Genomic DNA, 115343 nt, shown 5'->3' with positions numbered 1-115343 from the left:
TGATCATAAACAGCGAAGCGGGCAGTTGGTTTTTCCTCGGCGAGATTTTTACCTTCGTCCCGTTACCGGTTGATCAACCCGAGCAACCCAATCAATGCGGCGAATGCACCGCCTGCTTAAAAGTCTGTCCCACCGATGCCTTCCCCCGTCCTTATGAACTGGACGCGCGCCGCTGCATCTCTTACCTGACCATCGAAAATAAAGGCAGCATCCCTGAAGAATTCCGCGAACCCATGGGCAATCGCGTGTTTGGCTGCGATGACTGCCAAGCCATTTGCCCTTGGAATAAATACGCCCGATTCACCAACGAGAGCGATTTTTTACCACGCCACGGTTTGGCCGACAGCGACTTGATATCGCTCTTTAACTGGACCGAAGAAGAGTTCTTAACCCGTACCGAGGGCTCGGCAATCCGCCGGATCGGCTATGAAGGATGGCTGAGGAATTTGGCGGTGGGCTTGGGCAATGCACCTAATGATGAGCAAATCATTGCATCACTAACCGCAAAAAAGGCAACAAGCTCGACGCTGGTAAATGAACATATCGACTGGGCGCTAGCCCAACAAGCCCAGCCCAATCGCCGCCGCAAGCGCAAGATCCAACAAGTGCGCATCTCACATTGAGTAAAACAATCATTAAAATAGCGAGAAGTTTTCTCGTCTCGTCTGTTTTTTTGCGCCACAAACAGGAATAATACGCACCCCTTCAAGAGCGCAGCCAATAGAGCAGCGCCGTTACATAGAATCGGTCAATCACTGCTCCCTGGAGTTTTCAGGCCAGCATTCGGGTGACATTAGCGACCGGAACTGTCCTGTTGAATTGTTCCTGCGAATCAGGACATCAACCACAACGATAGGCTATTACTACTATGAAACCACTTTCCGATATAGGCTTGGTTGGCTTGGCCGTGATGGGCGAAAACCTCATCCTGAACATGGCCAGCAAAGGCTATACAGTTACCGCTTACAACCGCTCCGTAGAAAAAGTAGACAGCTTTATCGCGGGCCGCGCCCAAGGTAAAACTATTCGCGGCGCTCGCTCAATTGAAGAACTGGTGCAGTCACTCGCCAAACCACGCAAAATTATGCTGATGGTAAAAGCCGGTAAACCGGTAGACGATTTCATCGAACAGCTTATACCGCACCTGGAAGCTGGCGATATCATTATCGACGGCGGCAACACCCACTTCCCCGATACCGATCGTCGCACCGCTTATTTAGCGAGCAAAGGTCTGCATTTCATCGGCACCGGCGTTTCCGGTGGTGAAGAAGGTGCATTGACTGGCCCATCCATCATGCCCGGCGGTTCCCCGGAAGCCTGGCCATTTGTGAAAGATATTTTCCAGGACATCTCTGCCAAAGTAGATGACGGCAGCCCATGCTGTGATTGGGTTGGCGAGAACGGCGCGGGTCACTTTGTGAAGATGGTTCACAACGGTATCGAATACGGCGATATGCAATTAATTTGCGAAGCTTACCAACTGCTGAAAGAAGTGATCGGCCTGACTGCTGACGAAATGCACGCCGTATTTGCCGATTGGAACAAGGGCGAACTCGATTCTTACCTGATCGAAATCACCCGCGATATCCTCGCCTACAAAGATACCGATGGCGAACCACTGGTTGAAAAAATCCTCGACACCGCCGGCCAAAAAGGTACCGGCAAATGGACTGGTGTAATCGCACTGGATCTGGGCGTACCTCTCACCCTGATTTCTGAAGCGGTATTCGCACGCTGCTTGTCATCACAAAAAGCGGAGCGTGTTGAAGCAGCAAAAGTCATCAAAGGTCCAGCAGTGAATTTCACTGGCGACAAAAAAGCCTTTATCGATGACCTGCGCAACGCGGTATTCGCTTCAAAAATTATTTCTTACGCACAAGGTTATTTGTTGATGCGAGAAGCGGCGAAAGAATACGGCTGGCACTTGAACTACGGCGGCATCGCATTGATGTGGCGCGGCGGCTGTATCATTCGCTCATCATTCCTCGGCAACATCAAAGAAGCATTCGACAAGAATCCTGAATTGAAAAACTTGTTGCTGGATGATTACTTCGCTAAAACCGTTGATGCAGCGCAAGCTGGCTGGCGTCGTGTTGCCGCTGCGGCGATTGTGAACGGCATTCCCGCTCCAACCATCACCTCAGCACTGACTTATTTTGACGGCTATCGCACTGCCCGCTTGCCAGCAAACCTGCTGCAAGCACAGCGCGATTATTTCGGCGCGCACACCTACGAGCGTATCGACAAACCACGCGGTGAATTCTTCCACACCAACTGGACCGGTCGCGGCGGGAATACAGCATCAAGTACTTACAACGTTTAAGTTTTTAAACGGAAGGTGAGAAATAAAAAAGCCGAATCACAAATGATTCGGCTTTTTTGTTGCATAGAAAATTAACAGCGCACGCCTCTTGGTATTGAAGGTTGCGGACATGGTCATGTTGGGGTTCGTTCCTCACCGCCAACCTACGCTTGCTGAAAAAATGGCTTTGACCATTTGTTGGGCATGGCTGCCCAACCTACTTCCATATGATCGCCGCACGGTTGCGCTCTGCAAAGGTAAAAGAGTGGAAGCAAAATACCAGCGAAGGTGAGTCATTATATTTTCTCGATCCTGATGGGCACAAATTGGAGCTTCATTGCGGAAATTTACAAAGCCGCTTGGCGTCATTAAAGGAAAATCCTTACAAAGGATTAGTGTGGTTTTGATCAAAAAATTTAACCTGGCTGTCGAATTATCTTTGGCTCAACCGACTAATAACGAAACCTGCAATTCGGCAGCTTAATAAATATCGTCACATTTAAGGAGACTCCAATGCCCAGCACTGAAAAAGCAAAAGGTCCTGCGTCCTACTTCCCGTCCATCGAAACTAAATATGGTCACCCAATCGAACACTGGTTCAAATTGCTTTCCGCGCAAAAACAATTGAAACACATGGAGATGGTTAATTGGCTGAAGCAGGAACATGAACTTGGGCATGGACATGCCAGTGCGCTGGTTGCTTATTTTCGGGATCAGGAAAAACTGTAGCCAGACAGCAAATAGGGTAAGGGATATTTCGCTTTCCCATGCGAATCGGTTTATTAGTGCTATACATAATAAGTTTTACTAAACCAATAATTATCCATTACCCACTACTACTGTCACCGTAATAATGAAGCTATGCTTGGCAAAGCCTATAGTCAATTTCGTCTGCGAAATACAGGCACTACCGATAAAAAAGCGGCGGCGTATCTGCGCGCTAATCCTGTTTTTGTCAGTTTGCATAGTCAGTTCAGTTGTCGCTGCGGACACACTTTCCACTAACGAAAACGCAATCACACAAGAAATCTATCCGAAAAAAATCCACTTCCGTAACATCATGCAGAATCAGGATATTGCCCTCGGTGAAGTCGAAGCGATTTTGCAGGACTACCAGGGTTTTATGTGGTTGGGTGGACGCAATGCGCTGCTGCGTTACGATGGTTATGAGTTTCTGCCGATTCCTGCCGCCAAAGACCCGAAGGATCTGAGCCAGACCGAAGCAGTTAATCAGGTATTGGAATTATTGGAAGATAAACAACAAAACCTGTGGGCAGCGACACGCTCGGGTTTGTATCGCTATGATCGCGACCACGAGATCCTCGTGCCGGTAAAATTATTGGATGACATAACTCCGACCGGCGGGGCAATCAATGCACTGGCCGAAAGTCCTGCGGGTGACATCTTAATAGGCTCGGCGAATGGTTTCGGCATATTGAATCCAACTACAGGCAAGCTGAAGTTACTGAACCAGCAAAACAGATCCCTGCCCAGCAATCTGATCAGCGACATAGTGGTCGATAAGGACAGCAGTATTTGGCTCGGTCTGGAAACCGGTTTAGCGCAATTGGATCTGGTCACACACAATATCGCTCTCCATATTCCCAATCCTGCCAATCCAAAATCTACGTTTGAGAACAGTATCCGAACGATTGCGGTAGATCACAACGGCAGGGTGTGGGCAGGCAGTGATAATGGTATTTATCGGTTCGACCGCCATACCAACCGTTTTACCCATTATCAATACGATCCCAAAGCCACTGATAGCCTGGGCAATAATTTCTCCCGCCAGATTTATGTCGACCGCAACGGCTGGGTATGGACGGGCAGCGATGGCGGTGGTGTGAGCCTGTACAACGAGGGTAGTGACCGCTGGATTCGCTTCGATCGCGGCGATGCCGGCGCAGGCCGCTTGGCCAGCAATACCATTCGCCGTATTTATGAAGATCGAATAGGTGACTTGTGGGTCGGCACCTATCCTTCAGGTGTTCATATCTATGACCGCTCAAGTACTGCAATCAAGGTTTACCAAAAATCTGCTGAGACCGACAACGGGCCGATGGATAATAACGTTGAAGCCATTGTGGAAGATAGGAACGGCAATTTCTGGATTGGCGCGGGCGGTATTTCCCGCTTCGATATCAACACTAACGCCTTTACCCACTACCGCCCCACCACCGGGGACGACTCCCGCGTCGCTACTACCGCCATCATCAATGGCATGATTGATTCAGAAGGTAGCTTGTTATTCGGCACATGGGGTGCAGCGATCCAGAAATACAACCCGGCCACCGACCGTTTCGACACCATTCCCATCGATCCGGACCAAAGCAAGCGCGGTGAACAAACGGGTGATAAATTTAATGATTTAATGGTGTGGAATATCGCTGAAGACCGCGCTAAAAACCTGTGGATCAGCACCCATTTTAATGGCCTGACCAAATACGACCGGAAAACCGGCCTTTATCACTTTTATCCTCACGATGAAAATAATCCCGCAAGTCTTTCCAGTGCCGTAGCCTGGGTGTCTTACGAGGATTCCAAAGGGCGTTTCTGGGTTGGCACAGCCTATGGGCTCAACTTGATGGACCGCGAAAAAGAAACATTCAAGCACTATCTCCCCGACAGCAAAAATCCACGCAGCCTCGCCAACGGTTCAGTCCTGTCGATCCGCGAAGATAGCAAAGGCCGCGTGTGGTTCGGCACCGATATGGGTTTGCATTTGTATCACCCCGAAACTGATGACTTTACCCTTTACGATGCGCGCCATGGTTTTGCCGATCAGGGAATTCGCGCGATTATCGAAGATCGCTACGGCAATTTATGGCTGGGCACCAATAACGGTATTGTGCGCTTTAATCCCGCTACACTCGCGGTAAAAAATTACACACGTTTTAACGGCGAATTGATCGGCGGTATTGCAACCGGCGCAGCGCTGGCAACGCGCTCGGGCGCGGTGGCATTTGGCACGCGCAACGGACTTTACTTTTTTGATGTGGACCGACTCGAAAGTCATCGCAACGATACCGCTCCCACCATCGCACTTACCGACTTCCGCCTCTTTACCCGGAAAGTCGCCGTGAACGGGCAAGACAAAATTTTATCGCGCGCGATAAACCAGACCCAAGCCATCACTCTGGATTACACCCAATCGATGATCTCGTTCAGTTTTGCAGCACTGAATTATCGCGACCCGGAAAAAAATTCTTATGCCTATAAGCTCGATGGATTTGATGACCAGTGGCGCGAAGTGGGCAATCAACGCACTGCTCTCTACACCAACTTGCCCGCCGGGAAATACCAATTCCGCGTAAAGGCCAGCAACAACGACGGCATTTGGAACGAGCAAGGTCACAGCATCCAACTGGTGGTATTGCCACCGCCGTGGAAAACCTGGTGGGCTTATACAATTTACGCGGCTACCTTTATCGGCTTGTTGTTATTATTTATGCGCAACCAACATCAAAAAGTGGTTGCTGCACGCAACATCAGCCGCGAGCTTGAACATAAGGTCACCGAGCGCACTGCCGAATTGCAAAATAAAAATGTGGAGCTGGAAAGTGCCTATGCGCAGTTGGAAGCGATCAGTTTGTCCGATCCGCTGACCGGCTTAAATAATCGCCGTTACTTACAAAAATTAATTCCTATGGATATTGCTAAAGTCCAGCGCGAATATATTCCCCCCACACCCAATCGACCCCAGAGAAAAACCGCGTGTGACCTCACCTTTTTTATCCTGGATGTGGATTTTTTCAAATCAGTCAATGATCTTTATGGCCACACTGCCGGTGATCAATTGCTTATACAATTGTCGGAGTTATTGACCAAAATCTGCCGTGAATCGGATTGCGTCGTGCGCTGGGGCGGCGAAGAATTTTTAATTGTCAGCCGCTTTGCCGACCGCGATGAAGCACCACTGATGGCAGAGCGAATTCGCAACAGTATAGCGCAGCATAATTTTGCCCTACCGGATGGCAGCGTCCTGAAAAAAACCTGCTCCATGGGTTTTGCCAGCTTCCCTTTCCTGCGCGAACAGCCCATGGCGTTGTCCTGGGAACACGTAATCGATATTGCTGACCGCGCACTTTACGCCGCCAAAAAATCCGGTCGCAACCGCTGTGTGGGTTTGGTCGCAAATGCCAATACCAGCGTCGATCTGCTCCATCAGCGGATCGGTAGCAACCTTATCGCGATGATTGAAAATCATGAACTCGGTGTTATTGCCGCTGCAAATGATCAACTGGTGTGGGATTAGGGTGCTAATACCTGTCACAAAACTGTCAAAATTTTTGTAACAAAAAGCCGCTATGCTGGGTGATCCCGGCATTACTGCGGCATCGTTATGACCCATCATGAAGTTGTTACTCCACCGGATCTGTCCAGTCTACGCCCGACAGAATTGCACCGCGACCTCAAACAAAAAATTCCCGAACTGCTGGAACTTGAACGGTTGATTCGCCAATACCCGCAACACCTTCATGCGCGCACCGAAATCACCCTGAACCATGAGGCGCATGAATTCCCGCTTTATTCACTGACGCTTGGCAACAGCAAAGCAAATTCTCCCACCCTCCTGCTTACCGGCGGCATGCACGGGATTGAACGCATTGGCAGCCAAGTGCTGATTGCCTGGTTGCAGACGTTATTGGAGCGATTAAATTGGGATGCACATTTGCAGCAACTGTTTTCCCATATCCAAATCGTGTTGATGCCGATTTTGAATCCGGTTGGCATGTATCTAAATCAGCGCGCCAATGGCAACGGCGTGGATTTAAATCGCAATGCACCGATTGATGCCGAAGGACCGGTACCACTGCTCGGCGGCGGTCATCGTTTGGGACCATTTTTACCTTGGTATCGCGGGCGCAAACGCGGGCAGATGGAGGCGGAAAATATTGCACTGGAGCAGGTGCTGCGGCGACAAATCTTTAATCGACCTTTTGCCGCCGTGCTCGATTTGCATTCGGGACTGGGTTTACAGGATCGCCTTTGGTTTCCCCACGCCTACCGTAAAAAAGCGATTGGCAATATTGCACAATATGTTGCATTGAAAATGCTGTGGGAACGCACTTATCCCAATCACACTTATTTATTTGAACCGCAATCGATCCATTATTTATCGCACGGCGACTTATGGGATTATTTTTACTACCAATCGCGCGCGCAAAACCAATTGCATTTTTTGCCGCTGACATTGGAAATGGGTTCATGGTTGTGGGTGAAAAAAAGCCCGCGGCAATTATTTAATATGGCCGGATTATTTAATCCACAGATCCAGCACCGCCACACCCGGGTGCTGCGTCGCCATATTTTGCTGCTGGATTTTATTGTGGCTGCAACACTCAATCACCAAAATTGGTTGCCAGATGAAAAGCAAACAGCGATATTCAACCAAACCGCAAAGAGCCTATGGTTTTAAGACATATGGGGTTCTCATGAAGCATTTTATTTTATTGCGCGGCTTGGCCCGCGAAGCGGCACACTGGCTGGCCTTTCCCGCGATATTGCAACAAGCATTGGGCGATGATTGCCAATTGCATCTGGTGGATTTTCCCGGCTGCGGAAAATACGTCAATCAGGAAGCACTCTCCACAGTCGCCGCCATGACTGACCATGCGCGTAGCGAAATCGATGCAACAAAAATCACCGAGCCTGGCGAAGCAATGTATGTTCTGGGAATTTCAATGGGCGGCATGGTCGCACTGGATTGGGCGCAACGCTTTCCGCACGAATTGCGCGGGCTGGTGTTGGTAAATTCCAGTGCCGGCAACCAACCCTTTTGGTGGCGTTTGCGCCCCGCCGCATGGCCGCGCATGATCCATGCGTTATTAGCCAGCAGCCGCGAACGCGAAGCCGCCGTCCTCACCCTCGTCAGCAACAATCGCGATGATTATGAACACCATATCAACCAGTGGTTGAACATCCAGCAACAGCGCCCTGTTACCCGCAAAACGATCTTGGCTATGCTGCGTGCGGCAGCGAGTTTCCACCCGCAGCCACTATGCAAGGTGGCGGGATTGATAATCGCCAGCGAGCACGACCGTATGGTTTCTGTGCGCGCAAGCAATGCTATCGCCCAACAATTTAATTGGTCGATAATCCATCACCCCAGCGCCGGCCACGACCTGCCGATGGATGATCCCCAATGGCTGGCAGATATCATATCCCGTTGGTGTCGTCCTTAAATCCAGGCAACATACATCACAACTGCTCTCACGCATTATGCCCTTTACCAGTGGTTGATCAGCCCGCCAACTTACCATCCTGTCTAACACCGTCAAGCCTTCGTATAAGGCCCGTAAAAACACCGAGAAACCGGTTACATATTTACAAATATTGACCCCTCTTAACGGGATCAAGAACTAGACTTCAATGCAATTTCCCGTCAGGGAGAGGTATGCACCCGCTCAGGAGAGAACGGGTGAACAACCGTCAAGGCCGCTCTGAATACCAAAACACGAGAATAAGCACGAGGCTTACATGACCCTTCCCGCTCTACCGGATGGTGCTGCTGGCATTTCTCGCCGCGATGCCATTAAACAACTTGCTATTGCCTGTGGACTTGTACTTTCCGCCAATTCACTTTCGGCACTGGCGGCTACGTTTAGTCAACCAACTGATTTAGCCCGCAGCAAAAAAACGCTGCTGAACACCGATCAATTAGCACTGTTACGCGAATTGGGCGACATTATTATCCCGACAACTGACACACCTGGCGCAATCGCTGCTGGCGTGCACGACTTTATCAATCACTACCTCATCTATTGCGCGAGCGCTGCGGAACAACAAGGGTTGATTGCAGGCTTGAAACGTATTGATGACTCCGCCAAAACCCGCTTTAGCAAACCTTTTTTAAGCACAAGCAAACAGCAACAGATTGCACTGTTGACCAACATGGAAAAAGCCACCGACGGCTTTACTGCAGACGACCGCACATTCTTTAAACAATTGAAAGCCCTGGTCACTTTTGGCTACTACACGTCGGAAATCGGCGCGACCCAAGAGCTGGCCTATCTCGCCATTCCGGGCGGATACAAAGGCAATTTCAAATTCAAACAAGTTGGCAAAGCCTGGGCACTGCCTTATTAAAAGCTGATCGCGTTTTTGCGCTCCGGTTTTATTCACTTGTTTTGATCCTTAATTTTTTTGCGAAGTCATCTCCATGGATAAAAATATTTACATCGTCAAAAGTACTGAAATTTTTGATGCAATCGTCGTAGGCTCTGGTATTTCGGGTGGTTGGGCTGCCAAAGAACTTACTGAAAAAGGTTTAAAAACATTGATGGTCGAGCGCGGTCGCCCTGTAGAGCACCGCAAAGATTATATCGGCGAAGGTGTAAAAGCCTGGCAGATGCCGTTCCGCGGCCAGATTGAAAAATCGGTAGTCGAAGAACAACATTACGTACAGAAAAAATGCTATGCATTTAACGATGCAACCAAACATTTTTTCGGTAACGACAAAGACTATCCCTACAGCACCCCTAAAGATAAACCCTTCGATTGGATTCGCGGCAATCAACTCGGTGGCAAATCCCTGCTCTGGCATCGCCAATCTTATCGCTGGAGTGAACACGACTTTAATGCAAACGCATTGGATGGCCAGGGTGTCGATTGGCCGATCCGCACCAAAGATATTGAAAAGTGGTACGACCACGTAGAAGTTCACGCGGGTATTAGCGGCTCAACCGAAAACCTGGAAATTTTGCCGGACAGCAAATTTTTGCCGGCCTTTGAAATGAATCCGGTTGAGAAAGAAATGAAAGCGCGCATTGAAAAGAAATGGCAAACGCGCAAATTAATTATCGGCCGCACCGCACATTTATCAGTTCCTGCACCGCACCATTTGGCACAGGGGCGTGTGCAATGCCAGGCGCGCAATGAATGCCAGAAAGGTTGTTCATTCGGTGCTTATTTTTCTACCCAGAGCTCAACCCTGCCTGCGGCACTGGCGACTAACAATTTGACAATTGCGACCAACAGTATCGTGCACAGCGTGATTTACGATCCCAAAACCAATCGCGCCACCGGCGTGCGGGTGATCGATGCAGAAACCATGGAAACGCGCGAATATTTCGCCAAAGTTATTTTCCTGTGCGCATCCACCATCGGCACCACGCAGATTATGCTCAACTCGAAAAGCGAAAGCTTTCCAAACGGTATCGCCAACTCATCAGGTGTGCTAGGCCATTATTTAATGGATCACTTATACGGCGCCGGTGCGACTGGCCGTGTAGAAGGTTTTGAAGAAGATTATTACTCCGGCCGTCGCCCGATTGGTTTGGTAATGCCACGCTTCCGCAATTATTCAGAAAAGAATCCGAACTTCCTGCGCGGTTACTTTTTTATGGGTGGGGCATCACGTCAAGGCTGGGATTCGTTCAGCGAAGACGACGGTTTCGGTGCCGATTACAAAGCTGCCATTCGCAGTGCAGGCAGCTGGAATTTTAATTTGAGCGGTTCAGGTGAAATGTTGCCGCGCTACGAAAACCAGATTTCATTGCACCCTACCCTGAAAGACAAATGGGGCATACCGCAATTACACATCGAATGCAGCTTTGGCGACAACGATTGGAAAATGATGGAAGATATCGCCGATACCGCAGCAGAAATGCTGGAAGGTATTGGCCTTAAAGATGTCAAAAAAGATATTCGCGCAAAACGCGATTGGTTCCCCGGCTTATCGATTCATGAAATGGGTACAGCACGTATGGGTAACGATCCAAAAACCTCAGTCCTCAACGGCTGGAACCAAGCACACGATGTGCCAAACCTGTTTGTCACCGACGGCTCCTGCATGGCCTCCAGTGCATCGCAAAACCCATCGCTGACTTACATGGCGCTCACTGCGCGCGCCGCTGATTATGCAGTACAGCAATTAAAGCTCGGTAAAATATAAAAAAACCACAAGACGCAATTACTACTATGCACTATTACAAACAACTAACACGAACAATTAACAAAAGGATCACACTATGACTCTGTCAAAAACAATAAAGGCGTTGACCATGGCAGCGATTACCAGCGCCAGCCTATCGGCATTTGCAGCAGACGTAACACCAACCTCACCGCAATTGAGCGTGCAACTTTGGTCAATCAAGGATGACGTTGCCAAAGATTTTGAAGGCACTTTGAAAAAGCTGAAAGCCATGGGTTTCCAGGGCGTTGAGTTCGCCGGTAACTTCGGTGCTTATGCTAATGACCCAAAAGGCCTGAAAGCATTTTTAGACAAGACCGGTTTGAAAGCATCAGGTGCACATGTTCACTTCGATAAATTATCACCGGAAAATTTTGATGCAACCGTTGCATTCTACAAAGCTATCGATTGCAAATATTTAATTATCCCCATGGATGAGCGCGCATTTACGCCTGAAGGCGCCAAAGCAGTTGCCGCTGATCTTGAAGCAATACAGAAAAAATTAGCACCGCATGGTATGCACACCGGTTATCACAACCACAAGCCGGAGATGCTCGGCGACAAAGGTAAGACGCCTTGGGATGTTATCGGTACCGGCACATCGCATGGTGTAATTTTGCAGCAAGATGTGGGCTGGACTGAAGTTGCCGGTAAAGACCCGATTGATTTCATCAAAGCCTATCCGGGCCGCACTATTACCACCCATTACAAAGCAGCCGCTCCGGAACCGGGCAATAAAGAAAACGCTATTCTTGGCCAAGACACCACTGACTGGACAGCACTGATCACCGCAAATAAAACTGTCGGTGGCACACTCTGGTTTGTAGTTGAGCAAGAAGTTTATCCGGAAGGTTTGACGCCGATGCAAAGTGTTGAAGCATCACTGAAAGGCCTGCAAAAAGTTATTGCCGATATGAAATAATTTTTTGCAGCTGTGAAAACGCCGCACCTGCGGCGTTTTTCATGTCGGGCAGACGATATTCATGGATTGGATTACACCGCGCAATTATTTCAACGATCTATAACTACAATCGTAACTACATTCAAGGGTGATTCCCTTATGCTGAAGTTTGACGATAGCCAAAATATTTTCCAATTAATTGTCGATGGCAATGCACCCATTCTTATGGCATCAGACCGAATGGAAGGTGAAATTGCCAATCAGATAGCCAAGGTAATGGAACAATTAAAAGTATATGGCCTGAAAAAAGTGGATTCTATTATTTTCAGCGGATTGGATTATCAGGGCTGCCATTGGCATCCATCCGTAAAAGATGACAAACTTATCGCAGAGTTGCTCACCCGGCACTTAAAAACCAAAAGAATCTGGTAGTGTTATAATTATGCCAATGCCCCGCACGTGTTAATCCTTTGTGGAAATTTTGTCGACTGACAAATAGTTAAATAATTTTTTTTAGATAGGTAGAAAGATCAGCTGGAGTATCAACATCAAATTCCGCCGATGGCATCGCAACTGGAACAACTTGATCTTTGTAACGCTGCAATAAATTTTTTGCACCGATATCGCCGCGGCACTCGTACAAGCGCGCTTTAAACTGCGCAGGAAAAATCGCGGGCACACCTAACGTATTCGCAAAGCTGGCGCAGGCAATTTTTTCCGGGTTTTTACACCAGGCGCGATAGAGGTTACGCAAATCCTGCGCACTGATCAGCGGTTGATCACCCAACAATACCAATACCGGATTCCCGTTCTGCAAATGCTTCACGCCAAAGGCAAGGGAATTCCCTACGCCTAAATTCCATGCGGGAAATTCCAGCAATTCAACTGATCGCTCAGTGCGTTTTTGGGGTTTGGCATCCAGCGTCGGCAGCGCCTGTAATAGCTGGGAATAAAATGCCCCGCCAATAACAAAAATGCGCGCCGGGTCGAGTGCACGCGCACTGGCAATACTGTTAGCGAGCAGCGGTTGTCCCTGCCAATCCGCCAATTGTTTACAGCCGCCAAAACGGCTCGCACTACCCGCCGCCAATACCAGGCAATCAATTATTATTTTGTCAGCCATTATTATTCAGCCTCATGTTCATAGAAAAATTCACCGTGTCGGCTCCGGTTGACACGAATGATTGCATCATCATTTCACTTAGGGGTACCGCACTTTGGCACGCTTGCCTGCATTCAACCACTGATCAGCCGGTGTCAATCGCCAGCCAGGTACTAGTGCCAGATGGCAGAGTGGAATTACATCGACACCACTGCCGAAAATTAATATTTGCGATAAATCCAATCGCGTGTGTTGATCACCATCCCCAATACTCATTCAACCAACTGGCGAGCAAATGATGGGAATGATTGGCTATGGAGCATGCATCCTTATCATTGGTGTTATCGCTATGTAAATAAGGACAAAGCCGAGTAGTCCGATAATCCCATTCATCTTCTGTTAAGGAAAGTGTATTTAACAAAACTAAACAGCTAGATGACAAATAACCTAAATTTCTACAGTTTTTATGGAAAAGTGTTTCCAATCTTTACATATAAAATCTTATAAAAATTTTAGTTTTTAGTACTGAAGGCAACTTGAGGCGCCAGATCCACGATAATTAGATGGAAAATGCTCCCTGGATATCACCCGGTTATAATTTCAGCCTAACAATACGTTTCATATTGAGTTGAGCAGATATTGCAGTTATAACTTCAACTTATCTTCACACCATCCCGATCACAACTTGTGTCTCGCTGATATAACAATTGAGCGGGTATCATCAATAGCCATCCTATTCTTTGCAATAGCGAAAAGAAAAGATTAACGCTTAGTCAATAAGCGATTAGACGATCATTCTCGCAACTCCTTTTTACACACGGTTTAAACGCAGGGTCTACTTCCTTTATATAAATTCATTTAGTGAATCATCGCAGATTAATTTGCCTTTGTAATAAACAAAAGCTGTGGTTTTCTGCTTTCTGATTGCTACAGAATGTAAGTTACGGGAGGTTTATATGAAGGAATGTGAGGTTTTAAGTGGACAGGTGTGAATATTCATATACAAAAGAACCGAAGTATAACGTGTAAGTATAAATAAATAAAAAAGACCAGCAATTGTGCTGGCCTTAAATAACTATATTATCAATTGTCTCGCTTAATAATCATTGGAGGATCAAGCTCGCGACCGTTAACAATGATTGCATAGTTAAATTTCACAAATTTATTTTTACGGAACTCTTCAACAAATTCAGGATTTTCAAGAATTCCTTTTGGAATTACCACTGTCACGACACCCTTTTCAGATTGATAAGTTATCTTCCTATTAGGAGCCTTTTTATCTTTAAAAGTAATAGTAAATGTGTCAGGACCGGCGAAAATTACTTTCTGTCCAGGAAGCAAAACAATTTCCTTAACAGTTTCCAAAGGGATACCTTCTTTATCCACAGCAATACCGACAACAGCAGTGTTAGTGCCTTTTAGGGCATAGCTAGTGGGAAGTTGTTCTGTCTTGCTTCCTGCAGAGCATCCACTCATCACCCCAAATAAAGCAATAGCGAAAACCAATTTTAAATACTTCATTTCACACTCCCAGTTAAATGTTAAACACAAAGTTAATCAACAAACAAGTCTTTAAATCTATCTTCCTTTAAGACATAAAAATCAGGATCTGCGAGCAACAATTTAATAGAATACTCCGTTTTAAGCAAACTCTTCGCATAATACTTTATCTTATCTTGATCATTACTTAGAACAGCAATTCTCAAGTGAGAATAAAAAGATTCTGCGCTTGCAGCATCCAATTTATCAGCTTCAACCATCATATCGCCAGCCAATTTGAGATCACCAAAATAAGCGTATCCCCTTGCAAGACACTGATATGCTTTCGCTATATTTTTATTTATTTTAAGTTCCTGCTTAGCCGTAGCTATGGCGTTTTTAATATATTCCTCCGCTCTATTTTTCTTACTCGGAATAAACTTATACGCATCTGCAAGATATAGCATGAATTGATAATTCGAAGGTTGTAACATCAATGCCTTTTCGTAGAACTCTGCCGCCAGCTCAATTCCACCGGATGAATAATACATATTACCAGCGTTAATATATACATAACTATTTGGCTCTATGGTTGCAGCCAGTTCAAACATTTTTGCAGCTTTACTAAACTCATTTTTATAAGAATAATTTATAGCCATATTATTCAATGCGTGAATATTCTCAGGTGTTATATTGATTACCCTTTCATAATTTTCAATTGCTTCATCATGCCGACCATTGCGAGTCAAAAAATAACCATAGCCACTGTAAACCTTCCAATTTTTAGGCTCCATCGAAATTGCTTCTAAATATATTTTTTCAGCATATTGTTGATTGCCCATCAAATCGTAGACCGCAGCCAAAGTCACAGCTATGGAAGCATCATACCTATCAATTGCTTGGCCTTTTTCTAAATATTCAATTGCCTTCAAATACCGACCTGAATCTCTATAAATGGCACCAATTGCCATATAAGTTCTCGATATTTTTTTGTCTTGCAAAAGAGAAGAAAGGCAAAATTTTTCAGCCTCATTTAGTAATGCTCCAGAATTTACTATCTCATACTTTTTCCAATACGATTCACATAACCCTGTATTTGCTAACGCAAAATTTGGATCATGAACTAAAGCTGTATGAAAGTATTTAATAGCCTCATCTACATTCTCGTGAGAAGATTGTTCATCAAGAAATGCCAATCCTTTTAAGTAGTAATCATAAGCCGTAATATCGTTAGTCAGCCTTAACGGCGCCGGCCTGAAGTTCTGCAAATCAAATTCATCGGAAAGATAACGCGCAATCTCCCCCACCAACCGATCCTGCAAAATAAAAATATCCTGATAGGTTCCATCCAGTTTTCCACCGGCGATTTGCACGTTATCTTTACGGCGGAATAATCGGTAGGCGATACGTAGGTTATCACCGAGTTTTTGGACGCTACCTTCCAGCCTTATCGGGGCGTGGATACCTTCTTTGGCATCGACGATATAGACGTCGCGCATATCTGCCAACTGTGAGCGAACCGCTTCGGTGATACCGGCAGAGAAATAATCGGCATCACCTTTTTCATTCATTAGATTTTTAAAATCGGCGATTTCTACATAATTAGCGGCATAGCCTGGAACCAGCCAGCGCGGGATAAAATAAATGCCTGCGGCAATTAAAGCGAACAAACAAGCCGTTAATGGGTAGCGATAAGCGATTATATTTTTATTGAGGCCGCGTAAAAAATAATGCAGGTGATCGCGCCAGCCGATACCGATCGGTTTGATTAAATAAACACGAATTTTCTGCTGGATATTTTTAAGTGACTGCAACCCCAAACGTTTTGCCGGCGATGAAAGTGTGAGGCGGATTTCATCGTATACGGTTTGCGAAATACAAATCCCATCGGCAACGGCGAGCGGTTCAAGGCGCGCGGCGATATTAACACTATCGCCAAATACTGCACCATCGCGGAGCATAACTTCGCCTTTATGCAAGCCGATGCGAGTTTGTAACCGCGGAAGTTTTTTATCGCGCGCTTCGTTAAAGGCGAGCAAATGTTGCTGGATTGCGATTGCTGCAGCTACTGCCGAAGGCGCTGTATTGAAGCGCGCGAAAATAGCATCGCCCACAAATTCGACTAATTGGCCGCCCTGCTGCTCGATGTGGGACAAAAGAATTCGCCGATAATCGCCCAGCATTTCCACTGCCAGCGACTCATTGCGCCCCATCAGGCGCGAGTAGCCAACAATGTCCGTGAACATCAATGTCTGTTCACAATGCTCAATAGAATCGGCGACCATGTTGCAGTCAGCTCTCCGTGCGATAGCGCTTGATGGTAAAGGGATTGGACAGGAAAATTATGATCCTTGCCACGAGAGTTCGGGCGGAATAAGGCGGGATTATTGTGCGTTTCGGTGACAATAACAACTACTCGCCCGGAGAGATTTATTAACGTGAGCCAATTCGCAAGTTTTTGAAGATTACGACGCCAAAATTGGCATGGCATAAACCCAAGGCGTTATGATTGCCCCAGCCCATCCACTTTCCCAAGAAGCTAATACCATGCTTAGTAACGTCAGCTTGTTTGCCGATGTACCGCCTCATTTTCTTGCAGAATTGGAAAAACTCAGCGTTGTACGCAAATATCCCAAGAATACCGTGCTGGTGACCGAGGGTGACGAGTCCACCTACATGTACATTATTCGCAAAGGTACGGTGAGTGCGTTTTTGAACAATGAGGATGGCCGCCAGGTAAATCTGAATTACATGCATGAAGGGGAATATTTTGGCGAGCTGTCACTGATTGATGGCAAACCGCGCTCCGCTTCAGTGATGACCATAACCGAGTGCGACATTATTTTAGTCTCACGCGCCAGCGTGCAGGATTTAATTCAAAAGCATCCGGAATTTGCGATGCTATTGCTAACGGAAGTTACCCGCCGCGTACGCGATCTTACCGAGAGCGTAAAAGATATGGCGCTGCTGGATGTATACGGTCGCGTTAGCGCAGCATTGGAAAAATTGAGCGACGAAAACAAGCGTATCCACAACCCAAAAGTAACACATCAGGACATTGCCAATATGGTGGGATCATCGCGCGAGATGGTAAGCCGGATCATGAAGCAACTACTGATTGGCGAATATATCGAACAGTGCCCGGGTTACATCGAAATTAAAAAGCCGCTGCCGCGCTATTGGTAAATCCCGCTAAAAAGACAGATATACATCTGTCTTTTTCAGCCTACCGATTTAATAAAAACTTCAGTAACAAATCACAGTTCTTAATCAAACACTTTGGATTGCACCAACCACTGTTTCAATTGCTGGATTGACATGGCACCTGATTCCCGCCGCACTTCTTTTCCACCCTTAAACAAAATCAAGGTAGGAATACTGCGAATTCCCCAGCTTTGGGCAACAGACTGTTCATTTTCCGTATTGAGTTTGGCGAAGCGGATGTAAGGTTCAGATTCCACAGTAAGCTGTTCAAATACCGGCGCAAAACTTTGGCATGGCCCACACCAGGACGCCCAGCAGTCCACCAATACCGGAATATCATTTTTCTCCAGCGTGCCCGCGACATTGGCTGCCGTTAACTCCAATGGTATGCCGGTAAAAAGTGGTTGCTTGCATTTGCCACAATTGGGCTTATCCGTTAATCGTTCACTGGGTAAGCGATTGGTGGCAAAACAATGGGGGCAGTTGATTTGGGTGGCACTCATAGTAATTTCCGTTTATTGATCAATAGATGAATTTTAATCTTGGTGCACACTTAACAATTTCAAGCGGCAAAAGTCCAGATACAAGGTAATAAAAAAGCCCGCGTTTGCAAAGGGGAGCAGCCGCGGGCAAAAGTGCAACTATGATTTCACAATAGGGCTTTCGATAAACTACCGATTAGATGCTATCGCTGATTGATTAGCCAGCTCCCAACCACCACCAAGGGATTTATACACTGCAATCAAATTGAGCAGCACCTGCATATCGCTTTGTGCCAACTGCGCGCTGACGGTTAATTGCGAACGCTGTGCATCCAGCACGGTTAAAAAATCACTGCTGCCCACTTCAAATTTTTTACGTGCGATATCGGCGGCCTGATTGCTGGCGTGCAATGCACGTTGCAGATCGGTACGACGCTCTTCCTCGCGCGCGAAATTTTGCAGCGCGTTATCAGTTTCCTCTAACGCTACCAATACTTGTTGTTCAAACTCGGCAACTCTTGCCTTGGTACGCGCATCGGCAGCGTCGATTTGTGCATCGACTCGACCGAGGTTAAATGCAGCCCATTGAATGCGTGGTGAGAACGAAAAGGTATCGGTATCGCTATTGCCGAGACGGGTCCAATCCGTTGATAAATATCCCAAGCCACCCATAAAAGTGACACTGGGGTATAAATCTGCAACACGGATATTGTATTCCGCAACCGCACCGGCAAGCGCTTGCTCAGCGCGGCGAACATCCGGGCGACGCTTTAATAAATCGGCAGGATTACCCACCGCAAATGAAGCGGGAATTTCCGGTAGTGATTTTATTTGGGTCAGCGCCGTTTTTAATTCGTCAGTTGGTTTACCGGTCAACACACCGATTCTATTCAGCGCGATATTCACTTGTGCATGCAAAGCGGGAATGGTTGAGCGGGTTAATTCAAGTTGCGACTCCGCGCGCGCTACATCCAATTGATCACCGCGCCCTACCTCTTCAAAACGCTGGGTGAGCTGCAATGTCTCCTGCTGGTTAAGCACATTGCGCAACGCTACATCCAACAGATACTGGTTGCCGCGTAAACCTATATAGGCACTCGCCACTTCGGCGGAGATACTCACTTGTACAGCTTGCAAATCTGCTTCACGTGCAGCGAGCTGCGCCTTGGATAATTTGACACCGTTACGCACGCGCCCGAAAATATCCAATTCCCAACTCGCATCAAAACCGGCTTGATAGGTTTCGCTAATGCGCGATTCAACCGGGCCTGCAGTAGCGATGCTTTGTTTTTGCCGTATGCCACTTACCCCCGCCTCAACAGTGGGATAACGATCCAGCTTGCTGTTGCGCAACAGTGCGCGCGATTCGGCAAGCGAGGCCTGTGCAATCAGGATTGAGTGGTTTTGCTGCAATGAATCCGCAATTAATTGGTTCAACTGTTCATCATTTAATTGCGACCACCAAGCCGCCACCGGTTGTTCCGCATTCGCCCCCTGCGGCAATTGGAATGCCACAGGGGCAGTTGGCACATTCACAAGTGCACGCGAATGTTCAACCGATTTAAAACCGCTACAGGCACTGATTACTAGCGGCAATAACGCCAGTGCAAAACCTTTCACTAAGATCGATGAAGTTTTCATACTGATAACCCCCTGGTATCTGCCGCTGAACCATGAGTTTTTACAGAACCATGATCCGCCACAGAGGAATTAGTTGATGATTCGTAAGATTCTTTACCCTCTACTTTATAGCTGCGCTTGCCTTCCAGTTTGCGCAACAAAACATAGAACATAGGTGTGAAGAACAAGCCAAAGAAAGTTACGCCCAACATCCCTGCAAATACCGCAATACCCATTACGCTGCGCATTTCCGCACCGGCACCGGTTGAGAACACCATTGGCACTACACCCATGATGAATGCAAAAGATGTCATCAAGATCGGACGCAAACGCATACGGCTCGCAGTAATCGCCGCTTCATACGTTGCCATGCCGCGCTGCTCCAATTCCCGCGCAAACTCCACAATCAAAATCGCGTTTTTACTGGCGAGGCCGGCGAGCACAAATAAACTGATCTGCGTAAAAATATTGTTGTCGCCGTTGGTAATCCATACACCAAAGAGAGCAGACAAAATCGACAGCGGAACTATAGACACCACCACCAAGGGTAAAGCCAAACTTTCGTATTGCGCTGCGAGCACTAAAAACACCAGCAATAAACACAGCGGCAAAATATACACAGCAGTATTACCGGCAAGCACTTCCTGATAAGTCAAATCGGTCCACTCGTACACAATGCCAGCGGGCAATACTTCGTTCAGGATTTCATCAATTGCATCCTGCGCTTGGCCACTTGAATATCCGGGTGCAGCATTACCATTGATATCCGCCGCCAAATAACCGTTGTAGTGCGCTGCGCTTTCCGGGCCGTAACTTTCCTTCATGGTCAATACCGAACCCAAGGGCACCATATCGCCTTGCAAGTTACGCACTTTTAAATTCAGCGCATCTGCTGGCGTGTTGCGGTATTCCGCATCAGCCTGCGCAATAACTTGATAAGTACGGCCAAACTGATTGAAATCATTGACGTAGAGCGAGCCTAAATAGATTTGCATAGTGTCAAAAATTTCTTTCACATTCAGGCCAAGTTGTTTGGCTTTAGTGCGATCCACATCGGCATACAATTGCGGCACATTGATTTTGTAGTTGGAAAATACACTGGCCAATTCAGTGCGCTGCATGGCTTTCTGTTGTACTTGTGCAACGACTTCAGCCAATTTCTCGTAACCCAAACCAGCGCGATCTTCGATCTGCAATTTAAATCCACCGGTGGTTCCCAAGCCGCGCACAGGCGGTGGTGGGAATACTGCAATAAACGCTTCTTCAACGCCGGCAAATTTCATTTGCAACTTTTGTGAAATCGCCGCAGCAGAAAGCGCTTTACCTTTGCGCTCATCGAATGGTTTCAAAGTTAAAAAAACTATACCTGCGCTGGAACTGTTGGTGAAACCGTTAATACTCAAACCAGGAAATTGCACAGCATTTTCTACACCGGCTTCTGCCAAACCAATTTCACCCATTTCACGGATCACTTGTTCGGTGCGCGACAATGTTGCACCATCGGGCAATTGTGCAAACGCAATCAAGTACTGCTTATCCTGCGCGGGTACAAAACCTTTTGGAATGATATTGAAACCCACTGCGGTGATACCAAGCAGCAAAGCATACACGCCAATTGCCAGCGTTTTACGACCGAGCAATTTACCCACCCTGGTAGAATAGTTACCGGAGGCACGATTAAAACTGCGGTTAAACCAGCCGAAAAAGCGACCGAACACTTTATCCATAATGCGCGTTAAACGGTCTTTCGGGGCATCGTGGCTTTTCAATAACAGTGCTGCCAATGCCGGACTTAATGTCAGCGAGTTGATTGCAGAAATCACTGTGGAAATCGCAATGGTCAATGCAAACTGTTGATAGAACTGGCCGGTCAAGCCACTCACAAATGCGATAGGCACAAACACGGCAATCAGGGTTAATGAAATTGCAATAATCGGCCCGCTGACTTCTTGCATCGCTTTGTAAGTTGCTGCTAGCGGCGTCAGGCCTTCTTCAATATTCCGTTCAACGTTTTCCACTACCACGATGGCATCGTCCACTACGATGCCGATTGCCAATACCAAACCAAATAATGACAAGGTATTAATCGAGAAACCGAATACCCACATTAATGAGAAGGTACCAACAATTGATACAGGTACTGCGAGCAACGGGATAATCGATGCACGCCAGGTTTGTAAAAACAGGATCACCACAACCACAACCAATGCCAGCGCTTCCAGCAGGGTTTTGATTACCGCTTTAATCGAACTTTTTACAAAAATAGTCGGGTCGTAAACCACTTCATATCCAACGCCTTGGGGGAAACGTTTTTCCAATTCCGCCATAGTGGAGCGCACTGCATCGGAAATCTGGATTGCGTTAGCACCGGGTGATTGGAAAATTGGAATAGCTACTGCCGGACGGCTATCCAGCATTGCATTCAAACTGAATTCCGATGGTCCCATCTCCACGCGCGCAACATCTTTTAAACGGGTAATTTCACCGGCGCTGCCGGCGCGAATAATAATTTCACCAAACTCTTCCGGATTGTCCAAACGGCCTTTGGCATTAATGGGTAATTGCACATCAACCAAATCGGTTACTGGCGCACCGCCGATCATGCCGGCAGCAACCTGCACGTTTTGTTCGCGGATTGCATTGGCGACATCATTAGCGGTGAGGTTTTTCTCGGCAATTTTTTCCGGATTTAACCAGATACGCATGGCGTAATCGCCTGAACCAAACAAACGCACCTGGCCTACACCGGCAACTTTGGCGAGCTCGTCTTTAATATTCATCAAGGCATAGTTACGCAGATAAAGTTCGTCGTAACTTTTATCCGGCGAAATTAAATGCACCACCATGGTTAAGTCGGGCGAGCTTTTTACTACGGTAACACCGCGCTGACGGGTTACATCAGGCAAGCGTGGCAACGCTTGCGATACACGGTTTTGTACCATCTGCTGTGCGAGGTCAACATCGGTACCGATTTTAAAAGTGACGGTTAATGTCAAACGACCATCCGTGGTCGCTTGTGAAAACATGTACAACATATTTTCGGTGCCCGCCAATTGCTCCTCCAACGGAGTAGCAACAGTTTCTGCAATCACTTTCGGGTTAGCACCGGGATAGGATGCATTAACAACCACCGAGGGTGGCGACACATCCGGGTATTCCGAGATGGGCAATTGAAACATAGCGAGCAAACCGGCGATAAAAATCAGCAGCGAAATTACGCCGGCAAAAATGGGACGATCCACAAAAAATTTGGATATGTTCATGATGAACCTGCCTGCAAATGGGCCTTGTTAAAGGCGTGTTTGGAGAGCGCTGGCGCCTGGCACCAGTGCAGCTCGTCACACAAAAACTATGGGATTAAACGGTGATGCGATTAAGGATTGGAAGCAACAGTTGCTGCGGCGTCTACCTGAGTCACACTGGGATTAACGACGCTGTTCGGTCGCACATGAGACAAACCATTGACGATAACTTTATCGCCGGCATTGACACCCGCTACTATCACCCGCTGCCCCTGGTAATGATCACCCAGAGTAATTTCGTGATAGGTCGCAGTATTTTTTTCATCAACTATTAACACAAACTTTTTGCTTTGGTTGGTACCGATTGCACGCTCGGGAACTAACAGCGCCTGAATTTTTTCCGCCGAACCCAAACGCACATTGGCAAACATTCCCGCCGTGAGCGCACCGTCTTTGTTATCAAAAATGGCGCGGGCACGGATAGTGCCGCTGTTGGTGTCCAAGCGGTTATCAAATGCTGAAATGTGGCCACTGTAAGTGACGCTGCTATCGCTGGCGAGCGCTAATTCAACCGGCATCTCCTGAGTGTTTTTGGTGTTGCGCACAAATTCGATGTAAGTGGCTTCATCTACATTAAATTCAGCGTAGAGTTTGTCGTTAGCGAGGATTTGGGTAAGCAGCGGTGCATTCGCGCCCGCTTCCACCACGTTGCCAGTGGTCAGCTCTGCACGGCCAACACGACCACTAATCGGCGCACTGATGTGTGCATACTCAAGATCAAGCTTTGCCTGGCTCAATGCTGCTTCCGCTTGTTTTACATCCGCTTGTGCTACCTGATGAGCGCTCAGGGCAGAGTCATAAATACTTTGCGAAACCAGCTTTGCTTCGATCAGTTGTTGCGCGCGGGTCCATTCATCCTGCGCGAGCTTGGCGCGGGACTGTGCCGTTGCCAACTGCGCTTGGGCACGCTGCACCGATGCCTGGTGTGGGCGAGGATCAATTACGAACAGTGGCTGGCCTTTTTTCACTTGCTGGCCTTCAGTAAACAACACTTGCTGGATGGTGCCGCTCACCAGCGGCCTGATTGCGGCGCTTTCAACCGGCGCCAAACGGCCGGAAAAACTGGCCCAGGTACGTATCGCCTGAGGCTCCAATACCACCACATCTACCGCCGGGGCAGGCGGTACGGCAGTTGGCGTTGCGGCATCAACACTGGTTACGTAATAAAAACCTACTATACCTGCAAGTATGGCGACGGCAGTGTAGTGGTAAGCACGGCGGGAAAAAGCTGGAGTATTCACGCTATTCATGGGAGGTCTCCTGAAATTCGTTAGCAAATAAATGACTATTTGAAACTCCTTGGAGGGGTCTAAATCGGCATTTGCAGAAATCATACATACCGGTCGGTATGTAGGTCAACAACATTTTCTCTACCGCTTTCACAAGCGTAAAGCCAAGTGCGTAATGCGCTCTATAAATATCAATAAAATCAACGGGTTTGGTATCAGGGATTTTTTTGTAACGAGAGGAGTCTTATGCCTATACCCGGTACAGGTCGGCAAATGGCAGATTGAAAAACATACCGGCCGGTATCATAATAACCCCAACCTTTGTACGAGAACCCGAGTAATGAACGCCACCGACACCCGCACAGTACTATTGGAAACCGCGCTGAACCTGATCTGGAACAGCAATTACAATTCCGTGGGTGTTAATGAAATCTGCAAACAAGCGGGCGTCACTAAAGGGAGCTTCTATCACCACTTCGAATCAAAGGCGCAACTGTTCTGCGAAGCCACCAGCCATTACTGGGAAGAGATTCGCCAGGAACTGGATTGTATTTTTTCACCGATTAATAGTCCGCTCGAACAATTGGAAAATTGGCTGCAATTTATTTACATCAACAAAGTGGGCGAGGACAAAGACAACGTACCCGGCTGCGCATTTTTTACCGCCGGGATGCAATCCGGCTGTGGCGAAAATCGCATTACCGACACCTTGCAGCTGATGACTGAACGCGGCGCAAAATACAATCAGGCGCTGGTGCGCAGCCTGCTCAATGATAATTATCTATTCGAAGCAAAAGATCCGGAGCAACTTGCGCGTTTAATGCAACAATATGTTCAGGGTGCGATCATCCATGCGCGCGTGACACGCAATATCAGCAACATTAAACAAGATTTACCGGAAGGGATTTATCGCATTCTCGGTTTGAAACCGGAATTTTGGTATACCGCAAAACCAACCTGGCCGTGCAACGAAAACGCATAGTTGTTTAGTATTTAGTTAACCGCGTTTTTATTTATCTTTGCTGTATTTTTATTTATTCACAATTGCCGATGTGCGCACTGACGTAATCAAGAAAACAGGAAATCCGCGATGAAAGTGCAGTATTGCGGTAATAAACAGCGTTCACCGGCTGTAATACTTCGACCGTATCCTGCACCAAAATCTGCACCAGTTTTCCATTCTGCCGATCCGCTTGCGTCATAAAATCGGCAAGGCAAACAATCCCCTCACCTGCCAGCGCCAACTGTCGTAACGTTTCACCGCTCGATGCGCGCACGCAGGGTGCGATAGTCAATCTATCGCCCTGCACATTGCGCAGCGGCCAGGCATTAAGTGACTCCGGACGAGTGAAACCCAACAGGCGATGCGCCGATAATTCTGCAACCGATTGCGGCTCGTCGCACTCGCGCAAATAATCCGGGCTGGCGAGAACGCGCAGGCGATTGGTCATCAGCGGGCGCGCATGCAAACTCGAATCGCCCAGGGCGCCGATGCGGATTGCAATGTCGGTGCGATGCTCCAGCAAATCGATAATCTGGTCGTTGGTATTTAATTCCAATTCGATGTCGGGATACTGCGCGCGAAAGCCGCGCACCATCGGCACCAACACATGCAGCATAAACGGTGATGCGGCATTGACGCGCAACAGACCCGCCGGTTGGTTGCGACGTACCTGCATCTGCTCTTCGGCATCTTCTACCGCGTTGATGATTTTGCAGGCTTGCGTCAGGAACACTTGTCCCTCTTCGGTTAACTCCAGACGCCGCGTAGTACGCCGCAGCAAGGTCACTCCCAACTTTTCTTCGAGGCGCGCCAGTGCGCGGCTGATTGCCGATACGGTCTGCCCCAAACTATCGGCAGCAGCGGTGATAGAACTGCTATCAACCACCGCCACAAAAACCTGCATTTCATCGAGCGTTGTTTTCATTGTTGAATTTTATTCAATAATATTATGCAAATACACCTGTTTTTCTGCAAAGGTAAGCTTGGGACAATGGCCTAATCACCATTGAGAGGATTACGCCATGCGATTACCCATTGCCCTGCTGGCACTGACGGTCAGCGCTTTTGCCATAGGCACCACCGAGTTTGTGATAGTCGGGCTGATTCCCACTATTGCCAATGATTTAAAGGTAAGCCTGCCATCCGCCGGTTTGCTCGTCAGCCTTTACGCTGTGGGTGTTGCGGTCGGCGCACCACTGCTAACTGCCCTCACCGGTAAGTTGCCGCGCAAATTATTACTGCTTGGCTTGATGCTGTTGTTCACTGTTGGAAACCTTGTCGCCTGGCAGGCACCGGGTTATGAATCGCTGGTAATGGCACGTATCCTGACCGGACTTGCACACGGCGTTTTCTTTTCTATTGGTGCAACGATTGCGACCAGCCTGGTTGCAAAAGATAACGCCGCGAGCGCAATTGCGATTATGTTTTCCGGCCTCACGGTTGCGTTAGTTACCGGCGTACCTTTGGGCACATTTATCGGCCAGCATTTTGGTTGGCGTGCGACATTTTTAGCGGTCTCTGCGCTAGGTGTGATCGCATTTCTCGCCAGCTTGTTTTTTATTCCTGGAAATTTACCACACAACAAACCCGCGTCGGTTTTGCAACAGTTGCAGGTGTTAAAACAACCGCGCTTGTTATTGGTGTATGCGATGACAGCAGTAGGATACGGCGGCACATTTGTTACGTTTACTTTTCTCGCGCCGATTCTGGAACAGATCACCGATTTAAGTTCCGGCAGCGTCGCGCTGGTATTACTGGTGTATGGTGTTTCGGTTGCGGTAGGCAATATTTGGGGTGGAAAACTCGCCGATAAAAAAGGCCCGATTGCTGCATTGCAAATTATTTTTGGCGGCCTTGCGTTGGTACTGTTGGTATTTACCTTTACCGCATCCACCCCCTGGCTGGCGATTGCAACTGTATTGGTGTGGGGCGCATTTGCATTCGGCAATGTTCCCGGCCTGCAGGTTTACGTGGTGCAACAGGCAGCACACCACACACCACATGCGATCGATGTGGCATCGGGTTTGAATATCGCGGCGTTTAATGTAGGGATTGCCCTTGGCGCCTGGGGCGGAGGCTTGATTGTCAATCAATGGGGATTGGAGCATACACCCTGGATCGGAGCCTTAATTGTTGCAGGTGCGATTTTTCTGACTCACTGGAGCGGCCGACTTGATCGCGCCAATCCCAGTTCAACCAACTTTCCAAACGATGCGATTATCAGCACACGTTAATTTGAATTAATTTTTTACCGGAGATTATTTATGAGCACTTCAACTGCAAAAATTCCCGCACTGGGTTTAGGTACGTTTCGCTTGCAAGACCAGCAAGCATTCGATGCCGTAAGCAATGGTATAGAGCTGGGCTATCGTCATATCGATACCGCACAGATTTACAAAAACGAAGCCGATGTTGGCCGCGCAATTGCGGCAAGCAAGGCTTCACCGAGCGAATTATTTGTCACCACCAAAATCTGGATCGATAGTTTTGCGCAAGGAAAATTAATTCCCAGCCTGAAAGAAAGCCTGCATAAATTGCAGTTGGAGCGCGTAAATCTCACCCTGATTCACTGGCCATCACCCAACGATGAAATTCCGGTTGCGGTTTATCTGGAGCAATTACTGGAAGCCAAAAAGCAGGGGCTGACTGAGTTAATCGGTGTATCCAACTTCACTATCAACCATTTACAACAAGCAATCGTAAGTGTAGGCGCAGACCAAATCGCCACCAACCAAGTGGAAGTACATCCGTTTTTACAAAACCGAAAATTGGTGGATTTTGCGCAGCAACAGGGAATCCACATCACCGCTTACATGCCACTCGCTTATGGCAAAGTAATTCAGGAACCGGTGATCCAGAAAATTGCCGCAGCCCATAATGCAACAGCCGCACAAATTGCGCTGGCGTGGTCATTACAGCAAGGTTTTGCGGTGATTCCGTCATCCACCAAACGCGAAAATTTGCAGAGCAATTTAGCGGCGGGAAAAATTACATTGAGTCATGCAGAGATGAGCGCAATTGCAGGACTTGATAGCCGAGAGAGAATTGCAAATCCGGGATTTGCACCTAAGTGGGATTAATTTAAAACCGAACCAGCAGTCTACTGCAGCACGAGTTTGCTGTTAGCGTATTTTTTCGAAACACGTGAGCCATGGATGGCGAATGTGAGCTCCATGGACGGATTTATGCGTTTTCGAAAAAATACGCTAACAGCAAACGTACTACGAAGCACCAAATTCTTCGTAGCACCTAGCCAAATTACAACTTAACGCGCAAACCGACACGAGTCAGTAAAGCACCAATACCCATAATCACGCAGGCAAAAAACAAACTCCACATAATGCCCGGCAAACCCGCATTAAACATTTCCGGACGCAGATAGAAACCGAAAATTCCACACAGTGACAACACTATGTACGGCAGGATATAAACCAGCAGCGGATTAGTCGCCGAAGGTTCAAAAAATGCCGTCCAGGCACGCTGCTGTTTTACATCCACCAACCAATACACCGCGCCAAAAATCAAACAACAAAAGAACACACTGAACAATGCCCAGCTCGGCGTTCCCCAAATTTTGGAAATCGGCGAAACCTGCCAGCTGACAAATGCGAGTAATGCGATCACGCCAGTAAATACCAGATAATTTTTGAATTTACTCGCTGCAAAATCAGGCAGATAAAATAATTGCGAAAGAATCACACCCGACAACACAATCGCAGCGTGGGTATGGTTGCCATTGAACTCAACAATTGCCCCCAACACCGGCACATTAGCCAAATCTGCCTTAACAGTATCCAACGCAAAAAATATGGCAATCAACAATAGCGATGCAAATGCCAGAGTGAAAAATTGTGTAGCAGGTGCAGCAAATTGACGAGTGATTAAAAACAAAGTACCCGCAATTAAATACGCCCAACCGATCAACCCGAGAATGCCCCACCACTGGGTAGTCATACCGGTATTGTCCGGGCCTTTATACATCCACCAGAGCATCACCAAACCGGCAACGCCCATCAGTTTTGCGCCCAGCGAAATCGCCGGTGAAAGTGTTTTGGGATAATTCGACCAGATCAACAATACATAGATAAACATCAGCAGTGTCCATAACGGCATAGAGATACTCATCGCCGCGGCGTCATAACCCGAATCGGCGTTTACCATAAATACGCCGATCACCATCAAACCAAAACTGCGCAGTGCGATGTGCCTGAAAATCTCCAGCGCTGAATCGCCTTTGTTGGCGCGCGCCTGGATCGCAAACGGAATCGACATACCGACGATAAATAAAAATGCAGGGAAGACCAGATCGACAAACGTCATGCCATCGACATTGGCCGGCAAGTGCTTCATCCACTGCGGCACATCGGCGACACCGGCGAGTTCGTTAACAAAAACCATGGTGAAAATAATGATGCCGCGGAAGACATCAATCGATAAAACGCGATTAGCGTTGACTGCTGGATTGATAGCAGGATTGGTTGCTGGATTGCTCATTGTATTTGCCCGTGTGGATATTGTTATGCTGTAGTTTTTGCTCTTATCAAGGCCAGTTATTGTGGTTGGATTCTGTCCGAAAACCACAATAACCGAGCGACGCCTAAAGCCGCAATCGAAAAATGACAACGTTGACTGACGATTTACAATTCCCTACACGCCCCGCCCGGTGGTTGGCGAGCGCCCAATAAAAAGCCCGCAACCAGTGCGGGCTTTACGGGGCAAAACAACCTGAGGCTTAGTCGTGGTGATGGCCACCAACACCGTGGGCATGGCCGTGCGCCAGCTCTTCGTCGGTCGCATCGCGGACGTCAACTACTTCCAATTCGAAGTCCAGGTTTTTACCGGCCAATGGATGGTTGCTGTCGATATCCACGTTAAATTTACCGACTTTCAATACCAATGCATCCCATGGGCCGTGCTGGGTATTTACCGCGACTTTCATACCGGGCTTAAGTTTGCCTTTCAGCTTCTCATGACCGTGTAAATGCTTGATCGGGATACGCTGGGTAGCACCTTCCTGACGCGGGCCGTAACCTTGCTCGGGAGTAACATTCACGGTGACCTTATCGCCCACTTGTTTGCCTTCCAGCGCCTCTTCCAGCGCAGCGAGCAAACCTTTGTGACCATGCAGATAAAGGGTGGGTTCTGAATCGTAGGATGACTCCAGCAACTCACCGCCGGTTTCGCTCAGGCGGTAGTTGAAGCTGACAACTTTGTCGGCAGTGATGTGCATAGCAACTCCAAAATGGCGTTTGTTTTAGTAGAAATAGTTTTTTTGAGGGCGCGGATTGTCGCTGATTTAGGGAAAGCACGCAAAATAAAAACGCCCGGCCGGATTTCCCAACCGCCGGCTGCACGCAGATAAAGACAACCAGCGTATGATGCGCACACCTTCATAGACGTAATATATATGCCGACACTCACACCCCCACTGCCAGCACCGTTTTTTTCCTCCGCCGCATCCTTCAGCGAAGACGGCGTGCCGGGGAAACATGATGTGCATTTGTGGTTGCTGGACATCCGCCAATTCACCGCCGACCATATCACCGCCGCAGGGCAGATGATGAACAGCGATGAGCACGACCGCGCGCAGAAATTTATCCGCGGTAAGGACGAATACGTCGCCAGCCGTTGGTTGCTGCGCGCAGTGCTGGCGCGCTACACAGGTTTGCCGCCTGCCGCGGTGAGTTTTTTGCGCACTGATAAAGGCAAACCCTATTTGCCGGAGAGCGATATCCAATTCAGCCTCAGCCACAGTGGCCATTGGGCACTGTTGGCGGTGGGCCGTATCGAGCTGGTGGGAGTTGATGTGGAGGCGATACGCGCAACACGGGATTTACCGGGTATCGCCGAAAGCTATTACCACCCGCAAGAATTTGCCCATTTGCAGACGCTGGAGGCTGTCCATCAAACCGATTATTTCTATCGCCTCTGGACCTTAAAAGAGGCGGCACTGAAGGCCATAGGCACCGGAATTTCTGCCGGGTTGGAGAAAATCCTGTTTGAACTCGACGGCAATAATATTCGCGCGCAGATAGCAACCGAACTCGACCAAGGCACCGGTGAATGGCATTTTCACCAGTGGGCATTGAGCGGACAAGATTACTGCGCACTGGCGGGCAAGAGCCGTCAGCCGCTTGCGGTGAAGTGGTTCGATGCCTTGGCAAACCCAGCTTTTCCTTGACTCTCAAGCCTCCACTGCTAGCATTGCCGCCTGAAAAGTTACCCGAATCCGATAAATATTCCATCGTTAATAAATAAGAAGACTCCATGCTGCCATTCCATGAAGCCGTGAAAGACGATTTCACTGCAGTAAACCAACTGATTATCGACAAACTCCACTCCGATGTCGGTCTGGTTGAAAATATTGGCCACTATCTGGTCGAGGCCGGCGGCAAACGCTTGCGTCCCCTGCTGGTATTGTTGACGGCCAACGCGCTCGGCTATCAAGGCAAAGAGCATTTATCGCTGGCGGCGATTATCGAATTTATCCATACCGCGACCCTGCTGCACGACGACGTAGTGGATATGTCCAACTTGCGCCGCGGCCGCCCGACAGCCAACGCCCAATGGGGCAATGCCCCCAGCGTACTGGTCGGTGATTTCCTCTACTCGCGCGCGTTCCAGATGATGGTGGGCATTGGCAGCATGGACGTGATGGCGATCCTGAGCGATACCACCAATATCATCGCCGAAGGCGAAGTACAGCAATTGGTCAATGCCAAAGACCCGAATGTAAATGAAGAGAATTACTTCCGCGTAATCGATAAAAAAACCGCGATCCTGTTTGCGGCCGCCTGTGAAGTCGCCGCTGTGCAATGCGGTGCTACACCGGCCCAGCGCGAAGCATTGCGCCGCTACGGTCGTCATGTCGGCGTCGCGTTCCAGTTAGTTGATGACGCACTGGATTACACCGGCGATGCTGCAACCCTCGGCAAAAATGTCGGTGATGACCTGGCCGAAGGCAAACCTACCCTGCCACTGATTTACGCCATGCGCACCGGTACTCCGGCGCAAGCGGAATTGATCGCCACCGCAATCCGCAACGGCGATGCCAGCCAATTGCCTGCGATTTTAGAGATAGTCCAGGCGACCGGCGGTATGACCTACACCCTCGATGCGGCCAGGCAACACGTTCAACAAGCCCTCGACCAATTGCAACAATTGCCGGATAACCATTACACCCAGGCGATGAAACAATTGGCTGAATTCTCCCTGGCACGCAGCTTTTAACACTCGCGCCTTAACCGGCGCATCCACATCAATCGACACCGGTGGCTGGCGCTACCGGCGGTATCCAACTGGACAACTGGGCCACAGCGGTTAGAATGGCGCACTTTTGCGCTGGCAAAGCCTGCGCTCGATGATCACTAGCAGAGTAAAATCCATGACCACCTTTGAACCCAAAAGCTCCTACAGCCGTGAAGACCTGCTCAAATGCGGTGATGGCCTCCTGTTCGGCCCAGGCAATGCGCAATTGCCCAAACCCAATATGTTGATGCTCGACCGCGTCGTACATATCGCCCAGACAGGTGGAGAATTTGGTAAAGGTGAGATTATTGCAGAACTGGATATCAACCCTGACTTGTGGTTCTTTGAATGCCACTTCCCCGGCGACCCGGTAATGCCTGGCTGCTTGGGCCTGGATGCTATGTGGCAGCTGGTTGGTTTCTTCCTCGGCTGGAAAGGCAACCCCGGTCGCGGTCGTGCATTGGGTTGTGGCGAAGTGAAATTTACTGGCCAGATCCTGCCTACCGCCAAGAAAATCACCTACCACATCAACCTGAAGCGTGTGATTGAGCGCAAGCTGATCATGGGTATCGCCGATGGCCGTGTATCCTGCGACGGCAAAGACATTTATTTCGCTCACGACCTGCGCGTTGGCCTGTTCCAGAACACCGACAGCTTCTAACTGTCCACAATAATGATAACGGGCGAGCACCTGACTGCTTGTGGCATAATGCTCGCCTTTTTAACCACGTCAGATTCAAGCACGCCGACTATGCAACCTTGTGGTTCGGGCGCTGTTGCTAAATACGAAAGAGGTAGCCTATGAAACGCGTTGTTGTTACCGGTATGGGAATTGTGTCCTGCCTGGGCAATGATAAAGATGCCGTGTTGGATGCATTGCGCGCTGGCCGTTCCGGTATCAAATTCCAGGAAGCCTACAAAGAAAAAGGCTTTCGCAGCCACGTTGCAGGCTCGGTGGATATCAACTTGTCCGAACTGATCGACCGCAAAGTCCTGCGTTTTATGGGCGATGCAGCAGCTTACGCTTATCTCTCCATGCAACAAGCTATTGTCGATTCCGGCTTGAGCGAAGAGCAGGTTTCCAACGAACGCACCGGTATCATTATGGGCTCCGGCGGTGCGTCTTCCATGAATTTAGTTGAAGCCGCCGATATCCTGCGCGAAAAAGGTTTGAAGCGTGTCGGTCCTTACCGGGTAACCCAAACCATGGGCAGCACCACCTCGGCGTGTTTGGCGACCCCGTTTAAAATCAAAGGCGTTAACTACTCGATTTCTTCAGCCTGTGCGACCAGCGCCCACTGCATTGGCGTTGCGATGGAGCAAATCCAGCTCGGCAAACAAGATGTGGTTTTTGCCGGTGGCGGTGAAGAAGAGCACTGGACCCTGACCGCCTTGTTTGATGCGATGGGTGCACTGTCGACCAAATACAACGATACTCCCGACCAAGCCTCACGCGCCTACGATGCGAACCGCGATGGTTTTGTTATTGCCGGTGGTGGCGGCTGTCTGGTAATCGAAGAATACGAACACGCCAAAGCGCGCGGCGCAAAAATTTATGCCGAGATCGTCGGCTACGGTGCGACCTCCGATGGCTACGATATGGTTGCCCCGTCCGGCGAAGGCGCGGTGCGCTGCATGAAGCAGGCGCTGTCTACCGTTGACGGTAGCATTGATTACATCAACTCCCACGGCACTTCTACTCCAGTAGGTGACCTTGCGGAATTGAGAGCGATTAAAGAAACCTTTGGCGCTAAGATCCCCGCCATCAGCTCTACTAAATCCCTCACCGGCCACAGCCTCGGCGCTACCGGTGTACAGGAAGCGATTTACAGTTTGCTGATGATGGAAAATGATTTTATCTGCGCCTCCGCCAATATTGAAACCCTCGATCCGGAAGCGGCAGGCATGCCGATTGTGCTTGAGCGTCAGGATGGTGTGAAACTGGATCGCGTAATGTCTAACAGCTTCGGCTTTGGCGGCACTAACGCCACAGTGGTATTCCAGCGCGTATAAGTGTTAAAAATTCCAACGTTTATTACACAAAAAAACGTAAAGTCTACACATCGAAAACGCGAACCTCAAAAGCTCGCGTTTTTTTATGCATCGCATTGATGCAGCCTGCTCAAAAATCAAACTTTTGCCCATCAGTTTTTGTCGCACCAAATAACTTGATAAGATTTTTGCACGTCACTTTGTCAAACTGTTCACAAAAATTTTAATCAACTGGCACATCAGTTTTCATGGCACATTGCCTGCATCCCTTCCTGCCGATTGCGAGTTAAAAATCTGCAATTACCTGAATTAATTTTTTATTTTCCCATCCACATCCCGCACGGACCTTCATTGCACTTCTGTGCGCCCTGGCACCTGTATTTGCCCTTTCCTCATAGGGATTATTGTATGAACTTATTTATCGAAGCCGCTAAACAGCAAGGTTTCAATATGCCGCTGCATGCATTGCGCGGCGTAGCAGCAGTGATCGTACTGCTATTCCATTTGCAAGGCAGGGTTGTCGAAGCATTTGGATTTACATTCCCTCCCATTTTTAATGGCAGCGCCGCAGTAACATTCTTTTTTGTATTGAGTGGTTTGGTGGTTGGTGCATCTCTGGCAAAAAGCGGGCTGACATCGTCCTCGATTGCACTCTATTTCCATCGCCGCGTTTTCCGCATCATGCCGTTGATGATTGTGACGGTCACCATCGGCGGAATTTATTTATTATTTATCGATCCCCAAATGCGTTATCCGTTAAATCCACGTGAGTACGGCGATTTCACCCCCATGAAATTTATCGTCGGCTATGTGGGTTACTCGCTCAAAGCCAATCCTCCAAGCTGGTCGATTTTTGTCGAGCTGATCGGTTCGATTTTAATTCCGCTGATGCTGTTATCAGGTACGCGCTTGCGCAATGTTTTACTCACCTTCGTCGCCTGCATTGCGCTGTCATTAATCCCGGTTGATTTCAAACATTACTGGCATTTTTACATGATCAGTTTCTTCGTCGGTTTAACGGTATTGCTGTGGGGCAAGTGGCTGGCAACGCTGACAGAAAAACTTCCGGGCGCCGCTTTCTGGCTGATTATCCTCGCGCTCTCGGCGAGTTTTTATCTAGTGCGCCCAGTGACCGGTGAAGGTTACGGCGATGTGTGGATTGTTTATTGGGAGACGGCGTCGATTGCGCCCGTAGTTGCGATTATTTTTTATCTGCCGCAGCGCTTCTCACTACTCAATGGCGGCACATTTAAATTTTTGGGCGACGTGTCTTACAGCCTTTATCTCACCCATTCGATCCTGCTGGTGATCCTGTTAAACGCAGTGACATCATTCATGGGCAATACCGGACTCGCAGCACTTACCTATTGCGCGGTTACGATAGTGTGCTGCCTGGTAGTGGCGCAGATTTCTTATCGCTTAGTGGAAGTAGAAGGCTCGCGCCTTGGCGAGCACTTGAGAAGACGACCAAAAGCCATTCAGGAAGCAGCGTGATTTCCCTGCGCGGGCAAAGCTCAGTAGCGCTCTTTGCTTTGCTCGCGATTGTGCAACCACTGCTTTACCAGCGGCAATAAACTCGGGCGCCAGGAGCGCGCCTGAATGCCGAAATAATCCCGCGCGCGACGGCAGCCAAGGATAGCGCTGAGCGGTTCATTAAGCTCTTCAGTATCAACCAGACTAAGACTCGGCTCAGCGGTGAGCAGTTGTTGCTGGATAAGCAATTGCAACAATTGTTCAGCGAATTCGTCTTCAGTGCAGGAGTCGCTGCTGCAGTAATGCATTACGCCCCAGTTGTCAGCGCCGCAGTGGATTTGTTTACTCATTGCCACCGCCACTCGCGCCGCATCCGATAAGGCTGTCGGTGCACCGCGCAACCGGCGATTGACCGTCACCGAAGCACCTGCCAGAAATGCGCTCAGCAAGCGTGTAAGCAAGTTATCGCCATAAGCACCAATCACCCAGCTCAGCCGTAAAATAATGTGCTTGGGCACCTGCCCGGCAACTATTTGCTCTGCCTCGACAAATGCACGCCCGGTATCGTTAAGTGGAGATACTGTATCTTTTTCACTGTGCGTGCCCTTAGTATCGCCACCAAAGACGCTGTAGCTGGAAAATTGGATTAGCGGAATTTTTGCTGTTCCGCACGCTTGGGCAAGCTGTCGGGCCGTGGCAACCAACAACTCCTGGCCTCCGCGATGAAATGCCTCTTCCCAGCCGCGACAATTGAGTACCAGCTCCGGCTGATGCTTTTGCAGATAAGCAGTGAGGCTCTGCGAGTCAGACCAATCGAGTTCGTTGGCGCCGGGCGTGAGCAATTTGAATGGCTCCCGCTCCAGCTCGTGCTCCAGCGCTTTGCCCAAAGGGGAAATTACATCGGTTAACAATAACTTGAATGACATCGCTATCTGGATACCCGTAAAATTTTTACCCATATTAGCAGTAGAACCCGCAGTTTCCGCAAGGGTAATTCGCGCGCAGAAGGCTTATACTGCGCGCCCTTTGAATCAACGCATCCGCCTTCCCAGGAAGGAACACCCAAGATACAACCAAGGTACCATTTAAGGAATTACAGTATCCATGAGCCAAGCACCGCTTAGTATCCAGCTCGATCTGGCCATTATTGGCGGCGGTGTGGCCGGACTCTGGCTGGCCAATCGTGCCAAAAGTGCCGGCTTTGCCGTGGCGTTATTTGAATCCAGGGCACTGGGTAGCGACCAAACCCTCGCCTCCCAAGGCATGATCCACGGCGGCATGAAATATACCCTCGCCGGCGCACTCACCGGTGCCTCCGAAGCCATCGCCGAGATGCCCAAACACTGGCGTGCCTGCCTGTGCGGCGAAGGCGATGTCAATTTGCGCCACACCCGCATCCTCAGCGACCACTTCTTTATGTGGTCGAGTGATGACCTGGGCAGCAAGATCACCGGCTTTCTGGCCAGCAAGGTCACCCGCGGCCGCGTCGAACCCGTACATTTCGACCGTCGCCCGCCGCTGCTGCGCCACCCACTGTTTGCGGGGAGCTTGTATCGTTTGGAGGATCTGGTAATCGATGCCCCGAGCCTGGTTGCCAATCTCGCCCACAATATCGAAGGCCACTGCTTCCTGATCGATTGGTCAAATACGCAGATGCACAAAAGTGTCGATGGCAGGGTAAGTATCTCGATCAATACGGACGGACAGAATATCCAGATCCACGCCCAACGCTTTATCTTTACCGCCGGTAAAGGCAATGCCGAATTGCTGCGCGAGCTGGATCTGGCTAGCCCGGCGATGCAACTGCGTCCGCTCCAGCAAGTGATAGTGAAGCATCATCACCCGTTCGATTTTTATGGCCACTGCCTCGGGCGCGAATCCACACCGCGCCTGACTATCTCCAGCCATCGCCTGCCGGATGGCGGTCATGTGTGGTATCTGGGTGGCAGCCTCGCCGAAAAAGGTGCGCGGATGCCAGCTGACGAGTTGATCGAACTGGCGCAGCAGGAATTGCAAGAGCTTATACCCTGGATGAACCTTGAGGGTGCCGAGTGGGCGACTTTGCGCGTCGACCGCGCCGAGCCTTTACAGGCTAACTTTGTGCGTCCCGATAATGCCTTTATCACCCGCGCCGAGGGTGCCGCCAACCTCTTGGTGGGCTGGCCAACCAAATTGACGCTAGCGCCCAATCTCGCCAATCAGGTATTCGAGTTATTGCAAGCTGACGGGATAACACCATCAGTTGGCGCTGGCAATTTGCACGACTATTTGCCCTACGCCGAAATTGCCAGAACCCCGTGGGAAATTGCTTTCCCGCCCGCCATCAGCGCTGAAGAGGCATTGGCGTTACGCTTTCACGAACCCGATGAGGATGATGTTGAATGATGCCGCGCAAACGCCTCGGCCGCACCGATATGGAAGTAAGCACCTTTGGTCTGGGCACCGTAAAATTCGGTCGCACCCAAAGCCTGAAATACCCGGAAACCTTTAGCCTGCCCAGCGATGAACAAATCCGCGCCCTGCTCGGCTGCGCGCGCGATATGGGCGTAAACTTTCTCGATACCGCCCCATCCTACGGTTACAGCGAAGAGCGCCTGGGCGATCTGCTATGGAAAGAGCGCAAACACTGGGTGATCTCCACCAAGGTCGGCGAAGAATTTGAAGCCGGTAAATTCTCCGATGAGGGCGTATCCCGCTTTGACTTCAGTGCCAAACACACGCGTATGAGTGTGGAGCGCTCCCTGCGGCGCCTGCGCACTGATTATCTCGACCTGGTGCTGGTTCACTCGGACGGCAACGATCTGGAGATACTGCAAAACACCGGCGCCCTGCATACCTTGCAACAGCTTAAACAGGAAGGCTGGATTCGCGCATTGGGGATATCAAGCAAGACGCCGGAGGGCGGACTTGCGGCGGCCGAAGTCTGCGATGCGGTAATGCTGGTGTACAACCGGGATTACCCCGACGAAAAAGCAGTGATCGATAAATGCGCGCAACAAGGTGTGGCAGTTTTGCTAAAAAAGGTTCTCGCGAGCGGCCATATCTGCCATGATGCGCCTCCCGTTTCAGTGGAAACCGGAAACTCCGCTGAACCCCAAGAGCAAGACCGGGAACAAGACCCCATCCAGAGCGCGCTAAATTTCGCCTACGCTCCGCCCGGGGTTACCAGTGCCATCATCGGCACCGTCAATTTACAACATTTGCACGCTAACCTAATAAAAGCATTGCGTGTACAAAAGCTGGCGTGAAATTCTACAGAGTAAATTATGAGCAGTTGGTTAGACACGGTTAATTGGAATAGCGATGGCTTGGTTCCCGCCATCGCCCAGGATGCCCAATCCGGCCGCATCCTGATGATGGCCTGGATGAATCGTGACGCATTGCAACTTTCAGCCGAGCGCGGCGAAGCAGTATATTGGTCGCGCTCACGCAACAAGCTCTGGCATAAGGGCGAAACCTCCGGCCATATCCAGAAACTCCACGAAATCCGCCTCGACTGCGATGAAGACGTGATTGTCCTGCAAGTGGAACAACTGGGCGGCATCGCATGTCATACCGGCCGTGAATCCTGCTTTTACCGTGTACTAAAAGATGGCGAATGGCAGAGTATCGACCCGGTATTAAAAGATCCCAGCGACATTTATTAGTGGAAACAGGCACTTCATGAGTAACGATATCCTCACACAATTGACGGAAATTCTGGAAGCACGCAAAAATAATGCGGATGCAGACTCATCTTATGTTGCCAGCTTGCACAAAAAAGGGCTGAATAAGATTTTGGAAAAGGTCGGTGAGGAGTGCACCGAAACGATTATCGCCGCAAAGGATGCACATACCAGCGGCGACAATAGCGAGCTCATCTATGAAACAGCAGATCTCTGGTTTCATACGCTCGTTATGCTGTCACATGTCGGCGAGAGCGCTGATGCGGTTTTAAACGAATTGGCGCGTCGCTTTGATGTCTCCGGACACACTGAAAAAGCAGCGCGCAACACTAACCCCCAAAACGGGTGAGGAATTAAACATGAGTGCAACTAACGCTATAGGCTATGCGGGTAACTTTGGTAGCCCAACCCAATTGATCATCATTCTGGTGATTGTATTGTTATTGTTCGGTGGCAAACGCCTGCGCTCGTTGGGCAGCGATCTTGGCAACGCCATCAAAGGCTTCAAAAACTCGATGAGTAATGAAGAAACCGAAAAGGCCGAACAGGAAAAGCAGGAAGCGCAAAAAATCATTGACCAAAAAACGGCAAATACGACCACGGCACAGACCGTAGACAAAACCGACCACAAACAATCCTAAGGTCTTAGTCGTGTTTGATATTGGTTTTAGCGAATTATTAGTTTGCCTGGTGGTGGCGCTGGTGGTTATTGGACCCGAGCGCTTGCCGGAAACTGTGCGCACCGTCGGCCTGTGGATTGGACGTTTTAAACGCAGCCTGCGCGAAACGCGCAGCGAAATCGAACGGCAAATCGGTGCAGACGATATACGTCGCCAACTGCATAACGAAGAAATTATGCAGCGGATCGAAGAGACACGCCTGGAGATGGAGAAAACCCTGCAACAGGCATCGCTTACCGCCTCACCGCAAGACCAACCGCGTGTTTACGAACATCAGGAATTACCCGACCACGCCCACATGGACGAGAAGCCGGTTGTGACGGCGGAAGTTATCAAGACTACCGAACCTGTCGCACTGACTGAGACCAGCACCAAGGCCCCCGACAAAACCCCATGAGCACTGAGTCCAACGACAAAGAGCTGCCGCTGGTCCAGCATCTGCTGGAATTGCGTACGCGGCTGCTACACATTATTTATTGCTTGCTGGGCAGTTTTATCTGCCTGTTTCCGTTTGCTACGGATATCTATGGGATAGTCTCACGTCCTCTGCTGGCGGTGCTGCCAGCGGGTGCCAGCATGATTGCCACCGATGTGGCATCGCCATTCCTCACGCCGATGAAGCTGACGTTTTTTGTGGCGCTGCTGATTTCCGTTCCTTTCCTGCTGTACCAGATCTGGTCATTCATTGCGCCAGGCTTATACAAACATGAGAAACGCCTGGCCGTGCCCTTATTGGTATCGAGCGTAATACTGTTTTTTGCGGGTATGGCATTTGCTTATTTCATCGTATTCCCAACGATCTTTCGTTTTATGACCGGGATCGGGCTGGAAGGCGTAACCACCATGACGGACATTGCCAAGTACCTGGACTTTGTCCTGCACATGTTCTTCGCATTTGGTTTCGCGTTTGAAATTCCTATCGCCACCATCTTACTGATCCAGGCTGGCGTGACGACCACCGCAAGCCTGGTCGCCAAACGTCCTTACATTATTGTGGGATGCTTCGTTATCGGCATGCTGCTGACTCCACCGGACGTGATGTCACAGCTGTTACTCGCTATTCCGATGTGGATGTTATTTGAGGCGGGTTTGTTTTGCGGGCGATTGATTGAAAAGAGCCGCCCCAAAGACGACGCCGATACCGAAACCTCAAATAAAACCGATGTTCAGTCATAAATTCGAGAAAACCTCCCATAAAAATGCCAGCAAATATGAACTGCACCTTACTTAGTTGGACAGGGTGTCCAACTTTTGGGGTGCAGTTCAATACTGGCATTTTTTACTAAACACTATTGGCAAGTGCTTCCTGTAAATCCTCTCTGTTAGCTTCAAATTTTTTCCATCCCATCTCGTGAAAATAGAAGGCCACGGTGTTAATCGCAGGCTCAACCAACGCCATGGTTCCTCCAATTACCACGCTACCGGTCAGCGCATAGCCCACGGAGAAGGCGACGGTGAAGTGCACTGCTGCGAATGTTGCTGTCTTTGCCATGATAAAATCCTCTCTGCCAGGGGTGGCTGATCAGCGATTTGCATTCAGCCCATGTGCCCATACTAGACAAACGATAATTATTATCAAAGAAAATTGGAACAACAGACCCAATAGCAATTAACTATTAATTATGCACTAATTGCCCATGTCGAAAATGGGCTTTTGGATAAGCTGGAATTAAAATATCGCGCGTCCCCGGTGACCTCTTGCCCAATCCATTCAGGCAAAGCGAATCCAGTGTCTTCGGCGGGCAGTTCGATTTCGGCGACGACCAAACCGGCATTCTTCCCGACAAATTCATCGATCTCCCAGACAAAACCGTCATGCAGGATCTTACGGCGGTATTTTTCAATCAATGGTTGCTCACATAACGTCAATAACTCGCGCGCATCCCAGAGCGGAATGGGATATTCAAATTCGGCGCGGCGCGCGCCCTCGGAAATACCTTTGATGGTTAAAAAGGCCTCGTCACCGGCGATACGCACCCGCACCGTGCGCGCTTTATCGCGATTCAAATACCCTTGGGAATAAAAGACAGCCGGCGCGTCACGCCAGGCATCGCCAACGACTAAAAATTTACGTTCGATTTCAATTGCCATAACCTTCATCCCAAAAAAAACAGCATCCAACTGGCATTAGCCTAGTTCATGCAAGATGGCAACTCAAGGAACAAACGTTGTGGGTGAATGAGCTTGATGAAATGAACGGGATGACGGGGACAGCAGAAAGAAAAAAGGCGCAGTATTACTGCGCCGAATTATCAACAGCGACGACATAACAAAACAGAGACTTACATTTACAAAAAGCTGACTAGAGAAATGAGCACTTGTAATAGATTCATCCTAAAGTGAACCCAGTTCACTCTCAATGGCATACATACGTATTCATTCACGCTCCATACGTATGTAATTTTTTGGGGCTCTGTTGCTAACCCCGGTTTATACATAAAAAAACCGCGCACGTTCATGCACGGTTTTTTTATGCAACGTTCAGCACTGCATTCAGAGTCACATTTTAGAAAGTGTAATTGGCCCCCATATAGAACGTGCGACCAAACCATTGCAAAGTACGAGTCAATTCTTCATCGAACATGTAGCTTCTGTTAGGTTCATTGGTCAAGTTGCTGACTGAAAACACCAGATCCAAACCATTATCAAACTTATACGCAGCCTGATAATCCAATAAAGTCTCAGGTGCATATACGATCGGCTGCAAATTAACATTGCGCGTTTCGCCTACGAATGAATCCTGGAAGGTGGTTGATAACCGCGTTTCAAAACCACCGTAGCTGTAGAAAATGGTGAAGTTCGCCGATTTTTCTACCAAACCAGGGAATGGCAAAGTATTACCGCCCCGCACACTTTCTACCGGGTTTGCTACGCTGATTTCGCTGTCCGTCAGCGAGTAACTGGTGCTTACGCCCAAGCCTGACCAAAATTCCGGCAAGAAATTAAACGTTTGGATGTACGACAATTCCAGGCCGCGAATAAACCCGCCTTCCATATTGTTAATAACCGTTTTGTAATCGCCATTGAGTACTTCTGTTTCGACAATGATGCCACCGTCAGTGATATCCCAGGTGTCGGGCATATCAAAACCATTCGCGCGGAAATCATAATTCTCGTAGGTAATATCCTGAATAAACGATTTAATTTCGCGATGATATCCGGCAATTACAAATGAGCCGTTGGTTTCCGGCATGTAGTGTTCGTAAGAAATATCAATTTGATCTGCAATAAATGGCGTCAGGAATGGTGATGTCGCCGTGTCGCCACCGTAATTAAAATAAGCTTCGTTACCTACGACAGAAACAGAACCTTCAGAGTCGCTTGCAGCAAGACGATTAATCGGTGGACGCGACAGCACGCGCGCTAATGCTAAACGCAATTGATCATTTTCCGCGAGGCTGTAGTTCAGGTTTAGCGATGGCAAATTGTGATCGTATTTCGCGCCCAAATCCTGGTAGGAAAAGTCCGCCCTGCACTGCCCCACTTCATCGCAAATCTCTTGCGCACCTTTTTCCGGATTGCCGTTGACATTAAGCAATGCCGTACTTGTTTGCTCACTGCGAACATAACGCACACCAACATTACCGACCAAATCACGATCAAATAACGTGGTGGCGATATTCGCTTGCAAATAAAGGGCTGTTACATTTTCATCGATATTGGAACGCTGCTTCATCGACCAATCGCGACCTTCGCTCCAACGCGCAGCAGGTGCAATTGAGCGCGGTGATGCAGTCGGATTTAAATTGTCGGCAGTTACCGGTGGCACCGGCCCTAACACCAAACCATCGGTATAGGCTTGTTTGATAATGGCGTCGCCATCAATTGCAAGGAACGATGGGAAGTGGGAAAACTCACCTTTCCAATTCACTACATCTGAATTTTCAGTCGTAACCGGTAGCGACCAGTCGGTAGTAATCGTACCGTTCGCGCCATCGCCATAGACAAATACCTGACGACGATCTTTATGGTTACGTTCGGAGTAACGTGCACCGGCCTCTACCGACCTGATAAGCGGTAATTCCAATTCGTATTTCACATCCAAACGTGCCGCGCTAATAACATCGTCGTTGATACGCGGATAACGTTCGTAGTTGGTCATACGCACATTGCTGACGCCACTGGAATCATATTGGGTGTAATCGCGGCTCAAACTGATGCTGGGCACATTGATGCCGTCCAGCAAATATGTCATCGATTGATCGGGATCGCGCTCGAACGGATCTGTGCCGGGAATCAGTGCACTTTTGGGTCGATACAAATGCGCACGTACAACACCGTCCGCTTGTTCGCCGGATGCATCCGAGTGGGAGAGATCGAGCGCAACGGTCAGCGCATCTTCTTTCCATTCCAGATTCAAACCACCGGATAACAATTCGTTGGTTTGCGTAACGTCGTTACTGTTGATTTGTAAATTGAAGGCGGTAGGGCTGGTATCACTCGTCAGGAATTCACCCCCAACTACCGCATTGTTTTCCCACAGCACCACACTGGTAACCTGGGCATTTTTTAGTGGCTGGATGCGGAAGCCGCGCGAGTAACTGTCCGATTCAAATTTCGAATAAAACAGATCGGATTGAATCGACAGGTTTTCATTCGGTTCAAATTGAATCGCCGCAACATAACCATCGCGAGTTTCTTCACCGCCGGTCTGGAATACTTCAAAACCTTCCGCCATAAAAACAGAATTGGGACGGTTAGTGGTCGGCAATTCGTTAAAGTTTTCATCCACGACGTGAGTGTTGAGGCCTTTGCCACTGATCAAAATATAGGGATCGGTTTCGTAATTATATTGCTCAAAACGCGAGGCAGAACGCGGCTGCACCAGATGCGCATAACCAAGTGCAATACCGAGAGTGTCATCGAATAATTTTTTCTGGAATGATAGCGACAAGCGCTGACCAAACTCTTCCGCACCGTAAATATCACCGGCCTGGTCGTTGTAACTGCCACGCACACCGATAACAATTTTTTGCTCATCTTCCATCGCCAATGGATTAGCGGTTTTCATTTCGACGGTACCGGCCACCCCACCTTCAATCAGCGATGCTTTGGGAGACATATAGACTTCAACTGACTGGATCAATTCGGACGGAAATTGGCTGAACTCCATGGCGCGGGTACCGTTGGGTGATACCTGCTCGCGACCGTTAAGGGTGGAGAATACGAATCCTTCACCCATACCGCGCACCTGGATAGTACCGGCCTGCCCGCCCGAGCGGGTCACGGTAATGCCCGGAACGCGCCCGAGTGCGTCGGCAATGGATACGTCCGGCAGACCGCCCAGATCAGCGGCAGAGATCGCCTGTACCACGGTATCAGCGTTACGTTTGATATCAATACTGTCCTGGATGGACTTGGCAAACCCGATCACCGTGACTTCTTCTACGATCGTGCCAGAGGATTCCTGTGCGTGCAGGTAACCGGGGAGGGAAGCCATTGCCAATGCAGAAACAACAGCAGCCAGCGGCTTAACGTTAAATGTTTTCATGTGCTTTATCTCAGCTCGTTATCTGTTTTGCTAGCGCATAAGCTCCCCACCACCGGGCGGGGAGCAGCCCGGTTAATTCACGGCATCTACCGTGATAGTGATGGCATTCTGGCTCGTGGTATCGAGTGTGAAGCGGTAGTTACCGGCCGTTGGAATATTGATACCAATATTGTCATTGGAGCCTTGAATCACTTCAGTCGGCTCACCCAATATCACAGCGGAGCCACCAAGGTTCGGGTTGGTCCAGTTAGCTTCGGCTACTTTAAACACATAATCACCCGCCGCTATGGCTACGGTTTGGGTATAGAGCCCACGTCCGGTATAGGTAAGGCGGTTAACTGCATTGGTATCACCCCAGCCCGCAGATGTCACAGTGCCGCGCAGATAAATCGGCGTCGTACTGAACAAGTCATCGATATACACCTTGAGCACCGGCGCCGCAGGATTGCGCGCATCCACTGCAAAACGGTAATTCGCCGCCATAGTGATGGTGATATTGATGTTGTCATTGCTGCCCGGAGTGAGGATCACACTATCGCCCAGGGTCACAGCAGTTGCCGAGCCAAGGTTGACCGTACTCCAGTCGCTGGAAGCCAGCTTGAACATGTAATCGCCCGGCGTCATGGCAACGCTGATGCCGTACACACTGTTACCTTCGTAGGCCAATTGGTTGCCCGCATCGGCATCCCAACCTGACGCCGTCACAGTGCCGCGCAGATGTACACCCGTGCCTTTGTAGGTATCCGGATCGGTAACCGTCAGGGTCGGTGCAGTGGTGCTTGTTGATGCATCCAGTTCGAAGCGATAGATACCGGCAGTGGCGACGGTGATACTGATATTGTCGTTACTGCCTTGCGCCAGAGTGATTGATCCCCCCGGGGTAACAGGTTGATTGGAACCGAGGTTTGGACTGCTCCAGTTGGCTTCGGCCACTTTGAAGTTATGGGTACCGGCAGGAACATTCAGCAGAACCGAATAGATGCCATCGCCGTCATATCTCATTTGGTTAGCTGCAGTCGCGTCCCAACCAGCGGCTGACACATCGCCACGCACATAGATTGCAGTATCACCGTAAGGCACTGGAGCGCTGGTTCCCAAGCTCACAGTGGCAGACAAGCCCTGCCCTTGCACGCCGGCTTGTGGCTTCACAAAAACCGCCGTGGTGTAAGCAGGCACGGTAAACACACCGACATCGCCATCTACTGCAAAGCTCGCCGTTCTTACCACGCTATCAGCCGAATTTTTGAGCGTCTGGTGCAACGTGAAACCGGTCGCGGTGTTGATCTTCGCCGACGTGGCAGCGTTAGTGCCATTGACCACCACCACCACAGCATCCACATTTGCATCCAGATCAGCGCGCGCGGTTGCATCAGTACCTGCAACAGTGCCGACACCGTCATCGATACTCATCACAATTAAACCAGCCACCTGGGTTTTGCCGCCGTCATGGAAACCAACACGATCGATAACCTCTTGCGCCGTCCTCAAGCTGAACAGAGGACTGCCGGAAGCGATACCCAGGAATTCATCAAATACTGCAGATGCTTTTGCGATATCCGTGGCTTCCGGTTTGGTTTGCGGATTGGCGAACAGGGTTTTGACATAGTCGTCGGTCACACCGTCGCGCAACTCAGGCGGCAGCCCCACTGCCCAGTTATTGCTTTGCTTGGTGAAGTCGATATTGTTGAACCAATCGCCCGCGTTATAGCTGTTGGGCGACATGGATTTGGAGCGCAGCAGATCACTACCCATTTGAATAAAGGGTACGCCCTGGCTCAGCAGCGGCAGCGACAACGTCAGGCTGTGGACACGCACACGGTTCTCGCGCGTCATGTCAGCGGGCAGCGCATTGGGGCGATGCATCCAATCCCACAGGGTTTCGTTATCGTGCTTCTCGACGTAGTTAATTGCCTCTTGGGGATCGAGGTTGTAAGCACCTACGGTCGAGGCTTTAATGATCGCGCCCGATTTGGTTTTTAACTGGAAGTCGCGCAGATTGCCGGCAAGGCCCGCACGAATTGCATCAACGTTATCGCCTTTGATCAGCGAAATTTGTTGCAGCGGATTGCGCATACGATCGTTGAAGGTACCGATTCCGGTTCCGGCTAACGCCTCCTGAGTTGATCGCACCGCGATGCGATCACCGGAAGTGCCACCTGCAGGAGTCCAAGCTTCCGCATAGAAATAGTTGTCGGGATCAACCGCTTTAACGGCTTCATATGCATCCACCAATACCGACTTCGGCATGTAGCCGGATTGGTCAAAACGGAAACCGTCAACTTTGTACTCTTGCGCCCATTGCACGACTGAATCAGCCACAAACTTGCCCATCATGCGATGTTCAGTTGCAGTATCCGATCCGGCAAACGTGCCATTCTCCGCTTCGCCAGTCGCGGCATTAGTGCGGTAGTAATAACCGGGCACCACTTTATCGAATACCGAATTCGCCGCTTCAATACCGGATGATGTGGTGTGCGGATAAACCACATCCATTACCACGCGCAAACCCAACTGATGCAGCGCCATATTCATCGCACGCATTTCTTTGATACGCAGGAAGCCTTCGGGATTGGTCGCATAGCTGCCTTCCGGTGCATTGAAATGCTGCGGGTCATAGTTCCAGTTAAAACCATCGAGATTCGCAATCACACCGGTTAAGGTACGCGCTTTGTCACTTTGCGGATCATAACTTTCGAGCAAGCTGCGCAAAGTCACGCCATTGCTCACTGAACCATCGCACTCGCGCACCGATTTGGGATCAGTCAAATGCTGGCAAAGTTCAAACACATAACTGTCCAGGTTCACTTGGGCATTTACATTTTCAGCGATGCTGGAACCATCGTTGCCCGGCAGTAAATGAATGTGGGTCAGACCCGCTGCCACCAACGATTGCAAATGCGCAACCGGAACCGTATTGGTTTGCGTAAATGCCATGTACTTACCGCGATAAGCCGCCGGTGTACTTTGGTCATTGATACTGAAGTCGCGGATATGGCCTTCATAAATCGTCATCTCTTCCGGCGCAGCAACTTCAGGAATTGTGTGACTGTCCCAACCAGCCGGTTTTAAATCCGCGTCATTGAAGTTAACAAATTGCGAGTGGCGACCATTGGTAGAAAGTGAAATTGAGTAAGGATCAGTTACTTCCAAACGCTGCACTTTTTTCGCAACAGGATTGTAAGTAGTAACGCGAAAGCGATAGAACTTGCGATCGAGTTCCGCCGCAGTTCCTTTCACACTCCAGATACCGGTATTGCCATCCCACTGCATGGGTTTGGTGTCGGCGACACGTAGCGGTTCGCCGGAATAGATACGCAGCTCAACATTTTGTGCTGTCGGCGCCCACACGGAAACACCTACACCACTATCGTAACTCACACCTAATTTTGCTTCGTCCGCATCGTTAGCACCTGCGGTATAAAGTGCATCGAGCACATGCGCCAATTGGATACGCGTTGCGCGGCCGCGCTCTACCGTCACAGTCGCACCACTGTCATTCTCCTCAATAGAATCGTAACGACCGACAACTAATAATTCATCTTTCAGTGCCGTTTTAATTACATCAATTGATATATTGGACGGCAAGTCGTAGGCGAAATAAGAAGCGAGATGCGGCACTAATGCACGCTCTGCCTCGGTTAAGGGACGTGCTGAACCCAGGGTTGCCAGCAATTTTGCACCAGTCAAACTGCCATCTTCTGCAGCGGCAATTCCACCCGTTGTTGATTGGAATAATTCCACTTTTTTATTCGCAGCAATTTCGCGATTCCACAAAATAGTGTGCGGACTAATCCAGTGAGCTTCCACGTCGGTAATGCTTAACAATGGCCTTTTCAACGTACAAATATCATTGATGCAAATCGGTAAAGTACTGGAGCGACTGTTGCGCATATTGTCAGTGTTAATAATCACCCACATCATGCGGTCGTAATCGCCACCATCACGCTTGATGTTCATTTGCAAATCATTGGTCTGGGAGGCCCCACCAGGTGTTTTGATAATAAAATTTCCGCAGGTACCCACCTCGCTGGTCGGGATTACAAAATACGCACCGTAGTAAGGATCGTGACGTACGCCTATAGCGCCATCATCTTTACTCGCAACACCGGGACCGTTAGGCCAGGTAGTCGGAATGGAATAGGTACTGCCTTTTGCATCAGTGACCGAGGTGCCCCAGCCATTGCCGCAGTCTTGCCACAAGTGCAGGTTGTAACTGGCAAACGCAGCCTGTTTGGTCGACTCGTCAGCATCGAGGTTAACGTAAATCACTACCTCATTCGGACCGGGAATTCTCTCTGGCGGAGGGAAATCAGGCACCACACAAGTGCCGATATCATTACGCACTTGTCCTTCAGGACAGGCGGGCGGCACATAGGGAGGACGCACCTCACCGCAGGTCCCGTTATCCAAAAGCACAAACGGATCGCGACAACTTGGCAGATCAACTTTTTTATTGTCGGTACCGCTGCCACCACCGCAACTGGTCAACACCAGTGCGCCCAACACCAAAGCAGCAAGCCCCAGTGTACTTCGCACAATTTGTCTGCGTGAGTTGAACATTTAACTATCTCCCAATTAATTATTTTTACAATGGAATCAAGAACAAAAACTGACTGGCAACACAAACTGGATGAACGTGAACATGGAGAGGTAATAAAAAACAGAAGAGCGGTTCCATTCAGTCTAGTTTGCATTTTTATAATTGCGCCGCAAAAAACCTGTGAACTGATCAGGCACCAGGATTTTTCTGGATTTACTTTTATCGCTATTAAAAAGAGTGAATTAAGGCGCTTAAGCCCAGTGTAAGATTGGCGTATAAACTACGCAAACTACATACGTATGCAGTAAAACTGGTAAATGAAAATAAAAATTGCATACGTATGCAAAGCAAAAAAAGATGAAGAAAAGTAACACTTTTAAAAGATGGCCAATTAAGAGAGAAACGACCAATGAAGAAGAAATGCGCGCCTAATACAAGAAGCTAATTAAAAAATAGGCACAAAAAAGCGCCGCTATATAGCAGGCGCCTTAATTGAAGAGAGCGGATAAAAACCCCGATAAAATAGATTAAAAAAACCAGATAATCGCAAGATTACTTAGCAGGGCCGAGTGTAAGCACTGCTGATCCTAATGGCGGCAAATTAATATCTACATAACCGACGCCATTTACTACATGAAAATCGTCTTTTACATCCATGCCCGTAAGAATTTCCTGCAAGTGATATAGCGATGAGGATAACTGCCACTCACTGATAACAGCCTGCGGAATTTTGAGCGTAATTTGATAGGCGTTATTAGAATTAAAATTTGTTACCACAATAATCTTTTCATCTTTACTCCAGCGTACAAATGAAAACAATTGCCTATTGTAACCCTGCGTATGTGCGCTGTTATAGGAATGGATTTCGGCATATTGGCCATTCATTGCCGAGTGGTTAATAGATATTTGTAGCAATTGACGATAAAAATCCCGCAATGCTCTTTCACCTGCGGATGACTGCCCGCCATCAAATTTACCTGCATTCATAAAACGCTGATGCGCGGGTACACCGGCATAATCAAAAATAGTCGTCCGGGTAGGATCGCCAAAGCCCGAGTCCAATGCAGCACTCTCTCCTACCTCCTGGCCAAAATAAACCATCGTAGGCGAACGACTGATTAATGTAGACACCACCATCGCAGGCTTGGCTTTTTCCGCACTACCCGCAAATGCAGGGCTAGCGATGCGCTGCTCATCATGGTTTTCCAAAAAGTGCAGCATATGTTCTTCAATATCACTCATACCGGCCTGAACTGACGCAATAACATCCGTGCTGGCATTGCCTTGAATAATTGCTTTTAAACTATCGTACATTTCTACTTTGTCGTAGAGGTAATCCATTTTCCCCAAGCGAATGTAATTGCGATACTCGTGTGGGTTGTAAACTTCCGCCAATAAAAATGCATCCGGATTTTTTTGTTTGATCGAAGAATTTAAATAACTCCAGAATTCGACCGGCACCATTTCTGCCATATCAAAACGAAATCCATCTACTCCTTTCGCCAACCAATATTCGACAATGTGGCGAAACTTGACCCAGGAATCAGGAACGTTTTTACCTTGCCAAAACTGAGCATGCTCATGTACATTTTTGTGTGCATAGTCAGCGGGCAATCCGGGGAAATCTTTGCTGCCATCAGGGCGCACACCGTAATTAATTTTTACAGTTTCATACCAGTCATCAAAGCGAGGTTGCGCGAGACGCGAACCGTTGCCAGTCCACTTCGCCGGTTTTTCATCGAAGTGCCCATCACTCAGGGGATGCGCTGCACCACCCAGCGGACGATAATTGCCTTGTGCCCCAGCTATTTTAAAATCGGGCACTTTAAAATCCTGTCCAACCACGTAATAAAAATTATTGTCACGCGCGTACTCAACATTTTTATTATCGCGCAGACCAAAATCTTCTACGCCGTCTGGCTTGCTGAGGGATTGATAACTGCGCGCAACATGGTTGGGCACTATATCGATAATCACTTTCATACCTTGTGCATGGGTGCGGGCAATGAGCGCTTCAAATTCTTGCAGACGATTAGCCGGATCTACTGCAAGATCCGGATTTACGTTGTAATAATCTTTTACCGCATAGGGAGAACCTGCACGGCCTTTCACTACATCAGGATCGTCATTGCTAATACCATAGGCAGTGTAATCGCGAATAACGGCATGATGTGGCACACCGGTGTACCACACATGGGTCACACCCAATTCCTTAATCGATTTGAGTGCAGTCTCAGTAATATCGTTAAATTTACCTACACCGTTTTCTTCAATAGTGCCCCAAGGTTTATTGGTGTTATTGGTATTGCCGTACAGGCGGGTAAATATTTGGTAGACCAGCGGCTTACCTTGTATCGTTTTCGGATTCGCTGGCTCCGCCGATTTTTTAATAAGTGGGCTGCAGGCTGCTAATGCCAGCACTACACCACTGAAGACCCAGATTTTTTTTATCATAAAACCATCCGCTTAACACCTTAAAAAATAGCCATGGCATTCGCCATGGCTATTTAACATGACCATGCAATACAACTGTTTTAACGTAGATTTTTAACATAACCGGTTGTTTATGCCACTATTGCAAATCGATAATCAATGCCGACTTCGCCGGCAAGGAAAGTGATTTGGTAATATCCAGTTTACGCGCCGTAAGCGCATCCACTGCGCTACCCTTTCCTGACAGCAATTCATTAAATCGCTGCAAATCCAGATTTTTTCCTTCCTGATTTTTGTTTAACACGACCATTACTGCCTGATCATCCAAATAGCGGAAATAAACATAAATTCCATCTACCGGCGCAAAATGCAGTAGCTTCCCACGATGGATCACCTCAGCATTTTTTCTCCAGTTGAGCAAGGTTTTAATATAAGCCTGCGCATCCTTCTCTCTTGCACTGAGGCCTTTGCCAGTAAACGCATTTTTGCTATCACCTTTCCAGCCGCCAGGCATATCGGCGCGCACCGCACCATCATCACGCTCGCGCGGGCTAGTCATCAACACCTCAGAGCCATAATAAAACTGCGGGATACCGCGCATGGTCGCCATATACGCCATGGCCATTTTGAACAGATCAACATCTTCATTGAGATAGGAATAAATGCGTGAGGTATCGTGGTTTTCCGGGAAGATAACCAAATTAAATGGATCGGGATAAATAAAATCATCTGCCAGAGTTTCGTATAAACGAATGATACCAGTATCCCAGCCTTCTTTCTCATACAAGGCAAGACGCAGTGCATCGTAAATAGGAAAGTCCATCATGCTGGGAATATGAGGAACATGACCGCTGCTGTTTTGTTTACCTTTTTGCCAATGCGCAACAACGGCGGGATTACCGCTCCATTCTTCTCCAACCATATTAAAATTCGGATATTCTTCCATGACTATTTGCGCCCATTGCGACAAAAATTTTTCATCAGCGTAACCATAAGTATCTTCACGCACGCCGCTCAGGCCAGCAAATTCAATCCACCAAATTGTATTCTGGATAAGGTAACGCGCTAACAGCGGATTGCGCTGGTTTAAATCCGGCATGCCGGTGGTGAACCAGCCGCTGACAAATAATTCTTTATCCGCTGGTGCAGCGTATGGATCTTGTATTGTTGTACGACGATGGGTGGTTTCTGTATATTTGTCGGGAAAATTTAACCAATCGCGGGCGGGCATATCTCCCATCCACCAGTGTTTTGAACCTATATGGTTGAGGATAATATCCTGGATCACTCCGATATTTTTTTGCTTTGCTTTAGTAACAAAGTGTTTAAAATCTTCATTGCTACCATAGCGTGCATCCACCAAATATAAATCGGTAGCGGCATAACCGTGGTAAGAATAGTCAGGCTGATTATTTTCCGTCAGTGGATTAGGCCAAATTTGGGTGAAACCCATTTTGGCAATATAATCGAGATGCTGCGTCATACCCGCAATATCACCGCCATGGCGGCCGCCTTTATTATTACGGTCAGGTTTCTCGGTCAACCCGGGAACAGAATCATTTTTAGGATTTCCGTTGGCAAAGCGATCAGGTGTAATTAAATAAATACTATCTTTTGCAGAAAAACCTATGCGATTCGCTGAATTTTTTTCGCGCACCAGCAAAGTGTAGGTAAAGCTGCTTTTCTTGACACCATCAAGCGCGAAATCAATTGCAAATTTCCCCGGCTTGGCTGAAGCAGCAATATCAATTGTCACAAATAGATAATTAGGATTGTCAGTTTTTTTGGTATCGACAATCGTAACGCCGGGATAAGCAATAGCAGGTGTTGTAGTACTGATGTTTTCACCGTGCACTAATAATTCAACCTGGTGGTATTTCATCCCTATCCACCAGTTCGCTGGCTCCAGGTGTTTTATTTCGTATGGAGCGGCTGACGCGCCGGATACAACCCAACATACACTGATAAATAGAATTATTTTTTTCATATAAATCCTGCTGTTATCAAATCATTACTAAATGGTGATCAATGTGGCATTCGGGATTTCATCTAACGGATCATTCAAGTTTTACACTGCTTATGTAAGTCATTTTTTATAAATTTGAAAAAAAAACCCTGCCGGCAACAACAGGCAGGGTTTTTAACAATCAGACGACTAACAACATGATTAGAACTTGTAGCTGGCACCTAACAGATAGTTAGCGCCGAAGTTTTGATAACGGTTAACCTGACGTGAATCGGTTTCCTGAGTAGTAACGGTTTTTTCGTTGGTAAAGTTTTGCGCTTGTAGTGTCAGCGTCAAACCATTCAATGCATCAATGCCGGACGAACTGAAGTTGTAACCGATTTGTGCATCCCACAATTCAGAGCCCTGGTCAACTGCCGGAGTCAGCGCAAGACTCACACCGCGCTCTTCAGTCAGGTAAGAATCGCGCTTACGCCCGCTAACACGGAACTCGAATCCATTTTTCTCAAAGTAAGCAGTTAATTGATATGACTCTTTTGAGAGGCCAGGAATACGCTGTTTCTCACCGTCGTAATCAATTTCACCATTCAGGAATGTGCCACTAATCAGAATACCAAAGCCGTCAAGGCTATCGCTTAGCACATGGAATGGGAAACTGACCTGCAACTCGTTACCAGCAACGTAACCACCGCCTGCTTCAAATGTGCGGGTCGTCAAGCCAGTGGTTGAAACCAGTTCAGGAATACCTGCATCGTGATAACCGGGAATAATCCATGATGTAAAATCAGTCACTACACTTTCTGATACATGCCAGTTTTGCAGATCTTTATAGAAATAGGTTAAAGATACAAAACCATCATCGGCAAAATAATACTCATACGAGAGATCAGACTGAATCGCTTCAATCGGCTTCAAGTGTGTATTACCTTCTGATGAATCCCACGCACTGAACTCAGGATCAGAACTGCTGCGACGAGCAGTATCGAAACTAAAACCAATTACACTATTAGGACGCATTGCATCCATACGTGCGCGCGATGCCGTTTTCGATGCAGCAAAGCGAATAATTTGATCATCGGTAATTTGGAAGTTCATGTTCAAGCTGGGTAACAATTTGGTGTACTTGTCGCTCTCTGATACAGGTATTGCCGTTACCAGAGTATTAGCGCCGGTGTAGGCATCAAAGCCGGTACCCGATTGATCTGATGACACAACTTGCAAACCAACATTACCAGTCAAGATTCCAGTTTCAAATTTTGCCAGGCCGTATGCAGTGGTTACCTTTTCTGTTACTTCATAGGTGTCGCCCTTACGGCCAGGTTCAGTGGTCGTTGCATCGATGGAGCGATAGAGCCCATCTTTGTAAATACCAATACCGTCATACGCGAGAATGCTACCCAAACCGAGGAAGCTTAAATCGGCGCTACCGACAATATATTCTTCCGGTACTGCGATATCGCCGTTAGCAATAGTTACACCGTCTGCCGCATAAAATCCGGGAGCAATCAGGAATGCACCGTAGTTAACTTTGGATTTGGTACGATCAGAATAATTGATTCCGAATTCAACACCTTTAACGATAGAAAATTCAATTTCACCTGCTGCTTGCAAACGGACAGCATTCAACTCTTCTTCAAAATACGGATTGTTTACAAAACCGTCTTGCGCGTTATTTTGTCCACCAACCAATGGCGCAATTGCACCACCCCATGCTTGCGGACCAGCAAGACGAATATTCGCAGGATTGGAATAGTCCGGTGTAGTCAAGGTTGAGTGCGGGCCGAAGCGAGCGCCGTCAGCAGTCAATACGTAAGAACGTGCAGCCGGTGCGCCTTGTGTTGCAGTGCCGGCACGGCCAACACCGGAATAACTTTCAATGTTGAGTAAATCTTTGGATGACTCACCGCTGGATACATCAAGCGTTAATGCCCAATTATCGTTAATCAAATATTCTGCATTGAAACCGAATGTAGTCAGCTCACCATCTTTCACTTCAGCATCGTTACGGATAACGCTGTGGAAACCGCTCCATTCACCAGAGGTCACCAAATTATCGTCAATCGTCGAATGAACGTTGGTTACACCACCACCCCACACAGTACCCTCTTCCACACCGCGAAATACTTTGGAATCGGTGAAGTCGATATAGAGTGCATCAAGGGTAAACGTCCACTGGTCGTTAGGCGCGAATTGCAATACGCCCGAGAAGGTATCGCGATCCATTAACGCTGAGCGCACGAATGAGTCGTGACCGCCCAAGGCAAGGGTTTGGCCTGGACCTTCGTTATCAAGGTCGGCATAACCCCAGCCACGGAATTGTTGCTCCTGACTTGGTGATTCCATAGTGGCAACAGAAATTGCAACGCCGAGCGTGTCGTCCAAAAATTTATCGGAATAAATAAATGCAGCGCGATGGCCGGTATCATCAAAATCCGGGTTCGCTGATTTCAGGTCGTTTAATTCGTAGTTGGCGTTGATTGTCAGAGTACGGTCGCGCTCAAGCGGGCGAATAGTTTTCAGATCAACAATACCACCAAGGCCTTGATGCACTTTGCTGGCGTCCGGTGTTTTATAAACAACCGCACCGGATAAAATTTCTGACGGATACAAATCGTATTCAACGCCACGGTTATCACCGATACCTAAAATTTCGCGACCATTCATGGTAGTCGCTACGTAGTTTTCGTTGAAGCCACGCACAGAAATACCGCTGGTGCGGCCATCGCGGCGCTCACCGGCCAAACCGGGCAAGCGTGCAAGGGACTCGGCGATACTGGTGTCTGGAAGTTTACCGATATCCTCAGCAGTCAGCGCTTCAATAACCGATGAGGATTCTTGTTTGGTTGCGATAGAATTTTGCAAGCTGGCGCGAAAACCGGTCACAGTGACTTCTTCAACAGAGTCATCACTACCTTGTGCATAAACAGTTTGTGAACCCGATACCAATGCCATAGTGGCAGCCAATGCGAACATATGGTTGAACGTGTGCTTTCTCATAATTATTGCTCTCCGTGGAGGTGTAGCTTTTATTTTTAACATATGCGTATACGACAAAATCCCACGCATATGCGCAAAAACAGAGTGGTACTGTCGTTGAAATGATAGTAGGCCTTATGCTATTGCCCTCACAATAGAATGCATACGTATTCAACGGTTCGCATACGTATGCAACGATACGAATAGCGGAACCAATACCACGACTTCCTTTACAGGCTTAAGCCTAGTTGATTAATGTTTTCAATCCAGCGCTTTAAAAATAAAAATCAAATAAACAGTTTTATTTAAAGCACCTACAGAAATAAATAGGATGCGAAGATTAGTTAATGGGATAGAAAAGAACAGAAAATGGCAGGAAAAAAAGAGGGCCCAAAGGCCCTCATCAAACAAGACAACAAAGGATAACAAAAATTTAAAACCTTAACGCAAACGTGAGATAGATGCCGAATATGCAGGAATTGATACGCCATTTCCATTCGCACTCACCGAATGACAGCCATGTCCGTCAATTGATTCAAGCGCATAATCAGCACCGAGAGAAATAACTTGCTCACTTGCGGAAAAATTAAATGCGCACAACAATGCCTCATTACCGTAGCGGCGAATAAACGCAATGTAATTTTCAGCATCGGCGACAAACTCAATATCACCCAGGCGCAATGCAGGTTGTTGTTTGCGCCACTGCATAAATTGGCGATACGCATTGAGGATCGATGTCTCATCCGCATCTTGCAGATTCACCGCTTGCTCTTTGTGAGCAGCAGGAATAGGTAACCAGGTCTTTGCTTGCGAAAATCCGGCGTGTGCGTCGCTGTGATTCCACGGCATCGGTGTACGGCAGCCATCGCGTCCTTTAAAACGTGGCCAGAATGTAATGCCATAGGGATCTTGCAATTCGTGCTGCCGGATTTCTGCCTCGGTCAAACCCAATTCTTCACCTTGATAACTGCACACGCTGCCGCGCAGCGATAACAACATGGCATTGAGTGTTTTAGCCAATTGAGGCGATTGGTGTTTACCGCCCCAGCGCGACATAAACCGGCGCACATCGTGATTGCCTATCGCCCAGCAAGGCCAACCTTCCGACAGATTTTTCTCCAGTGTTTCTACCGTATCGCGAATATAAGTTCCGGATAATTTTTCTACCAATAATTCAAAACTGTAAGCCATGTGCAAACGCGAATTACCAGTGGTATATTCCGCCATGGTTTTGAGCGAATCATCAGCAGAAATTTCCCCGAGCGTGACAGTGCCGGGATAGCGATCCATCAATGCGCGCAAGCTCTCAAGAAATACAAGATTTTCAGGACGTGTATTGTCGTAAATATGCTTCTGGAATGCGTAGGGATTATCCAAAGAGAAGCCGCGGCCTTTGCGCTCCTCTTCCGGCTTAACCGGATTGGAGCGCAATTCTTTATCGTGAAAGCAAAAATTAATCGCATCCAAACGCAGACCATCAACACCGCGCTTCAACCAAAATTCCACTTCTTGCAAAATTTGTTCACGTACTTGGGGGCAGTGATAATTTAAATCCGGTTGGGATTTTAGAAAGTTGTGTAAATAATATTGGCAGCGACGCGGTTCCCACTCCCAGGCCGATCCACCAAATATCGCCAGCCAGTTGTTGGGTGGATTGCCATCAGGCAAAGGATCAGCCCATACATACCAATCGGCATACGGGTTATCGCGCGATTCACGGCTGGCAGTGAACCATGCGTGCTGATCTGATGTATGGCTCAGTACTTGGTCAATAATAATGTTGATACCGCGCCCATGTGCCCTGGCAATCAATTCATCGAAATCGGCAAGCGTGCCAAAAATCGGATCAATATCGCGATAATCGCTAATATCGTAACCAAAATCTTTCATCGGCGATTTAAAAAACGGCGAGACCCAAATTGCATCTACTCCCAAGCTCGCAATGTAATCAAGTTTACTGATAATACCGGGAATATCGCCTATGCCGTCGTTGTTGGCGTCCATCAAGCTGCGTGGATATACCTGATATATCACCGCGCCGCGCCACCAGGGAGTTGTTGTCATTTTACAGGAATCTCTTGTTATTGATCTCACGAACACTTGTTTGAGCCAGTGTTCAGACTACGTAATACCAACATACGCGAGCAATATTTTTTCGCCAAGTGACTACATACGTATGCAAGTCGCCAAGCTGGGTTTTAGCACTGGGAAAACCGTAGAATACGTATTCATAAGCGCCAGATTTTTACCACGACGCAAAAATATATGGGCTAATCTTTGTTGCATACGTATGCAACCTGAATACGTATGCAGTGTCTTGTGATCAGTTTAGCCAAGCCCTAAGGTATCGAAATAGTCATTTCTGCTATGACGGGTAGAGCTTATAGCGAAGTGCACCATGCCGCTTAAAAGCACAACCAATAGAAGAATATAAATAAAATTTCTTTACACATGATTTCTTTACTACACGAGATTCCTGCCATGAAAAAAAATATTTTAACCCTGGTGATCAGCAGCAGCTTATTGCTTGCCGCCTGTTCTGATAATTCGCCTACTAATAATTCGCAAACCGATACCGTTGCACCGGGGGCGCCAGGTAATTCTTCTGTGTGGGCATACTCAGGAAAAACTGGCATAGGCACGTCCTTCGAACAGTATACCAATGGTACTTACAGTGATTCAGGTGCAACGGGCACTATTTCCAAAGTCTGGTTTTCCATCGCCCAAGGCATTCTCACCGAAACCATGTACGGCTTGATTCACGAAGCGCAACTACAAGAGCTGCAATTTTTTATCAAAGGTAGCGACTTTCTTGATGAAGAAAAGAAAGACACCATTTCCACTATCGAATATTTAAAAACCGATGCGCAAGGACGTCCGCAATCACTCGCCTATAAAATAGTGAATAAAGATAAAGAGGGAAAATATGAAATTGAAAAACATATTTTTACCGATCCGGATTCACAAACATTAATGATGCGCGTGCAATTTCGCGCATTGGCTGACGGCGTGATTGCTTACGCTTACATCAATCCGGCCATTGCCAATACCGGCAGTAATGACAGCGCCAGTTTCGCCAACGGCAACTGGACGACAACGGATGGCAACACCAGCATGACCTTAAAAACCACTGCAAAAGTGGCGCAAAGTGTTGTCGGCTTTGAAGGTATTTCTGATGGCATCACCGAACTAAAGAACTCCGGAAAAATCACCAAAACTTATTCCACTACCGGCACCAGCAAAGGTAATGTTGCCTTTACCTTGCAAATGCCCGAAGTAAAAAATGGCGAAAGCGCACAATGGGATATAGTGCTTGGCTTCGGCAAAAATGAATCCGAAAGTACCGCCGCTGCAGAACAAACACTGGCAAAAGGTTACGACAAAGTGCTCGCTCACTATAACGGTGACGGCGATGTCATTGGCTGGCAGGATTTTTTACAATCATTACCCACACTGGAAAAATTATCGGCAACCGCAACGGATAATGGCAAATTGCTCTACACCAGCGCGATGGTACTAAAAGCGCAGGAAGACAAAACTCACGCCGGTGCGTTTATCGCATCACTTTCCAATCCATGGGGTGATCACAAGTCGGCAGAACAATCAGCGACCGGTTACAAAGCTGTATGGCCACGCGATTTTTATCAGGTTGCTATGGCGATGCTGGCATTGGGTGATACTGAATCGCCGCGCGTTGCCTTTGAATATCTGGAAAAAATTCAAGCCAGCGAAAAAATTAACGGTTACACCGGCGTGCCTGGATGGTTCTTGCAAAAAACCCATGTTGATGGCGAACCCGAGTGGGTTGGTGTGCAACTTGACCAAACCGGTATGCCCATTATGCTCGGCTGGCGCTTGTGGAAAGAAGGCGTGCTGGGCGATGCCGATATTACTCGCTGGTACAACAAAATGCTCAAACCTGCCGCCAACTTTTTGGTGGATGGCGGTGCAGTAAAAATTTTGTGGAACGACACCACGATCAAACCACCCTTCACGCAACAAGAGCGCTGGGAAGAACAGCAAGGCTATTCTCCATCGACCACGGCAGCAGTGATTGCGGGCCTGGTTTCTGCAGCGGATATCGCCATGCTTGCAGGCGATGCCGATAGTGCAAAACGCTACCTCGCCGCTGCCGATAAATATTCAAATGAACTGGAATCACTCACTTACACCACTAAAGGTTCATTGACCGGCGAGCTGGGTAACGGCAATTATTATTTGCGTATTAATGCCAATGACAATCCAAATGATCATTCACCGCTTGATGTGCGCAACGCGCAAACCATTGGCGATGAATCCCAGGTTATCGACGGTGGCTTTTTGGAATTGGTGCGCTACGGTGTGCGCGCCGCTGACGATAAAAAAATTCTCGAAACATTACCGGAATACGACAACCTGCAATTACCCGATTTGTTGCGCACCAAATATGAATTCACTTTTCCCGGTGTGGAAGGCACCTTCCCTGGCTGGCGTCGCTATGGCATCGACGGCTACGGTGAAGACGTAAGTAACGGCATGGGTTACGTGGAATCCAACAACTCCACCCAGGGCCGTGGACGCGTGTGGCCGTTCTTTACCGGCGAGCGCGGTCATTTTGAATTGCAATTGGCAACAGTGAACAAACAAGTCGATATTGAAAAACTGCGCAACACCTATGTCAAAGGCATGGAGTTATTCGCCAATGCCGGCATGATGCTCCCCGAACAAGTGTGGGATGGCGTAGGCAACAATTCCACCTACAATTATGCATTGGGTGAAGGTACTAACTCAGCGACACCACTGGCCTGGACCCATGCGGAATACATTAAATTATTGCGCAGCTACAGTGATGGCAAAGTGTGGGATAGAAATGCCAGCACCGAAGCGCGTTACGTAAAATAATATTGCCCTTATTTCACTCGCGCCCAATTTTATAACAAAGGCAACAACACGATGAAACAACCCACACTCCCCTTCTGGCAAGTCTGGAACGTCAGTTTCGGCTTCCTAGGAGTGCAACTTGGTTTTGCATTGCAAAATGCCAACGTCAGCCGCGTACTTTCCGATTTAGGTGCAGACCTGCACTCGCTCTCACTGTTTTGGCTTGCTGCACCGATTATGGGTTTATTAGTGCAGCCGATTGTCGGCGCTGCATCTGATCGCACCTGGAACCGGATTGGTCGTCGCCGCCCCTATATTCTCGGCGGTGCAATCGCGGCCGCGCTAGGCATGTTGCTAATGCCCAATGCATCACTCTTTGTCACCCTTATGGCACCGATGTTATTTGGCGGTTTAATGCTGGCATTGATGGACGGTGCATTTAACGTGACCATGCAACCATTTCGCGCGCTGGTCGCCGACATGGTACCCAATGAACAGCGCACACTCGGTTATTCAATTCAGGCGCTACTGATTAATATCGGCGCGGTGATCGGTTCTATATTGCCGTTTTTACTCACTAATGTCATCGGTTTGGAAAACTCTGCGCCGAAAGGTGAAGTTGCACCCACCGTTACCTGGGCATTTTATATCGGCGCCAGCGCCTTATTTATCGCCGTACTTTGGACTGTTATCCGCACCAAAGAATATACGCCGGCCGATTATTATCGCTATAAAGGTTTAACACCCGTTACCGCACCAATGATTAAGCCATCACTCGGTGTACGCCTCGCCAATTTCTGGCAATTATTTATCAATATGCCGAAAACCATGCGTCAACTTGCAGTAGTGCAATTCTTCTCCTGGTTTTCGCTGTTCATCATGTGGGTCTATACCACACCGGCAATCACACAATATATTTGGGGCATAGAAGCAAAATGGTTTGATGCCAGTTATTTGCATTCACTCGCTGCAATACCGCAAGACATAGCCGCCGCAAAAGGTGCAGCCGGTGACTGGGTGGGAATTATTTTTGCCGCCTATTCATTATTCGCCGCACTCTTTTCCATTGTGCTTACACGCATCGCCAACCGCATTGGCCGCAAGCTCACTTATTCGCTCTCGCTACTTGCCGGCGGCTTGGGTTATATGAGTTTCATACTGTTCCAAAACAGTGAGGTGGTGCATGTTAATTTATTGATCACCCAAGTAGAGGTTCCCCAAGGCGCGCTGGATTTATTAATCCCCATGGTTGGTATCGGTATCGCCTGGGCCGCGATTCTCGCCATGCCTTACGCAATTCTCGCCGGTTCACTCCCCGCCGATAAAACCGGTGTGTATATGGGAATTTTTAATTTCACCATTGCCGCCCCGCAAATTGTATCGGGCCTGGTTGCAGGACAAATTTTGAAATATGTATTTAACAACGAAGCAATTTATATTGTGGTGCTTGCGGGAGTGTCGATGGTACTCGGGGCAATCTCGGTGTATTTTGTGAAGGATTCGGGAGATGATAACGAACGTGTAACACCGGGACGTTAATCATTTTTCGCACATAAAAAGCCTGTCGCTCTTAAACGGCGGGCTTTTAATTTTCTGGAAGATTATTTTTTAAATGGGTTAGCCCCACATGAACCACGCACAATTAATTTCGCCGGCAATAACATTGACTCAGGTCTTTCACCGTCAACCAACATTAATAAATTTTCTACCAATAACTCACCGGCAAGCAGGGTGTCTTGCTGTACGGTAGAGAGTGGTGGATAGGTATACGAGGCCATGGGAATATCATCAAAGCCCATTACCGCAACGTTTTGCGGGATATGCATTCCAGCCTCCTCCAATGCTTTCATGGCACCAATAGCGATCAAATCGCTTGCACCAAATATTGCATCAAATGGCAAGCGACGCTGCAACAAACTCAGCGTAGCCTTGTAGCCCTCTTCTTCGGAAGTTTCTGCTGCGACCTGCAACTTAGGGTTCACTTCGATTCCCGCTTCTTGTAGCGCTTTACAGAAGCCGTGATAACGATCGGCAAACTCGGGACTGTGCTCGGAGACATCGCCAAGGAAAGCGATATTTTTGCGACCTAATGACAACAGATGTTGCGCAGCGTTATAGGCGCTATTGAAATTATCGCAGCCAATCGACACACCCGGCTGACCTTCCAAAACCGGGCCCCAGGTAATAAAGTGCGCACCCACTTCGGTGAGATAGGTGAGTTTTTTAACGAAGGTTTCGTAATCGCCATAACCTAAAAAGATAATGCCGTCAGCGCGATTGGCATCTTCGTAGTCCGCATGCCAATCTTCGCTAAATTGCTGGAATGAAATCAGCAAATCAAAACCGCGCCTGGCGGTTGCACGAGTGATGCTGCCGAGCATCGATAAGAAAAATGGATTGATCAGCGAATTGCCTGTGCCCTGGTCTTCACACAACAAAAGTGCAATTGTTTTGCTTTGCTGGGAGCGTAAGCTACTCGCATTTTTATCGACTTTATAATTCAGTTCACGGGCAATCTGCTGGACTTTGAGGCGCGTCTCCTCATTGACCAATGGGCTGTTGCGTAATGCGCGCGATACAGTGGATTGGGATACGCCTGCTTTATAGGCGATATCAAATGATGTGGGTTTATCGTCTTTCAACTTGTTGCCCCTCGCTCCAGGTCTATTTTTGTTGTATTTGTTTTTTTGGTATAGCGACGATACTACATCACCCCCCTGGCAACGTACAGCATGATCAGCCACTACCCCCCGAGGGAAACTACGACAAGGTTGTCTCAAACAAAAAGCCCCTGTGATACAGGGACCTTTTGATAGTTTTAAGAAACATTTAGATAACGGCAGCGCAACACTCCCGGAATTATACCTCCCGCAAGGCAGTTGCCACCGGTAACCGCGCTGCGCGTATGGCCGGAAAAAATCCGCCGATAAAGCCAATCACCGTGGCAAAAATAACACCTTGCATTAATAAATCAGGCGTCACGGCAAAATCAAAAACAACCTGGCTAAAACTCGCGAAATTCAGCGTCGATACGGTGTAGCCATTAAATACCAGATACACAATAACCGAACCGATTATGCCACCAACAATTGCCAGCACCAGAGATTCAACCAGCGTTGATATCGCAACCGGTGTTGCACCAAAACCTAACGCACGCAAGGTGGCAATTTCGCGTGTGCGATTGGACACTGATGTATACATAGTATTTACCGCACCAAAAATTGCACCGAGTGCCATTAGTATTGCCAATGGATAACCGATCATTTTAATAAATTTACTGAGTGGCTCGGATTGCTCAGAGAGATAATCTGTCTCGCGTTTAATATCCAGATTTAATGTGGGATCAATAGCCACTGCCGCCTTGAATTCGTCCAAGCCATTTTTATTATCCAGCTTGATACGCACGACTTGATAACTGTTGCCGCGGCGATATGCGTTTTGCAAAATTTTTGCATCGCACCAAATCTCCGACTCTGCCAATCCGCCGCCGGCTTCGAATATCCCCACCACAGTCCACTCGGTTTGCCCCAGTTTCACAAGGGCTCCTACATCCAAATTTGCAAATTGCTTTTGTGCTCCACGCCCCACAATCAATTCGTTTTTACCGGGAACAAAATTGCGGCCCTCGATAATAGAAAATTGTTTGCGCACAGCAAAAGCAGCAGGTTCTACACCGCGCATAGGCGCATTGGCCCCGGTATCTTTATTGCGCATAGGCATATCTACAATCACAAATAATTCCGGTGAGCTGAGCGGTTTTCCATCCTGCTTTGCAATACCGGGAATATTGGCAATTAATTGCGCCTGCTCGTAACTCACACCGCTATTCATTTCCGTAGTAGCACCGGAGCGCATCAACATCAATACATCATCGGATCCAGCATTGACCATTGTGCGCTGAAACCCGCTGGACATGGAGAGCACGCCAATAAATACCCCCACCACACAAGCCACACCAAATACTGCAACAGACGAGGTGCCCAAACGCTGCGGCAAATTACGCAGATTCATAACGGTGATAACAATAATTTGTGCAATTCCATTAAACATAATTAGCGCCTCCGCAATGCGGTAACAATATTCAGCTTCAAGCCTTGCAGCGCCGGAATAAAGCCAGTTAGTACACCGAATGCCAACATCAATCCGACGCCTACCAACATCATTCCACCCGATAAATTTAAACCGGGCAATGTCGACGCCATACTGGCAGCTGCGCCGGTAATCAGCAATTTTGCAAACAATAATCCGGCGAGACCACCGATTAATGAAATGGCTATTGCCTCCATCAATACCATTACCATCACTGCGCGATCAGAAAAGCCGAGCGTTTTGAGGATAGCCAATTCCGGGATACGCTCGCGAAAGGATTGTGCCATGGTATTTCCTGCCACCAACAACATAGTGAAAAATACTGCGCCTAAAATTAGCGTGGTAATTAACCCTATATCGCCAAACTGTTTGGCAAATGATTTGGCAAATTCTTTTTCGCTGCTGGTTTTGGTTTCAGCCGGCGAATTGGCAAACATGGCATCTATAGCAGTAGCCACTTGCGCAGCCTGTTTTGGATCTTTTACCCTGATAACCAACCAACCTAAAGTGCCTTTGGCATATTGTCGTGCCTCGTCAAAATATTCGTAATGCATCAACATGGTATTCACGTCTGCACTTGTACTGTTGGTTTCGTAAATTCCCTCAACCACAAATTCCCATGTGGTGCTGCCATCTTCACGCGGAAAGAGACCAATCAATGGAATGCGATCGCCTATTTTCCAGTTGAACCTGGTCACTAACCCTTGACCAATCACCACACCGATACGATTGCCTTTCCAGGCTTTCATTTGCTCGTCGGGCAAACTGATCATATTTTTGTAAATTTCAAAATAATCATCCGCGATAACCGGAAACTGCGGAAATTGATTCTTTGCCTCTTGATAGTAGCCGCCAAACCAATTCGCTGACGTTGCCTTATCGACGCCTTCCAATGCTTGCACTTTGGTCAGATAGGCTTCCGGCAATGGCTGGATCAATGAAATTTTATTAATACTGATCAGCCGATCTTCACCGGCGATTTCTGCCCCCTGATCAAATGCGGCCGCCAGGCTGCGCAACAATCCGAATAACAGGAACGCGATCAAAATGGAAAGCAGCGTTAAAATCGTGCGGGCTTTTTTACGACCGAGATTGCTCAATAGAAACTGTAGGTAATACATGATTAGTGCCCCGCATCAGTAGTGCGGCCGTCATTTACCAACGCACCTTTATCCATATGCAAAATATGCCGCGCGTGATCTGCTGCGCGCGGATCGTGGGTAACCATGATGATAGTTTTTTGTTGCTGTTGATTAAGCGTTTGCAGGAGCGCCAGAATTTCATCTGCTGTGGCGCGATCCAAATCACCCGTTGGTTCGTCACACAATAATATATCCGGATCACTTACCAAGGCCCGCGCAATCGCCACCCGCTGCTCCTGACCACCAGACAATTCACTCGGGTAATGTTTGGCGCGATTGGACAAACCAACCAATTCCAATGCCGCAGCCACATGATGTTTGCGCTGTTTACTCGACAAGTTGGTCAACAAAAGTGGTAATTCCACATTTTTTTCGGCGGTTAAAACCGGCATTAAATTGTAAAACTGGAAAATAAAACCGACATGGCGCGCGCGCCATTTGGTGAGCTGTGACGATGACATTTGGTCCAAGCGCTGGCCGCCGATAATTAATTCACCGGAGCTTGGTTTATCCAATCCACCGAGTAAATTTAACAGTGTTGTTTTACCTGAACCGGATGGTCCCATAAGCGCAAGAAAATCACCGCGATGAATATCCAGATCAAGATTGGATAACACCTTCACCTGCTCTTTTCCTTTTTTGTATAGCTTGGCAATACCGTTTAATTGCACTAACAGTTCGTCAGTAGCCAGCGCTTGAGATTCGAGAGCCGTCATAAATCCTCCAGGATGTTAGACCAGAACAAGAGACTTACAGGATAAAAAATAAAGCAGTATTAAAACGGAAAAAGCTGAAATCGAATGCAATTGATCGTGTGCGTAGATTTTATTTTTATGCGCCCTCACTGGTGCGCAACCAGTGAGGCTTACTTTCTTACTGAAATGCTAAAGCGAAATTAAAATTCAACCTTGGCGCCGTCTTTTAATTCCGGCGGAATTACCGCGACAAAATCTTCACCGGCCCTTAAGCCACTGGCGATGTACACATCATTGCCATAGCTTGCGGTAAGCGTAACTTTGCGCAGTTCTGCAACACCGTCTTTCACCACGAATATAAATTTATTTTCGCCATCCGAACGCACCGCAGTGGTCGGCACGCGCACACCTAAAGGTGCTTTGGGTTTTTCTTCCGCAACCGGTTCCGCATTCATAAATGCCACCTTCACTCCCATATCGGGAAGAATGCGCGCATCACTTACCTGCAAACCAATGCGCACTTTTACCGTGGCTTTTTGCCGATCTGCAGTAGGAATAATGGCGATCACTTTGGCCGGAATTTTCCAATCGGGATAGGCTTCCAACACAGCCTGTACAAATTGATCGACGCGCACACGCTGGATGTAGGATTCGTTAACATCCACTTCAATTTCGAGCGATGTCATATCCACAATCGTGCAAATACCGGTACGGGTAAAACCACCGCCGGCAGAGATAGGGGAAATCATTTCGCCGGGCTGTGAATCTTTACTGATTACCACACCGGTAAAAGGTGCACGCAAGGTTAAATCATCGAGATTTTGCTGTTGCAATGCCAAGCGTTTTCTACTGACCGCAATATCGGCCTGCCGTGAATCCAATTGCGCACGCAAGGATTCAAAATCAGCGCGCGCTTTATCAAGGGCAGAAACGCTGATCAATTGCCGGCGCGCCAATTCAGTATTGCGCTCCAGCGTTAATTTCGCCTCGGTCAAGCGCGCTTCGGTTTCAGCAACCTGGGTTTTGGCCGAGTGTAATTCCGCCTTGCTTAACTCCAGCGATTTACGCGTATTGGAGTCATCCAGCAGCGCGACAATTTGGTCCTTCTCAACTTGCTGCCCTTCCTCGATAAAAATCTCTGCCACCTTGCCGGTTACTTTGGACGAGACAGTGGCGGTGCGACGGGCAATGACATAACCAGTTGCATCCAGCACAGTCGCGGACGAAGAATCCGGCACCGCCATACGCGCCATTTCAACCTGGACTTTTACCGGGTCGTTCTCGCCAAACAAACTAATAGCCACTATGACTACTGTTGCGATTGCTGCCGCCCCGATCCACAAATGGTTTTTATTGATCCCCTCTGCCTGCTGATCACGATTGATACGCAACTGGGATAGGAGTTCGTCTTTATTAGTCACAATATGTTCTGCCCATTGTTTAATATTTCCGTCCGCATATTACGCAAGACTGGCGCCTGCGCCTAGGAGTTTTAGGCTGGCCATCCAGGAAACGCCAGAAGGAAAACCGGTTGCGCGGAACAACGTTACGCGAGCATGTGGCAACTGAACAAGAGATAGCCTAAAAGAAAAGGATTGGCTGCAGCAGCAACCAATGTCATGGAACGCGGGTGACAATCATCACCCGCTAATATCATCCAAAAACAGCGTTAGAGGGAGGGAGTAAAGTTTGCCATTTCAGCCGGTAAGATCGGGTTTTTGAGGGTAATTTTGGTTCTGCCTGCCAGATTCAACGCTTTTAATTCAGCGCCAAAATAGCGATTGAATATCTTATCCAACTCGCCATTGCCAGTAATCGTTTGCAGTCCCTGTGTCACCCGCTTCGCCAGCCCGGGATTATTGGGATTCACATAAAACACCAGTGGAAATGGGTAATAAACCAGTAGGGACGAATCGACAATCAACTTTCCTGACTGCGCCGCTCGCTCGGTAAATACGCCGGCGACTTCGTTAGCACCGAAGGATACATAGTCAAACTCGTTATTTTCCAAACGGGTAAACAAGTCATCAAAGCTGCCTTTTTCTTCGACCTTGTAACCATTCTGGCGAAACAGTTCGGCGTCGGCCCAGGTGCTGGGAATCCCCAAGCGCAATTGCTGTAGTTGTTGCGCCGATTTAATCGCGGCAAACTTTTCTTTATCGGCAGCGCGGATAATTAAAATGCGATAACCCAGCAAGCCCTTCATCAGCGGCAGCGGAATCAGGATTTTCTTTTCATCCGCCAACTTGGTGTTGCCCGCTACAGTGCCGAAAATATCAAAACCCTTGCTGCGAAATACGCTGGCCTCATCGGCAGCGAGCGGATAATCCGTCAAATCCTCCTGCAACTGCCACTTGTCATAGGATGCAGTAGTCGCTTTGAGCGCAGTTTCTAATACTTCGCGCTCATACTGCTGGCGCGATTGGGTTTTGTTGCCATTCCACAGTTTGACTTGTGTTACTGCCGCTGTTTTTGCCGGCTTTTCTGTCGCCGCAATCGCACCGCAACTCCACAATCCGACCAGCGCTAGCGCGATTAGCGTTTTTATCTTGCACGTAACTGAAAAAGTTTGACCTTGAGCCGACATAGATAAGTCTCCCGATAGTTATTATTGGCGGGCTTTATACCAGCCCAAAATGAAACAGGGCGCAGCTTGATGAAGCGCGCCCTGTTAAAGATAACAAAATGTCAGCTAGTCGTCAGAAGGGAATATCGTCATCAAACGAATCGAATCCGGCGGGCTGTTGTGGTGGCTGCTGCGCAGGTGGCTGGCGATTAGGTTGCTGATTGAAATTGCCTCCCTGGGCACCTTGATTTGAACCGCCCTGATTGTATCCACCCTGGGCTGGCGCACTGCTGTATTGCGGAGTTTGGTCAAAGCTGTTGGCGATAGCTGCTGCGCCCATACCGGCGCCGGCGCCCATACCCGCATTGTCACCACGGCCATCCAGCATTTGCATTTCGCTGGCAACGATCTCGGTGGTGTAGCGGTCGGTGCCGTCTTGCGCCTGCCATTTGCGAGTACGCAATGCACCTTCGATATACACCTTGGAACCTTTTTTCAGGTATTCGCCGGCAATCTCACCCAGACGATTAAAAAATACCACACGGTGCCATTCAGTACGCTCTTGCGGTTGGCCGGTATTTTTGTCCTTCCATGTTTCCGATGTCGCTACGCTGACGTTAGTAACAGCGCCGCCGGACGGCATATATTTCACCTCGGGATCTTGCCCGATATTGCCGATCAAAATTACTTTGTTAATACCACGAGCCATAATAAATTCCTCTTGATTTACCGTGTATCCGCCTTCTGTTTTTGTACGTCGGCGACTTTCAAATTAATGGTTATTGCCCCTGTGGGGCGCCGGACACTTTACACTTCATCCACAATCGCCGCCAGTTGTTTGCGATCAACGAGCTTCTGGTCAACCTTCAGGTAGATGGTATTTTCCGAGGCGACAATCACCACTTCTGCAACCCCATCGACAGCGCGCAATCTGTCGGCAATTCTCTGGTGATCCTGCCCGCGCAGCGGGATTAATACGCTGGCGAGAAAGTGCGGCGGCTTCATCGACCAGGCAACCACCAGCCAGATTAAAACCAATATCGCGTTGAGCAGAAACACTGCGTTGGCACCTTGGTGCTGGAGCAACCAGCCACCCAAAGCACCGCCGCCGAACACACCCAGCACCTGACAGGTGGAGTAAATCCCGGTCGCCGTACCCTTGGCGCCGGCGGGCGCGATCTTGCTCACCATAGACGGTTGGGTTGCCTCCAATATGTTGAATGCGATAAAGAATACGAACAGTACCAGCAGCGCAAAAATCCGGTTGGACGACACCAATATCAACGCCAGCTCGGCAACCAACAGCATTGTCACGGCGATCAGGAATACGCCTTTAATCTTGCGGCGTTTTTCGGCGATGATTACAAACGGCAGCATCAACACAAACGCAAATGCCAGCAGTGGGAAGTAGATCAAACCGTGATATTCACGTGCAATTTGCAGTTGGTCTTGCAGCATTAATGGCAACACCACAAAGCTCGACATCAACACGAAATGCAGGACAAAAATCCCGACATTCAGTCGCGCCAATTGCGGATGCTTGAGCGTATCACCGAGCAGACTCGGTACTGCCACTGCCTCGCGTTTGGATGAGGTAGTTTTGGCGACATCGGGCACTACTTTTAGCAGGATATAAATCCCAATCACACCCAAAACCGCTGTCAGCCAGAAGATAGCTCCGACACCGCCCCATGCGGCAAGCAGCGGCCCTACTGTCATCGCGACCGAAAAAGAAACACCAATCGACGCACCTATAGTTGCCATCGCCTTGGTGCGATTTTCGTCGGAGGTCAGATCAGTCAGTAACGCCATGACCACCGCCGAAATCGCCCCGCCGCCTTGCAGAAAGCGACCGAAGATTAATCCGTACACTGAATCCGCTAATGCAGCGACCACGCTACCGAGCACAAAAATCACCAGGCCGACAAGAATCAGCGGCTTGCGCCCGATACGATCCGATAAAACCCCAAACGGAATTTGCAGTAATGCCTGACTAAACCCATAGGCACCCAATGCCAAGCCGAGCAAAAACGGACTGTGATGCGCATATTCAGTGCCGTAGAGCGCCAATACCGGCAGCAGCATAAACAGGCCAAACATTCGGAAGGTATAAAGCGCGGCAAGCGAGAGCACCACCTTACGTTCAAACGGTGCTGGCGCGGAAATATCGATGGAAGTGGAAACAGGTTCTTGCATGAGTGGCCGTCAATAGGAGTCGATAACAGACATCAATTATTAAATGGGCGCCAGTGTAACAACTAGTCCCGCCAACAACCTATAAATCCTGCGCAAGATTGTATTAATTCCACTATCGACAGGGTTTACCAAGACTTACAAAGAATGGCGCGCTACTGACATGTGCTGGCAATCTATTCACGTATAATCACCCGTTTTGAATGACCATAGGCGGATTGCAGTAGATGGACAAAATTATTGTCAGGGGTGCTCGCACTCACAATCTCAAAAATATTGATCTTGATATCCCACGCGACAAACTGGTTGTGATTACCGGGCCATCCGGGTCGGGCAAGTCATCGCTCGCATTCGATACACTCTATGCCGAAGGCCAGCGCCGCTATGTAGAGTCGCTCTCCACCTATGCGCGCCAGTTTTTGTCGATGATGGAAAAGCCGGATGTGGATCACGTCGAAGGCTTGAGCCCCGCTATTTCTATCGAACAAAAGTCCACTTCGCATAACCCGCGCTCTACCGTGGGTACCATCACCGAAATTTACGATTACCTGCGCTTGCTCTACGCACGTGTCGGTGAGCCGCGCTGCCCGGAACACGGTGCGCCACTCACCGCCCAAACCATCAGCGAGATGGTGGATACCACACTCGCATTGCCAGAAGGCACCAAACTCATGCTGCTGGCGCCGGTTATCCGCGATCGCAAAGGCGAGCACTTGCATGTGTTTGAGCAGCTTAAACGCGACGGCTTTATCCGTGCGCGTATCGACGGTATCCTCTGCGACCTGGATGATACGCCCAAGCTCGATAAGAAAAAGAAACACACCGTTGAAGTGGTGATCGACCGCTTTAAAGTACGCGAAGATTTAAAGTTACGCCTGTCGGAATCCTTTGAGACAGCACTGAATCTTTCTGAAGGTATCGCCTGCATTAATTATATGGACGGCGAAGCACCCGACCGTTTGTTTTCATCCAAACACGCCTGCCCGATTTGCGATTACAGCCTGACCGAACTCGAACCGCGGTTGTTCTCCTTCAACAATCCGGCGGGCGCATGCCCAACCTGTGATGGATTGGGCGTACATCAATTTTTTGATGAAGACAAAGTGATCCAGGATACCGCGCTGAGCCTGTCTGAAGGTGCCATTCGCGGTTGGGATAAGCGCAATGTTTACTACTTCCATATGCTCGCCTCGCTCGCCAAGCATTACAGTTTTAACGTCGATACCCCCTGGTCCAAACTCAAAGCCAAGCAGCGCGATGCGGTGCTCTACGGCTCGGGAGCAGACGTTATCGAGTTCAACTACATCAACGACCGCGGCGATGTATATAAACGCAGCCATAGCTTCGAAGGTGTTTTACCGAATATGGAACGGCGCTATCGCGACACTGAATCCAACTCGGTGCGCGAAGACCTGACCAAATTCCTATCCAGCCAACCCTGCCCGGAATGTGAAGGTACACGTTTGCGCATCGAAGCGCGCAATGTGTTTATCGACGAGCGCCCATTACCCAGCATCACCGAAATGCCGGTAGCCGATGCTTATGAGTATTACATGAAGCTGGCATTTGCCGGCCGCAAGGCGGGCATCGCTGATAAAATCCTCAAGGAGTTGCGCGACCGCTTCCGCTTTCTGGTCGATGTCGGTTTGAATTACCTGACATTAAACCGCAGTGCAGAAACCCTTTCCGGTGGCGAAGCGCAACGCATCCGCCTCGCCAGCCAAATCGGTGCCGGCTTGGTGGGAGTAATGTATATCCTTGATGAACCCTCTATCGGCCTGCATCAACGCGACAACGAACGCCTGCTCAAAACCCTTACCCATTTGCGCGATATCGGCAACACCGTGATTGTGGTCGAGCACGATGAAGACGCAATTCGTCAAGCTGACCATGTCATCGATATTGGACCCGGCGCTGGTGTACACGGCGGACAAGTCATTGCCCAAGGCAATATCAAAGCCATTATGGCCAACAAGGACTCCATCACCGGCCAGTATCTAAGTGGGACAAGATCTATCGCCGTACCCGAGAAGCGCAATCCGTTTGACTCCAAACAGGTTTTGCGTCTCTCCGGCGCCACCGGCAACAACCTGCAAAATGTCACTCTTGAAATTCCGGTGGGACTGATGACTTGTGTTACCGGAGTATCAGGTTCCGGTAAGTCGACCCTTATTAACGCCACGCTGCATCCTCTTGCGGCGACCGCATTAAATGGCGCTACAACGCTAGACCCCGCCCCCTATGAAGAAATCGAAGGGTTGGACTTGTTCGACAAGTGTGTAGATATCGACCAAAGCCCAATTGGCCGCACACCGCGCTCGAATCCTGCGACCTATACCGGCATCTTCACGCCCATCCGTGAACTCTTTGCCGGCACCCAGGAGTCTCGCTCACGCGGCTATCAACCCGGTCGCTTCAGTTTCAACGTCAAAGGCGGGCGCTGCGAAGCCTGCCAGGGCGATGGCGTCACCAAAGTAGAGATGCACTTCCTGCCCGACGTCTATGTGCCCTGCGATGTCTGCAAAGGTAAACGCTACAATCGCGAAACATTGGATGTGAAATACAAAGGTAAAAATATTAATGAAGTCTTGGGGATGACGATTGAAGATGCACGTGCATTTTTTGATGCAATCCCATCAATTGCCAACAAATTGCAGACGCTAATTGATGTGGGGCTTTCATATATTTGTTTGGGGCAGTCGGCAACAACACTTTCCGGCGGCGAAGCACAACGCGTAAAACTCGCAAAAGAATTATCCAAACGCGATACAGGAAAAACCCTATACATTTTGGATGAACCAACGACGGGATTACACTTCTACGACATCCAGCAATTATTGAATGTACTGCATCGACTGCGCGATCACGGCAATACCGTTGTGGTGATTGAGCATAATTTGGATGTAATAAAAACGGCAGATTGGATTATCGATCTCGGACCAGAAGGAGGAAGCGGCGGCGGACAAATTATCGCCACAGGAACACCGGAAGAAATCGCGCAGTTGGACTATTCACACACCGGAAGATTTTTGGCTCCAATGCTTAAATTACCAAGCAAGAAAGCAAGATCGACAAAGGCAAGCAAAAAGTAAAAAGAGAAAATGGGGCGTTGCATCCTGCAAGCCCCGTTGCATCCTGCGTGGGTAAACCGATCATCATGATCGTCTGGCATCATGCCCTCTTCTCGTCATCCATGGATTAGGTTCATCCTATAACCAATTCCTCTAACCAAAACTTCCTGTGCTGGTCAGCGTCCCTGTGCCGATCATTTTATCGACTTTCCCGATTTAAAAAAGTCAGCAATTGCTGAAAGTCTTGTGCGACATTGACTATAGGATAGGTCTAAAAAATGTGCGCTGACAGACAAAAAAGAAAACTGGAAAATATCCAATCAATCCTTAACAGTGTAGTTATTATTGGGCACGACCTTAACGTTATCAAAACAGCGGAGTTGCACTATAAAAACATTTTAATCGGGATTTTCGCTGCCCTGTGATTCGAAATGCTGTCGGGCAATGTTCAGATTATCTTGTATATAGGTTCGCGCATTGGCGTCTTGGGTGCTCCTGATTGCCTGTTCCAAATAGGGAATGGCCTCTTTACAGCGTTGTTGCTGATTTAGCCGCATACCCAGCATACGGACAACATTATGATCTGCCGGATCCAATTGGTAGGAGGCATAAAAATGCTCTATAACCTTGTCAGGATTCTCCAGCGTCCGGTATGCAAAACCCAGAAGATCATGAATGTCTTTCAATGATGGATCAAGGCTGACAGCTTGTTCACCGTAGTTGGCCAGTTTTTGTGCGAGCGCCTCCCGATCCTTACCCATCGGTAAAACGGTAAGTTTCCGTTGATATAAGCGTGTCAATTCAGCCAGCACGATGGAGTTATGAGGAGAGGACTTGAGCTGTTTCAGCAGGTTTTTTCTTTGCTTGCACTATCCAACTCTCGCTGATCCCACGCTGTGAACCGCGCGTTCACCTCATTAAACTCTTGTGAGTCCTTATCCATTTTTTTCAGGTATTTACGAACCAACGCCAGCTCCTGCTCCTCCCAGGCAATATTAGCCAGCATCAACAGGCTGGTGTTTTTCCCCATTGTGCGGGCATGTATTTCGCCGGAATAATCCTGTAATGGCAGGCGGATCATTTTGACGGATGCACGCTTTCGATAACTATCCAGCTCCCTATCCATCTCTTGTGTTGTCCTGCCAAAGGCAGTCACAAAAGCCCTATCAACAGTGGCTGTATTGGCAGATAAATTCAGGTATTTGACTAAAGCCTCACTGTAATAGGGCGTATCCGCCAAAGGCCCCAGCAACAGGAAATGAATAAAATACCAAGAGGTTGATATTGCAGCCCTATCGATCTGCCGGGAGGTAATCAGTTTTTCCAGCGGTATTAAAGGCATATTTTCCGGCCAGGCATGACGCTTATGATAATTGCCAATCAGTGCAGCATTATCTTTCAGTTCAGTCACAGCAAAAAATTCAGCCATACCTAAACGAAACCAGTCCGGATAGCTATCCCTGGATAAGCTTAAATAATAACTGGCATACAGGTGCTGAATCATCACTTGACGATCAGTATTAGCCATCGGGAAGCCAATAACGAATGTCATTTTGCCATTCATATTACTGTGAAACGCACCAACATCGATGCTAGAAGCTACTTTGCGAAAGTCAGAATAACTGGAATACATCACTATGCTGACAGGCTTGCTTTCCAGGCCAGACAGTAAAAAACGATCCAGCACTTGCTTGAATTGCTCAACATAAATCAGTGTTTGTTATGCTTTTGTGGCAGGACTGTCGGTATATAACAGGAAATTATCGGATTGGTATTCCACCCAAGGGATTGCATAGATTGGTGCGGTATAAAACAGGTTAAGGCACAGCAGCAATGAATATCGCATGTTGGAGAACGACATGGTAAACGTCCTTATCAGAAAAAACAGAATAGCGCTGATAGTATATGCGAACCATTATCATGTATATAAAGAGGCAACTGAAAATACACTGGATAGCTCCGCATTGAGATCATGTAAAGGGCAAGAGCTGTATCTCTACGCAATTTCTGTTAAAAAATAGGCATAAAAAAACCGGACACAAGGCCCGGTTTTTTCATTGCGAATAAAAACTATTCAGCGTCTACTGCCGCATCAAGAGCTTTAGCAGGACGGTCAACCAGCTCAACATAAGCCATAGGAGCTTTATCGCCGGCACGGAAGCCACATTTCAAAATACGAACGTAACCGCCCGGACGGGCATTGTAACGTGGGCCGAGTTGGCTAAACAATTTACCTACCGCTTCTTTGTTGTTCAAACGAGCGAATGCCAAACGACGGTTAGCAACACTGTCCACTTTAGCCAACGTAATCAAAGGCTCTGCAAAACGACGCAGCTCTTTTGCTTTTGGCAAAGTAGTTTTAATTAATTCATGCTCAACCAGAGAGATAACCATGTTACGGAACATAGCCTTACGGTGAGAAGCATTACGGCCTAATTGACGACCACTTAATTTATGACGCATGGTAAATTTCCTTCAAAATGGATTGCTTGCAACAATCTCGTTAATCACCCGCACCGAAGTGAGTTCACGGGCGAACTAATAATAAAAAATCATGGGCAAGTATCGCTAATCTGATACTCGCCCATGATTTCATTGTTTTTAATCGTTTCTCAAACTGGCTGGTGGCCAATTTTCCAAACGCATACCGAGAGACAAACCGCGTGAGGCAAGAACGTCTTTAATTTCGGTAAGAGATTTTTTACCCAGGTTTGGCGTCTTCAACAGCTCAACTTCAGTGCGCTGAATCAAATCGCCAATGTAGTAAATATTTTCCGCTTTCAAGCAGTTTGCTGAACGAACGGTAAGCTCCAAATCATCAACAGGACGCAACAGAATTGGATCAATAGCCTCTTCTTTTTGCTCTGGAGCAGATTGTTTTTCACCTTCGAGATCAACAAATACAGCAAGCTGTTGCTGCAGGATAGTTGCTGCGCGACGGATAGCCTCTTCAGGATCAATGGTACCGTTGGTTTCCAGATCCAAAATTAACTTGTCCAAGTCAGTACGCTGCTCAACACGAGCACTTTCTACACTGTAAGCCAAACGCTTAACAGGACTGAAAGACGCATCCAACTGCAAACGACCGATTGCACGACTTTCATCATCATCACGACGACGACTGTCAGCAGGCTGATAGCCGCGACCACGAGCGATAGTCAAGCGCATTTTCAATTCGGTATTACCAGTGATATTCGCAATCACATGATCCGGATTTTTAATCTCCACATCATGGTCAACCTGAATATCAGCCGCAGTAACAACGCCCGTGCCTTTTTTGGTCAAGGTAAGAACAGCATGATCCTTACCGTGCATAATTACTGCAACACCTTTGAGATTCAAAAGGATTTCAATAACATCCTCACGAACACCTTCAATAGCGCTGTACTCATGCAAAACACCATCGATTTCTACTTCAGTAATGGCACAACCAGCCATAGAAGAAAGCAAAATACGACGCAATGCATTGCCTAAAGTATGTCCAAAGCCACGCTCCAGAGGCTCCAGCACCACGCGTGCGCGGGTTGGGCCACTTTCTGAAACATCGATATGACGCGGAGTTAAAAATTCGTTTACTGCAGTCTGCATAGCCACACCTGTTAGCGGTTCGTCCCTTACTTGGAGTAAAGCTCGACGATGAGGTTCTCGTTGATGTCAGCAGGTAAATCAATGCGATCAGGAACGCGCTTGAAAACGCCTTCTTTCTTCTCGCTATTTACATCAACCCACTCAACATTGCTGCGTTGACCAGCCAAGTTCAAAGCGTTTTGCACACGCAATTGTTTTTTAGCCTTTTCGCGAACAGCAACTACATCACCAGCACCCACTTGGAAAGATGCAACATTAACGGTTTTACCGTTAACACTGATTGCCTTATGTGATACCAATTGACGTGATTCAGCGCGAGTAGAACCAAAGCCCATACGATACACAACGTTATCCAAGCGGCATTCCAACAATTTCAACAAATTTTCGCCGCTAGCGCCTTTACGACGAGCTGCTTCTTTGTAATAACCACGGAATTGCTTTTCAAGAATGCCGTAAATACGACGAACTTTTTGTTTCTCACGCAACTGCACACCATAGTCAGACAAACGACCACGACGTTGGCCATGTTGGCCAGGTGCAGTTTCAATTTTACATTTAGAGTCTAAAGCGCGCGCACCACTCTTAAGGAAAAGATCAGTGCCTTCACGACGAGACAGTTTACAGGTAGGTCCAATATAACGAGCCATTTTCTACTCCCCCTTATACGCGACGTTTCTTCGGCGGACGACAGCCGTTGTGAGGAATCGGCGTAACGTCAGTAATGTTAGTGATTTTATAACCAACATTGTTAAGTGCACGAACAGCAGATTCGCGACCTGGGCCTGGCCCCTTAACTTCGACGTCGAGGTTTTTCAAACCATATTCTTTTGCCGCTTCACCAGCGCGCTCAGCAGCAACCTGAGCAGCAAAAGGAGTACTTTTACGTGAACCACGGAAACCAGAACCACCGGAGGTCGCCCAAGCAAGAGCATTGCCTTGACGATCAGTGATAGTCACGATGGTATTGTTAAAAGAAGCATGGATGTGCGCAACGCCATCAATTACTGTCTTTTTAACTTTTTTCTTGGCTGTGGTTTTATTACTTGGCTTAGCCATAGCAATTTCTTCCTACTAATTTGTTACCGTAAGTGAATGAAAGTCGTAAGCAAGAATTACTTCTTAATGGGCTTACGTGGGCCTTTACGGGTACGAGCGTTCGTTTTTGTACGTTGTCCACGAAGCGGCAAGCCACGACGATGGCGCAAGCCACGGTAGCATCCCAAATCCATCAAACGCTTAATATTCATAGATATTACACGACGCAAGTCACCTTCTACGGTGCGCTTAGCAACCTCAGCACGGATAGCATCCATCTGCTCTTCTGACAAAGTGCCGATTTTTACATCTTCAGCAATGCCGGTAGCAGCACAGATTTGCTTGGCTGTGGTACGGCCAATCCCATATACATAGGTCAATGAGATAACGGCGTGTTTGTTATCTGGTATGTTTACACCAGCAATACGAGCCATTCAAATTACTCCAGTAACACATAAATTGCAGCGTTGACAGCGTATGCGCCACCCTCGCCCCTGAACAAAAGGCGCGCAGGATAGCCGCAAATACACCATAAAGCAATAGCCGGAAAATTTCTTATCCGACGACAGTCAACGCCCCCAGTTGGAAATACTTAAGTATCTATAACGCAGAAAAGAACAGGCAGGAAATCACACCAAGTGACCGCCTGCCTGAACTTCAACGCCGAAGCGTTAAGTATTAGCCTTGACGCTGCTTGTGACGCGGCTCAACACTGCAAATTACACGCAGAACACCGTTGCGACGCACCATTTTGCAATTACGACAAATCTTTTTAACAGAAGCACGAACTTTCATGATTCAACCTCAATATCACGGATTAGCGCGCGTTACCGCTGCCATATCCTTTCAAATTTGACTTCTTCATCAAGGATTCATATTGATGAGACATCAAGTGAGCCTGGACCTGAGACATAAAGTCCATCACCACAACTACTACAATGAGTAGTGAAGTTCCACCCAAGTAGAATGGCACACCAGTGGCAACTACAAGGAACTCAGGCAACAAGCAAACTGCCGACATATAGATAGCACCGACAACAGTTAACCGGGTCAATACACTATCAATATATTTTGCGGAGTGCTCACCAGGACGAATACCAGGAATATAAGCACCCGACTTTTTCAAGTTATCTGCAACTTCTTTCGGATTAAACATCAATGCCGTGTAGAAGAAACAGAAAAAGGTAATCAAACCAGCAAACAGTAAAATATACAGTGGTTGCCCTGGACCAATAGCAAGCGCCATTTCCTGCAGCATTTCATTCACTACACCATCACCACCCTGACCAAACCATTGGGCAATGGAAGCAGGAAACAGCAAAATACTACTGGCAAAGATCGCCGGAATAACACCAGCCATATTAATCTTTAATGGCAAGTGGCTGCTTTGTGCCGCATATCCTTGACGACCTTGTTGACGCTTGGCGTAGTTAACAGTGATACGACGTTGGCCACGCTCAATACGCACCACAAACCAGATCACAGCAATCGCAAGAATACTTACAACCAGCAACGCAAGAATATGCAGATCGCCTTGTCTAGCACTTTCAAATGCCTGGCCAATCGCACTTGGCATACCGGCGACAATACCAGCGAAGATAAGCATGGAAATACCATTGCCAATACCGCGCTCTGTAACCTGCTCGCCTAACCACATCATAAATACTGCACCGGTCACCAAAGAGACCACGGCAATGAAATAGTAAGAAAAACCAGGCTCGCCACCAAATGCATAAGTAGAGAAGCTTACCGCCATTGCAAGTGCCTGAACACTTGCCAATACCACCGTGAAGTAACGAGTGTATTGGTTTATCTTGCGGCGACCAGCATCACCTTCTTTCTTTAACTGTTCCAGCGAGGGAGTAACTGCCGTAAGCAACTGCATAATAATCGATGCAGAAATATAGGGCATGATACCTAATGCGAGAATACTCATCCGCTCCAAAGCACCACCCGAGAACATGTTGAACATGCCCAGGATAGTCCCTTGGTTTTGGTTAAACAGATTTGCGATTCTCTCTGGATCTAAACCTGGCACTGGTATGTGAGTACCAATACGATAAATCACTATTGCCAGAAACAAAAAGCGCAGGCGAGCCCATAGCTCGCCCAAGCCTCTTTGATTTGCTAATGGCAGATTACCTGGAGTTGCCATTCGCGCCTCGTTACTCTTCTACTGTTCCGCCAGCGGCTTCAATCGCTGCTTTAGCACCTTTAGATACAGACAGGCCTTTAACAGTGACAGCTTTTTTGACTTCGCCTGAAGCGAAAATCTTGGCACGCTTGATTACAGAACTAATCAAGCCTGCTTGTTTCAGAGTCTCGATATCAACAACTGAACCTTCAACAGCATTCAATTCTGACAAACGGATTTCTGCAGTAACCAAACCAATACGTGAAGTAAAACCGTATTTTGGCAAACGGATTTGCAAAGGCATTTGACCACCTTCAAAACCGGGTCTTACAGAACCGCCTGAGCGAGACTTCAAACCTTTGTGACCACGACCAGCAGTTTTGCCTAAACCACTGCCGATACCGCGACCAACACGCTTTTTAGCGTGAGTACTGCCCGGTGCCGGGCTAAGGGTATTCAGACGCATCTTATTCTCCCTCTACCTTAACCAGATAGTTAACTACGTTAATCATGCCACGAACTGAAGGAGTATCTTCTACTTCAACAGTGTGACGGATGCGACGCAAACCAAGACCTCTAACGCAGGCCTTATGGCTCTCCAGACGGTGAGCAGTGCTCTTGATCTGGGTCACTTTAATCATTTTCTTTGACATGGTGAATTCCGCCTTCTAGTAATCGAACCAGTCGATTAGTTCAGAATATCTTCAACACTTTTACCGCGCTTGGCAGCAACAGCTTCCGGAGAGGTCATTTCTTTCAAGGCATTAAAAGTGGCGCGAACTACGTTAACCGGATTGGTAGAGCCGTAGCACTTGGACAGAACGTTCTGAATACCAGCGATTTCCAGCACAGCGCGCATAGCGCCGCCAGCAATAACACCAGTACCTTGTGAAGCTGGTTGCATGTAAACTTTGGACGCACCATGAGCACCTTTAGTTGGATACTGAATGGTATCGCCATTCAACTCAACACTGATCATGTTACGACGCGCAGCTTCCATTGCCTTTTGAATTGCAATAGGTACTTCACGTGCTTTACCGCGGCCAAAGCCAACTTTACCATTACCATCACCAACAACAGTCAGTGCAGTAAATTGAAAGATACGACCACCCTTAACAGTTTTAGCAACACGATTAACTTGAACTAATTTTTCTTGCAAGCCTTCGTTGTTGTCTTCTTCTTTCTTAGCGTATGCCATATCTCACCTTTAGAATTCCAGTCCGCCTTCACGAGCAGCGTCAGCAAGTGCTTTAACGCGGCCATGGTATTTGAAACCACTGCGGTCAAATGCGACTTGAGTAACACCAGCTGCTTTAGCGCGCTCTGCAATCAGAGCACCGACAGCTTTGGCTGCATCAGCGTTGCCAGTTTTGCCACTGCGTAAATCTTTATCCAGAGTAGAGGCGCTTGCCAATACTTTTGCACCATCACCAGAAATCAACTGTGCATAAATATGACGTGGAGTACGATGGATCGATAAACGCGTAACACCTAATTCACGGATCTTGGCACGAGCACGACGTGCACGGCGAAGACGAGTTTGCTTCTTATCGCTCATATCCTAGGCCTACTTCTTCTTAGCTTCTTTACGCAGTACTACTTCATCCGAATAGCGAACACCTTTACCTTTGTAAGGCTCTGGCTCGCGGAACGAACGAAGCTCGGCAGCAACTTGACCAAGCAATTGCTTGTCACTGCCTTTCAGTACTATCTCGGTCTGGCTCGGGGTTTCTACAGTTACACCCTGTGGCAATGTATATACAACAGGATGAGAGAGACCCACAGACAGGTTTACAGTATTGCCTTCTGCTTTAACACGATAACCAACGCCAACCAGAGTGAGTTTTCTCTCAAAACCCTGGCTAACACCAAATACCATATTATTAACTAGCGCACGGGTAGTGCCTGCTAGCGCATCTGACTGCTTGGCACCATCACGCGGTGCGAAAGTTAAAACATTATTCTCATGTTTAACTTCAACGTTTGCGTGAATTTGCAGCGCCAATGTACCTTTGCTGCCTTTAACGGACAGTGACTGTCCGTTAAGAGTGACAGTCACTGCAGCAGGTACTTCAACCGGACTTTTTGCAACTCGTGACATGACGATTTCCCAATTAGAATACTGTGCAGAGGACTTCGCCACCCACGCCAGCGGCGCGAGCAGCACGATCAGTCATTACACCTTTACTGGTAGAAACAATTGCGATACCCAAACCACCGCGAACGGTTGGCAACGCTGCTTTACCAGCATAATTACGCAAGCCAGGACGGCTCACACGGTCAAGCTCAACAATAACGGGCTTGCCTTCAAAGTATTTCAGGTCAACAGTCAACTCTTGCTTGGTGCCTTCGCTGATTGAAAAACCATTAATGTAACCCTCGTCAGAGAGTACTTTCGCCACGCTTACTTTCAATTTTGAAGAAGGCATGGTTACAGCTGCTTTGCCCACGTTTTGCGCATTGCGAATACGTGTCAGCATATCTGCCATTGGATCTTGCATGCTCATCAGATTCTGCTCCTAAAATTAAGCCGAGGCTTACCAGCTGGCCTTAACCAAGCCGGGGACATCACCACGCATGGCTGCTTCGCGCAACTTGTGACGGCACAGGCCGAATTTGCGGTAAACACCATGAGGACGACCAGTCACGCGGCAACGATTACGTTGACGGGATGCGCTGGCATCGCGAGGCATTTTCTGCAGTTTGATTTGCGCTTCCCACACTTGCTCTTCAGTAGATGAAGGGCTGACGATCAACGCTTTCAATTCTGCACGCTTGGCAGCAAATTTTTTCACGGTTTCTGCACGTTTAACTTCGCGTGCAATCATAGATTTTTTAGCCATGACGTCACCTTAACCTTTGAAAGGGAAGTTAAATGCTTTCAACAGTGCGCGACCTTCTTCATCGGTGCGCGCAGTAGTGGTGATGCAAATATCCAAACCGCGCAAACGATCTACTTTGTCGTAGTCGATTTCGGGGAAAATAATTTGCTCAGTCACACCCATTGAAAAGTTACCGCGTCCATCAAATTGCTTGGGACTAATACCGCGGAAATCGCGAATACGCGGAATTGCGATAGTAATCAGACGATCCAGGAATTCGTACATACGATCTGAACGCAGAGTTACTTTGCAACCAATTGGCCAATCTTCACGGATTTTAAAACCCGCAATCGATTTGCGCGCATTGGTAACAACCACTTTCTGACCAGCAATTTTCACCAGATCGTTAACGGCGTTATCAAGAATTTTCTTGTCACCGGTTGCTTCACCAACACCCATGTTAAGAGTGATTTTGGTAATGCGTGGCACTTCCATCACATTCGCCAAACCCAACTCAGCTTTGAGTTTAGGGGCGAGTTCTTTAACGTAAAGCTCTTTTAACCTAGCCATGTTTCATTACGCCCCTAGGGTTTCGCCATTGGATTTGAAAACGCGAACTTTGTCGCCATTTTCAAGCACTTTGAAACCTACGCGGTCAGCTTTCTTTGTTGCCGGATTGTAAATAGCAACATTCGAAGCATGAATCGCAGCTTCTTTTTCAACGATTCCACCAGCAACGCCCAATTGTGGGTTTGGTTTTTGGTGCTTCTTGATAATGTTGATGCCGCTTACAATCAAACGATCTTCGGCCAATACGCGCACTACTTTACCGCGCTTGCCCTTGTCACGTCCGGCGACAACAATCACTTCGTCATCACGTTTAATTTTACGCATTTATCTGCCCTCGACTCTTCAGCGTAAAGTGCTTACAGCACTTCAGGAGCCAAAGAAATGATTTTCATAAATTTCTCGCCGCGCAACTCACGAGTCACGGGTCCGAAAATACGGGTACCAATCGGAGCATCTTGGTTATTCAGCAGTACGGCAGCATTATCGTCAAACTTGATTAATGAACCGTCTTGACGACGCACGCCTTTTTTGGTGCGCACAACAACTGCCTTCATTACTTGGCCTTTCTTCACCTTGCCGCGAGGAATTGCTTCCTTAACGGTCACTTTGATGATGTCACCAACCGCCGCATAGCGACGGTGAGAGCCGCCAAGAACCTTGATGCACATGACACGGCGAGCACCGCTGTTGTCAGCAACATCTAAGTAGCTTTCTGTTTGAATCATCGTCCGTCTCCGAAACTGACTTACAAAAGCGCGGAAGTCTTAGACTTCTGAAGCGCGCTCTTCAATTTTCACTAAAGACCAGGTCTTGGTTTTCGACAGGGGACGCGACTCAGACACAGTCACAACATCACCTATCTTGCACTCATTCTTTTCATCGTGAGCGTGAAGCTTGGATGATTTAGTGGTGTACTTACCATAAAGCTCATGCTTTACACGACGCTCAATCAACACGGTGATGGTTTTATCCATCTTGTCGCTGACAACTTTGCCAGTCAGTGTACGAGCCACTTTAGTTTCTTGAGTCATCGTTACTTACCTGCCTTTTGACTAAGCGCCGTCTTGATGCGAGCGATGTCTTTACGCGCTTGCGTAAGCAAGTGCGATTGAGTCAATTGACCAGTTGAAGCTTGCAAACGCAACTTGAACTGCTCTTTCAATTGATCCAATAAGACGCCATTCAGCTCTTCGACGGATTTTTCGCGGAGTTCTGAAGCTTTCATCACATCACCGAACGTTTAACAAATGTTGTTGTAATTGGCAATTTAGCCGCAGCAAGGGCGAAGGCTTCACGAGCTAATTCCTCGCTTACACCGTCCATTTCGTAAAGAACCTTGCCAGGACGAATTTGCGCTACCCAGTATTCAACACCACCTTTACCGCTACCCATACGAACTTCGAGTGGTTTAGCTGTAATCGGCTTATCGGGGAACACACGGATCCAGATTTTACCGCCACGCTTAACGTGACGAGTCATCGCACGACGTGCTGCTTCGATTTGACGCGCAGTAATGCGACCGCGACCAGTTGCTTTCAAGCCAAAATCACCAAAGCTAACTTTGGAGCCACGCTGGGCCAGACCGCGATTGCGGCCTTTCATCTGCTTGCGAAACTTTGTACGCTTAGGTTGTAACATGATGCGTACCCCTTACTTGGATTTAGCGGCTTTTTTCTTGGACGCTGCTTCGGTTTCAGTAACGTCACCGATAACTTCGCCTTTGAAAATCCACACTTTCACACCAATGATACCGTAGGTGGTGCTCGCTTCTGCTGTTGCATAATCGATGTCTGCACGCAAAGTGTGCAGAGGTACACGACCTTCGCGATACCACTCACTACGAGCGATTTCGGCACCACCCAAGCGGCCACCCACTTGGATTTTGATACCTTCAGCACCTTGACGCATTGCGTTTTGTACCGCGCGCTTCATTGCACGACGGAACATTACACGGCGCTCCAATTGCTGAGCCACGCCTTGTGCCACTAAAGCTGCATCCAAATCGGGCTTGCGAATCTCTTCAATATTAATATGAACAGGCACGCCCATTTGCTTGCTAACTTCAGCGCGCAACTTATCAACATCTTCGCCTTTTTTACCAATCACAATGCCTGGACGGGCAGTGTGAATGGTAATGCGCGCAGTATTAGCGGGGCGTTCAATATCAACGCGGCTAACTGACGCACTAGCAAGCTTGTCCTGAATGTACGCACGTACTTTCAAGTCGATGTTGAGTTTGTCTGCGTAATCGGTGCCATCGGCATACCAAATAGAAGTATGCTTTTTGATGATCCCCAGACGAATACCGTTTGGATGTACTTTCTGACCCATAACGCGCTCTCTTACTTATCGGCTACTTTAACGGTGATATGACAAGTACGCTTTGTAATACGATCAGCACGGCCTTTTGCACGCGGTTTAATGCGCTTAAGACTTACACCTTCATCTACAAAAATCGTTTTTACTTTCAACTCGTCAACATCAGCGCCTTCGTTGTGCTCGGCATTTGCAATTGCAGATTCGAGTACTTTCTTGATGATCGCTGCGCCTTTCTTGGTGCTAAAGGCCAGAATATCAAGCGCGTCTTCAACGCCTTTACCGCGAATTTGATCAGCAACCAAACGCGCTTTTTGCGCCGACAGACGAGCACCGCTTAATTTTGCTGCTACTTCCATCGTATACCTCGATTAGCGTTTTTTCGCTTTCTTATCAGCGGCATGGCCACGATAAGTGCGGGTTGCTGCAAACTCGCCAAGCTTATGGCCAACCATTTCTTCGTTAACCAGGACCGGAACATGCTGACGACCATTGTGTACAGCCAAGGTCAAACCCACCATTTCCGGCATAATCATGGAACGGCGCGACCAGGTTTTAATTGGACGACGGTCATTACTCGCGATCGCAGCTTCGACCTTCTTAATCAGGTGAAGATCGATAAAAGGACCTTTTTTCAGTGAACGTGGCACTGTCTCTTCCTCTATTCAGCTGTTAAGTCGGCGCTTATTTCTTATCGCGACGACGAACAATCATGTTATCGGTGCGCTTGTTTTTGCGCGTTTTGTAACCCTTGGTTGGAGTACCCCATGGTGAAACCGGGTGACGTCCGCCAGAAGTACGGCCTTCACCACCACCCATTGGGTGATCCACCGGGTTCATCGCAACACCGCGAACAGTAGGACGAATGCCAAGCCAACGTTTGGCGCCAGCCTTGCCCAATGAACGCAAATTGTGCTCACTGTTAGAGACTTCACCCAGAGTTGCGCGACAATCACTCAACACTTTACGCATTTCACCGCTGCGCAAACGCAAAGTTGCGTAAGCACCATCACGCGCAACCAACTGAGCCGAAGCTCCAGCGGAGCGAGCAATTTGAGCACCTTTACCAGGCTTGAGCTCAACACAGTGAATTACACTACCCAACGGGATGTTACGGATTGGCAGAGCATTGCCTGGCTTGATAGCCGCGGCGTTACCCGACTCAATTTTGTCACCAGCGCTCAAATTCTTGGGCGCAATGATGTAGCGACGCTCACCATCTGCATAACATACGAGTGCGATATAAGCAGTACGGTTTGGATCGTACTCAATGCGCTCAACAGTTGCAGGGATGCCGTCTTTGTTACGACGGAAATCAACTACACGGTAATGTTGTTTATGGCCGCCACCAACATGGCGAGTAGTAATGCGACCGGTATTGTTACGACCACCTGACTTGGACTTTTTGTCCAACAAAGGAGCGTAAGGATCACCCTTATACAAATCCGGATTGACAACTTTTACTACAAAGCGGCGACCTGGAGAGGTTGGTTTACATTTTACAATTGGCATTGCAACAATCCCCTTACTCAGCTACCGCAAAGTCGATTTCTTGACCTTGCTCAAGACGTACATACGCTTTTTTCCAATCGCTTCTCTTGCCGATTCCGTAGCGTGTACGCTTGGTTTTGCCCTTAACGTTCAATACACGTACTGATTCAACTTTGGTGTTGAACAACACTTGAACTGCGGCTTTAATTTCCACTTTACTGGCATCGGCCAATACTTTGAAAACCACTTGGTTACCAGTCTCACCGGCTGCTGCTGCTTTCTCAGAAACCACAGGACCTAGCAACACCTTATAAATGCGTTCTTGGTTCATCCCAGGATCTCCTCGAATTTTTTCAGAGCAGGAACAGTAACGATGACTTTGTCAAAACCGATCAGACTTACAGGATCAACACCCTGGACGTCGATCACGCCAACCTTGTACAGGTTGCGCGATGCAAGAAACAGGTTTTCACTCATTTCTTCGGTAATAATCAAAGCATCAGTCAAATTAAATTGAGCCAGCTTTTGAACTAATGATTTGGTTTTTGGTGCATCCACATCAAAGCTTTCGACTACAATCAAACGATCCTGACGATTCAACTCGGACAGGATGCACTGCAGCGCAGCGCGGTACATTTTCTTGTTAAGTTTTTGCTCGAAGTTACGTGGTTTAGCAGCAAATGTTGCGCCGCCGCCGCGCCAGATTGGGCTACGGATAGTACCAGCACGTGCACGACCAGTACCTTTTTGACGCCAAGGCTTTTTGCCACCGCCAGACACTTCAGCGCGAGTTTTTTGCGCTTTAGTACCCTGACGAGCACCTGCCATGTAGGCGACAACAGTTTGATGAACCAGGTCTTGGTTAAACTCTCTACCGAAGGCAACCTCAGATACAGAAACTGTACCTTGGGCACCACCGGGACTCACAATTTTTAATTCCATGGTCGATTCCCCTCGGATACTTAACCGTTAGTGCGCGCTTTAACAGCTGGACGCACAATAACGTCGCCACCTGGAGCACCAGGAATAGCACCCTTAACAAGAAGCAGATTGCGCTCAGCATCGACACGGACAATCTCAAGGTTTTGAACGGTTACACGCTCAGCACCCAGATGACCAGCCATTTTCTTGCCTTTGAATACGCGACCTGGAGATTGACACTGGCCGATAGAACCCAGCACACGGTGCGAACGGGAGTTACCGTGAGTCGCATCTTGCATACCGAAATTCCAGCGCTTAATACCGCCAGCAAAACCTTTACCTTTAGATGTGCCGGTAACATCAATTATTTGACCTGCCGAGAAAAACTCAACAGTAATTGTTGCACCAACTTCGAAAGCTTCTTGAGCTTCGTTACGCAATTCCCAAACACCACGACCCGCTTCAACGTTTGCTTTAGCGAAGTGACCGGCTTCGGACTTGGTAACACGGGAGGCACGACGAGCACCAATAGTAACCTGCACAGCAGAGTAGCCATCAGTGTCTACGCTTTTAACCTGAGTGATGCGATTAGGCTCAACCTCAATCACAGAGACAGGAATGGAAACACCATCATCGGTAAATACACGAGTCATACCGCTTTTGCGGCCGACAATACCAATCGTCATTTTACTAACCTCTTAGTGTACGGGGCTTTTACCCGCTATGGCCGCCCATTTCAGAGCGTTACACAGTTCGGACACCCAGTGCGCCCGAACCTTAAACATTTACTTAGCCGAGACTAATTTGAACCTCAACACCAGCAGCCAGATCCAGCTTCATAAGTGCATCAACAGTTTTTTCGGTAGGCTCAACAATATCCAGCAAACGCTTATGTGTACGGATCTCGTATTGATCACGCGCGTCTTTATTAACGTGCGGGGAAATCAATACAGTGAAGCGCTCTTTACGAGTCGGCAGCGGAATCGGACCGCGCACTTGAGCACCTGTACGCTTTGCTGTTTCAACAATCTCTTGGGTAGAGGCGTCGATAAGCTTGTGATCAAAAGCCTTCAGGCGAATTCTAATGCGTTGATTCTGCATGTGAACCAAACTCCAATTGTTTGTTTTAAAGAACTTCCAATGCGCAAGGATAAAAGTACCCCGGCAAAAGGAGGCGCAATTCTAAGGGCGACTTAGTGACCTGTCAACAAATAAACGGCATATTTGCGATTATTTGATCAAACACTCAAACGCACCCGGAAAAATAAAAAGCGGGCCACATGGGCCCGCTTTTCAACACTTCATATTACTGAATGATTTTGGCAACAACACCAGCACCAACAGTACGACCACCTTCACGGATAGCGAAGCGCAAACCTTCTTCCATCGCAATCGGGTGAATCAAAGTAACCACCATTTGCACGTTGTCACCTGGCATTACCATTTCTACACCTTCCGGCAATTCAACCGCACCGGTTACGTCGGTGGTGCGGAAATAGAACTGTGGACGATAGCCTTTGAAGAATGGCGTGTGACGACCACCTTCTTCTTTTGACAATACGTACACTTCTGACTGGAACTTGGTGTGCGGGGTAACCGAGTTTGGCTTGGCCAATACCTGACCGCGCTCAACGTCATCACGCTTGGTACCGCGCAACAGAACACCTACGTTCTCACCGGCACGACCTTCGTCAAGCAGCTTGCGGAACATTTCAACACCGGTACAGGTGGTTTTAACGGTATCTTTCAGACCAACGATCGCGATCTCTTCACCGACTTTAACAACACCACGCTCTACACGGCCAGTTACCACAGTACCGCGACCAGAGATAGAGAACACATCTTCTACTGGCATCAGGAATGGCTGGTCAATAGCACGTACCGGCTCTGGAATGTAGCTATCCAGAGACTCAACCAGTTTACGTACTGCAGAAGTACCCAAACCGTTTTCATCCTGACCGTTCAATGCCATCAAGGCAGAACCAGCGATAATTGGAGTATCGTCACCCGGGAAGTCATAGGTAGACAGCAGCTCACGCAGCTCCATTTCTACCAATTCCAACATTTCATTGTATTCTTCGGTACCCACACCACCACAGTCTTCCGCCAACAAGTCTGCCTTGTTCAGGAATACTACGATGTAAGGAACACCTACCTGGCGAGACAACAGGATGTGTTCGCGGGTTTGCGGCATTGGACCGTCGGTCGCGCCACACACCAGGATCGCACCATCCATCTGCGCAGCACCAGTGATCATGTTCTTCACATAGTCGGCGTGGCCCGGGCAGTCAACGTGAGCGTAGTGACGGGTAGCTGAGTCATACTCTACGTGAGAAGTGTTGATGGTAATACCGCGAGCCTTTTCTTCCGGCGCGTTGTCGATACCATCATAGGCAACGAATGCGCCGCCCCAGCTTTCTGCACACACGCGGGTCAACGCGGCGGTCAGCGTGGTTTTACCGTGGTCAACGTGACCAATGGTGCCCACGTTAAGGTGGGGTTTGTTACGTTCAAACTTTTCTTTAGCCACTTTTCAATTCCTCTATATAAAGATGAAATATCGAAACTATTCTTCGTCTCTTTGCATTCCGCCCTTCGCAATCACTTCGTCAGCAACATTGCGAGGAGCCTCTTGGTACTTCAAGAATTCCATTGTATAGGTTGCGCGCCCTTGAGTTGCTGAGCGCAACGAAGTCGCATAACCAAACATTTCTGACAGTGGAACCTCGGCATCAACAACCTTCCCCATCGGACTCTCATCCATACCCAGGATCAAGCCGCGACGACGATTCAAGTCGCCAACCACATCACCCATATTAGCCTCAGGTGTAACCACCTCGACCTTCATGATTGGCTCAAGCAAAACCGCACCACCCTTTTGGGCCAATTTCTTGGTTGCCATAGATGCCGCAATCTTAAAAGCCATTTCCGAGGAATCCACATCATGGTAAGAGCCGTCAAACACAACAGCCTTCAAGCCAAGCAAGGGATAACCCGCCAGAACACCGTTTTGCATCTGTTCTGCAATACCTTTCTGGATTGCAGGGATGAATTCCTTAGGAACAACACCACCCACAACTTCATTTACAAACTCCAAGCCTTCAGCACTTTCATCGGCACCTGGAGAGAAACGAATCCAGCAATGACCAAACTGGCCGCGACCGCCCGACTGACGCACAAATTTGCCTTCGATTTCGCATGTATTACGAATAGCTTCACGGTAGGCCACTTGCGGCTTGCCAATATTAGCTTCAACGCCAAATTCGCGCCGCATACGATCAACAATAATATCCAGATGCAGCTCGCCCATACCACCAATGATGGTTTGGCCGGTTTCTTCGTCGGTACGCACCCGGAAAGAGGGATCTTCCTGAGCCAATTTGCCCAGGGCAACGCCCATTTTTTCCTGATCCGCCTTGGTTTTTGGTTCAACCGCCACATGAATTACCGGCTCCGGAAAATCCATGCGCTCAAGGATAATAACGCTATCGAGAGCACATAAAGTGTCGCCCGTAGTACAGTCTTTAAAACCAATACCCGCAGCGATATCACCCGCCAATACCTCTTTAATCTCCTGGCGCTGGTTAGCGTGCATTTGCACCATACGACCAACGCGTTCCTTTTTACCTTTTACCGAGTTCAAGACGGTGTCCCCTGATTGCAGGGTACCCGAGTAAACACGGAAGAAGGTCAAGGTGCCCACGAAGGGGTCAGTAGCAATTTTAAAAGCCAATGCAGAGAAGGGCTCATCATCACTCGCCTTACGCGTCGCAACGGTTTCCCCGTCCTCAAGCACGCCTTCAATAGCTTTAACTTCCGTCGGTGCCGGCAGATAATCAACAACCGCATCAAGCATTGCCTGAACGCCTTTGTTTTTGAACGCCGAACCACCGATAACAGGAATAATTTCATTGGCCAAGGTACGCGCACGAATGCCAGTCTTGATTTCTTCTTCAGTCAGCTCTTCGCCGCCCAAATACTTTTCCATCAATTCTTCGCTGGATTCAGCCGCAGACTCGATCAGGAATTCACGCATTTTTTCACAAGTTGCCAGCAAATCTGCAGGGATCGGCTCGTACTTGAAGGTCATACCCTGGTCTTCTTCGTTCCAGATAATGGCACGCATCTTAACCAGGTCAACCACGCCCCTGAATTCATCTTCAGCACCGATGGTCATTTGCAGCGGAACCGCGTTTGCACCCAGACGGGACTTCAACTGCTCAACAACACGCATGTAGTTAGCGCCAGTACGGTCCATCTTGTTCACAAATACCAACCGTGGAACCTCGTATTTGTTTGCTTGACGCCATACCGTTTCGGTCTGCGGCTGCACACCTGAGGAACCACACAAAACCACAACAGCACCATCCAGAACACGCAATGAACGCTCCACCTCAATAGTGAAGTCCACGTGCCCCGGGGTATCAATTACATTGATGCGATGCTCATCAAACTGGCCACCCATACCTTTCCAGAAGGTCGTAACAGCAGCAGAAGTGATGGTGATACCGCGCTCTTGTTCTTGCACCATCCAGTCGGTGGTTGCAGCACCATCATGCACCTCACCAATTTTGTGAGACAGTCCGGTATAGAATAAAACACGCTCGGTAGTTGTAGTCTTACCAGCGTCAACGTGAGCGCAAATACCAATATTGCGGTAGCGTGCGATAGGAGTTTTACGTGCCACAGCTGTATTCCCCGATTACCAATTCACTAGTAAAGACAAAGGCAGCCTTGCTGCCTTTGTCTCACATAGCTAATCAGACGTCGCATCCACTTAGAAGCGGAAGTGCGAGAACGCCTTGTTCGCTTCAGCCATACGGTGAACGTCTTCACGCTTCTTAACCGCAGCGCCTTTGCCTTGTGCAGCATCCATCAGCTCACCAGCCAAACGCGCCGGCATTGATTTCTCACCGCGCTTACGGGAGTAATCCACCAACCAGCGCATTGCCAGTGCAGTACGGCGAGACGCACGCACTTCAACAGGAACCTGATAGGTTGCACCGCCCACACGGCGGGATTTAACCTCAACCAGCGGAGCGATGTTCTCGAGAGCCTCAGAGAAAACCTCCAGAGGATCGCGATTCAATTTGGTTTTAACGATATCCATAGCGCCGTAAATAATGCGCTCTGCTACCGACTTCTTACCACTGATCATCACGTGGTTCATAAACTTTGCCAGAGTCACGTTACCGTATTTAGGATCCGGCAGCGTGTCGCGTTTGGCGACGACTCGTCTTCTTGGCATTTTAATAGCCTCTCTTCAGGAATTTTCCAAGACAACATTTGAAGCCCAATTGCTTCGAAATTTGCTTGGCCTTACTCGGTTGTACACCGAAAACATTAAACGCAAAGCATCAGTGGCGGATGATATCCGCCCACTATTACTTAGGACGTTTAGCACCGTATTTGGAACGACCTTGTCTACGCTTGGCAACACCAGAAGTATCCAGTGAACCGCGTACAGTATGGTAACGAACACCAGGCAAGTCTTTAACACGACCGCCACGGATCAGTACCACGCTGTGCTCTTGCAAGTTATGGCCTTCACCGCCGATATAGGAAGACACTTCAAAGCCATTGGTCAAACGAACACGGCACACTTTACGCAATGCTGAGTTTGGCTTTTTCGGTGTAGTCGTATAAACGCGAGTGCAAACACCGCGTCTTTGCGGATTGCCTTGCAGAGCTGGAACGTCGCTCTTATCTACGATGGGTTTTCTCGGCTTACGAATCAATTGATTGATCGTTGGCATGAAAACAAACTCCACAGGTAATACGCCTTCATTATTAGAAGGCAGGTTTAAGAAAGCGGGCTAATACAACAACAATAGCCCTGCTTCCCACTTCGGAAAAAGTGGGTGGCGCATTGTAAAGATGCACCCCACCACCGTCAAGGTAAAGCCCGCTTATTTAATGGACAATTGTCCGATAAAAAAGCAAGGCTGGGGTCGCCAGCCTTGCTTTGGGTCTACCCTGAGAGCTCTCAGGCCCTCATTACTTCGGCAAATTATCAAACATTAGCCAATGCTTGATTTCAATGCCTCGGTCAATGCTGCTTCAACATCTTCAGCGCTCACACCAACATCGTTGCCGATTGCCGCTTCGCGGCGACGCTTACGGTCTGAGTGATACGCCAAACCGGTACCCGCTGGGATCAAACGACCCACAACCACGTTTTCTTTCAGGCCGCGCAACGCATCTTTCTTGCCAGTTACTGCCGCTTCGGTCAATACGCGGGTAGTTTCCTGGAAGGATGCCGCAGAGATAAACGATTCAGTCGCCAAAGATGCTTTGGTAATACCCAGCAGCTGGCGCTCGTAATTGGCCGGTTGACGAGCCTCTGCACGCAGTTTTTCGTTTTCTTCCAGTACGTGGTTATATTCAACCTGTTCGCCTTTCACGAACGTAGAATCACCCATGGTGCTGATTTCTACTTTACGCAGCATTTGACGAACGATAGTTTCAATATGCTTATCGTTAATCTTCACGCCTTGCAGACGGTAAACGTCTTGGATTTCGTTGGTAATGTAGCGCGCCAACGCCTCAACACCTTGCAGACGCAAAATGTCGTGCGGGTTCGCAGGACCATCAGACACAACCTCACCCTTCGCAACCATTTCACCTTCGAACACGGTTAACTGGCGATGCTTCGGAATCAGAACTTCATAATGGGTTGAACCATCATCCAGTACCTGACCGTCGGTTGGAGTAATAATCAAGCGACGCTTGCCCTTGGTCTCTTTACCAAAGCTCACAGTACCGGAAATTTCCGCCAGGATTGACGGCTCTTTCGGACGACGAGCTTCGAACAAATCAGCAACGCGCGGCAGACCACCGGTGATATCACGGGTCTTGGAGCCTTCTTGCGGGATACGCGCAATAATGTCGCCCACATTAATAATGTCGCTGTTGTTGATACTCAAAATTGCTTTCGGCGGCAACATATAGTGCGCAGGCACGTTGGTGTTAGCCAGGAACAGCTCTTTACCTTTGGCATCTACCAATGTTACAGCTGGGCGCAGATCTTTACCCGCTGACGGACGCTCGGCAGGATCGAGAACTTCGATCGAGCTCAAACCAGTCAATTCGTCGGTTTGACGACGGATAGAGAGACCGTCTTCCATACCCGAGAATGCAACAGTACCTGCCACTTCCGATACGATCGGGTGGGTATGCGGATCCCATTTGGCAATAATCTGGCCGCCTTTTACTGCTTCGCCATCTTTAACGGTGATCAATGCACCGTAAGGAATCTTGTAACGCTCGCGCTCACGACCGCTGCCATCGGCAATTGCCAATTCACCGGAACGGGAAACTGCAACCAGGTTACCAGCAGGGTTGCTCACAACTTTCACGTTGAGCAAACGCACAGTACCTTCTTGTTTAACTTGTACGCTATCTGCTGCAGACGCTCGCGATGCCGCACCACCGATGTGGAAGGTACGCATGGTCAATTGGGTACCAGGTTCACCGATTGACTGGGCTGCGATAACACCAACCGCCTCGCCCACGTTAACACGATGACCACGAGCAAGGTCACGGCCGTAACACATAGAACAGATACCGCTGCGCGCTTCACAGGTAATCGGTGAGCGCACCAGCACTTCATCAATGCCCATAGCTTCAACACGCTCAACCCAGGCTTCGTCAATCATGGTGCCAGCAGGAACCAGGATTTCATCGGTGCCGGGACGAATAACGTCGCGTGCAATAATACGACCGAGGATACGATCACCCAGAGATTCGATAACGTCGCCGCCTTCGATTACCGGTGACATAGTCAAACCTTCATCGGTGCCACAGTCGATAGCTGTCACGACAAGATCTTGCGCAACGTCAACCAAGCGACGGGTCAAGTAACCGGAGTTCGCGGTCTTCAATGCGGTATCCGCCAAACCTTTACGCGCACCGTGGGTTGAGATGAAGTACTGGAGTACGTTCAAGCCTTCACGGAAATTCGCTTTAATTGGCGTCTCGATGATCGAGCCATCCGGACGCGCCATCAACCCACGCATACCTGCCAACTGACGGATCTGGGCGGGCGAACCACGCGCACCTGAGTCGGCATACATAAATACGGAGTTAAATGACGGTTGCAATTCTTCAACGCCATCGCGGTTGATAACAGCTTCTTTGGAAATACCTTCCATCATCGATTTGGCAACCAAATCGTTAGCACGTGACCAGATGTCGATAACTTTGTTGTATTTCTCGCCCTGGGTCACAAGACCTGAAGCGTATTGGGTTTCGATTTCTTTTACTTCAGCGTCAGCGCGACCAATAATCTCCGCTTTTGCAGCAGGAATGGTGAAGTCGTTAACACCAATTGATGAACCGGACTTGGTAGAGAAGTCATAACCCATGTACATCAAACGGTCAGCGAAAATAACAGTCGCTTTCAGACCTACTACGCGGTAGCAGTAGTTGATTGCAGCAGAAATTGCCTTCTTAACCATTGGACGGTTAATCATTTCCAGTGGCATACCTGCAGGGCAGATTTCCCACAGCAGCACACGACCAACAGTGGTGCTAACCAACTTGACAGTTGTGGTCTTTTCGCCTTCTTCACCGATCAAAGTTTCACTCAAGCGCACTTTAATACGCGCCTGCAGATCAACTTGCTTGGAGTAGTAAGCACGTGACACTTCAGCTGGATCCGCAAACACCATGTTCTCACCTTTGGCGTTAACACGGTCGCGAGTCATCCAATACAAACCCAATACCACGTCCTGTGACGGAACGATAATTGGTTCACCTGACGCAGGAGAAAGGATATTGTTGGTAGACATCATCAATGCGCGCGCTTCCAACTGGGCTTCAATAGTCAGTGGAACATGAACTGCCATCTGGTCACCGTCGAAGTCGGCGTTGTACGCAGAACAAACAAGCGGGTGCAGTTGAATCGCTTTACCTTCAATCAGTACCGGCTCAAACGCCTGGATACCAAGGCGGTGAAGTGTCGGTGCACGGTTCAGGAGAACCGGATGCTCGCGGATAACTTCGTCGAGGATATCCCAAACGACAGCTTCTTCGCGCTCAACCATTTTCTTGGCGGCTTTAATCGTGGTCGCCAAACCGCGCAATTCGAGCTTGCTGAAAATAAACGGTTTGAACAATTCCAATGCCATTTTCTTCGGCAGACCGCACTGATGCAGACGCAAAGTTGGGCCTACTACGATTACCGAACGGCCGGAGTAGTCAACGCGCTTACCGAGCAGGTTTTGACGGAAACGACCTTGCTTACCTTTGATCATATCTGCCAAAGACTTCAGCGGACGCTTGTTCGAACCGGTGATCGCACGACCGCGACGACCATTATCCAACAGAGCATCTACCGCTTCTTGCAGCATACGCTTTTCGTTGCGCACGATGATGTCAGGTGCATTCAGATCCAACAGACGCTTCAAACGGTTGTTACGGTTGATTACGCGACGATACAAATCATTCAGGTCGGAAGTCGCAAAGCGGCCGCCATCCAATGGAACCAATGGACGCAAATCTGGCGGCAATACCGGCAATACTTCCATTACCATCCACTCAGGCTTATTGCCAGAGAAGAAGAATGCTTCCAACAGCTTCAAGCGCTTGGAGTATTTTTTGATTTTGGTCTCGCTGGTGGTATTAGGAATTTCTTCACGCAGACGTTGAATTTCTGATTCCAAATCAATAGCACGCATCAAGGTTTGAATTGCTTCAGCACCCATTTGCGCTTCGAATTCGTCACCGAACTCTTCCATTGCTTCGAAATATTGCTCGTCAGAGAGCAATTGACCGCGCTCCAAGGTAGTCATACCTGGCTCGGTCACTACGTAGGATTCAAAATACAGTACACGCTCGATATCACGCAGGGTCATATCCAGCAACAAACCAATACGGCTCGGCAGTGATTTCAAGAACCAAATATGCGCAACCGGGCTAGCCAGCTCAATGTGGCCCATACGCTCACGACGCACTTTGGCCAAAGTGACTTCGACGCCACACTTCTCACAGATAATGCCACGGTGCTTCATGCGCTTGTACTTACCGCACAAGCACTCATAATCTTTTACCGGACCAAAGATCTTGGCGCAGAACAAACCTTCACGCTCAGGCTTGAAGGTACGGTAGTTGATAGTCTCTGGCTTTTTTACTTCGCCAAACGACCATGAACGAATCATTTCAGGTGATGCCAAGCTAATACGAATAGAGTCGAATTCTTCGACTTGTCCCTGGGACTTGAGTAAATTCAGTAAGTCTTTCAAGGCGCTTTCTCCTGTTGGCTCCGGGGGAGCTTTCATTAAACTTCGAGGCAAATTCTTTGGTGTTCTGGTTCCGGGTTACGACCAGCATCAACAGGATTAGTGCAGATGCTGGCGCGCAAACTTGAGCATTAATCGTCTTGCTCAAGCTCAATGTTGATACCCAGAGAGCGGATTTCCTTAACCAGTACGTTGAAGGACTCCGGCATGCCGGGCTCCATACGGTGGTCGCCATCAACGATGTTTTTATACATCTTGGTACGACCCGCAACGTCATCCGACTTAACAGTAAGCATTTCCTGCAAGGTGTAAGCAGCGCCGTATGCTTCCAGCGCCCACACTTCCATCTCACCAAAACGCTGACCACCAAATTGTGCTTTACCACCCAGAGGCTGTTGAGTAACCAGACTGTATGAACCGGTTGAACGGGCATGCATCTTGTCGTCCACCAAGTGGTTCAACTTCAGCATGTACATGTAACCCACAGTCACAGGACGAGTGAACTGGTCACCAGTACGACCATCATAAAGAATGGACTGACCGGTATCCGACAAACCTGCTAAACGCAACAGTGCTTTGATTTCATGCTCTTTAGCACCATCAAATACTGGCGTTGCCATAGGTACGCCATCAACCAGGTTTTTAGCCAGATCCAGGATTTCTTTGTCGCTGAAAGAAGCAAGATCTTCTTTCGCTGCAACATCGCCAGTCTTGTTGTAAATGTCTTCGAGGAAAGCGCGAACATCAGCAATGGCTTTTTGCTCTTGCAACAACTTGTTGATTTTAACGCCCAAACCTTTAGCCGCCATACCCAAGTGCATTTCCAACACCTGCCCCACGTTCATACGTGAAGGTACACCGAGCGGGTTGAGGACGATATCAACAGTCTCGCCATTCTCGTCGTAAGGCATATCTTCAATCGGCATAATGACCGAGATAACACCCTTGTTACCGTGACGACCGGCCATCTTGTCGCCTGGCTGGATACGACGCTTGATCGCAAGGTAAACCTTAACAATTTTGAGCACGCCTGGAGCAAGATCATCACCGGTAGACAATTTGCGCTTTTTATCTTCAAAACGCTCATCAAGAATCTTACGGCGCTCCGCCAACTGCTCTTCGGCACGATCGATCTGCTCATTCAGAACTTCTTCTGACATACGCAACTTGAACCACTGGTCTTTTTCCAAGCCATCAAGGATTTCGTGAGTCATGGCTTCGCCTTTCTTCACATTTTTTCCTGATGCGACAACTTGGCCAACCAATGCAGAACGCAAACGCTCAAAAGTTGCGGTCTCAACGATACGGTATTCTTCGTTCAAATCTTTACGAACTTCGTCGAGCTGGGCTTTTTCGATTTCCAAGCTACGCTGATCCTTTTCAAGACCATCGCGGGTGAATACCTGGACATCAATGACAGTACCTTTGGTGCTTGAAGGCACGCGTAAAGATGTATCTTTAACGTCAGATGCTTTTTCACCGAAAATCGCACGCAGAAGTTTCTCTTCCGGCGTCAGCTGGGTTTCACCTTTTGGTGTCACTTTACCAACCAGAATATCGCCGCCGCCAACTTCCGCACCGATATATACGATGCCGGATTCGTCGAGCTTGCTCAGTGCACTTTCGCCCACGTTCGGAATATCGGCAGTGATTTCTTCGCTGCCCAACTTGGTATCGCGTGCGATACAGGTTAATTCCTGAATATGGATAGTAGTGAAACGATCTTCTTGTACAACGCGCTCTGAAACCAGAATCGAGTCTTCGAAGTTATAGCCATTCCACGGCATGAAAGCGATACGCATGTTTTGGCCAAGTGCCAACTCACCCATATCAACTGAAGGGCCATCAGCCAGAATGTCGCCACGGGATACGGAATCACCCATGCTTACGATTGGACGCTGGTTAATACAGGTATTTTGGTTCGAACGGGTATATTTGATCAGGTTGTAAATATCAACACCGGCATCACCCGCTTCTACTTCATCGTGATGTACTTTTACCACGATACGGCCAGCATCAACGCTATCGATCACACCACCGCGTTTTGCAACCACGCACACGCCTGAGTCGGAGGCAACATTACGCTCCATACCCGTGCCTACCAGAGGCTTTTGTGAGCGCAGGGTGGGTACAGCCTGACGCTGCATGTTTGAACCCATCAATGCGCGGTTGGCGTCATCGTGTTCAAGGAATGGAATCAAAGACGCAGCAACAGATACTACCTGACGCGCCGAAACATCCATATATTGGACGTCCGCAGGAGCCTTCAGAGTAAATTCATTGAGGTGACGTACAGATACCAGATCTTCAGTCAGATTGCCGCCGTCATCCAAAGTCGCTGATGCCTGCGCAATTACATAATCAGATTCATTAATCGCCGACAGGAAATCAATTTCATTGGTCACTTTCCCGTTAACAACTTTGCGATACGGGCTCTCAAGGAAACCGTAGTTGTTAGTACGGGCATAAGTTGCCAAAGAGTTGATCAAACCAATGTTTGGACCTTCCGGAGTTTCAATTGGACACACGCGACCATAGTGAGTCGGGTGTACGTCACGAACTTCAAAGCCTGCACGCTCACGAGTCAAACCACCCGGGCCAAGCGCAGAGACACGACGCTTGTGCGTGATCTCTGACAGCGGGTTGTTTTGGTCCATAAATTGCGACAACTGCGAAGAGCCGAAGAATTCTTTAACTGCAGCGGCAACCGGTTTCGCGTTAATCAAATCTTGTGGCATCAAACCTTCGCTTTCTGCCATGGACAAACGCTCTTTCACTGCACGCTCAACACGCACTAAACCAACACGGAATTGGTTTTCTGCCATTTCACCTACAGAGCGAACACGCCGGTTACCCAAGTGATCGATGTCATCCACAACGCCCTTACCGTTACGTATGGCGATCAGCGTCTTCATCACATCAACGATATCATCATTGGACAATGTACCTTCACCGGTCTCAGCTTCACGGCCAAGACGACGGTTGAACTTCATACGACCAACAGCGGAAAGATCGTAACGCTCTTGAGAGAAGAACAGATTCTGGAACAGTGCCTCAGCCGACTCTTTGGTTGGCGGTTCACCAGGACGCATCATGCGATAAATTTCAACCAGCGACTCCAATGCAGTACGAGTTGGATCAACACGCAACGTCTCGGAAATAAATGCACCGCAATCCAATTCGTTGGTGTACAGGGTTTCAACATCAGTCACGCCTGCAGCAACCAACTTGCTCAATGCATCAGCAGTAATTTCGGTATTGCATTCAAACAACAGCTCGCCACTGCGAGTGTCGACAATATCTTTTGCCAGTGAGCGGCCTAACAAGTATTCAGATGGAACATCCATCTGATTAACGCCGGCTTTTTCCAATTGACGAATATGGCGCGCGGTAATACGGCGACCTTCTTCAACAATAATATTGCCTTTGTCATCTTTGATATCAAAAGTAGCAACATCACCACGCAGACGCGATGGCACAACTTCGTAACTAAACTGACCATCTTTGCCCAAAATAAAAGTGCTGGTTTCAAAGAACATCGCCAACATTTCTTGCGAGCTAAAACCGAGCGCACGCAGTAAAATAGTTGCCGGTAATTTACGGCGACGGTCGATACGAACGTACAGCAGGTCTTTTGGATCGAACTCAAAATCCAACCAGGAACCACGGTAGGGAATAATACGAGCGGAATAAAGCAACTTGCCAGATGAATGGGTCTTGCCCTTGTCGTGATCAAAGAACACGCCAGGTGAACGGTGCAACTGGGAAACAATTACACGCTCAGTACCGTTGATAACAAAGGTACCATTATCAGTCATGAGCGGAATTTCACCCATGTACACTTCTTGTTCTTTAATATCTTTAATCGCTTTATTCGATGATTCGCGATCATAAATAATCAAACGCACTTTCACGCGCAAAGGTACGGCATAAGTAACGCCGCGCAGAATACACTCGTTTACATCAAACGCAGCTTTACCGAGGTTGTAGCTCACATATTCGAGTGCGGCATTACCTGAATAACTGACAATTGGAAAAACGGAACGGAATGCAGCATGCAGCCCCATGTCATCGCGCTTACTAGGCGCAGTGTCTGCCTGGGTAAACTTTCTGTAGGAATCTAACTGAATCGCCAAAAGGTAAGGTACATCCATTACGTGAGGCAGTTTGCCAAAATCCTTGCGGATACGTTTTTTCTCAGTATATGAGTAAGCCATCTGTATTCCCCAGCTTGTTCGCGGATCGGGCTTGATCGCAGCCATGAAAACGCAAGTGCGTTTCTTTGTAAAAACTCGACTACCTTGTGATTACTTTTTCAGTAATCAATGGCGCACCTGGTGCTTGCCATTTTTAGCTCAATTACAGTTATGAACAATGACACATCTGAAAACAGAAAAAGGCTGGCGAGCAAACGCTCACCAGCCTAGTGTCCACACTGTAACTGGACCCTGACACAGGCATAAATTACTTAACTTCTACGACTGCACCAGCTTCTTCCAGTTTAGCTTTTGCTGCATCAGCATCAGCTTTGGAAACAGCTTCTTTAACCGCTTTAGGTGCAGCTTCTACCAAGTCTTTAGCTTCTTTCAAGCCCAGACCAGTCAGCTCACGAACAGCCTTAATCACGTTAACTTTCTTGTCACCGATAGATGAAAGAATTACGTCAAACTCGGTTTGCTCTTCAGCAGCAGCAACTGGGCCAGCAGCAACAGCAACAGTTGCAGCAGCAGCGCTAACACCGAATTTTTCTTCCATTGCAGAGATCAACTCAACAACGTCTTTAACAGACATTTCTGCGATGGCATTGATGATATCGTCTTTAGTCAGAGACATGTCTCAATTCCTAATTAATGGAGCATTTTGCTCGTTAAATCTAAAGTAAGCCGTAATCCAATGATTAAGCAGCTTGCTGTTCTTTTTGATCGCGAACGGCCGCAATAGTGCGAACCAGTTTGCCGGCTGAAGCTTCTTTCATCACGCTCATCAGACGAGAAATAGCTTCGTCGTACGTTGGCAAAGTAGCCAGCATAGCGATGTTCACTAACTCACCTTCAAAGGCAGCAGCTTTCAACTCAAACTTGTCATTTTCTTTAGCAAAATCCTGAAGGATGCGAGCACCGGCACCAGGATGAACAGTAGAGAATGCAATCAGAGTTGGACCTACGAATTTGTCTGCGAGACACTCGTAAGCTGTACCTTGCACAGCGCGACGGGCCAATGTGTTACGGACGACTTTTACCCAGACGCCAGCTTCACGGGCCTGCTTACGCAGAGCAGTCATCTTGCCAACAGTTACGCCGCGAGAATCGGCGATAACAGCAGACAAAGCGCTCTTTGCAGCGTCTTGGACTTCAGCGACGATCGCCTTTTTGCCTTCAAGACCTAATGCCACGGGATTTCTCCTGATTGATAAACCTTTTCCGCTAAATGCAAGAATCAATTTATCGTTAACTACCAGTTCCAATAAATTTACCGGAACCATTATTCGGTGAAGTCATTCGCCAAATTTCTGTAACAGTTGCGCTGTAACATGATTCAGCTGAATAGGGTCTCACCATCTGCGTAGGCGGCTTACATTAAGTCCCAGAATTTGTTTACACAAACCACTTCGGACACCTACGGTCTTTGACGGCCCGCTTAATAAGCGGACCCCAAAGTTCTTTGGGCGTCAGCGAATTAAATCGCGAGTGACGCTTGATCGATTACCAAACCAGGACCCATAGTAGAACTCAAGGAAATCTTCTTGATGTAAATACCTTTGGATGTTGCTGGCTTGGCTTTTTTCAGATCGCCAATCAGTGCCTCAAGGTTTTCCTTGATAGCAACGGCATCAAATGAAATTTTACCCAAGCCACCGTGAACAATACCGCCCTTCTCTGCGCGATAACGAATCTGGCCAGCTTTGGCATTTTTTACAGCGGTAACTACGTCGGGTGTTACTGTGCCGGTTTTTGGGTTTGGCATAAGGCCACGCGGACCGAGCACCTGACCCAATTGACCTACAACACGCATAGCGTCAGGGCTGGCAATAACTACGTCAAAATCCATTTTGCCCGCTTTGATTTCAGCAGCCAATTCATCCATTCCAACGAACTCAGCACCAGCAGCTTTTGCAGCTTCGGCGTTGGCGCCTTGGGTGAAAACAGCCACACGAACTGATTTACCGTTACCATGAGGGAGAGTAGTTGCACCGCGAACTGATTGATCAGATTTACGTGGATCAATCCCAAGGTTGACAGATACATCAACAGTTTCAGCAAACTTCACATTGGAAAGATCTTTCAACAACGCAACCGCTTCTTCAATTGAATACTGTTTAGTTGAATCAACTTTCTCATTAATAGCACGTTGACGCTTGGTAATTTTAGCCATCTTATACGCCCTCCACTTCCAGACCCATTGAACGAGCAGAACCAGCAATAGTACGCACAGCGGCGTCCATATCAGATGCTGTTAGATCTGCCAATTTGGTAGTTGCAATGGTTTCCAACTGGGCGCGGGTTACCTTACCAACCTTATTAGTGTTGGGGCGGCCACTACCACTGGTAATGCCAGCAGCCTTCTTCAACAAGAAAGATGCTGGTGGCGTTTTCATTACGAAAGTAAAGCTACGGTCACTGTATACACTGATAATTACAGGTACCGGTGAACCAACTTCCATGCCTTGTGTTTGCGCATTGAAAGCTTTACAGAATTCCATGATGTTAACACCGTGCTGACCAAGAGCTGGACCAACAGGTGGACTTGGGTTTGCTTTGCCAGCTGCAACTTGCAGCTTAACGTAAGCGGTTACTTTTTTCGCCATGATATTACTCCCCTATGGGTGTTAGCGCCTCAGCCAGACCTTTGGCAAAATCTGACGTCTCAGGCTCCCCGCCCTGGCACAGACCAAGGACACGAAAACCCCTCTATGCATAGCAAAGAAGGGCATTTAAAACTTGTTTAGCAATTAGGTTTTTTCGACCTGACTAAACTCCAACTCCACCGGAGTTGAGCGACCAAAAATCAATACTGCAACACGCAGTTTGTTTTTGTCGTAATTAACTTCTTCAACAACGCCGTTAAAATCATTAAATGGCCCGTCAATAACACGCACCATTTCGCCCGGCTCAAAAATAGTTTTTGGCTTGGGCTTTTCAATAGAGTCATCAACACGACGCAAAATAGCATCAGCTTCTTTTTCAGTAATTGGCGCAGGCTGATCAGCCTTACCACCAATGAACCCCATCACACGAGGAGTATCCTTTACCAAATGCCAAGTATCATCATTCAATTCCATTTGCACTAATACGTAACCAGGAAAAAACTTGCGCTCACTTTTACGTTTTTGCCCACCACGCATTTCAATAACTTCTTCGGTGGGAACCAGAATCTCACCAAAACTTTCTTCCATGCCGTAAAGCGCAACACGATCACGCAGAGAGGCCGCTACTTTTTTTTCGTAGCCAGAATAGGCATGCACTACGTACCAACGCTTAGCCATACTCATCTATCCTATGATATTGGAAGCAATAAAGCCGAAGAGAGTATCGAGCAACCACAAAACGATTGCCATAAAAAACACTACAGCCAGCACAATCAAGGTTGTCTGGTTTGTTTCTTGGCGAGTAGGCCAAACCACCTTGCGCAACTCAACCAGAGCACCGCGAACAACATCAGCTATTGCTGTACCCTTGGCAGTCTGCAAAGCAACAAATATTGCAACAGCAGCCAGGACCAACAAGCCCAATGCGCGATACAAAATAGATTCGGCGGAGAAATGAGAGTTTCCGACAATACCTGCAGCAACGATAGCCACAACCAAAAGCCATTTAATAGCATCCAGTCGGTAAACTTTTTCTTCAGTATTAGCAGTCATTATCGCAAGAAACCTTCATGAAATTTGGCAGGCCAGGAGGGACTCGAACCCCCAACACCCGGTTTTGGAGACCGGTGCTCTACCAATTGAACTACTGGCCTAACATAACTGAAGCAGATGTGAAGCGGCAGAATTCACTGCCGCACACAGATTAATTACTGAATGATTTTGGCAACAACACCAGCACCAACAGTACGACCACCTTCACGGATAGCGAAGCGCAAACCTTCTTCCATCGCAATCGGGTGAATCAAAGTAACCACCATTTGCACGTTGTCACCTGGCATTACCATTTCTACACCTTCCGGCAATTCAACCGCACCGGTTACGTCGGTGGTGCGGAAATAGAACTGTGGACGATAGCCTTTGAAGAATGGCGTGTGACGACCACCTTCTTCTTTTGACAATACGTACACTTCTGACTGGAACTTGGTGTGCGGGGTAACCGAGTTTGGCTTGGCCAATACCTGACCGCGCTCAACGTCATCACGCTTGGTACCGCGCAACAGAACACCTACGTTCTCACCGGCACGACCTTCGTCAAGCAGCTTGCGGAACATTTCAACACCGGTACAGGTGGTTTTAACGGTATCTTTCAGACCAACGATCGCGATCTCTTCACCGACTTTAACAACACCACGCTCTACACGGCCAGTTACCACAGTACCGCGACCAGAGATAGAGAACACATCTTCTACTGGCATCAGGAATGGCTGGTCAATAGCACGTACCGGCTCTGGAATGTAGCTATCCAGAGACTCAACCAGTTTACGTACTGCAGAAGTACCCAAACCGTTTTCATCCTGACCGTTCAATGCCATCAAGGCAGAACCAGCGATAATTGGAGTATCGTCACCCGGGAAGTCATAGGTAGACAGCAGCTCACGCAGCTCCATTTCTACCAATTCCAACATTTCATTGTATTCTTCGGTACCCACACCACCACAGTCTTCCGCCAACAAGTCTGCCTTGTTCAGGAATACTACGATGTAAGGAACACCTACCTGGCGAGACAACAGGATGTGTTCGCGGGTTTGCGGCATTGGACCGTCGGTCGCGCCACACACCAGGATCGCACCATCCATCTGCGCAGCACCAGTGATCATGTTCTTCACATAGTCGGCGTGGCCCGGGCAGTCAACGTGAGCGTAGTGACGGGTAGCTGAGTCATACTCTACGTGAGAAGTGTTGATGGTAATACCGCGAGCCTTTTCTTCCGGCGCGTTGTCGATACCATCATAGGCAACGAATGCGCCGCCCCAGCTTTCTGCACACACGCGGGTCAACGCGGCGGTCAGCGTGGTTTTACCGTGGTCAACGTGACCAATGGTGCCCACGTTAAGGTGGGGTTTGTTACGTTCAAACTTTTCCTTCGCCATTGCGAGCGCCTCCTCAGACGTAGATGACATTTACACAGATAAAAAAGCTGCGAGAGACTATCCCTCGCAGCATATATGGAGCTCATAAGCAGATTCGAACTGCTGACCTCACCCTTACCAAGGGTGTGCTCTACCAACTGAGCTATATGAGCCGAACATCTTAAAAATTTGGAGCGGGTAGCGGGAATCGAACCCGCGCCATCAGCTTGGAAGGCTGAGGTTCTACCATTGAACCATACCCGCTAAAATCAGATATTGGCTGCTAGCTCACAGGCTTCAGGCCTACCTCATAACTGAGGAAATATGGTGCAGGGGGATGGATTCGAACCATCGAAGCTTACGCGTCAGATTTACAGTCTGATCCCTTTGGCCGCTCGGGAACCCCTGCCGAAAACCGCCGGCATTTTCCGACCCACAACAATAACTGTCAATCTATTTTTTTAACAAATTCACAGACTTACGCTACAACCACAATCAAAACTGGAGCTGGCGAGAGGAATCGAACCCCCGACCGGCTGATTACAAGTCAGCTGCTCTACCTACTGAGCTACGCCAGCTTTTTGACCACGGCTGTTTGTGGAGGCAGAATTCTAGTGAAACATTTACTGGGAAGCAACACCTAAACAGAAATTTAGTCGTTTTTCCAAGCCAGGCTCTTTTGTTATCAGGTCTGCCCATACGGTTTCGTCTATTTTTTCAGCAAAACCGTTATCAACCACCACCCAAGTCTCTTGAATCATCTTGGGCAACATTTTTATTTCAGGCTCATACCCTTGTTTTTTTATTTCAGCTGACCTTGCCTCCGCCTCTGCATAATCAGCAAAGCGCCCAAAAGATATCCCATTCGTTAGCTCACCTTTTGCAATAACGTGACTCTCTATATTTTTATTTGCCAATTCATATAAACGACGAACAGCCTCCTTTTCCGACATCTCCGGCTTCAAATACACCCAGTATGATTCTCCATCCTTGATTTCAATAGGAGCGATGCGTGCAGCAACCCCTAAAGAAGATAATCGCTCTACGGCATATTCAGCCTGCAATAGTTGCCCATAGGGCCCAAGCATTGTGCAAAACTCTTGCCCCAACTTTTCACCAGATAACGCAGCATTTGATTGCACGATCCTTTTGGATTCTTTTTGCTCTTTTGCCTTTAGTGTTGCCGCGCGCCCTTGCTCAGATAGGAGCTGCAAACTGGCACTGGAGGAATTATTGTCTTTTTTGATTTCTATAGGCATTGCAGTATCTTTTTTCTCCGCAAAAAAATACTGGTGCCCAAAAAACACAAGATTGGCAGCTAATAAAAGAATAAAAATTGCCCGCATTTATTACCCCAACCGTTATGGATTACCCAAGACACAAGCAAGACCATCCAATACCAACCCTGGAATCAATCGAGCCCGCGGATAAAAAGGCAGCAATTTGACCGCATCACCACCTGTAAAAATTAATTCTATTTCGTCACTCACAGCATCGTTCGTATGCAACTGGTGTATACCGTTATTTATCAAACCCACCACCATTGCAGTACATGCAGAATGAACTGCATCCGCAGTCGCCGTAGCCGGTGACAAACTCGCAATTGAAAGCCCCTCATCCAATTTGATTTGTCGAGTCCCGGAAGTCAGCGAATCTAACATAAGATTGATTCCCGGCGCGATGTACCCACCTAAATGCCCGCCATCCTCGGCCACCAGATCCACCGTTATAGCCGTACCAAATGACACAATAACACAAGCCTTTCTCACATCTTGATATGCAGCAACCAATCCCAGCCAGCGATCAGCTCCTAAGGCAAGCGGTTCTTCGTACCCATTACGCACCAGACCACAGGCCGTCGTGCTTCGCGCAAACAAAGGGGGCAAACTTAAATAAGCAATAGACCAATCAATCAGCTTTTGCTCCAATATGGTGCCAACAACGCTCACAACCCAAACGTTAGCTATCGACTCACGATATGGTTTCAGTTCTCTATTTAACGTATCAAGATCGGATTCAGTACCGACAAACCCTTGCGCTAAATTTATCTTTCCATCTCTTACACGCCATTTTAGACGCGTATTGCCCATATCAATTTCCAGAATCACGGGATAGGCCTCAACGATATTTCACCGCCATGAAATTGCTCTTCTCCAATGGCAGTTTTAACCCGCAATGCACCATCTTCGGAAACCCCCATACATTCACCGGAATGAATGGAATTACCATTGCGCAACTCAATCTGCTTTCCCGCATGTGCATTTAACGATTGCCACTCCGCACAATACGCAACAAAACCCTTGCGCTCATAACCATCCAGCACCAATACCAACTCGTCGATTAAGGTTGCAGCAAGATAATTTCTCGACACCTCAGCAACTTGCTGGCGGCGACATATGCTGTGCAGATCTATCCATGGCTGATCAATAGCACCAGCCTGATCCTTACTCATTGCGACATTAATACCGACACCAATAACTACCTGACAGTAACCGGCAGGATCTCCTGTTATTTCAATCAAAACTCCCGCTAATTTTTTATTCTCATAAAGCACATCGTTTGGCCACTTTAATTCGACGCCCACAACACCGCAATGTCGCAAAGCACGTTCAACTGCCAAACCGATCACCAAACTTAACCCTTCAATCGCAGCAATGCCACCTTCAAATCCCCAACCAATCGAACAATATAAATTTTGCGCAAAAGGACTTATCCACACTCGCCCGCGCCGCCCACGTCCGGCAGTTTGCGATTCAGCAAAACACACTTGCATCACTGGATTATCTTGCCGCATAAGATATGAATTGGTGGAATCAATTTGCGCAAATACACATAAATTTAGCGGAAGATTTGATTTCAACTGATCCAATATTTTCTTTTGATCCAATAAATCCAGACCACCCTCAATACAATATCCTCGCCCCTTAACTGACAGCACACCAATACCCAAGACCTCCAACTTTTGTAAATGCTTCCATACTGCTGCACGACTAATCCCCAACAACAAGCCTATCTCTTCCCCGGAATGGAATAGGCCATCAGAAAGTAAATCCAATATTTGTCGCAAGGAGCCGGAATCCAAAGTGTTAATTTCTGCTGTCATAGAGAACCCGCCAAATATTCGCGCTCATAACGAGCACCAAGGCTGGTCAAAATTTCGTAACCCAATGTTTTATTTTTATTTGCCAGATATTCCAGCGAGAGCTGTTCATTTATAACTTCTATTTTTTCACCCAAGAGCAAATCATCAGGTAAATCGATTGAAGAAATATCAAATATAGTAGCGTCCATTGATATACGCCCAACGGCTTTCACATTTTGCCCACACAAAACTCCTTCCGGCTGCAATCCCAAAGTGCGATGCAAGCCATCAGCATAACCACCTCTGGCAACCACTACACGCGCCCCTTGTGGCAAAACAGCACTGCTGCCATAACCAATTGCAGCGGGTGCATCAAGTGTTCGCACTTGCGTGATCGGTAATGATAGACGAACAACGGGGCGCATAGGATTTGGAAGACCGGGCACAGGATTGATGCCATAAAGCGCAGCACCTGGGCGCAACAAATCAAAATGCCAGGTGTCGCCCAAAAAAATACCAGAAGAATTTGCAAGGCTAAGGCGAATACCAGGAATGAACGATTTAATTAAATTAGCACAATGGGCAAATCTATCTCGCTGCAAAATATTCAATGGATGATCTTGCTCATCAGCACATGCAAGATGACTCATGAACAAGATCGGATTAATTGCGCGGAGTAATACAAGATCATTGCAAAGCGCTTTGAACTGATCGAGATCAAGCCCAAAACGAGTCATGCCCGTATTTATTTTTATTGCACAAGGAGCATTGGAACTCAATACAGAGTTTGCCTTAACCCAAGCATTGATCGACGATAAAGAATAGAGAACAGGAATCACACCTGCTTCAATTATGATGGATTCATCGCCTTTATTGATTCCACCCAACATATATATAAAGGCCGACTGCGGCAGGTATTGTTTGGCGGCAAGCGCTTCACCTATTGAAGCGAAAAAGAACTCCTGGCAACCAACGCCATACAAGGCATTACCTACCTGATCAGCTCCCAAACCATACGCATTTGCTTTTATAACACCAGCAACAGTAGCGCCAGTACCCATGGTTTGTAATGTAAGCCAATTAGCCTGAATGGCTGCCAGATCTATAGTTAACACGCTGTTAAACCCGCTTTGCGCTTTATTTAAAAGGAATGCATCTAAGCAGAGCACAAGCGCAAAATCCACCAGTATTGGCAACAACGTTCAGGAAAACAACATAGAAATCGACAAAGCAAAAACAAAAAAGCCCCGTCAGGGTGCCTGAAGGGGCTTTGGATTAGAAGCTTGACGATGACCTACTCTCACATGGG

104 protein-coding genes, 5 tRNA genes and 2 pseudogenes (1 of these 111 running past the window's edge) are annotated in these 115343 nt (G+C 48.2%); 30 read left to right on the top strand and 81 right to left on the bottom strand.

Annotated features, from left to right (window positions below):
- The 11 genes and pseudogenes from queG to AC1RJL_RS00505 form a co-directional block, all read left to right on the top strand.
- Positions 1 to 623 carry the 3' portion of a tRNA epoxyqueuosine(34) reductase QueG gene (queG, locus tag AC1RJL_RS00555; protein ID WP_492910789.1) on the top strand. Its footprint begins 496 nt before the window's first position, so only the last 623 of its 1119 coding nucleotides appear in the window; its start codon lies off the left edge, out of view; it ends in the stop codon at positions 621 to 623.
- 245 nt (positions 624 to 868) lie between these two features.
- Positions 869 to 2323, top strand: coding sequence for a decarboxylating NADP(+)-dependent phosphogluconate dehydrogenase (gene gnd, locus AC1RJL_RS00550; RefSeq protein WP_492910788.1), 1455 nt, complete (start codon positions 869 to 871; stop codon positions 2321 to 2323).
- Positions 2324 to 2538: 215 nt separating this feature from the next.
- Positions 2539 to 2709: pseudogene (locus AC1RJL_RS00545) on the top strand (VOC family protein); the annotation flags it as partial.
- Between the two features lie 106 nt (positions 2710 to 2815).
- Positions 2816 to 3031, top strand: coding sequence for a DUF4287 domain-containing protein (locus AC1RJL_RS00540; RefSeq protein WP_492910787.1), 216 nt, complete (start codon positions 2816 to 2818; stop codon positions 3029 to 3031).
- A 136-nt stretch (positions 3032 to 3167) separates the two neighbouring features.
- Positions 3168 to 6557: a ligand-binding sensor domain-containing diguanylate cyclase gene (locus AC1RJL_RS00535; RefSeq protein WP_492910786.1), complete on the top strand. Its 3390-nt coding sequence runs from the start codon at positions 3168 to 3170 to the stop codon at positions 6555 to 6557.
- A gap of 87 nt (positions 6558 to 6644) precedes the next feature.
- The gene (locus AC1RJL_RS00530) at positions 6645 to 7721 is read left to right on the top strand and encodes a DUF2817 domain-containing protein (protein WP_492910785.1); all 1077 of its coding nucleotides are present in this window, start codon (positions 6645 to 6647) and stop codon (positions 7719 to 7721) included.
- 16 nt (positions 7722 to 7737) lie between these two features.
- Complete coding sequence (locus AC1RJL_RS00525) at positions 7738 to 8487, top strand: alpha/beta fold hydrolase (protein WP_492910784.1); 750 nt, start codon at positions 7738 to 7740, stop codon at positions 8485 to 8487.
- Between the two features lie 295 nt (positions 8488 to 8782).
- Positions 8783 to 9391 carry a gluconate 2-dehydrogenase subunit 3 family protein gene (locus AC1RJL_RS00520; RefSeq protein ID WP_492910783.1) on the top strand — a complete coding sequence of 203 codons (609 nt, stop codon included), beginning with the start codon at positions 8783 to 8785 and terminating at the stop codon, positions 9389 to 9391.
- A 73-nt stretch (positions 9392 to 9464) separates the two neighbouring features.
- The gene (locus tag AC1RJL_RS00515) at positions 9465 to 11198 is read left to right on the top strand and encodes a GMC oxidoreductase (RefSeq protein ID WP_492910782.1); all 1734 of its coding nucleotides are present in this window, start codon (positions 9465 to 9467) and stop codon (positions 11196 to 11198) included.
- Positions 11199 to 11274: 76 nt separating this feature from the next.
- Entirely contained in the window at positions 11275 to 12138 is an 864-nt protein-coding gene (locus AC1RJL_RS00510) for a sugar phosphate isomerase/epimerase family protein (protein ID WP_492910781.1), read from the top strand.
- Between the two features lie 138 nt (positions 12139 to 12276).
- Positions 12277 to 12549 (top strand): SGNH/GDSL hydrolase family protein, encoded by a 273-nt coding sequence (locus tag AC1RJL_RS00505; protein ID WP_492910780.1) that lies wholly within the window; start codon positions 12277 to 12279, stop codon positions 12547 to 12549.
- A 67-nt stretch (positions 12550 to 12616) separates the two neighbouring features.
- Here AC1RJL_RS00505 and AC1RJL_RS00500 read toward each other — a convergent pair whose 3' ends face one another.
- The 4 genes from AC1RJL_RS00500 to AC1RJL_RS00485 form a co-directional block, all read right to left on the bottom strand.
- Complete coding sequence (locus tag AC1RJL_RS00500; RefSeq protein ID WP_492910779.1) at positions 12617 to 13240, bottom strand: nucleotidyltransferase family protein; 624 nt, start codon at positions 13238 to 13240, stop codon at positions 12617 to 12619.
- Positions 13241 to 13318: 78 nt separating this feature from the next.
- Entirely contained in the window at positions 13319 to 13495 is a 177-nt protein-coding gene (locus AC1RJL_RS00495; RefSeq protein ID WP_492910778.1) for a hypothetical protein, read from the bottom strand.
- Between the two features lie 807 nt (positions 13496 to 14302).
- Positions 14303 to 14740 (bottom strand): hypothetical protein, encoded by a 438-nt coding sequence (locus AC1RJL_RS00490; protein WP_492910777.1) that lies wholly within the window; start codon positions 14738 to 14740, stop codon positions 14303 to 14305.
- Positions 14741 to 14772: 32 nt separating this feature from the next.
- Positions 14773 to 16983, bottom strand: coding sequence for a tetratricopeptide repeat protein (locus tag AC1RJL_RS00485; RefSeq protein ID WP_492910776.1), 2211 nt, complete (start codon positions 16981 to 16983; stop codon positions 14773 to 14775).
- Positions 16984 to 17245: 262 nt separating this feature from the next.
- Here AC1RJL_RS00485 and AC1RJL_RS00480 point away from each other — a divergent pair, with 262 nt between their 5' ends.
- The gene (locus tag AC1RJL_RS00480; RefSeq protein ID WP_492910775.1) at positions 17246 to 17884 is read left to right on the top strand and encodes a Crp/Fnr family transcriptional regulator; all 639 of its coding nucleotides are present in this window, start codon (positions 17246 to 17248) and stop codon (positions 17882 to 17884) included.
- A gap of 80 nt (positions 17885 to 17964) precedes the next feature.
- On the opposite strand, the gene trxC is transcribed toward AC1RJL_RS00480, so the two are convergent.
- The 4 genes and pseudogenes from trxC to AC1RJL_RS00460 all read right to left on the bottom strand — a co-directional run bounded on the left by trxC (position 17965) and on the right by AC1RJL_RS00460 (position 24556).
- Positions 17965 to 18405, bottom strand: a complete 441-nt coding sequence (gene trxC, locus AC1RJL_RS00475) for a thioredoxin TrxC (protein WP_492910774.1) — start codon at positions 18403 to 18405, stop codon at positions 17965 to 17967.
- 168 nt (positions 18406 to 18573) lie between these two features.
- Positions 18574 to 20025, bottom strand: coding sequence for an efflux transporter outer membrane subunit (locus tag AC1RJL_RS00470; RefSeq protein ID WP_492910773.1), 1452 nt, complete (start codon positions 20023 to 20025; stop codon positions 18574 to 18576).
- A gap of 107 nt (positions 20026 to 20132) precedes the next feature.
- A pseudogene (locus AC1RJL_RS00465) lies at positions 20133 to 23267 on the bottom strand (efflux RND transporter permease subunit); the annotation flags it as partial.
- Between the two features lie 110 nt (positions 23268 to 23377).
- A complete protein-coding gene (locus tag AC1RJL_RS00460; protein ID WP_492910772.1) occupies positions 23378 to 24556 on the bottom strand; it encodes an efflux RND transporter periplasmic adaptor subunit in 1179 nt (392 codons plus the stop codon).
- 319 nt (positions 24557 to 24875) lie between these two features.
- Here AC1RJL_RS00460 and AC1RJL_RS00455 point away from each other — a divergent pair, with 319 nt between their 5' ends.
- On the top strand, positions 24876 to 25517 hold the full coding sequence (locus AC1RJL_RS00455) for a TetR/AcrR family transcriptional regulator (protein WP_492910771.1): 642 nt from the start codon (positions 24876 to 24878) through the stop codon (positions 25515 to 25517).
- A gap of 52 nt (positions 25518 to 25569) precedes the next feature.
- Here the strand turns inward: AC1RJL_RS00455 and AC1RJL_RS00450 are convergent, their stop codons facing one another.
- Positions 25570 to 26463, bottom strand: a complete 894-nt coding sequence (locus AC1RJL_RS00450; RefSeq protein WP_492910770.1) for a LysR substrate-binding domain-containing protein — start codon at positions 26461 to 26463, stop codon at positions 25570 to 25572.
- 97 nt (positions 26464 to 26560) lie between these two features.
- Here AC1RJL_RS00450 and AC1RJL_RS00445 point away from each other — a divergent pair, with 97 nt between their 5' ends.
- Together AC1RJL_RS00445 and dkgB are read left to right on the top strand one after the other, a co-directional pair.
- Positions 26561 to 27772: an MFS transporter gene (locus tag AC1RJL_RS00445; RefSeq protein WP_492910769.1), complete on the top strand. Its 1212-nt coding sequence runs from the start codon at positions 26561 to 26563 to the stop codon at positions 27770 to 27772.
- Between the two features lie 30 nt (positions 27773 to 27802).
- Positions 27803 to 28618 (top strand): 2,5-didehydrogluconate reductase DkgB, encoded by an 816-nt coding sequence (gene dkgB / locus AC1RJL_RS00440; RefSeq protein WP_492910768.1) that lies wholly within the window; start codon positions 27803 to 27805, stop codon positions 28616 to 28618.
- 178 nt (positions 28619 to 28796) lie between these two features.
- Here the strand turns inward: dkgB and AC1RJL_RS00435 are convergent, their stop codons facing one another.
- On the bottom strand, positions 28797 to 30032 hold the full coding sequence (locus AC1RJL_RS00435) for a DUF5009 domain-containing protein (protein ID WP_492910767.1): 1236 nt from the start codon (positions 30030 to 30032) through the stop codon (positions 28797 to 28799).
- Positions 30033 to 30270: 238 nt separating this feature from the next.
- A complete protein-coding gene (locus tag AC1RJL_RS00430) occupies positions 30271 to 30768 on the bottom strand; it encodes an FKBP-type peptidyl-prolyl cis-trans isomerase (RefSeq protein WP_492910766.1) in 498 nt (165 codons plus the stop codon).
- A 177-nt stretch (positions 30769 to 30945) separates the two neighbouring features.
- On the opposite strand from AC1RJL_RS00430, the gene AC1RJL_RS00425 reads away from it, so the two are divergent.
- The 5 genes from AC1RJL_RS00425 to AC1RJL_RS00405 all read left to right on the top strand — a co-directional run bounded on the left by AC1RJL_RS00425 (position 30946) and on the right by AC1RJL_RS00405 (position 36272).
- On the top strand, positions 30946 to 31719 hold the full coding sequence (locus AC1RJL_RS00425) for a 4'-phosphopantetheinyl transferase family protein (protein ID WP_492910765.1): 774 nt from the start codon (positions 30946 to 30948) through the stop codon (positions 31717 to 31719).
- A gap of 86 nt (positions 31720 to 31805) precedes the next feature.
- Positions 31806 to 32768 (top strand): polyprenyl synthetase family protein, encoded by a 963-nt coding sequence (locus AC1RJL_RS00420; RefSeq protein ID WP_492910764.1) that lies wholly within the window; start codon positions 31806 to 31808, stop codon positions 32766 to 32768.
- 154 nt (positions 32769 to 32922) lie between these two features.
- Entirely contained in the window at positions 32923 to 33447 is a 525-nt protein-coding gene (gene fabA, locus AC1RJL_RS00415; RefSeq protein ID WP_492910763.1) for a 3-hydroxyacyl-[acyl-carrier-protein] dehydratase FabA, read from the top strand.
- Positions 33448 to 33587: 140 nt separating this feature from the next.
- Complete coding sequence (gene fabB / locus AC1RJL_RS00410; RefSeq protein WP_492910762.1) at positions 33588 to 34799, top strand: beta-ketoacyl-ACP synthase I; 1212 nt, start codon at positions 33588 to 33590, stop codon at positions 34797 to 34799.
- Positions 34800 to 35186: 387 nt separating this feature from the next.
- The gene (locus AC1RJL_RS00405; RefSeq protein WP_492910761.1) at positions 35187 to 36272 is read left to right on the top strand and encodes an acyltransferase family protein; all 1086 of its coding nucleotides are present in this window, start codon (positions 35187 to 35189) and stop codon (positions 36270 to 36272) included.
- 20 nt (positions 36273 to 36292) lie between these two features.
- On the opposite strand, the gene AC1RJL_RS00400 is transcribed toward AC1RJL_RS00405, so the two are convergent.
- Positions 36293 to 37210, bottom strand: a complete 918-nt coding sequence (locus tag AC1RJL_RS00400; protein ID WP_492910760.1) for an SDR family oxidoreductase — start codon at positions 37208 to 37210, stop codon at positions 36293 to 36295.
- A gap of 145 nt (positions 37211 to 37355) precedes the next feature.
- Between AC1RJL_RS00400 and AC1RJL_RS00395 the strand changes: the two genes are divergently transcribed.
- The 7 genes from AC1RJL_RS00395 to tatC are packed head-to-tail and all read left to right on the top strand — an operon-like array spanning position 37356 to position 41772.
- Positions 37356 to 38636, top strand: coding sequence for an FAD-dependent oxidoreductase (locus AC1RJL_RS00395; protein WP_492910759.1), 1281 nt, complete (start codon positions 37356 to 37358; stop codon positions 38634 to 38636).
- Complete coding sequence (locus tag AC1RJL_RS00390) at positions 38633 to 39499, top strand: aldo/keto reductase (RefSeq protein ID WP_492910758.1); 867 nt, start codon at positions 38633 to 38635, stop codon at positions 39497 to 39499. The genes AC1RJL_RS00395 and AC1RJL_RS00390 overlap by 4 nt, the downstream gene beginning before the upstream one ends.
- Before the next feature lie 18 nt (positions 39500 to 39517).
- Complete coding sequence (gene hisI / locus AC1RJL_RS00385) at positions 39518 to 39898, top strand: phosphoribosyl-AMP cyclohydrolase (protein ID WP_492910757.1); 381 nt, start codon at positions 39518 to 39520, stop codon at positions 39896 to 39898.
- 16 nt (positions 39899 to 39914) lie between these two features.
- Positions 39915 to 40265, top strand: coding sequence for a phosphoribosyl-ATP diphosphatase (locus tag AC1RJL_RS00380; protein ID WP_492910756.1), 351 nt, complete (start codon positions 39915 to 39917; stop codon positions 40263 to 40265).
- A gap of 10 nt (positions 40266 to 40275) precedes the next feature.
- Complete coding sequence (tatA, locus tag AC1RJL_RS00375) at positions 40276 to 40557, top strand: twin-arginine translocase TatA/TatE family subunit (protein ID WP_492910755.1); 282 nt, start codon at positions 40276 to 40278, stop codon at positions 40555 to 40557.
- A 10-nt stretch (positions 40558 to 40567) separates the two neighbouring features.
- Positions 40568 to 40993, top strand: a complete 426-nt coding sequence (gene tatB / locus AC1RJL_RS00370; RefSeq protein ID WP_492910754.1) for a Sec-independent protein translocase protein TatB — start codon at positions 40568 to 40570, stop codon at positions 40991 to 40993.
- Positions 40990 to 41772 carry a twin-arginine translocase subunit TatC gene (gene tatC, locus AC1RJL_RS00365; RefSeq protein WP_492910753.1) on the top strand — a complete coding sequence of 261 codons (783 nt, stop codon included), beginning with the start codon at positions 40990 to 40992 and terminating at the stop codon, positions 41770 to 41772. The genes tatB and tatC overlap by 4 nt, the downstream gene beginning before the upstream one ends.
- 106 nt (positions 41773 to 41878) lie before the next feature.
- Here the strand turns inward: tatC and AC1RJL_RS00360 are convergent, their stop codons facing one another.
- The 8 genes from AC1RJL_RS00360 to AC1RJL_RS00325 form a co-directional block, all read right to left on the bottom strand.
- The gene (locus AC1RJL_RS00360) at positions 41879 to 42088 is read right to left on the bottom strand and encodes a DUF2061 domain-containing protein (protein ID WP_435785142.1); all 210 of its coding nucleotides are present in this window, start codon (positions 42086 to 42088) and stop codon (positions 41879 to 41881) included.
- Positions 42089 to 42216: 128 nt separating this feature from the next.
- Positions 42217 to 42687, bottom strand: a complete 471-nt coding sequence (locus AC1RJL_RS00355; protein WP_492910752.1) for a CYTH domain-containing protein — start codon at positions 42685 to 42687, stop codon at positions 42217 to 42219.
- 415 nt (positions 42688 to 43102) lie between these two features.
- Complete coding sequence (locus tag AC1RJL_RS00350) at positions 43103 to 46087, bottom strand: TonB-dependent receptor (protein ID WP_492910751.1); 2985 nt, start codon at positions 46085 to 46087, stop codon at positions 43103 to 43105.
- Between the two features lie 72 nt (positions 46088 to 46159).
- Positions 46160 to 50647 (bottom strand): alpha-1,6-glucosidase domain-containing protein, encoded by a 4488-nt coding sequence (locus AC1RJL_RS00345; protein ID WP_492910750.1) that lies wholly within the window; start codon positions 50645 to 50647, stop codon positions 46160 to 46162.
- A 532-nt stretch (positions 50648 to 51179) separates the two neighbouring features.
- Positions 51180 to 53081 carry an alpha-amylase family glycosyl hydrolase gene (locus AC1RJL_RS00340; RefSeq protein WP_492910749.1) on the bottom strand — a complete coding sequence of 634 codons (1902 nt, stop codon included), beginning with the start codon at positions 53079 to 53081 and terminating at the stop codon, positions 51180 to 51182.
- Between the two features lie 118 nt (positions 53082 to 53199).
- Positions 53200 to 55047, bottom strand: coding sequence for a glycoside hydrolase family 13 protein (locus AC1RJL_RS00335; protein WP_492910748.1), 1848 nt, complete (start codon positions 55045 to 55047; stop codon positions 53200 to 53202).
- 180 nt (positions 55048 to 55227) lie between these two features.
- Positions 55228 to 58023, bottom strand: a complete 2796-nt coding sequence (locus AC1RJL_RS00330) for a TonB-dependent receptor (RefSeq protein WP_492910747.1) — start codon at positions 58021 to 58023, stop codon at positions 55228 to 55230.
- Between the two features lie 420 nt (positions 58024 to 58443).
- On the bottom strand, positions 58444 to 60066 hold the full coding sequence (locus tag AC1RJL_RS00325) for an alpha-glucosidase family protein (RefSeq protein ID WP_492910746.1): 1623 nt from the start codon (positions 60064 to 60066) through the stop codon (positions 58444 to 58446).
- 417 nt (positions 60067 to 60483) lie between these two features.
- Between AC1RJL_RS00325 and AC1RJL_RS00320 the strand changes: the two genes are divergently transcribed.
- Both AC1RJL_RS00320 and AC1RJL_RS00315 read left to right on the top strand, forming a co-directional pair.
- Entirely contained in the window at positions 60484 to 62883 is a 2400-nt protein-coding gene (locus AC1RJL_RS00320; RefSeq protein ID WP_492910745.1) for a glucan 1,4-alpha-glucosidase, read from the top strand.
- A gap of 51 nt (positions 62884 to 62934) precedes the next feature.
- Positions 62935 to 64401, top strand: coding sequence for an MFS transporter (locus tag AC1RJL_RS00315; RefSeq protein ID WP_492910744.1), 1467 nt, complete (start codon positions 62935 to 62937; stop codon positions 64399 to 64401).
- Positions 64402 to 64463: 62 nt separating this feature from the next.
- Here the strand turns inward: AC1RJL_RS00315 and AC1RJL_RS00310 are convergent, their stop codons facing one another.
- The 8 genes from AC1RJL_RS00310 to AC1RJL_RS00275 form a co-directional block, all read right to left on the bottom strand.
- On the bottom strand, positions 64464 to 65504 hold the full coding sequence (locus AC1RJL_RS00310; protein WP_492910743.1) for a LacI family DNA-binding transcriptional regulator: 1041 nt from the start codon (positions 65502 to 65504) through the stop codon (positions 64464 to 64466).
- Between the two features lie 217 nt (positions 65505 to 65721).
- The gene (locus tag AC1RJL_RS00305) at positions 65722 to 66912 is read right to left on the bottom strand and encodes an ABC transporter permease (RefSeq protein WP_492910742.1); all 1191 of its coding nucleotides are present in this window, start codon (positions 66910 to 66912) and stop codon (positions 65722 to 65724) included.
- Between the two features lie 2 nt (positions 66913 to 66914).
- A complete protein-coding gene (locus tag AC1RJL_RS00300) occupies positions 66915 to 68072 on the bottom strand; it encodes an ABC transporter permease (protein WP_492910741.1) in 1158 nt (385 codons plus the stop codon).
- A gap of 2 nt (positions 68073 to 68074) precedes the next feature.
- A complete protein-coding gene (locus tag AC1RJL_RS00295; RefSeq protein WP_492910740.1) occupies positions 68075 to 68809 on the bottom strand; it encodes an ABC transporter ATP-binding protein in 735 nt (244 codons plus the stop codon).
- Positions 68810 to 68988: 179 nt separating this feature from the next.
- On the bottom strand, positions 68989 to 70209 hold the full coding sequence (locus AC1RJL_RS00290) for an efflux RND transporter periplasmic adaptor subunit (protein WP_492910739.1): 1221 nt from the start codon (positions 70207 to 70209) through the stop codon (positions 68989 to 68991).
- A gap of 248 nt (positions 70210 to 70457) precedes the next feature.
- The gene (locus tag AC1RJL_RS00285) at positions 70458 to 71375 is read right to left on the bottom strand and encodes a substrate-binding periplasmic protein (protein ID WP_492910738.1); all 918 of its coding nucleotides are present in this window, start codon (positions 71373 to 71375) and stop codon (positions 70458 to 70460) included.
- A gap of 112 nt (positions 71376 to 71487) precedes the next feature.
- Positions 71488 to 72063 carry a single-stranded DNA-binding protein gene (gene ssb / locus AC1RJL_RS00280; RefSeq protein WP_492910737.1) on the bottom strand — a complete coding sequence of 192 codons (576 nt, stop codon included), beginning with the start codon at positions 72061 to 72063 and terminating at the stop codon, positions 71488 to 71490.
- Positions 72064 to 72161: 98 nt separating this feature from the next.
- The gene (locus AC1RJL_RS00275; RefSeq protein ID WP_492910736.1) at positions 72162 to 73550 is read right to left on the bottom strand and encodes an MFS transporter; all 1389 of its coding nucleotides are present in this window, start codon (positions 73548 to 73550) and stop codon (positions 72162 to 72164) included.
- Between the two features lie 224 nt (positions 73551 to 73774).
- On the opposite strand from AC1RJL_RS00275, the gene uvrA reads away from it, so the two are divergent.
- Entirely contained in the window at positions 73775 to 76639 is a 2865-nt protein-coding gene (gene uvrA, locus AC1RJL_RS00270) for an excinuclease ABC subunit UvrA (RefSeq protein ID WP_492910735.1), read from the top strand.
- Positions 76640 to 77016: 377 nt separating this feature from the next.
- On the opposite strand, the gene AC1RJL_RS00265 is transcribed toward uvrA, so the two are convergent.
- The 53 genes from AC1RJL_RS00265 to alr form a co-directional block, all read right to left on the bottom strand.
- Positions 77017 to 77430: a tetratricopeptide repeat protein gene (locus tag AC1RJL_RS00265; RefSeq protein ID WP_492910734.1), complete on the bottom strand. Its 414-nt coding sequence runs from the start codon at positions 77428 to 77430 to the stop codon at positions 77017 to 77019.
- A 32-nt stretch (positions 77431 to 77462) separates the two neighbouring features.
- Complete coding sequence (locus AC1RJL_RS00260; protein WP_492910733.1) at positions 77463 to 78170, bottom strand: hypothetical protein; 708 nt, start codon at positions 78168 to 78170, stop codon at positions 77463 to 77465.
- Positions 78171 to 78338: 168 nt separating this feature from the next.
- Complete coding sequence (locus AC1RJL_RS00255; protein WP_492910732.1) at positions 78339 to 78479, bottom strand: hypothetical protein; 141 nt, start codon at positions 78477 to 78479, stop codon at positions 78339 to 78341.
- 209 nt (positions 78480 to 78688) lie between these two features.
- A complete protein-coding gene (rplQ, locus tag AC1RJL_RS00250; RefSeq protein WP_492910731.1) occupies positions 78689 to 79081 on the bottom strand; it encodes a 50S ribosomal protein L17 in 393 nt (130 codons plus the stop codon).
- A 138-nt stretch (positions 79082 to 79219) separates the two neighbouring features.
- The gene (locus AC1RJL_RS00245) at positions 79220 to 80206 is read right to left on the bottom strand and encodes a DNA-directed RNA polymerase subunit alpha (RefSeq protein ID WP_492910730.1); all 987 of its coding nucleotides are present in this window, start codon (positions 80204 to 80206) and stop codon (positions 79220 to 79222) included.
- 26 nt (positions 80207 to 80232) lie between these two features.
- Positions 80233 to 80853, bottom strand: a complete 621-nt coding sequence (gene rpsD / locus AC1RJL_RS00240) for a 30S ribosomal protein S4 (protein WP_133684982.1) — start codon at positions 80851 to 80853, stop codon at positions 80233 to 80235.
- Between the two features lie 13 nt (positions 80854 to 80866).
- On the bottom strand, positions 80867 to 81262 hold the full coding sequence (rpsK, locus tag AC1RJL_RS00235; RefSeq protein ID WP_062059529.1) for a 30S ribosomal protein S11: 396 nt from the start codon (positions 81260 to 81262) through the stop codon (positions 80867 to 80869).
- 56 nt (positions 81263 to 81318) lie between these two features.
- Positions 81319 to 81675, bottom strand: a complete 357-nt coding sequence (rpsM, locus tag AC1RJL_RS00230; protein WP_062059527.1) for a 30S ribosomal protein S13 — start codon at positions 81673 to 81675, stop codon at positions 81319 to 81321.
- Between the two features lie 244 nt (positions 81676 to 81919).
- On the bottom strand, positions 81920 to 82036 hold the full coding sequence (gene rpmJ, locus AC1RJL_RS00225; protein WP_012486383.1) for a 50S ribosomal protein L36: 117 nt from the start codon (positions 82034 to 82036) through the stop codon (positions 81920 to 81922).
- 22 nt (positions 82037 to 82058) lie between these two features.
- On the bottom strand, positions 82059 to 83396 hold the full coding sequence (secY, locus tag AC1RJL_RS00220; RefSeq protein ID WP_492910729.1) for a preprotein translocase subunit SecY: 1338 nt from the start codon (positions 83394 to 83396) through the stop codon (positions 82059 to 82061).
- Positions 83397 to 83406: 10 nt separating this feature from the next.
- The gene (gene rplO, locus AC1RJL_RS00215) at positions 83407 to 83841 is read right to left on the bottom strand and encodes a 50S ribosomal protein L15 (protein ID WP_062059523.1); all 435 of its coding nucleotides are present in this window, start codon (positions 83839 to 83841) and stop codon (positions 83407 to 83409) included.
- Between the two features lies 1 nt (position 83842).
- Complete coding sequence (gene rpmD, locus AC1RJL_RS00210; RefSeq protein WP_133684979.1) at positions 83843 to 84028, bottom strand: 50S ribosomal protein L30; 186 nt, start codon at positions 84026 to 84028, stop codon at positions 83843 to 83845.
- A 35-nt stretch (positions 84029 to 84063) separates the two neighbouring features.
- The gene (rpsE, locus tag AC1RJL_RS00205; RefSeq protein WP_062059518.1) at positions 84064 to 84573 is read right to left on the bottom strand and encodes a 30S ribosomal protein S5; all 510 of its coding nucleotides are present in this window, start codon (positions 84571 to 84573) and stop codon (positions 84064 to 84066) included.
- 9 nt (positions 84574 to 84582) lie between these two features.
- Positions 84583 to 84933: a 50S ribosomal protein L18 gene (rplR, locus tag AC1RJL_RS00200; protein WP_062059515.1), complete on the bottom strand. Its 351-nt coding sequence runs from the start codon at positions 84931 to 84933 to the stop codon at positions 84583 to 84585.
- Between the two features lie 9 nt (positions 84934 to 84942).
- The gene (rplF, locus tag AC1RJL_RS00195; protein WP_492910728.1) at positions 84943 to 85476 is read right to left on the bottom strand and encodes a 50S ribosomal protein L6; all 534 of its coding nucleotides are present in this window, start codon (positions 85474 to 85476) and stop codon (positions 84943 to 84945) included.
- Positions 85477 to 85489: 13 nt separating this feature from the next.
- Entirely contained in the window at positions 85490 to 85882 is a 393-nt protein-coding gene (gene rpsH / locus AC1RJL_RS00190; protein ID WP_492910727.1) for a 30S ribosomal protein S8, read from the bottom strand.
- A 30-nt stretch (positions 85883 to 85912) separates the two neighbouring features.
- Entirely contained in the window at positions 85913 to 86218 is a 306-nt protein-coding gene (gene rpsN, locus AC1RJL_RS00185; RefSeq protein ID WP_062059503.1) for a 30S ribosomal protein S14, read from the bottom strand.
- 9 nt (positions 86219 to 86227) lie between these two features.
- Positions 86228 to 86767 carry a 50S ribosomal protein L5 gene (rplE, locus tag AC1RJL_RS00180; RefSeq protein ID WP_062059501.1) on the bottom strand — a complete coding sequence of 180 codons (540 nt, stop codon included), beginning with the start codon at positions 86765 to 86767 and terminating at the stop codon, positions 86228 to 86230.
- Positions 86768 to 86773: 6 nt separating this feature from the next.
- Positions 86774 to 87091 carry a 50S ribosomal protein L24 gene (rplX, locus tag AC1RJL_RS00175; protein ID WP_492910726.1) on the bottom strand — a complete coding sequence of 106 codons (318 nt, stop codon included), beginning with the start codon at positions 87089 to 87091 and terminating at the stop codon, positions 86774 to 86776.
- A 32-nt stretch (positions 87092 to 87123) separates the two neighbouring features.
- On the bottom strand, positions 87124 to 87492 hold the full coding sequence (rplN, locus tag AC1RJL_RS00170; RefSeq protein WP_007644480.1) for a 50S ribosomal protein L14: 369 nt from the start codon (positions 87490 to 87492) through the stop codon (positions 87124 to 87126).
- Positions 87493 to 87531: 39 nt separating this feature from the next.
- A complete protein-coding gene (rpsQ, locus tag AC1RJL_RS00165; protein WP_492910725.1) occupies positions 87532 to 87798 on the bottom strand; it encodes a 30S ribosomal protein S17 in 267 nt (88 codons plus the stop codon).
- A gap of 2 nt (positions 87799 to 87800) precedes the next feature.
- Positions 87801 to 87992: a 50S ribosomal protein L29 gene (rpmC, locus tag AC1RJL_RS00160; protein ID WP_133684974.1), complete on the bottom strand. Its 192-nt coding sequence runs from the start codon at positions 87990 to 87992 to the stop codon at positions 87801 to 87803.
- Positions 87992 to 88405, bottom strand: a complete 414-nt coding sequence (gene rplP / locus AC1RJL_RS00155) for a 50S ribosomal protein L16 (protein WP_039912571.1) — start codon at positions 88403 to 88405, stop codon at positions 87992 to 87994. The genes rpmC and rplP overlap by 1 nt, the downstream gene beginning before the upstream one ends.
- A gap of 12 nt (positions 88406 to 88417) precedes the next feature.
- Positions 88418 to 89098 (bottom strand): 30S ribosomal protein S3, encoded by a 681-nt coding sequence (gene rpsC / locus AC1RJL_RS00150; protein ID WP_078045161.1) that lies wholly within the window; start codon positions 89096 to 89098, stop codon positions 88418 to 88420.
- A gap of 11 nt (positions 89099 to 89109) precedes the next feature.
- Positions 89110 to 89442 carry a 50S ribosomal protein L22 gene (gene rplV, locus AC1RJL_RS00145; RefSeq protein WP_039912569.1) on the bottom strand — a complete coding sequence of 111 codons (333 nt, stop codon included), beginning with the start codon at positions 89440 to 89442 and terminating at the stop codon, positions 89110 to 89112.
- 12 nt (positions 89443 to 89454) lie between these two features.
- The gene (gene rpsS, locus AC1RJL_RS00140; protein ID WP_039912567.1) at positions 89455 to 89733 is read right to left on the bottom strand and encodes a 30S ribosomal protein S19; all 279 of its coding nucleotides are present in this window, start codon (positions 89731 to 89733) and stop codon (positions 89455 to 89457) included.
- 34 nt (positions 89734 to 89767) lie between these two features.
- Positions 89768 to 90595, bottom strand: coding sequence for a 50S ribosomal protein L2 (rplB, locus tag AC1RJL_RS00135; RefSeq protein WP_492910724.1), 828 nt, complete (start codon positions 90593 to 90595; stop codon positions 89768 to 89770).
- 13 nt (positions 90596 to 90608) lie between these two features.
- Positions 90609 to 90905, bottom strand: a complete 297-nt coding sequence (gene rplW / locus AC1RJL_RS00130; RefSeq protein WP_492910723.1) for a 50S ribosomal protein L23 — start codon at positions 90903 to 90905, stop codon at positions 90609 to 90611.
- On the bottom strand, positions 90902 to 91516 hold the full coding sequence (rplD, locus tag AC1RJL_RS00125; RefSeq protein WP_062059487.1) for a 50S ribosomal protein L4: 615 nt from the start codon (positions 91514 to 91516) through the stop codon (positions 90902 to 90904). The genes rplW and rplD overlap by 4 nt, the downstream gene beginning before the upstream one ends.
- Before the next feature lie 20 nt (positions 91517 to 91536).
- On the bottom strand, positions 91537 to 92181 hold the full coding sequence (gene rplC, locus AC1RJL_RS00120; RefSeq protein ID WP_492910722.1) for a 50S ribosomal protein L3: 645 nt from the start codon (positions 92179 to 92181) through the stop codon (positions 91537 to 91539).
- Positions 92182 to 92284: 103 nt separating this feature from the next.
- Positions 92285 to 92596, bottom strand: a complete 312-nt coding sequence (gene rpsJ, locus AC1RJL_RS00115) for a 30S ribosomal protein S10 (RefSeq protein ID WP_007644456.1) — start codon at positions 92594 to 92596, stop codon at positions 92285 to 92287.
- Positions 92597 to 92801: 205 nt separating this feature from the next.
- Positions 92802 to 94025 carry an elongation factor Tu gene (gene tuf, locus AC1RJL_RS00110; RefSeq protein ID WP_492910715.1) on the bottom strand — a complete coding sequence of 408 codons (1224 nt, stop codon included), beginning with the start codon at positions 94023 to 94025 and terminating at the stop codon, positions 92802 to 92804.
- Positions 94026 to 94061: 36 nt separating this feature from the next.
- Positions 94062 to 96182 (bottom strand): elongation factor G, encoded by a 2121-nt coding sequence (gene fusA, locus AC1RJL_RS00105; protein ID WP_492910721.1) that lies wholly within the window; start codon positions 96180 to 96182, stop codon positions 94062 to 94064.
- Positions 96183 to 96272: 90 nt separating this feature from the next.
- Entirely contained in the window at positions 96273 to 96743 is a 471-nt protein-coding gene (gene rpsG, locus AC1RJL_RS00100; RefSeq protein ID WP_007644453.1) for a 30S ribosomal protein S7, read from the bottom strand.
- A gap of 136 nt (positions 96744 to 96879) precedes the next feature.
- Positions 96880 to 97251, bottom strand: a complete 372-nt coding sequence (gene rpsL / locus AC1RJL_RS00095; protein WP_062058902.1) for a 30S ribosomal protein S12 — start codon at positions 97249 to 97251, stop codon at positions 96880 to 96882.
- Between the two features lie 264 nt (positions 97252 to 97515).
- Positions 97516 to 101739, bottom strand: a complete 4224-nt coding sequence (rpoC, locus tag AC1RJL_RS00090; protein WP_492910720.1) for a DNA-directed RNA polymerase subunit beta' — start codon at positions 101737 to 101739, stop codon at positions 97516 to 97518.
- 128 nt (positions 101740 to 101867) lie between these two features.
- The gene (gene rpoB, locus AC1RJL_RS00085) at positions 101868 to 105953 is read right to left on the bottom strand and encodes a DNA-directed RNA polymerase subunit beta (protein WP_492910719.1); all 4086 of its coding nucleotides are present in this window, start codon (positions 105951 to 105953) and stop codon (positions 101868 to 101870) included.
- Between the two features lie 247 nt (positions 105954 to 106200).
- Entirely contained in the window at positions 106201 to 106569 is a 369-nt protein-coding gene (rplL, locus tag AC1RJL_RS00080; protein ID WP_492910718.1) for a 50S ribosomal protein L7/L12, read from the bottom strand.
- Positions 106570 to 106633: 64 nt separating this feature from the next.
- On the bottom strand, positions 106634 to 107128 hold the full coding sequence (gene rplJ, locus AC1RJL_RS00075; RefSeq protein WP_133684965.1) for a 50S ribosomal protein L10: 495 nt from the start codon (positions 107126 to 107128) through the stop codon (positions 106634 to 106636).
- Between the two features lie 284 nt (positions 107129 to 107412).
- Positions 107413 to 108108, bottom strand: a complete 696-nt coding sequence (gene rplA / locus AC1RJL_RS00070) for a 50S ribosomal protein L1 (protein WP_133684964.1) — start codon at positions 108106 to 108108, stop codon at positions 107413 to 107415.
- A 1-nt stretch (position 108109) separates the two neighbouring features.
- Positions 108110 to 108541, bottom strand: a complete 432-nt coding sequence (rplK, locus tag AC1RJL_RS00065; RefSeq protein WP_492910717.1) for a 50S ribosomal protein L11 — start codon at positions 108539 to 108541, stop codon at positions 108110 to 108112.
- Between the two features lie 144 nt (positions 108542 to 108685).
- Positions 108686 to 109219, bottom strand: coding sequence for a transcription termination/antitermination protein NusG (nusG, locus tag AC1RJL_RS00060; protein ID WP_133684962.1), 534 nt, complete (start codon positions 109217 to 109219; stop codon positions 108686 to 108688).
- Positions 109220 to 109225: 6 nt separating this feature from the next.
- Positions 109226 to 109594 carry a preprotein translocase subunit SecE gene (gene secE / locus AC1RJL_RS00055; RefSeq protein WP_492910716.1) on the bottom strand — a complete coding sequence of 123 codons (369 nt, stop codon included), beginning with the start codon at positions 109592 to 109594 and terminating at the stop codon, positions 109226 to 109228.
- A gap of 25 nt (positions 109595 to 109619) precedes the next feature.
- Positions 109620 to 109695 (bottom strand) — tRNA-Trp (locus tag AC1RJL_RS00050).
- Positions 109696 to 109749: 54 nt separating this feature from the next.
- Positions 109750 to 110973 carry an elongation factor Tu gene (gene tuf / locus AC1RJL_RS00045; protein WP_492910715.1) on the bottom strand — a complete coding sequence of 408 codons (1224 nt, stop codon included), beginning with the start codon at positions 110971 to 110973 and terminating at the stop codon, positions 109750 to 109752.
- Between the two features lie 76 nt (positions 110974 to 111049).
- Positions 111050 to 111125: transfer RNA gene (locus AC1RJL_RS00040), tRNA-Thr, on the bottom strand.
- A 17-nt stretch (positions 111126 to 111142) separates the two neighbouring features.
- Positions 111143 to 111216: transfer RNA gene (locus AC1RJL_RS00035), tRNA-Gly, on the bottom strand.
- A 61-nt stretch (positions 111217 to 111277) separates the two neighbouring features.
- A tRNA-Tyr gene (locus tag AC1RJL_RS00030) sits at positions 111278 to 111361 on the bottom strand.
- A 93-nt stretch (positions 111362 to 111454) separates the two neighbouring features.
- Positions 111455 to 111530, bottom strand: a tRNA-Thr gene (locus tag AC1RJL_RS00025).
- A 45-nt stretch (positions 111531 to 111575) separates the two neighbouring features.
- Positions 111576 to 112298 carry an SPOR domain-containing protein gene (locus AC1RJL_RS00020; protein ID WP_492910714.1) on the bottom strand — a complete coding sequence of 241 codons (723 nt, stop codon included), beginning with the start codon at positions 112296 to 112298 and terminating at the stop codon, positions 111576 to 111578.
- 15 nt (positions 112299 to 112313) lie between these two features.
- Positions 112314 to 113060, bottom strand: coding sequence for a type III pantothenate kinase (locus AC1RJL_RS00015; RefSeq protein WP_492910713.1), 747 nt, complete (start codon positions 113058 to 113060; stop codon positions 112314 to 112316).
- Entirely contained in the window at positions 113057 to 114055 is a 999-nt protein-coding gene (birA, locus tag AC1RJL_RS00010) for a bifunctional biotin--[acetyl-CoA-carboxylase] ligase/biotin operon repressor BirA (protein WP_492910712.1), read from the bottom strand. The genes AC1RJL_RS00015 and birA overlap by 4 nt, the downstream gene beginning before the upstream one ends.
- Complete coding sequence (gene alr / locus AC1RJL_RS00005) at positions 114052 to 115218, bottom strand: alanine racemase (RefSeq protein ID WP_492910711.1); 1167 nt, start codon at positions 115216 to 115218, stop codon at positions 114052 to 114054. The genes birA and alr overlap by 4 nt, the downstream gene beginning before the upstream one ends.
- Between the last annotated feature and the right edge of the window lie 125 nt (positions 115219 to 115343).

It is taken from the genome of Cellvibrio sp. GW822-FHT04B05 (genome assembly GCF_058800985.1).
This window is presented reverse-complemented; position numbering and strand designations above follow the sequence as displayed.

Bases quoted from the DNA above. Each gene is read 5' to 3' on its own strand.
- gnd (WP_492910788.1), top strand. From the start codon at position 869: ATGAAACCACTTTCCGATATAGGCTTGGTTGGCTTGGCCGTGATGGGC.
- AC1RJL_RS00540 (WP_492910787.1), top strand. From the start codon at position 2,816: ATGCCCAGCACTGAAAAAGCAAAAGGTCCTGCGTCCTACTTCCCGTCC.
- AC1RJL_RS00530 (WP_492910785.1), top strand. From the start codon at position 6,645: ATGACCCATCATGAAGTTGTTACTCCACCGGATCTGTCCAGTCTACGC.
- AC1RJL_RS00525 (WP_492910784.1), top strand. From the start codon at position 7,738: ATGAAGCATTTTATTTTATTGCGCGGCTTGGCCCGCGAAGCGGCACAC.
- AC1RJL_RS00520 (WP_492910783.1), top strand. From the start codon at position 8,783: ATGACCCTTCCCGCTCTACCGGATGGTGCTGCTGGCATTTCTCGCCGC.
- AC1RJL_RS00515 (WP_492910782.1), top strand. From the start codon at position 9,465: ATGGATAAAAATATTTACATCGTCAAAAGTACTGAAATTTTTGATGCA.
- AC1RJL_RS00510 (WP_492910781.1), top strand. From the start codon at position 11,275: ATGACTCTGTCAAAAACAATAAAGGCGTTGACCATGGCAGCGATTACC.
- AC1RJL_RS00505 (WP_492910780.1), top strand. From the start codon at position 12,277: ATGCTGAAGTTTGACGATAGCCAAAATATTTTCCAATTAATTGTCGAT.
- AC1RJL_RS00500 (WP_492910779.1), bottom strand. From the start codon at position 13,240: ATGGCTGACAAAATAATAATTGATTGCCTGGTATTGGCGGCGGGTAGT.
- AC1RJL_RS00495 (WP_492910778.1), bottom strand. From the start codon at position 13,495: ATGAGTATTGGGGATGGTGATCAACACACGCGATTGGATTTATCGCAA.
- AC1RJL_RS00490 (WP_492910777.1), bottom strand. From the start codon at position 14,740: ATGAAGTATTTAAAATTGGTTTTCGCTATTGCTTTATTTGGGGTGATG.
- AC1RJL_RS00485 (WP_492910776.1), bottom strand. From the start codon at position 16,983: ATGGTCGCCGATTCTATTGAGCATTGTGAACAGACATTGATGTTCACG.
- AC1RJL_RS00480 (WP_492910775.1), top strand. From the start codon at position 17,246: ATGCTTAGTAACGTCAGCTTGTTTGCCGATGTACCGCCTCATTTTCTT.
- trxC (WP_492910774.1), bottom strand. From the start codon at position 18,405: ATGAGTGCCACCCAAATCAACTGCCCCCATTGTTTTGCCACCAATCGC.
- AC1RJL_RS00470 (WP_492910773.1), bottom strand. From the start codon at position 20,025: ATGAAAACTTCATCGATCTTAGTGAAAGGTTTTGCACTGGCGTTATTG.
- AC1RJL_RS00460 (WP_492910772.1), bottom strand. From the start codon at position 24,556: ATGAATAGCGTGAATACTCCAGCTTTTTCCCGCCGTGCTTACCACTAC.
- AC1RJL_RS00455 (WP_492910771.1), top strand. From the start codon at position 24,876: ATGAACGCCACCGACACCCGCACAGTACTATTGGAAACCGCGCTGAAC.
- AC1RJL_RS00450 (WP_492910770.1), bottom strand. From the start codon at position 26,463: ATGAAAACAACGCTCGATGAAATGCAGGTTTTTGTGGCGGTGGTTGAT.
- AC1RJL_RS00445 (WP_492910769.1), top strand. From the start codon at position 26,561: ATGCGATTACCCATTGCCCTGCTGGCACTGACGGTCAGCGCTTTTGCC.
- dkgB (WP_492910768.1), top strand. From the start codon at position 27,803: ATGAGCACTTCAACTGCAAAAATTCCCGCACTGGGTTTAGGTACGTTT.
- AC1RJL_RS00435 (WP_492910767.1), bottom strand. From the start codon at position 30,032: ATGAGCAATCCAGCAACCAATCCTGCTATCAATCCAGCAGTCAACGCT.
- AC1RJL_RS00430 (WP_492910766.1), bottom strand. From the start codon at position 30,768: ATGCACATCACTGCCGACAAAGTTGTCAGCTTCAACTACCGCCTGAGC.
- AC1RJL_RS00425 (WP_492910765.1), top strand. From the start codon at position 30,946: ATGCCGACACTCACACCCCCACTGCCAGCACCGTTTTTTTCCTCCGCC.
- AC1RJL_RS00420 (WP_492910764.1), top strand. From the start codon at position 31,806: ATGCTGCCATTCCATGAAGCCGTGAAAGACGATTTCACTGCAGTAAAC.
- fabA (WP_492910763.1), top strand. From the start codon at position 32,923: ATGACCACCTTTGAACCCAAAAGCTCCTACAGCCGTGAAGACCTGCTC.
- fabB (WP_492910762.1), top strand. From the start codon at position 33,588: ATGAAACGCGTTGTTGTTACCGGTATGGGAATTGTGTCCTGCCTGGGC.
- AC1RJL_RS00405 (WP_492910761.1), top strand. From the start codon at position 35,187: ATGAACTTATTTATCGAAGCCGCTAAACAGCAAGGTTTCAATATGCCG.
- AC1RJL_RS00400 (WP_492910760.1), bottom strand. From the start codon at position 37,210: ATGGGTAAAAATTTTACGGGTATCCAGATAGCGATGTCATTCAAGTTA.
- AC1RJL_RS00395 (WP_492910759.1), top strand. From the start codon at position 37,356: ATGAGCCAAGCACCGCTTAGTATCCAGCTCGATCTGGCCATTATTGGC.
- AC1RJL_RS00390 (WP_492910758.1), top strand. From the start codon at position 38,633: ATGATGCCGCGCAAACGCCTCGGCCGCACCGATATGGAAGTAAGCACC.
- hisI (WP_492910757.1), top strand. From the start codon at position 39,518: ATGAGCAGTTGGTTAGACACGGTTAATTGGAATAGCGATGGCTTGGTT.
- AC1RJL_RS00380 (WP_492910756.1), top strand. From the start codon at position 39,915: ATGAGTAACGATATCCTCACACAATTGACGGAAATTCTGGAAGCACGC.
- tatA (WP_492910755.1), top strand. From the start codon at position 40,276: ATGAGTGCAACTAACGCTATAGGCTATGCGGGTAACTTTGGTAGCCCA.
- tatC (WP_492910753.1), top strand. From the start codon at position 40,990: ATGAGCACTGAGTCCAACGACAAAGAGCTGCCGCTGGTCCAGCATCTG.
- AC1RJL_RS00360 (WP_435785142.1), bottom strand. From the start codon at position 42,088: ATGGCAAAGACAGCAACATTCGCAGCAGTGCACTTCACCGTCGCCTTC.
- AC1RJL_RS00355 (WP_492910752.1), bottom strand. From the start codon at position 42,687: ATGGCAATTGAAATCGAACGTAAATTTTTAGTCGTTGGCGATGCCTGG.
- AC1RJL_RS00350 (WP_492910751.1), bottom strand. From the start codon at position 46,087: ATGAAAACATTTAACGTTAAGCCGCTGGCTGCTGTTGTTTCTGCATTG.
- AC1RJL_RS00345 (WP_492910750.1), bottom strand. From the start codon at position 50,647: ATGTTCAACTCACGCAGACAAATTGTGCGAAGTACACTGGGGCTTGCT.
- AC1RJL_RS00340 (WP_492910749.1), bottom strand. From the start codon at position 53,081: ATGATAAAAAAAATCTGGGTCTTCAGTGGTGTAGTGCTGGCATTAGCA.
- AC1RJL_RS00335 (WP_492910748.1), bottom strand. From the start codon at position 55,047: ATGAAAAAAATAATTCTATTTATCAGTGTATGTTGGGTTGTATCCGGC.
- AC1RJL_RS00330 (WP_492910747.1), bottom strand. From the start codon at position 58,023: ATGAGAAAGCACACGTTCAACCATATGTTCGCATTGGCTGCCACTATG.
- AC1RJL_RS00325 (WP_492910746.1), bottom strand. From the start codon at position 60,066: ATGACAACAACTCCCTGGTGGCGCGGCGCGGTGATATATCAGGTATAT.
- AC1RJL_RS00320 (WP_492910745.1), top strand. From the start codon at position 60,484: ATGAAAAAAAATATTTTAACCCTGGTGATCAGCAGCAGCTTATTGCTT.
- AC1RJL_RS00315 (WP_492910744.1), top strand. From the start codon at position 62,935: ATGAAACAACCCACACTCCCCTTCTGGCAAGTCTGGAACGTCAGTTTC.
- AC1RJL_RS00305 (WP_492910742.1), bottom strand. From the start codon at position 66,912: ATGTTTAATGGAATTGCACAAATTATTGTTATCACCGTTATGAATCTG.
- AC1RJL_RS00300 (WP_492910741.1), bottom strand. From the start codon at position 68,072: ATGTATTACCTACAGTTTCTATTGAGCAATCTCGGTCGTAAAAAAGCC.
- AC1RJL_RS00295 (WP_492910740.1), bottom strand. From the start codon at position 68,809: ATGACGGCTCTCGAATCTCAAGCGCTGGCTACTGACGAACTGTTAGTG.
- AC1RJL_RS00285 (WP_492910738.1), bottom strand. From the start codon at position 71,375: ATGTCGGCTCAAGGTCAAACTTTTTCAGTTACGTGCAAGATAAAAACG.
- ssb (WP_492910737.1), bottom strand. From the start codon at position 72,063: ATGGCTCGTGGTATTAACAAAGTAATTTTGATCGGCAATATCGGGCAA.
- AC1RJL_RS00275 (WP_492910736.1), bottom strand. From the start codon at position 73,550: ATGCAAGAACCTGTTTCCACTTCCATCGATATTTCCGCGCCAGCACCG.
- uvrA (WP_492910735.1), top strand. From the start codon at position 73,775: ATGGACAAAATTATTGTCAGGGGTGCTCGCACTCACAATCTCAAAAAT.
- AC1RJL_RS00260 (WP_492910733.1), bottom strand. From the start codon at position 78,170: ATGACATTCGTTATTGGCTTCCCGATGGCTAATACTGATCGTCAAGTG.
- AC1RJL_RS00255 (WP_492910732.1), bottom strand. From the start codon at position 78,479: ATGTCGTTCTCCAACATGCGATATTCATTGCTGCTGTGCCTTAACCTG.
- rplQ (WP_492910731.1), bottom strand. From the start codon at position 79,081: ATGCGTCATAAATTAAGTGGTCGTCAATTAGGCCGTAATGCTTCTCAC.
- AC1RJL_RS00245 (WP_492910730.1), bottom strand. From the start codon at position 80,206: ATGCAGACTGCAGTAAACGAATTTTTAACTCCGCGTCATATCGATGTT.
- rpsD (WP_133684982.1), bottom strand. From the start codon at position 80,853: ATGGCTCGTTATATTGGACCTACCTGTAAACTGTCTCGTCGTGAAGGC.
- rpsK (WP_062059529.1), bottom strand. From the start codon at position 81,262: ATGGCTAAGCCAAGTAATAAAACCACAGCCAAGAAAAAAGTTAAAAAG.
- rpsM (WP_062059527.1), bottom strand. From the start codon at position 81,675: ATGGCTCGTATTGCTGGTGTAAACATACCAGATAACAAACACGCCGTT.
- rpmJ (WP_012486383.1), bottom strand. From the start codon at position 82,036: ATGAAAGTTCGTGCTTCTGTTAAAAAGATTTGTCGTAATTGCAAAATG.
- secY (WP_492910729.1), bottom strand. From the start codon at position 83,396: ATGGCAACTCCAGGTAATCTGCCATTAGCAAATCAAAGAGGCTTGGGC.
- rplO (WP_062059523.1), bottom strand. From the start codon at position 83,841: ATGCGTCTGAATACCCTTAGCCCGGCACCGGGCAGTACTCACGCTAAA.
- rpmD (WP_133684979.1), bottom strand. From the start codon at position 84,028: ATGTCAAAGAAAATGATTAAAGTGACCCAGATCAAGAGCACTGCTCAC.
- rpsE (WP_062059518.1), bottom strand. From the start codon at position 84,573: ATGGCATACGCTAAGAAAGAAGAAGACAACAACGAAGGCTTGCAAGAA.
- rplR (WP_062059515.1), bottom strand. From the start codon at position 84,933: ATGAGCGATAAGAAGCAAACTCGTCTTCGCCGTGCACGTCGTGCTCGT.
- rplF (WP_492910728.1), bottom strand. From the start codon at position 85,476: ATGTCACGAGTTGCAAAAAGTCCGGTTGAAGTACCTGCTGCAGTGACT.
- rpsH (WP_492910727.1), bottom strand. From the start codon at position 85,882: ATGAGCATGCAAGATCCAATGGCAGATATGCTGACACGTATTCGCAAT.
- rpsN (WP_062059503.1), bottom strand. From the start codon at position 86,218: ATGGCTAAAAAATCTATGATTGCACGCGAAGTTAAACGTGCAGAAACC.
- rplE (WP_062059501.1), bottom strand. From the start codon at position 86,767: ATGGCTAGGTTAAAAGAGCTTTACGTTAAAGAACTCGCCCCTAAACTC.
- rplX (WP_492910726.1), bottom strand. From the start codon at position 87,091: ATGCGTAAAATTAAACGTGATGACGAAGTGATTGTTGTCGCCGGACGT.
- rplN (WP_007644480.1), bottom strand. From the start codon at position 87,492: ATGATTCAAACAGAAAGCTACTTAGATGTTGCTGACAACAGCGGTGCT.
- rpsQ (WP_492910725.1), bottom strand. From the start codon at position 87,798: ATGACTCAAGAAACTAAAGTGGCTCGTACACTGACTGGCAAAGTTGTC.
- rpmC (WP_133684974.1), bottom strand. From the start codon at position 87,992: ATGAAAGCTTCAGAACTCCGCGAAAAATCCGTCGAAGAGCTGAATGGC.
- rplP (WP_039912571.1), bottom strand. From the start codon at position 88,405: ATGTTACAACCTAAGCGTACAAAGTTTCGCAAGCAGATGAAAGGCCGC.
- rpsC (WP_078045161.1), bottom strand. From the start codon at position 89,098: ATGGGTCAGAAAGTACATCCAAACGGTATTCGTCTGGGGATCATCAAA.
- rplV (WP_039912569.1), bottom strand. From the start codon at position 89,442: ATGGAAGTAGCAGCAAAATTAAGCGGTGCTCGTCTGTCGGCGCAAAAA.
- rplB (WP_492910724.1), bottom strand. From the start codon at position 90,595: ATGCCAATTGTAAAATGTAAACCAACCTCTCCAGGTCGCCGCTTTGTA.
- rplW (WP_492910723.1), bottom strand. From the start codon at position 90,905: ATGAACCAAGAACGCATTTATAAGGTGTTGCTAGGTCCTGTGGTTTCT.
- rplD (WP_062059487.1), bottom strand. From the start codon at position 91,516: ATGGAATTAAAAATTGTGAGTCCCGGTGGTGCCCAAGGTACAGTTTCT.
- rplC (WP_492910722.1), bottom strand. From the start codon at position 92,181: ATGACGATTGGTATTGTCGGCCGCAAAAGCGGTATGACTCGTGTATTT.
- rpsJ (WP_007644456.1), bottom strand. From the start codon at position 92,596: ATGCAGAATCAACGCATTAGAATTCGCCTGAAGGCTTTTGATCACAAG.
- rpsG (WP_007644453.1), bottom strand. From the start codon at position 96,743: ATGCCAAGAAGACGAGTCGTCGCCAAACGCGACACGCTGCCGGATCCT.
- rpsL (WP_062058902.1), bottom strand. From the start codon at position 97,251: ATGCCAACGATCAATCAATTGATTCGTAAGCCGAGAAAACCCATCGTA.
- rpoB (WP_492910719.1), bottom strand. From the start codon at position 105,953: ATGGCTTACTCATATACTGAGAAAAAACGTATCCGCAAGGATTTTGGC.
- rplL (WP_492910718.1), bottom strand. From the start codon at position 106,569: ATGTCTCTGACTAAAGACGATATCATCAATGCCATCGCAGAAATGTCT.
- rplA (WP_133684964.1), bottom strand. From the start codon at position 108,108: ATGGCTAAAATTACCAAGCGTCAACGTGCTATTAATGAGAAAGTTGAT.
- rplK (WP_492910717.1), bottom strand. From the start codon at position 108,541: ATGGCGAAAAAAGTAACCGCTTACGTTAAGCTGCAAGTTGCAGCTGGC.
- nusG (WP_133684962.1), bottom strand. From the start codon at position 109,219: ATGGCTAAGCGTTGGTACGTAGTGCATGCCTATTCTGGCTACGAAAAA.
- secE (WP_492910716.1), bottom strand. From the start codon at position 109,594: ATGACTGCTAATACTGAAGAAAAAGTTTACCGACTGGATGCTATTAAA.
- tuf (WP_492910715.1), bottom strand. From the start codon at position 110,973: ATGGCGAAGGAAAAGTTTGAACGTAACAAACCCCACCTTAACGTGGGC.
- AC1RJL_RS00020 (WP_492910714.1), bottom strand. From the start codon at position 112,298: ATGCGGGCAATTTTTATTCTTTTATTAGCTGCCAATCTTGTGTTTTTT.
- birA (WP_492910712.1), bottom strand. From the start codon at position 114,055: ATGACAGCAGAAATTAACACTTTGGATTCCGGCTCCTTGCGACAAATA.